Genomic DNA, 115,343 nt, shown 5'->3' on the forward strand with positions numbered 1-115,343 from the left:
AAACGCGATCAACGCAACATCAGGCGACGGCGCACGTCGCAGGCTCGAAACAATCCGACGATTGTGAGCCCGGATCGGATCCAACAACGAAGGCGGCGCACCACACGCGCGCCCCAACCGGAATCCCTCATCGACTCCCTATTGAGCGAATTGCTCTAGCCACGCGCCTCAGCTCAATGAAAGTGTCCGGCCCATAGTGGACCGTGTTACGCGCGAAATAGGGCGGCACCGGCATGTCGAACTGTGCGTAGCCATGACTTACATTGCTGCGCAGGAGGTCCGTGCGGCTTGCTATGTCGAGGCGGAGGCGCTGGCCGGATCTCAGTACGACCGGCTGTGGCGTCAGGCTGAAGCGAAGCGTCACCGGGACGCCGGGCGCCAGGGGCTTCGGTGTGTCGATGTCGATTGCGATCTCGGTGGCCGTGGAGCGGGCCGCGTCAATCCGCCGGCAGGCCGGCCGGATCGTGCCCATGGACAGGATCCGATAGGCGCCATCGGCCGCAACGACCCCCATACGGGCAACGACATGTGAATCGATCTCGTTCGAACTGAAGCCGAGGCTCACGGTCACGGGGCCGGTCAACTCCATCTCCGCCTCGATCGGCATCTCGAAGGCGAGGGATTGATTGGCGACCTCGGCGAAGCCGGCTGTGACCGTGGCGTGGGGAGGGACGGCCGCCCAACGGTTCACCCCGTCCATCGGCGGGTCGGGTGTCAGGCGGTGCGTGGCCGTGTCGCCACCGCCGGATGCGAGGTAGAGCCGCAGCGACGTGCTCCCCGGAAGCGGCCAGTCCTCGGCCGAGCCGTAGGTCCCGGCACCCTGCCGCCAGTAGCGCACCCGCGCCTGGCTCGCATAACCATTTTCGCTGCCATAGAGGAGGTGGTCGAAGAGGGCGAGCGCCTCCAGCTGCCAATGATAGGCCGGCAGCTCATAGGCCGGCGACCCGATGATCAGCCATCTCTGGTCGGGCGGCGTGCCTGCATTCTCGAACAGATCATAGGCGCCGAACTGGTGCAGGTTGAAATAGCCCGGATTCTGCACCACCACGAATGGGACCGTGACGTCGCCGAGCGCACCGGACGGGCCCATCGGCAGCACGCTCGTGGCGCGGGTTTTGCCGTCGAGCATGAGGGCGGCGAACAGCTCACGCGTTGCCTGTGCCGGGATTTCGTTCTGAAAAGCCCTCATGACCCGCGCCATCCGCTTCCTGAGCTGCGGCCACCAGAGCCGCTTCAGCGGCGAATTGGTGATGTGGCTGGCGAGCGCGCGCAAAAGGGGCGGCAGATGGAGCCTGAACTGGAGCGGCGTGAAATTGGCGCCCATCCAGGTCGCGAAGAAATCAGGCTGCGGCGCACCGCCGAACATGGCGATGTGGCGGAAGAAATCCGTGCAGATTTCAATGGCGAAGAAGCCCTTCAGTGCCGGCGGGCGGAGCCGCGCCACCTGCGGCTGGGTCATTCCATAATAGGACGTCCCGAACAGCACGACCTGCCCGTCGCACCACGGCTGCGCGGCGGCCCATTGAATGACCTTGGCGTGGTCCTCGACGTCCGTATCGTTCAGATAGACGCCATCAGCGCCGGTCGAGCGGCCCATGCCGCGCCGGGCCACGATGATGTGGGCATAGCCGCGATCGGTGAACACCGGCGGGCTACCCGTCTCGTTGTTTCCGGTAGGCGCCCCGGCAGCCTGCAACTCCTTGGAGTAGGCCGCAAAGGCGACGACCGCCGGATAGCGCCCCGGAACCTTGGGAAGATAAACATCGGCTGAGAGCGAGGCCTCGGCGGCAACCTCGATGCGCTGCTCTGCCAGGACGCGACAGCCGAGGCCTGATTTCGCAGCCGGACCCGGTATCCATCCCGCCAACTGCTCGCCGAAAAGCCCACCCTTCGGCACGATCAGATTGTCCCAGAACGTTCGCTTCCTTCCCCTGGGGATCATCCGCGCCTCTCCCGCGCAAGCTCTTCATCGACCTGGGTCACCCCCGCCGCGAGCGGCCGGAGCTACGGTTGCGATCGATCGGGCGCAGTCTTGTTCTGGGATGCCAGCCGCATCTCGCGCAGCACCCATTTCTGCGAGTCGTCCGGGACGAAGAAGCCGCCGATCCCGGACGAAAACAGGAGGTCGAGCGACTGTTCCGTCACGCGGGTCAACTCCAGTTCGAGGTCCTGGCCCTTCGCCGGCCTGGGCGGCACCATGATGACGATCGTGTCCTCCGCCTGCTCGATGATCTCGATCTTCAGATCCGGTCCCGGCGTGTAGCCGAACTCTTCGCAGACGACTTTGACCGGGTCGGCAAGCAGTCGGGCCCGGTAGGCCGGATCGGTCGCGATCCGCTCATAATATTGTTCGACGAAGTCGGGGCTGCTCATGAGCGCTCTCCCGCCTCGCGCGCCGCGCTGCGCAGGGCGAGCAACTGGAACTTTGCAGCGACAGGAACCAGCCAGATGAACAGCCCCTTGCTTGACCAGAGGTCGAACTGGTTGAGCGGCGCCGATGGCGCCGGCGATTCGGGAGCCCGCATGGGCGGAATTGTGAAATAGAGCCTGTCGGGCTGTTGCACGACGACCTTCACCTTCACGCCGGGCGGCACCGATACGCCCATCGACTGGAGCGCCTCGACAGGGTTGCTTTCCAGTCGCGTCGCGAACGCGTCATCCGACCAAACGCGCTTCGTCAGTTCTCGTTCAAAATCTCCGGTCATGTTGCCTCCTCGATCAAGCGCAATTGCGGCACCTCAGCCTTCGCAGCGGAGTTCGCGTGGCGGGGGAGCACCACCGGGCCCCCAATGCGCGCATTTGGTGGTGCGGCCGATGCCTGGATTGAAGGTGTTGCAAGGGTCGAGCGCCTTGAAATGGTCTAGCATCGCCCGCTTCGCGAAATAGAGATGCCCCACATTGTGCTCGGCAGGATATTCCGCGCCGCGTCCGTCGAGGAGCTTCCACATGGCGTGCTCGATCGCCTCGCAATTGCTGCCCTTGGCCACGATGTAGTCCTGGTGGAAGACGTGGCAGAAGAAGTGACCGCAATAGAGCTTGTGGATCAGATGCTTGTCGATCTCCTCGGGCAGCGTCTCGAACCAGTTCTGGTCGTTGCGGCGCAGCGCGATGTCGAGCGCCACAATGTCCTCGACCTCCTTATCGCGCACCGCGCGATAGCGGATGGCGGCGCCGGCCGCCGCGAAGCGGTGCAGGAAGGCCTTGTCGCCTTCGTCAGGCGAGCATTCGAAGTAGTCACCGGTCTTCGAGGGGAAGATCGACTTGAGGTAAGCGCGCGCTTCCCCAATTCCCTCATCGCCCATCTTCAGCAGAAGATAGTGCTCGAAGCGGTCGCGATAGTCGGTCATTCGCTTGGGTAGATGCTTCGGGAAGAGATGACTCAGTGCCTGCAGCATCTTGGCGCTGAGGTTCTTCGGCAGAAACGCGATCCGCCGGCAGAAATTGTCGAATGCCGCCTGGAGCGCGAACAGCTGCGGGATCCTGTCGGTGCCGAGATATTGGATTACCAGGAAGGTGTCCTTGCCGTAGACCTCCGCACAATCGAAGGAACCCCGGTGCATGTACTCGCCCTCGATCGGCAGCGTCTTGAAGCTCTGGAGGATGTGGCGGCGGATGCTTTCGAGCTCTCCGGTGTCGTTTGAGCCGATGTAGAAGACCACCTCCTCCTTCTCTTTCGGGAAAGTGTCGAGGCGCACCGCCATGAGCATCACCTTGCCGGCGCTCCCGGAGGCCTCGAACAGTCGGCGCGGATCGGCATTGAAGCGGGACGGCGTTGCCGCCTCGATGTCACGCACATGGTCGGCATAGTCGTGGTCGGAGGCGGCGCGGGCGGGGTCGTTGACGATGTCGGAGGGCTTGAAATCGCCGTTCTCGACCCGCCGAAGGATCGTCTCCGGATCATTGCCCAGCGCTATGCCGAGATGATTGACGAGATGCAGCGCTCCTGTCTCGTCCAGCCGCGCGAACAGGGCTAGCTGGGTGAAAGCCGGGCCGCGATGGATCAGGGCGCCGCCGGAATTGTTGCAGATGCCGCCGAACACCGAGGCGCCGATGCAGGACGAGCCGATGACCGAGTGCGGCGCGCGTCCGATTCTGTCCAACGCCTTTTCGAGTTGAAACAAGGTGGCACCCGGCAGACACACCACCTGAGTCCCGTCGTTGATCAGGTGAAGACCCTCGATCCGCATCGTATTGATGAGCACCACGCCACGGTCGTAGTCATCCCTATCCGGGCTCGACCCACCGGTTACGCCGGTATTGGCCGACTGCATGATGATGATCTTGTCCGCCGCGACGCAGGCCTTGAGCACACGCCATTGCTCCACGAGCGAGCCCGGCCGCACCACGGCGACCACCGGGCCGCTGCCGAAGCGGATCCCCGTCCGGAAACGCCGCGTGGCGTCGGGACTCGTCAGGACGTACCGGTCCCCCACGATCCCCTGAATCTGCCGGATGAACGCGGCGTCATCATCGGCCGTACGGTCCGGTGTCCGTTGGCCCGATGGCTCGGCGACGTCGAGGAATGCAGCATCCATAGAGATTGCTCCAGGGAGTGATGGCTGGCCGACAGGGCAAGGGTAGCTCCGATCGCCGAACCGGCGAGCCATCAAGCCGGCGGCGGGGCGATTCCCGTCGGCGCCGCATACCCCGCCAGATAATTGGCGACCGCCTGCCAGTCCTCCGTCGGCGCGGACATCGCCAGATAGCCGTCCGGCCGGACGAGGGTGAGACGCCCCGCAGCCTTCGCCGCACGAAGCTGCGGCTCCAGCAGGGCCGGGAACTGCGACAACAGCGACGCGGCGCCCTCGCCGGTGCCATGCAGGCTGAAGCGCGGTGAATCGGCCCCGCCATAGGGTGCCTCGTCGACTGCAGGCGGCACGCGGGCGCCGACAGCGGCAGCGGTGCCGCCGTCCGACGGTCCGTTCAGCGGGCTCTGCGGATAGCCGATCGCGACCTCGGTGATCATCCCGGCAATGGCATGCTGGGCGGGCGCGAGGCCGAGGACGAGATGCGCGACGAAATTGCGAACATCCTGCAGGGCGTGGTTTTCGAGGGTCGCGGCCTTGGTCAGCCGGCCGGATTCCTGGATCACCTCGGCTCCGACGGGCCGGCGCTCGGCGTCGTAGCTGTCGAGCAGCACGGGGGCGGCCGAGATGCCGCGGGCCACGAGAGCCAGCTTCCAGGCGAGGTTGATCGCATCCTGCATGCCGGTGTTCATGCCCTGTCCGCCGGCCGGGCTGTGCACATGGGCGGCATCGCCGGCGAGGAAGATCCGGCCGGACCGATAGGAACCGACCTGACGCTCATTGATACGGAAGGCGCTGGTCCACACCGTGTCCGTCAGCGTGATGCCGCCGGGACCGCGGCGATCGATCACCTTCTGGAAGGCGTCGAGGTCGAGCGGCACCGGCTCGACGTCGCTCGATGGGCCGAGGCTCGTGATGATGCGATAGCGGTCCGCCGCCATCGGGAAGAACATCAGCGCCCCTTCCGGATGCCAGAAGATGGCGAGCTCCGAGGAGGGGATCGGCATGCCGGTCAGGTGAAAATCACCCTGTGTCCAGTCGAGGCCCAATGTGTCGCCCTCGAATTCGAGGCCGAGGCGATGGCGGACGACGCTGTGCGATCCGTCGCAGGCGACGAGCCAGTCGAAGCGCTCCGCCGTTTCCGTCCCGTCGCCGGCGCGCAACGTCGCGGTGACGCCGTCTTTATCCTGCGCGATGTCGGCAAGCTCCGTGGAGAATTGCGGCTCGATACCGTGCGCTTTCAGGTGGCGGCGCAGCACGCCTTCCGTCTCGTATTGCGGCGCCATCAGTGCGAAGGGGAAGGGCGACGTGATTCCGTCGAGCTTGATCTGCCCGACCCGGCTGTTGCCGGAGAAGATGTTGGCTGCGACGACGTGGTTGCCCGCTTTGACGAGGTCACCTGCCACGCCTGAACGATCGAGCAGTTCGAGCGTCCGCGGCCAGATGGCGACGGCACGCGACGTGTCGGAGGGGCCCGCGATCTTGTCGATCACGCGGACCGGAACGCCGTAGCGGGCAAGCTCCATCGCCATCGTCAAACCGACCGGCCCGGCGCCAGCCACGAGAACGCGATCCGTCATTGTCTCCCCCTGAGCTCTTGTTCGAGCGGCCTTGGTTCATTGCCGCCGGCATCATCAGCGGAGGCCCCTAACCGGCCTGCCGCCCTATCCGGTCGAGGACCCGCCTCGGGCGGGTCCTGTCGTTTCGCCTGTGCCGGCTACTGCTCTTCCTCGAACAACCAAAGCTCGGCGGTCGGCTGCGGGACGCCATTGATCGCCTCGCGCAGACCAAGGAAGGCCGGAATGCGGCGCTGCTGCTCGGGCGTCAGCGACGCGACCAGCGGCTTCAAGGCCTCGACAACCATCTTGAGTTCGGCGGCACGCGTCGCTTCCGCGTCAGCCGTCCGCTCCAGAATGTCGACGAAGCTTGTCGGCTCCGGCGCCTCGGCGCGCTGTGCCCGGCGCTGTGCCGAACTGGCGGCCGCCTGACGGATGGCCGCTTCCACGGGCGCCCACAGCTTTTCCTGTTCGGGCGAGAGACCGATCACGGTCTTGAGCGCGATGATGCGGGCATCGAGCACGGCCTGCGCATCGGCAGGCGCGTAAAGCTCGACCGCGGGGGGCTCGGGCGGTTGAGGCGTGTCATCGGCGAAAGCCGGAGGTGCCAACGCGAGGAACGCGCCGAGCGCGATGGTGGTCAGGAGCGTTGTTTTCATGATGCTGCCCTGTCGTGTGCTGGTCTGTCTGGGACGGTGAATTCGGGCTTACTGCCAACCGCCGCCCGGGAGACGGCCATGATAGGGCGTATCGCGGCAATGGCCCCAGGGTCCACGCCAATAGCCGGGCGGGCAGCCATTGCCGAAATAGCCGTAGGCGGGCGGATAGTTGTAGGCCCAGCCGCCGCCCGGCAGGCGGCCCGTATAGGGCGTGTCGCGGCAATGGCCCCATGGTCCGCGCCATGCATAGGGACCGCAGCCCTGGGCGACGCGGACGATGTTGGAGTCGGGGGCTTCGATCGGCACCGTGATCGGTGCTGCCACGGCCGGGAGCCCGCATAGGGCGGTGAGGCCAAGAACGACGAGATGGGTGAGTTTCGTTCGCATTGCAGTTTTCTCCACAAAGGGTGGGTTCTGGAACTTCTGCTTCGGCACAGGCCGGCGGGCTCTCGCCGGTCATTCTTCAATCAAGGCCCAATAGGCCGGACATCATCAGAACTGGTGAGGGCTGCGTCGCCGCGCCGCTCAAGGTGATTTCCAGGTGGTGGCGACCTCGATGAGGGAGGGCCGGCCGGCTTCGAGCGCCTTGGCGAAGGCGGCGGCAAAGCCATCGTCAGTGTCGACCCGCACCGCTTCCACCCCGTAGCCCGTCGCGATCGCGACGAAATCGATGTCGGGCACGTCCAGCGCCGGCACGCCACCGGCGTTTAATACGCCGGCAAACCAGCGGAGCGCGCCGTAGGTGCCGTTGCGCATGATGACGAAGACCACCGGGACGCCGTGCTGCGCTGCTGTCCACAAGGCGGTGATGCTGTAATTGGCCGAGCCGTCACCGATGAGGGCGATCACCTGCCGGTCCGGTTCGGCGAGTTGGACGCCGACGGCTGCCGGCATGGCAAAGCCGAGGCCTCCGGCCGCTCCGAAATAATAGCTCCCCGGCTTCTCCCACCGCATGCGCTGCCACATCGCCTCGATGGTGGAGGTGGATTCGTTCACATAGATTGCATCACGCGGAGCGAGTTCGTCGATCAGATCGATGACGCGTTCGGGGGCGAGCGGCGCTTCGCCCGGCGCGATCCGCGGCGGCCGTTGCCGCGGCTCCGGCGCCGCCCGAGCAGCATCGCTGACCGCGTCGGCAAGCGCGGCGAGGATAAGCCCGACATTGCCGACGACTGCCTGGCCCATGGGAGCGCGGACGGCTTCATCGGGATCGCAGGTGATCTGGATAAGCTCGGCGCCAACCGGCAGGAAGGGGCCGGGATCATATTCGTGATAGCGGAACACCGGCGCGCCGACCACCAGCACCAGATCATGGCCCTGCAGCAGCCGGGAGATGCCGGCCATGCTGGCGGGCAGCAGGCCGCGGAAGTTCGCGTGGGTCGTCGGAAAAGGACAGCGCGGGGCCGAGGGTGCGATCCAGACGGGCGCCTTCAGTCGCTCCGCAAGGCGTACGGCGTGCGCGTTCGCCCGTGCCGCGTCCACGTCCGGTCCGAGGATGATGACCGGATTGGAGCTCCGCTCGAGGCGCGCGACCAGACCGGCCTTGGCGTCGTCGCCGAGGGCTCCTGCCGCGGAGACGACGCGATCGAGGAGGCGCAGCGACTCTGGTTCGGCGGGTTTGGCCCAATCGTCATAGGGAATGGAGAGATAGACCGGCCCGGGCGCGGGCAGGCCGGAAAGGTGCAGCGCGCGGCTCATGGCGAGGGGCACATCCTCGGCCCGTGCCGGCTCGTAGGACCATTTCACCAGCGGCTTTGGCAGCGTCGTGGCGTCGAGATTGGTCAGCAGCGGCTCGATGCCGATCATCGCGCGGGTCTGCTGGCCGGCCGTTACGAGCAGCGGCGAATGCGAGTTCCAGGCATTGGCGAGGCCGCCCATGGCATTGCCAGTGCCGGCTGCCGAATGGAGGTTGATGAGCGCGGTGCGACCGGTGGCCTGGGCGTAGCCGTCCGCCATCCCGACCGCCGCCCCCTCATGCAGGGCGAGGATGTAGCGGAAGTCGGTCGGGAAGTCCTGCAGGAAAGGCAGTTCGTTCGAACCGGGATTGCCGAAGATCGTCGTGATGCCATTGCGGCGGAGCAGGTCGTAGGTCAGTTCGCGGATCGTCGCCATGATGTGCCTCGGAAACGGCCGTCGCTCGCGGATCGGCGGAATTTCACAGAATAGGTCGGCGGACAAGCTTGCCGTTTGATATCGCGCAAAGGTTGCGGCCTGTCCACCAAGCCGCCGCAATCATTCGGTCGGCGCCTCATCCCGCTTCACCGGAGGCCCAAGGAACTCGACCTGCCACTTGATGCCGAACGCGTTCAGCGCCTCGGTGTCGGGAATGCCATTGTGCATCACGCCGCCAAGCTCGGTGAAGAAGGTAGCGGCGTCGAGCGCCGGCGTCATGAGGATATACTGGCGTGCCGGCGCGTCGGTCACATTGACGAAGCCGTGCTCGACGCCGCCCGGAATACAGACCACATCTCCTTCCTCCGCATAGAAGCGTCGTCCATCCGCCTCATAGAGATACCGTCCCTCGATGACGCGGAAGATCTCCGCTTCGGGATGACGATGGCGCGGCGGGCCGAAGCCCGGCGCATTGATCGTCTCGATGAAGCAGAATTCCCCGCCGCTCGCGGCAGGCGGCATCCTGACGAACAGATCGAGCCCGATCGCCGGGATCTTGATGGGAAGCTCGGTTCCCTTGGAATGCAGGAAGGTGATACTCATTCGATATCCCTCATGGTGTGCGCGGTGAGGCTGCTATCCAATTCGCGTGATCGTGACGCGTGGTGGTTCCGACCTTGCCGAGATCAACGGTCTCGACAGGTCCGATGCGGGGGAACATACCGGCCCCTGCCGTTGGCGACATCATCAGAACTGGTGACGAATCTCGCAAAATCCGATTGAGGCGCAATGCGACAGGCGCCGTTCAATCCGGTCGGCGGCCCGCCTTCTGCTCGTCCGAAATCGCCGTCGCGGCTTCGCCTTCGACACCCGTCATGATGCCGCCGGCGTCGGCCGGATAGCCCGCGGATCGCCGTTCCCGGGCCTTTGCCGCGAAATAGGCCGTCGTCCAGCCGAAGCGCTCGCTCGTCGCAGGGAGCCCGACGGAGGTGGCGATCGACGCCATACCGATCGGCTTGCCCGCGCACCCCCAACTGCCCTCGGTCACCTCTTCGATGACTGTCAGGATGCTCTTTCCGGTCTCTGCCGTGTTCGGGGGTCTCTTGACGTCGAGAATGGCCTGGCCGACGAGAGCGTGGACCTCGTTCTTGTGATCCGTATTCATGTATCCCTCGGGAATGAGGACGCGAACGAGGAAACGTCCGGGGGAGCGGACATAGGTGTCGTCGGTCTCTCCGCCGACCCACCAATCATCCTTGGGCACCTCGCGGAAGATGACCCAGGCGAAGGCGCGTCCGCCGAAGGTATCGGCACCGCCCTCCATATCGATCATGACGGCAGTCAGGCGCCGGGCCAGATCGGCCTTCGCGACTGGCTCGAGATCTCCGGCATGATAGTGGACTTCCATGATCGGCATGTCAGGCTCCTTCGCATTCGAAAGTTCCTGTAGCGGAGACGTCCCTCCCACAGGGTGATTTGCAGCGGGATCGGTTCGGGCAAGGCTCAATGCCGATGGAGACGTCCTCACCGGCCATGGCCCGCGCGAAAGCGGTCCCTCCGCCGGGGCAGCCCAGCCGTCCCGCTTCAGTGGCCGGCATGTTCGCTCTCCCATGTCTTGATGTTCGCCTCGTCGATCATGATCGTCTCGACGATAAGGATGTCGCTGTCGTCGTCGAGGATATCGATGTCGACCGCCGCGACGCCCGAAAGGCCCATGCTGTCGCGGTAGCCCAGTTCCTCACCGGCGCAGCCGATCCGACCCTCGCGGACGAAGACATAGGCGCCATGCGAGGCGGTCCGCGGCGCGTAGCGGAAGCTGCGCCCCCTGTCGGCGATCAGTCGTGAAACGCGAAGATCCTGCGGGATCGGCAGCGCGCCGTCTCCGTCGCCGACCAGCATCACAATCTCGTTGCGGCGGCGGCGGAAATCGAAATGGCCGCGATGATAGGCCGGCGGCAGATAGAGCTGCTCCGGCATCACCCAGAGATAGATCGCCTGCATGTCCTCGGTGGTGATGGAAAGCTCGGAATGCTTGCCGCCCGAGCCGGCCGAGAAGACGTAATAATCGCCTGCCCGAAGCTGGTCGACCATGCCCTCGCCCGCCGTGTTCACATGCGTGAGCTGACCGCCGAACACGAAGGCGCAGATGGCGAAGTTGTGGTGAGGATGCATGTTGTAGCCGCAGCCGGCGCCGTGAAACACCTCGTCCCCGAAGACGCGGATGGTACCGAAGCCCGGGCGCCCGCCCTGATATTCATGGAAGTTGAAGCTCGAGGCCCTGGTGACGAAGCCGTCCGGGTGGCCGGCGATGTAGGAGGACCGCGACCCGTCGGACTTGATCAGGTCGTGACCGCGCTCCTCGTTGCGGAGGATGAAGGACTGGCTCATCGGTCTGGTTCCTTTCTGTTCGCCGCTCATGCATTCCGCGCCATATCGGCGCCGCCCGTGGCGTAGCCGATGACGATCATTTCGAAGAGGTGCTTGGGTGTGCCGCAATCGGGGCAGACCCAGTCGTCCGGAATGTCCGCCCAACGTGTGCCGGGCGCGATGCCGTGCTCGGGCAGGCCGAGCATCTCGTCATAGGAAAAACCGCAGCCGAGACACATCAGCCGCTTGTAGGGTTCATCCGCCATTGTCGACTCCCTTATGTAATGTGTAACGCGCTACTATTGATGTGTGACGCACTACTATCGACAGGCGAGACGGAATGCAAGCGGATTTCGTATCGATCGCCCGAACGCAGCGCTGTTCTCCGCCCGGAGGCTTGCAAGCGGCGTCCCGGACTGCACACGAAAGGAGCCGAACGCGATCACCGCCTCGGTGGAAGTCCGGTGGCCAATGGTGTGCTTCTGGATCTGGAGAGGTTCGGGCTCGGGTAGGCTACTGCTTGTAGCCGCTCAGCCCGCCAGGCGACGGCGGACCGTCACCGCGCGAGACGCCCAGCAGGGCCTGCGTGAAGATCGGTTGCCACGACCGGATATGGTGACGCATGAGCGTCTTGAGGCCTTCGGTGTCGCCGATCTCCGCGAGATCGAGGATCTTGTAGTGTTCGTCGACTGAATCTCGCTGCCGCTCCAGTCCTGGATCGGAGGAGATGCCGTAAAGACGCATCTTGTCTCGGAATGCCATGACGGATTCGGTCAGGAGTTCGTTGTCCGCGGCTTCCACGAAGGCCTGGTGAAACTGCCGGTCTGCCTCGAGATAGCCCGCGACGTCACCGGCCTCGACCGCACGGGCGACGGCGCCGGCCAGGGCGCGCGCTTGGGTCAGATCCTTCCTGCGCTTGAGCGCCACAACCTCCGCCGCATAGACCTCCAGCAGTTCGCGCATGTCGAACAGGTCGCGCAACTGGGCCAATGTGGGCGTCACCACCTTGAAGCCGCGATTGCGAAGCGGCTCGATCAATCCGGCGCGCGCCAGTTCCAGCAGCGCTTCCCGAACCGGAGTGGTCGAGACGCCAAGCGCGGCCGCTAGGCTGGGAACCGAATACATTGTGCCGGGGGCACTCTGTCCCGAGATGATCTCGGATCGCACCTGCTGCAGCACCTGTTCGCGGAGATTGCCGTCGGACGGCCGTTCAATCGTGGTCATGAACGCTATGTAGCGCGTTACCGCGGCAAAATCAAAGGCGCCTTGCAGATGCGGGTAAAACGACAAAGAATGATACGTTGGGTTGCGGGGGCGACATGGACGATCGGGATGAACCGCGCGGGCGGATGGTTGCTGCACTGTCTGCCCGTCTGATTGCATTGACGAGCCGTTGGTATCCCGATGCCTATGTCTTCGCGCTCGGCGTCGTCGTGCTGGTCGCGATCGCCGCCATGCTGCATGGCGCCTCTCCCTTGGCGGTCAGCATCGCGTTTGGAAACGGGTTCTGGTCCCTCGCGCCGTTCACGCTTCAGATGGCCTATGTCGCCATCGGCGGATTTGTGGTTGCCACATCCCTGCCTGCGGCAAAGTTGATGCGCCGCGTCGCCCGGCAGCCCTCCAGCGGCCGCTCGGCCATCGTGTGGGTCGGGCTGATCAGCATCGGCCTGTCGCTCGTCAATTGGGGGCTGAGCCTGATCTTCTCCGGGCTCCTGGTGCGCGAGCTGGCGCGGCGATCCGATATCCGCCTCGACTATCGCGCCGCCGGTGCAGCCGCCTATCTCGGGCTCGGTTGCGGTTTCACGCTGGGTCTCAGTTCCTCGGCCGCCCAACTGCAGGCGAACGCGGCCAGCATTCCCGCCTCGCTCATGTCGATCACCGGCGTCATCGGCTTTTCGCAAACCATCTTCACCTGGCAGAACGGATTGACGATTGCCGTCGTCGCGGCGGTGTCCGCCGCCGTCTGCTATCTCACCGCGCCTTGCCCCGGCAACCTTCGCACGGCGAGCGACCTCGGCATCGATCTCTCGACCATCGAGCCCGCGATCGCCAAGGACCGGCATCCTGCCGATCGCCTCGCCGATAGTCCGCTTCTGACGCTTCTGGTCGTGGCACTCGGTGCCGGCTGGATTGTCGACCGTTTTGCCTCCGGCAATCCGATCCAGCATCTATCCGGCCTCGAAACCTATAATTTCGTCTTCCTTCTGTTCGGGATCCTGCTGCATTGGCGGCCGAGTAATCTGGCACAGGCCTTTGCCAAGGCCGTTCCAAGCGTCTCGGGCGTGTTGCTGCAATTCCCTTTCTACGCGGGCATTGCAGCGATCTTGACCGTGCCGCGCAACGCGGCCGGTCATACGCTCAGCGACTCCATTGCGTCCCTCTTCATCGGTGCATCGTCCGGGCCCGTCAGCTTCTCGGTCGTCGTCGGGGTCTATTCGGCCTTTCTGGGCCTCTTCATCCCGTCTGCCGGCGGCAAGTGGATCATCGAGGCGCCCTATGTGGCGACTGCAGCGAACGCCTTGGGCGCCCATCTGGGCTGGACCGTGATGATCTACAACATCACCGAAACGCTGCCGAACTTCGTCAATCCGTTCTGGATGTTGCCGCTGCTCGGGATACTGGGTCTACGCGCGAAGGACCTCGTCGGATATACGGCGGCGCAGTTCGTCGTCCATTTTCCGATCGCCCTGGTGCTGGGTGCGGTTCTGATGACGACATTCAATTAGGCGCCCGCAGTACTGCAAGATCGAAGTCCCTAGGAAAGACGACGCTCCATTGCCTGACGGTGCAACCCGCAGGCAATAGTCTCACCCCCGCCGCAATCGTTCCATTGAACCGCAGAAAAGCCTCTGGCAATTTCGTTTCCTGGCATGGGAGCTGACAGTGGTCGATATCGAGCGTGATCTCGCCGATTGCGTTGGAGCCATCTATCAGGCCGGCTCCGGAGACGGCAGCTGGCTTGAAGTGGGCGAGCGCATCTGCCGGCTTCTTAACGCGCAGCGGGCATTGCTCACCCTCGGCGAACCGGGCGGCCCGAGCAATCTCCTGATGCCTTCAGACGGCAGCGAGGTCGCCTATGCCGCTCATTTCCATACGGCCGACCCCTATGCCGCTCAGGCGCGCCGCGATTTCGCCGAGGCGCGCGACCATCATCTGGGAAACGCGAAGCTCGGTGCCGAGCTGGTCGCCGAAAGCGATTTCCTGCGCAGCGAGTATTATTCTGATTTCGCCCGCCACCATGAGCGCCGCCATATGATCGGTGGCATGGCTGGCCTCACGGAGGCCACGCCGGTTCTGGTCTTCCGCGGCGAGAGGGCGGGCGCGTTCGACATGACCCATGTTCGTCTGCTGCGCATGCTGATGCCGCATGTGCAGCGCGGCATCGAGCTGCGCCAGCGCCTCGGGCGCCAGACGCAGTCGGTTTCCCTGACGCGGGCTGTGCTGGACGGGCTCACCGTGGGGGTGGGCATCGTCGATGCGGGACTGAAGATCCATTTCATCAACGACATGGCCCACCGGCACATCGCCGGCTCCCATTCCGGGCTCGTCGTCGTGCGCTCGGGCCTCCCTGTGGGGAGCGCTGTCCATCTCGGCGCGATGGGCCGGGAAGAGGCTGGCAGGCTCCGTCGCCTCGTGCTCTCCGCCACCTCGGGAGGTGCCGGTGGCGCGATGCGCATGGAAGGCCGAGACGGTTCGATGCTGGCCGTGATGGTCGCGCCGGCGCCGCCCGGCCTTGCCAGCGATGTCAGGGGAAGCGAAACCGGCGAGGCTCTTGCCATCATCATCTTGCGGCCGCTCGACCGCAGGGTGTCGCCGCGAATGGACGTCCTGTGCGAACTGTTCGACTTCAGCCGGGCCGAGGCCGAGGTCGCCATTGCCCTTTCCGGGGGCGCGAGCGCGGAGGAAGTCGCGCGCAAGCGCGGCGTGTCTCTCATGACCGTCCGCAGCCAGGTCCGTGCCATTCTCGGCAAATCGGAATCGGAGAACCTCAGGGATTTCGAGCAGACCATGGCGACGCTTGCCGGGCTCGAACTACGGTTCGGCTAGCCTCCCTTCTGCCGCTCGCCGGTCTCGTCTCCTGGGCGCTGGAGGATTTGCCGCCGGATTTCGCCGCACGGTGGATGTCGGCTGATGTGAGCCCAACTGCCAGCAGCCGGTCCTGGTGCGTGCGCCTTGCCCTCCATCAGGCGCCCGTCGATCGCGCCGACACCCTCATCCACAAGCATCGCGCGCTCTATCGGAAATAAGTTCAACGCGCGCTCCGGCTGCCCGTGTGAACAGGCTGCGCAACGTGCTCGCCTCACCGAACCGTCCACCCTGCCTGGTCGAGGCTCGACTTGCCTCAGGCAAAGCGAAGTCGTTCGACGCGCCCGTGATCGTCTCGCGGCAGGCGGCCCGGCACCTCTGCCACACCGGCAGATGATCTGACCTGGTTGTTGCGGTATTCTCCGGTCAAGCAGTTCACCTCCCGAGCGTCGGTGGAGCGATGACATGCGCGCACTGGAAATACCTGATCCCGAACTCGCTAGCCTGGTATCGGAGGCGGCGAAGCTCGCCACGGATTATTGGGCCTCTCTGGAGGCGCGGCCGGCCTATCCAGTGACGAGCGGCGGGGAAACATCGCGACTCTTCGACCGTGCTTGGCCCGACGAAGGTCGCGGTCGTGCGGTTCTGGACGACTTCAGCGCGATAGCGGAGCATGTCCGGCCGTGTACGGGTCGCTTCTTCGGATATGTCGCGGGCTCGGGCGAAGCTGTCGGCGCCATCGGCGATTTTCTGGCGTCGGTTCTCAATCAGAACAGCACGTCCTGGCGTTCGGCCCCGGCCGCGATCGCTATCGAACGTGTCGTGGTCGGCTGGCTCGCGGAAGCGGTCGGATGTGGCGGTTTTGCAGGAAGTCTGTGCGGAGGCGGCTCAACGGCCAACCTCATGGGCTTGGCGATCGCGCGCGAGAGCCTGTTGCCCGCCAATGAGGACGGCGCACGGCCCGGCATCGTCTATGTGTCCGAACAGGCGCATATGTCGATCGCCAAGGCCGTCTCTCTGCTCGGCCTTGGTCGCAACAACCTTCGCCTGATTTCGGTAGATGAGAATTTTCGCTTGCGCACCGACGCACTGCGAGACGCCATTGCGCGCGACCGCGATGCAGGCAAGACGCCCCTGGCGATCGTCGCCAGCGCTGGCACGGTTGCCACCGGCGCGATCGATCCACTGCGAGATCTCGCGGAGATCGCCAAGATGGAGGGGCTTTGGCTCCATGTCGACGGCGCGTTCGGCGTCATGGCCGCGCTGGCTGTGCCGGAGATGTTCGACGGGCTGTCTCTCGCCGACTCGATCGCCCTTGACGCTCATAAATGGCTCTATCAACCGATCGATTGCAGCTGCCTGCTGTATCGCGAGCGCGATGCGGCGCGAAATGCCTTCTCGCATAGCGGAGACTACGTCAAGATTTTCAACCAAGATCCGGAAGAGGTCTTTGCCTTCTTCGAGGAATCGATCGAACTGACCCGGCGATTCCGCGCCTTGAAGCTCTGGATGTCGCTGCAATATCATGGCCGATATGCCTACCGCGAGGCGATAATCCGTGATCTTCGGCACGCGCAGTTGCTTGACAATGCTGTCCGCGCGCATCCACAACTTGAACTCTTGGCACCGGTCCCCTTGAGCGCCGTTTGTTTTCGCCATCGCATCAAGAACAATGAGGCGATTCTGAAACGCGTGATCGCACGGGGACGCGTATATCTTTCCAATGCGACCATCCATGGTCGCTTCGCGTTGCGCGCCTGCTTCGTCAATCATCGGACGACGCCTCAGGACGTTGACGAGATCATTCATGAAGTCATTGCCGCTGCAGACGAATTGAACGCCTGACAATCCGGCTGCGAGCCTGCCTTCCCAAGCCGCGACCACGGTTGCAGCGGTTGGCCCGGACGATCGGGCCGGGCGACGAAGCGATCATGATCAGGAAAGGCACGAGCGGTTGGCCGATGCGTCGACATCCGCGGGGGCTCGGGCATTGAGCAAGTCGGATCAGCGGTGCGGCGTTCCGAGGCCGACCGCCCGGGCGTCCTCGGCTTCGCAGACTCTGCGCATGCGTCGCGTTTGGCGTCGCCCGGAGGAAAGCGCCAAACGCCAGACGCCAAGCGCCAAGCGCTACCAAGCGCCGGACGACTATTCGGGATAGGTCTCGATGCGGCCGGGTGCATCCCCATGGAAAAGGATGAATGCCAGCGGGTTGCCGGGCTCGGCCATCGCATCGCTGCGCTGGCCCGTCACCACGCCGGCCACGCCGCTGGTGTATTCGGCAACCACCTCACCGAAACTGTTGCGCTGGACCGCGACCCTCTGTCCGGGCGCGACCCTGTCATTGAGCCCCACCAGATGCTCGACGAGACCGCCCTCGGTCGCCAGGATCGGAAACGCGCTGTTGCCGACAAAGACATTCGCGTCCTTGCCCGTGCGTCCCATCGGGCCGGCCACGATGCCGTAGTGCTTGAGCACGTTCATCGTGCCTTCCACGAACAGCGCGATCATGTCGGGATCGAGAATGCGCGCGGCGCCAATCTCCGGCGTGAAAGCCGGGATTCCCTCGTCCATGAAAGCGTTGTGCAGGACACCCGGATAGACGTGATTGTCGAAGATCTGGTCGACGGGATAAAGCTCCACCATCGCCCTGACCTCCGGCACATCCATGCCACCGATATTGAAGGCCGCAACGTCGAACCCCGTCGTCCCGGTATGGAAATCGATCGCGGCATCAGCGTTCGGCCGCAGCAGATGGTTGAACAGCAGCCCGGCGTGTCGGCTCGGGGCGGTCAGGCCGTTCTCATTGCCGGGCCATTCGCGGTTCAGGTCGATCAGATCGGCGCCCCTGCCAAAATTCGGCCAGCGGCGTTGCATGCCTTCCATGGCCGCGCGGGCGACGTCTGTCGCGGCCATCACCGTGCCCGACATCTGCGCGGGATCGAGCTGGTTCATCACGGACTGGACCGTGTGCACGGAACTCATCTCGTCGCCATGCACGCCGCTGACCAGAACGACGCGCTTGCCCGGCTTCGCGCCCTTCGCGACCACGACTGACACATACCAGTGCTGTCCGGTCGGCATCTCGACGCCCTGGAAATAAAGCAGATGCGTCCGACCCGGCTCCAGATCGCCGACATCAAGCGCGCTGACGACCTTCTTCCCCTGGATGATATCGCCCGTATAGACCGTCGCCGAAGCGGTGCCGGGCGCTATATCCGCGGCCGCCGGTTCCCCGGCATTGGCGACGCTGGCATAGGCTGTGGGCGCCGCCGATGCGCCGATGGTTGCGACGGACGCGATCATGAAGTCTCGGCGACCGAGCGGCTTGTCCGGCTTGTTCGACATGTCAGAGATCCCTTTCGGAGCGATCGCCCGTAGCGACCATCTGCCGGCCGCCCCAAAGATCCGGACAACTATGGTCCGTTGCTGGCGGCGGTCAGGTTGGCAAGGATACCTCATCCTGCCGGCCCATTTCGAGCCGCCTTGCAGGGCGATATGAAGGCAAGGGTGGAAAGAGCCCTTGAAAAATCAAAAGCCTCAATGAAATCAACGGGAAAGAATGGTGCTGCAAGAGAGGATTGAACTCTCGACCTCTCCCTTACCAAGGGAGTGCTCTACCACTGAGCTACTGCAGCGCTGCCGGGCGATTGTCGCCGAACGGCGGCCTTACTGCCACAGTGAAGCGGCGGGATCAAGCGGCCTGCCTTGGTCGCGCACGGTTTCATGTTAAAAGCCTGCCATGAGCGACAGAGATTCACACAAGAAGACCGGCGAATCGCCCCAGAATGCAAGCACGGCCAAGCCGGGGCACCCCAAATCAAGGGACGCGCGGGCCGAGCGGCTCGCCGCGGCGCTGCGCGCCAATCTCGGCCGGCGCAAGGCGGCGGTTCGTGCGCAAAGTCAGGATGTTACGGCAGATGAGCCGGGCGAGGACGAGGCGTGACGGCCATCACAGCGGCCGCGTGCTCTCCTTGAGTCGGCCGCAATCCTGCGTTAGACCGCAAACAATCGGGTGGGGCGCTTCGATCGTTGCAGCCGCTCGCCCTCCAGTATTTTCTTCGCGAAAGGCTCGGCTTTCATGGACAAGATTCGCATCGTCGGTGGCGCGCGTCTGAACGGCACGATTCCGATTTCCGGCGCCAAGAACGCCGCTCTGCCGTTGATGATCGCGAGCCTCCTGACTGATGAAGCGCTGGTCCTTGCCAATGTGCCGCGTCTGGCCGATGTCGCGCTGCTGAAGCGCATTCTCGGCAATCACGGCGTCGATATCACGGTCGCCGGCAAGCGCATCGGCGAGGCGGAACTGTCCGGCGAGACGGTGCAGTTTTCCGCGCGCACCATCGTCGACACGACGGCGCCCTATGAGCTCGTCTCCAAGATGCGCGCGAGCTTCTGGGTGATCGGGCCGCTGCTGGCCCGCGAGGGTTTCGCCAAGGTTTCGCTGCCCGGCGGCTGCGCCATCGGAACGCGGCCGGTCGATCTCTTCCTCGAGGCTCTGCAGACGCTGGGCGCCGAGATCGAGATCGATGCCGGCTATGTCATCGCGCGTGCGCCGAACGGCCTCAAGGGCGGGCATGTGGTGTTCCCGAAGGTGACGGTCGGCGCCACCCATGTGACGATGATGGCGGCGACCCTCGCCAAGGGCGACACGATCATCGAAAATGCGGCGCGCGAGCCGGAAATTGTCGATCTGGCCGAATGCCTGATCAAGATGGGCGCACGGATCAGCGGCGCCGGCACCTCGACCATCCGCATCCAGGGCGTCGACCGCCTGCATGGCACGCGCCATGCCGTGATGCCGGACCGCATCGAGGCGGGCACCTACGCGATGGCGGTGACCATGACGGGCGGCGACGTGCTGCTCGAAGGCGCGCGCTATGACAGCCTCGCCAAGCCGATCGAGATATTGCGCGAGGTCGGCGCCGAGATCACCGAGACCAATGAGGGCCTGCGCGTCTATCGCAATGGCGCCGCACTGCGGCCGGTCGATGTGACAACCGAGCCGTTCCCGGGCTTCCCGACCGATCTGCAGGCGCAATTGATGGCGCTGGTCTGCCGCGCCGAGGGCACCTCGCATATTCGCGAGACCATCTTCGAGAACCGCTTCATGCATGTGCAGGAACTCGCGCGCCTTGGGGCCGAGATCCATCTCGACGGCCAGAACGCGACGATCGTCGGCGTGCCACGCCTCAAGGGTGCGCCCGTCATGGCGACGGACCTGCGCGCCTCGGTCTCGCTGGTCATTGGCGGGCTCGTCGCCGAGGGCGAGACGATGGTCAACCGCGTCTATCACCTCGATCGCGGCTTCGAGCGGCTGGAGGACAAGCTGTCGCGCTGCGGCGCCACGGTCGAGCGCATTTCCGGATAAGCAATCCGCCCTGTTGCGAACAGGTCCTGACGATACTACCTGTCCGTTGCTGCAACGGAACATAAAGGTGCGATCATGGACAAGTTGAAACTGGTAGCGTTCGATCAGGATGATCTCGCGGTCGTCTCGGCGCATGTCCAGGACGCTGTCCTCAAGGTCGGGGATCTGGCTTTTCTGCCGAAGGAGCAGCGCTTCGCTGCCGTCATCAATCGCTTCGTCTGGGAAAAGCCGGCCGAAGGCACGTTCCGCAAGAATTGGGAGCGTCGCCGCGCCGGGTTCCACTTTGACCGCGTGACGGCCGTTCGCTCCACCGGCATCGACCGCCACAATGCGGAGGCCGTGCTCGATCTGCTCGCGATTTCCTTCGAGGAAACGGAAGCTCCGGCCGGCACTGTGACGCTGATCTTCGCCGGTGGCGGGGCGATTGCCCTTGATGTCGAGTGCATCGAGGCATCGATCAGCGATCTCGGTCCCGCTTGGGCCACCAAGGCCTGCCCGCAGCACGAGCTGGATGCGGCCAAGGCCTGAGGCCGGCGCGCACTGCCCACAGCTTCGCCTTTCCCCTCGGGCCGAACCGCGCTAGAGACGGCGCATATTTACGGGGAGCCGTCTCTTGGCCATTCGTCTCGACCACACCGATCCTGATTTCGAGGGCCGCTTTCGCGCCCTGCTCGGCGCCAAGCGCGAAGTCTCCGAGGATGTCGACGCCGTGGTGCGCGGTATCCTCGCCGATGTCCGCACGCGCGGCGACGCGGCCGTGCTCGACTATACCGCCCGTTTCGACCGGTTGCCGCTGACCGCAGATCGCCTGCGCGTATCCGAGGCCGATTTCGCGGCCGCCGACGAACTGGTCGACGACCGCACGCGCGCAGCCCTCGTCCTGGCGCGCGATCGCATCCAGTCGCACCACGCGCGCCAGAAGCCCGCCGATGATCGCTATGTCGATGCGCTCGGCGTCGAACTCGGCTCGCGCTGGACGGCGATCGAGGCGGTCGGGCTTTATGTGCCGGGCGGCACCGCCTCCTATCCGAGCTCCGTCCTCATGAATGCCGTGCCGGCCAAGGTGGCGGGCGTCGATCGCGTCGTCATGGTCGTGCCGGCGCCGGACGGGCTGATCAATCCGCTCGTCCTCGTCGCGGCGCGGCTCGCCGGTGTCGACGAGCTCTACCGGATCGGCGGCGCGCAGGCGATCGCGGCGCTGGCCTTCGGCACCGAGACGATCCGCCCCGTCTACAAGATTGTCGGCCCCGGCAATGCCTATGTCGCGGCGGCGAAGCGGCAGGTGTTCGGAACGGTCGGCATCGACATGATCGCCGGCCCCTCGGAAGTGCTTGTCATCGCCGATGGCGCCAATGATCCCGATTGGCTGGCGGCCGACCTGCTCGCGCAGGCCGAGCACGATGTCGCGGCGCAGTCGATCCTGATGACCGACGATCCAGCGCTCGCCGACGCGGTCGAGAAGGCGGTCGAGCGCCAGTTGAAGACCTTGCCGCGCGGCGAGACGGCGGCGGCGAGCTGGCGCGACTATGGCGCCATCATCACGGTTCCTTCGCTCGATGCGGCCGTTCCGCTCTCCGACCGCATTGCGCCGGAGCATCTGGAAATCGCGACAGCCGATCCCGAGCGGCTGGTTGAAAAGGTGCGCAATGCCGGAGCGATCTTCGTCGGCCGCACGACGCCGGAAGTGATCGGCGATTATGTCGGCGGTTCCAACCATGTCCTGCCGACGGCGCGTTCCGCGCGCTTCTCCTCGGGCCTTTCCGTACTCGATTTCATGAAGCGGACGTCGATCCTCAAGACGGGCCCCGAGCAGCTTCGTGCGCTCGGGCCGGCCGCGATCGCGCTTGCCGAGGCCGAAGGTCTCGCGGCGCATGGCCGGTCGGTGGCGATTCGTCTCAATCTGTAGCAGGATCGCGTTTGGGGAAACGCGGATAGGCGAAATGTCTGACGGTGAGGCGACGGAGGAGGCGGGCAAGCTCGTCGCGGTCGATCTCGACCCGGCTTCGATCGGCCGGTCGACGGCCGATGTCGAGCATGAGCGCCGCATCGCGATCTATGATCTGATCGAGGATAATCGCTTTGTGCTGCCCGGGCACCCGACGGGCGAATACCGGCTTCATCTCGCCGTGCGCGACAACCGCCTGGTGTTTGACGTGCGCGATCGCGCCGACGGGCCGCTGGTGCTTCATCTCCTGTCGCTGACGCCGCTCAGGAAGATCGTTCGCGATTATTTCCTGATCTGCGACAGCTATTATGCCGCCATTCGCACAGCGACGCCGAGCCAGATCGAAACAATCGACATGGGCCGTCGGGCTGTCCATGACGAGGGCTCGCGGCTGCTGATGGAGCGGCTCGCCGGCAAGATCCTGGTCGATTTCGAGACGGCGCGACGGCTCTTCACCCTCGTCTGCGCGCTGCACTGGAAAGGCTGAGCCTTGGCCGCTGCGCCCGCCCCGGCCTTTGCCATGCCGGCCGAAGGGCGCCCGCCCGGCTCCGTGCTGTTCGTTTGCGGCATGAATACGGTGCGCTCGCCGATCGCCGCGGCGCTGGCGCGCCAGCTTTTCCCCCGTGGCCTTTATGTCGCCTCGGCCGGGGTGCGCAAGGGAACCGCCGATCCCTTTGTCACGGCGGTGATGGAGGAACGCGGCCTCGATCTCGCCCGCCACAAGCCACAGACGATCGAGGATCTCGAAGACACCAATTTCGACGTGGTGATCACGCTTTCGCCCGAGGCGCATCACCGGGCGCTGGAGCTGACCCGGACCATGGCCGTCTCGGTCGAATATTGGCCGACCGCAGACCCGACGCTGGTGAGCGGCACGCGCGACCAGATCCTCGATGCCTATCGCGCGGTGCGCGATCAGCTCGCGGCCCGCATCAAGGAGCGGTTCGACTGGCGGCCGCTATCGGGTGACTAGATCGCCATGCGTCCTGCCGGACGCAAAGAGGCGATCTAGCTCTTTGTCTTCGCATCGGATCGACCCGAAAACCGGAATCCACTTTTCGGTCCGATGCTCCAGCGTCTGCGCCGGCTGCGTGTCGCGCCAGCGTTTCCTTGCAGCCTGATTTCCGCTAGGGTCCGCCCGCTTCGCCGCGATGCGCTCGGCGGGCATGACCGATCAACGCCACCGGACGGAAGAATGAACGGCTCTCCGAAGCTCCTGCTCGCCTCCGGCAGCCCGAGGCGGCTGCAACTCCTCGCCCAGGCCGGGATCGAGCCGGACAGCCTTCTGCCAACATCGGTCGACGAGACGCCGCTCAAGAACGAATTGCCGCGCAGCCTGGCGAAGCGCCTGGCGCGGTCCAAGGCCGATGCGGCGCGCGCCATGGCGGGCCGCACGGCCGATTTCGCCGGCGCCTACATCCTCGCCGCCGACACGGTCGTGGCGGTCGGGCGCCGCATCCTGCCCAAGGCCGAGTTTCACGACCAGGCGGCGGAATGCCTGATGCTGCTTTCGGGGCGCGCGCACCGCGTCTATACGGCGGTGTGCATCGTCACGCCCAAGGGCGCGATCCGCCAGCGCCTCGTCGAGACGAAAGTTCGCTTCAAGCGTCTTTCGCGGCAAGAGATGGATACCTATCTCGGTTCGGGCGAATGGCGCGACAAGGCTGGTGGCTATGCCATTCAGGGCCTTGCCGGCACGTTCGTGGTCAAGCTGGTCGGGTCCTACACCTCCGTGGTCGGCCTGCCGCTCTATGAGACCATGGCAATGCTCGAAGGCGAGGGCTATCCGATCCGCAAGGGATGGCTCGGCCTCGCCTGACGCGGAATTTGTGATGAACGACGACGACAAGAAGTCCATTGGGGCCGAATCCCCTAGCCATACGGGTCCGAGCGCCGGTGCGGATGCGCCGGACAAAAAGGCCGAGGGCGCCAAGGTCGTGCCCCTGCGCCCGCCGCGCCCCTGTCCGATCTGCGGCCGCGAATCGATGCGGCTCACTTATCCCTTCTGCTCCAAGCGTTGCGCCGATATCGACCTGAACCAATGGCTCTCCGGCGGCTATGCGATTGCCGCGGTCGAGGATGACGGCGATATCGATGATGGCGAGGACGAGGAAAGCTGATCCTGTGGCCGGAGGGTGTCGGCCACGGGCGCCTCGTGCCCGCGTTGCTTTGAAGCGCTCGTTGCCAGCGCTCATCGCCGCGCGATCGAAGGCAGGGCCGGCTTGATCGAAGTCCCGACGCGCAGCCGCCGCTGAGACGGCTTCGCCACCATCTCCTTGATCGGCTGTCGTTTATTGCCCCCGGCGCAAACTGATCCACAGGCTGCATTTTGCAGTCACGCTGCCTCTGGACAGGCCCGTTCGGCTCCCCTATAAGGCGCTGTCTTCGCGATCGGGCCGCCTCTGGCGCCGCCCGCGGGCCCAGGTAGCTCAGTTGGTAGAGCAGCGGACTGAAAATCCGCGTGTCGCTGGTTCGATTCCAGCCCTGGGCACCATCACTTTCCCCTCGCAATTTCGGTGTGTTACGTTGTCTTCTCTCAAGAACGCGGTCGCCGTGTCGCGTCTGGTTCCTGGCTGACGTTCAACGGTTTTCATGCGGGCAACGGCCGAGAAACAGCCCAAGGGCAATTGCCATGGCGCGCCTCAAGGAAATCGTCATAGACGCCGACCATCCAGCAGCCTTGGCGCGCTTCTGGGAGCAGGTCGCGGATGGTTATGCGGTCCGGCCCTACGATGAGGCGGAGATCAGGCGATTGGCCGGTGTCGGCCTTTCGCCCGAAACCGATCCTGTCGTCATGGTCGACGGGCCCGGCCCGACGCTCTGCTTCCATCTACGACGCGGACCACGGCCGGAGCGCAATCGGATTCACCTCGACCTGAGCACCCCCGATCGTGAGATGGAAGTCCAACGCTTGCTCAAGCTCGGGGCCACCATCTTCAGGATCGAAGACGCATTCACGACCCTGCGCGATCCCGAAGGCAATCAGTTCTGTATTGTCGAGCTGGCAGAGCATGATGCCTAGCGGCTGCTCCTGTCCGATCATCACGATATCCGGTCAGATCGCCCCTGTGACCAGCCGCCGATACTCCCTTTCGGGTGTGCCATAGGCGTTGGCCGCGAAGGCCTCGAGCGCGGGTCGGTCGAGGATGGTGACCTTGCCGCGGGTCGAGCGGATGAGGCGGCGTCCTTCGAGTTCATGCAGCACGAGGGTGACGGTCGGCCGACGCACGGCGAGCATGACCGACATATAGTCATGCGTCAGGGCGATCTCGTTCCCGTCCACGCGGTCGTGGCACATGAGCAGCCAGCGGGCGAGGCGCTGGTCGACCTTGTGGGCGGCGTTGGAGAGCGCCGTGAAGGCCGTCTGGATGACGAGGGTCTGCACATAGCGCAGCAGCAGGTCGCGCAGGCCGGGGCTGTCGGCGATTGCCGTTCGGAGCGCTCCGGCTCTGATCCGCAAACCGTGGCCGGCGACCTGCATCACGACCTTCTGCGGCCCTGCCGCCGCGCCGAGAAGCGGATGGATGGGCGATGCGCCGTCGCGGCCGAAGAGGCCTGCCTCAGCGCTTTCGCCCGTCGGGGACGTCGTGATGATCGAGCCGATGCCCGAGTTCGGAAAATACACGTAAGGTGCCGGCGCATCCGCCTCGGCGAGGCCAAAGCCGAACGGCAGATCGACGGCTTCGAGCGCTGGCGTGATGCGAGCGAAGTCCTCGTCGATCATCAGGGACAATAGCCGGTTCTGCACGTCCTGACGGATAGCTGCGTCCATGGATCCTCCAAGCGCCGCTCCGGGCGACTCAAGAGTTCGGGCCAGGTGCCCGGATCATGGTCGGCCCATTCAGTGATCTATAATGATCGAGCCGTCTTTTCGTTCGCCGTTGGCGCCGTCGGCCGAACCGGGCTCTTTCGTCGGCAGGCTATTTCGTGGATCGGCCAGGCCGACTTCATTGGCAACGATGGCGATCCGCTTATCGGCCAGCCCCATGAGATCGATGATCTTGCCGGCGAGCGCATATTCCCCGAGATCGGTTGCTTCCGTCGCGGCCGAGGCGAGGAGCGAGGAAATCTTCAATAATCGTGGCAGGCGGTGCATCGTTTGGTACCGGACGGCGTTGCGGAGACAGCAAGGTCGTATGCTGATTTGTTTCCTCAGTCTTCGGCTAAAGCGACCCTGGGGCGGAACCGTTCGAAAGCTGACAATTGGCCGTTGCCGCCCCGACCAGTAACGATAAGCCGCGAGACCTTCATGCCAAGCCAAGATTTGCAGCTCAACCCGGCACAGTGGGCGCTGCTGCGCACGATGGAATTGGGTCCGATCGACCTGGCTTCCCTTGAAAGCGATCTGCAGGCCCTTGTCCGGCTCGGCCTCGTCGAGCGTCGGGAGACGCTCTGGCGGGCGACGGATGCCGGGCGGATGTTGCTGGCGATGCGGAGAAGCTTGTGAGCCCGGAGGTCTGCGCGCGGCCGCCCTCCGAGATCGGAATGGCCACTCGTTCGCTCTCTCCGCGTCGGGCGGATCGCGGCTGACGGGGCCCGAATGATCATGACGCTGGTCCCGCCGCGCCGTCGGGCGCGGGCAGGATATGTCCTCAATCCAGCTGCGCCCGTCGTCAGACCGGGTGGCCGCGCGCGCGGCGCTCGCCGAGCGTTCGCTCCAGCGCCGCAGCCGTTCGCCGCGCCTCTGCGGCGCAGCGCGCATGCAGCAGGCGCAGCTCCTGATCGGTCAGTTCCTCGATGCCGATGAATTCGTTCTGTGCGTCGGAAGAGCGGATGAGTTCATCGAGCTTCGCCTGCAACGCCGCGCCGTCGCGATTCTGCGTGTTCTGGATGACGAAGACCATCAGGAAGGTGATGATCGTGGTGGTCGTGTTGACCACGAGCTGCCACGTCTCGGAAAAGCCGAAGAGCGGACCGCAGAGCGCCCAGATGATGACGCCGCCCAGGCAGGCCATGAAGGTGATCGGGCTGCCGGCATAGTGAGCCGCTCTGTTGGCGAATTGGGCGAAGAGCTTGTCCATGGGCGCCCCCATGCTGGGAAGGACGGTGACGCTTTCGCGCCACCGTCCATGTCAGGTCAGGCGGCGGCCTTCTGGTTCACCCGCGGCGCGAGCTTGCTGAGCGCGGCATCCGTGCTCTTCTCCTCGGCCAGCGTCGCATCCAACAGCTTGGCCGCGTCGCCGAGGCCGAGCTGTTCGGCCCAGCTCTTCAGCGTGCCATAGCGGCTGATCTCGTAATGCTCCACGGCTTGGGCCGCGCCGATGAGGCCGGGATCGAGCGCGTCGGTGCCCTCGAAATCCTCCATGATTTCGGTCCCTTCCTCGAGGATGCCCATGATGGCGTCGCAGGTCTTGCCGCGCGCCGGCTTGCCGATCAGCTCGAATACCTGATCCAGACGCTCCCGATGCCCCTCTGTCTCCTCATGGTGCTTCATGAAGGCGTCGCGGAGGACCGGATTCTGCGCGGCCTTGGCCATCTTCGGCAGCGCCCGCAATATCTGCTTCTCGGCGAAATAGATGTCCTTCAGCGTCTCGTAGAAGAGGTCGTTCAGGTCTTTCGGCTGCTTTGCCATGATCGTCTCCGTTTGAGCGCAACACGCGCTTTGAGGCCGGCCCATATTGAGAGGGTCGGCGGGTGTCTGGAGGCCGGCATCGTATTCGGGGCACCGGCCGGGATATGGCGCGCCGCCCCGTCGGCCGCAGAGCTAGAATTCCCCTGGCCGGGACGGGTTCCGCTTTAGGCGCGATCGTTCGAGAGCGGACGGACGCGCCGTCGCGATCGGCGGAGGACCGGGGCCGAGGAGCGTGTGGAGAGGGAAGGGTGTTGCAGGTCGCCCCGGGTGCGTTCATTCCGGCATCGACGGAGCGCTGATCTGCTTCTGCGCCGAAGGCGCGCGTCTCAGTTCACGCCGAACCGCTGGCGATATTCATTGGGCGTCAGTCCGGTGACACGCTGGAACAGCCTGCGGAAGGCGGAGGGGTCGCTATAGCCGACCTGCCAGGCGATCTGTTCGACCGAGCGATTGCTGAGTTCGAGCGCCTCGCGCGCCTTGGATATGCGGATCTGCTGCGCATATTCGGTCGGCCGCAATCCTGTCGCCTTGCGAAACCGGCGCAGGAAGGTCCGCTCCTCCAGCTCCGCCCGCCGCGCCAGCTCCGGCACGGACACCTCCTTGGCGCTGGTCGCATGCATCCAGTGCTGTGACCTCAGTATGGCGAGATCGCCATGATCGCGGCGGGGCAGGAAGTGGCGATAGGGCTGTTGCGTGCGGCCCGGAGGATCGGCGAGCAGAAAGCGCGCTGTATCGAGCATGATGCTCGGCCCCATGAAGCGCTCCACGAGCGAGAGGCCGAGATCGGTCCAGGCCAAGATGCCGCCGGCGGTTATGACGTCCCCGTCATCGATCATGATGCGATCGACATCGACCCGAATCGTCGGGAAGCGGCGGGCGAGTTCTTCCGCGAAGGCCCAATGGGTCGTCACCTCGCGCCCGTCCAGCAGCCCGGCCTCGCCCAGCACGAAGGCCCCCGCGCAGACCGAGCAGATCGTGGCGCCGCCGGCATGATGGTCGAGCAGCCAGCCTGAAAAGCCGCTCATCGACTGCATTTTCTCCGGCATGATCAGGCTGGGCGGCGCGATCAGATGCGAGAGCTTGTGCGGCTGGCCCGGATGGCTGTCATAGACACAGCCGATCACGCCATCCACGGGGTCGCGGCGCCAGTGACTGACACGGATGGCGGTCGGCCGCGATTGCGCCTGCGCCTCGGATATTTCGCTCGCTATGCGGAAGAGGTCGGTCAGGCCGTAGACGGCGGCCAGCTGGGAGTCGGGATAGATGACGAGCCCTATATCGGCAACGATCTTGGGTTGTTCCGGCATTTGTCAGTTTCGTCTCGCACATTGTCGCATCCGCCAAGTGGCAGCATGCCTCAACACGCTTATCCAGTCTACGCGCCGCGGTAATCATGCCGCTTCAGTCGAAGGAAAATACGATGAGCACAATCGTCACCAAGGACGGCACCGAGATCTTCTACAAGGATTGGGGTCCCAAGGATGCGCAGCCGATCGTCTTCCATCATGGCTGGCCGCTGAGCGCCGATGACTGGGACGCCCAGATGACGTTCTTTCTGCAGAACGGCTATCGTGTCGTCGCCCATGACCGCCGTGGCCATGGTCGCTCGCAGCAGGTCTCCGACGGACACGATATGGACCATTACGCCGCCGACGCGTTTGCCGTCGTCGAGCATCTCGACCTGAGAAATGCCGTCCATATCGGCCACTCCACCGGTGGCGGCGAGGTTGCCCGCTATGTCGCCAGGCATGGCCAGCCGGCCGGCCGCGTCGCCAAGGCGGTGCTCGTCTCCGCCGTGCCGCCGCTGATGCTGAAGACGGAGGCCAATCCCGAGGGCCTGCCGCTCGAAGTGTTCGACGGCTTCCGCAAAGCCACCGCCGAAAATCGCGCCCAGTTCTTCCTCGATGTTCCGGCCGGCCCGTTCTACGGCTTCAACCGCGAGGGCGCGACGGTCTATCCGGGCGTGGTCAATAATTGGTGGCGCCAGGGCATGATGGGCAGCGCCAAGGCTCATTACGACGGCATCAAGGCCTTCTCCGAGACCGACCAGACCGAGGATCTCAAGGCCATCATCGTACCGACCCTCGTGCTCCATGGCGATGACGACCAGATCGTCCCAATCGCCGATTCCGCGCTGAAGGCGGTCAAGCTGCTGAAGAACGGCACGCTCAAGGTCTACAAGGGCTATCCGCACGGCATGCTCACCACCCATGCCGAGGTGATCAACCCGGACCTGCTCGCCTTCATCAAGGGCTGAGGCCAGCGAACGCACGGTCCCTGCCGGATCGGCCTGACCTGATCCGGCAGGGACGATCATGCCCGCCGCGCCGAGAATGAGGCGGGGCGGGACAATCATGCCGTCGGACCTGCGGCGTCCGTCTCTCGCGCCTCATCTGATCGATTGGCGCGGCCACATTTTTTACCTCTTTGCGCGCTGATGTTCGCCGATGCCCGGCCGCATGCGGTGCCGGGCTTTCGTTTCAAGCCGGGGGTATCATGCCGATCCTATCAAGGGCGCTCGCCGCGTTCGCCTTGCTCTGCCAACTCGCCCTCATGCCGATGGTGGCGCGAGCCGAGGAGACCGGACCGATCCAGGTCAATTCGGGCGTCAGCTATGAGTTTATCGGCCGTTGGGATGTCGACCGTCTCAACGAGATCCTGACCGTCGATACGCCCAAATTCTTCGGCGTATCCGTCAAATACACGCCGGCAAAGAATGCCGTCCGGCTCTACCGCATCACCTACTCGTCGGTCGTGCCCGAGCGGGGTAACAAGCCGATCGTCGCGACCGGGCTACTCGCCTTGCCCGATATCGCCGGCAGCAGCCTTCCACTGGTCTCCTACCAGCACGGCACCGTTTACGGCAGAGAGCAGGTGCCGTCTTTCCCGGACCAGTCGCCCGAGACGCAGCTGATGATCGCGCAGTTCGCCGGCGAGGGCTATGCGCTGATCGGCGCCGACTATTTCGGCATGGGCCAATCGACCGAGCCGGAAGGCTATATGGTCAAGGCGAGCCACCAGCAGGCGAGCTACGACATGTTGCTCGCGAGCCGCGCCGTGCTCGACCATATGAAGATCGCCACGTCGAAGCTCTTCATCGGCGGCTGGTCGCAGGGCGGCTTCGTCACGATGGCCTTCCTGGAGAAACTCGAGAATGCGGGCGTCGCTGTCGCCGCTGCCGCAACGGCCTCCGCGCCGGTCGATGTCTCCGTCGCACTCAACGGCTTCCTGAGCTTCCCGCGCAAGAACGATGCGGATTGGGTCTCGACCCTCTTCATCCTCTCGTCCTTCTCATTCGAGAATTACTATGGCGTGCCGGGCCTCGCGCGCTCGCTTCTGACCGACGAATATTACGACGTCTCGAAGAAGGCCTATGAGCGCCAGCCCTTCGACGCGAAGGACATTCCGACCGACCTGCACAAGCTGATCCGGCCGGAATATTTCAATGCGCAGTTCTTCGCCGAATCCGCCTATGGCCGGCTCGTCGCGGCGACGCAGGCCTATCGTTGGATCATCAAGACGCCGGTGCACAACTATTATGGCGAGGCCGACGAGGCGATCACTCCCGGCCTTGGCCGCCTTGTCATGACGTATCAGCACGCAATCGGCAGCGGCAACGACAAGGTCGAAGCCATCTCGACGGGCGAGACGTCCCATCGCGGTACCTACGCAACTGCCGTGCCGCAGTGGAAGGTCTGGTTCGACGGATTGCAGTAGCCAGAACGAATGCGGCCGGCCTGGCGCCGGCCGCCCTGACAAGGAGCCGATCCGCGTCGTCGGATCGGCTGCGCCGTGACGATCAGGCCGCCTTGACGGCGATCTTCTTCTCGGCCTGCTGGGCCTGCGCCGTCTTCGGCAGTTTCACGGTCAGCACGCCCTTGGCGAAGGTCGCCTCGATCTTTTCGGCGTCGACCCCATCGGGCACGCGGAAAGAGCGGACAAAGGAACCATAGCGCCGCTCGGACAGGTAATAGTCGCCTTCGCGTTGCTCGGTTTCGTCCTTTTTCTCGCCCTTGATCGTCAGCGTACCGTTGGCGAGCTTGACCTCGATATCCTTGTCGTCGAGACCGGGCAGTTCGGCGGTGATTTCATAGGCCTTGCCACGCTCGGCGAAATCGACCGCGGGCGTCATCGCCCACGCGGCCTCGCGCGGCTGGAAGAGGTCGAGCGCCGACCGGCCGAAGGGCAGCCGCGGCGAGCGGAGCCCGAACCCTTCGAACAACTGATCGATTTCGCGGCGCAAGGTATCGAAAGCGCCCCATTCGGCCAGATGGGCCGGAGCGGGGGCCTTGCTCTCGGTCTTGACGGGCAGCTTGGTTGGTTCAGCCATGACAGACTCTCCTTGAATGGAAACGTCAATCGGCGATCGGGCGGAGCGCTCAGGCGCCCCGCGTCTGCGGTCGTCCACACGCATTGTGTGTGCCGCAATATGAACGCGCTGCAGCGCTTCTGCCCTTGATCCAGGTCAATCGATCGGCACACCAGGACGGAGGGCGGATCGCCGCCGCCTGTGTGCGCAGTCCTTGCGCTGGACGGTCAGCGAACCAGACCTGGTGCCGGATGGCGCTGCGGCTCGCGGGAGAGCGGTTGCGCGCCCGTCGCCTGTGCAAGTCGCCCGAGCCGTCATGGCGAGCGGTCGCATAGTCCGATAGTCCTTGAAGTTCAACGAGTTGCCGATCAGGACGATACATCGTCGTCAATCTCACCAGAGCGGATCTCGATAATAAGGAATATGATATAATAATATCTAATATTGGTATTCATGATTATTGGATAGATTTCAGTTGAGGTAAATATATGGGCTGAGATCGCGTTCAATTGAACTTGTTTATCCGCGGATGGTATTTCGGGTATCCTTTCCATGATGTCGCTTGAAACGACAGGCGGCGTCTGTTGCGTCGGCCCCCGTCTGAAGATCAATCAGATGGTCGGGTGCTTGTTTGACGATCATGGGAGGATGAAATGGTCCAAGGCGGCTTGTTGCACGGTCTCCGGGATTTTCTGGCTGATACCGGGGGCGGGCGAACGCGGTTGACGGCCTCGCTCGTCGCCGCGACGGCGCTCACGATCGCCATGCCCGGCATGATGGGTGTGGCGGAGGCTCAGGCCAAGCCGCCCAACATCATCTTCATCATGGGCGACGACATTGGCTGGAGCAATATCGGCATCTACAATCAGGGCATCATGGCCGGGCGCACGCCCAATCTCGACCGTCTGGCCAATGATGGCATGCGCTTCACCGACTATTATGCCGAGGCGAGCTGCACGGCCGGGCGCGCCAATTTCATCACGGGTGAACTGCCGATCCGCACCGGAATGACCACGGTCGGCCAGGCGGGTTCGCCGATCGGCCTGCCCGACGAGGCCGTGACGCTTGCGACGACACTCAAGTCGATGGGCTATGCCACCGGGCAGTTCGGCAAGAACCATCTGGGCGATCTGAACAGGTTCCTGCCGACCGTCCACGGCTTCGACGAGTTCTTCGGCTATCTCTATCATCTCGATGCGATGGAGGATCCCGCGCATCCGAACTACCCGCAGGATCTTCGCGAGGCGATCGGTCCGCGCAACATGGTCCATAGCTGGGCGACCGATGTCGACGACCCCACGGTGCAGCCGCGCTGGGGCAAGATCGGCAAGCAGAGGATCGAGGATGCCGGTCCGCTCTTCCCGCCGCGCATGGAGACGGTCGACGACGAAATCCTCGGCAACGCGCTGAAATTCGTCGACAAGGCGCGCGCCGACGGCAAGCCGTTCTTCCTCTGGCTCAACCCGACCCGCATGCATGTCGTGACGCATCTTTCCGACAAATACGAGAAGATGCGCAATTCGGTAAATGGCTGGAGCGAGCAGGAGGCCGGCATGGCCCAACTCGACGATATCGTCGGCTCGGTCATGCAATATGTCAGGGACAATGGCCTGGAGGGCGACACGATCATTGCCTTCTCGACTGATAATGGCGCCGAGAACTTCACCTGGCCCGATGGCGGGCAGACGCCCTTTGCCGGCGGCAAGGGAACGGCGCTGGAAGGCGGCTTCCGCGTGCCCGCGATCATCAAATGGCCGGGCAACGTGCCGGCGGGCAAGATCGAGAACGGGATCATGTCGGGGCTCGACTGGTTCCCGACCTTCGTAGCGGCGGCCGGCAACCCCAACATCGTCGATGAGCTGCTGGCCGGAAAGGAACTCGAAGGCCGGACCTACAAGGTTCATCTCGATGGCTACAACCAGATGAACCTGATTACCGGCAAGGGTCCCTCGGTTCGCCACGACGTGTTCTATTTCACGGAGAGCACGCTTTCGGCGGTTCGGGTCGACGATTACAAATACCGCTTCACCGACCAGCCCGGTGGCTGGATCGGGGGAACGATCAAGGTCGATTGGCCCATGATCACCAATCTGCGCCTCGATCCCTATGAGCGCACCGGCCTGCCCGAAGGGGCCAATGGATCGCTCAACTACTACAACTGGTTCGTCTACCAGTTCTGGCGGTTCCAGTTCGTCCAGCGCGAAATTGCCGAACTTGCGAAGACTGCGATTGATTTCCCGCCGATGCAGGCCGGCGCGAGCTTCAATCTCTCCGCCGTGAAGGAGCAGATCGACCGCGCAATGGCGGCCCGTACCGGCCAATAGGCTGGCCGCTCCCCCCCGCAGGCGGAATGCCCGCTCGTCCCGAAAGGGGCGGGCGGGCTTTTCACTAAGCGGGATTTGCGTTGCGCCAGCGACTGGCGTCCTATCGGCGACGGTCCGATATGGGACGGCCAGGTCAGGAGGCGTCGATGCAGCGCGTAACGGTAACCCTCGACGATGAACTCATGGTCGAGCTCGACCGCATCATCGCCGCGCGGGGCTATCAGAACCGGTCCGAGGCGATCCGCGATCTGGCCCGCGCCGGGCTGAAGCTCGCAGCCCTCGAGACAGGGTCGGCGCAGAACTGCGTCGCCGTGCTCAGCTATGTCTATGATCATGATGCCCGCGATCTCGCGCGGCGGCTGACCACGACCTTTCACGATCATCACGAGTTGACCGTCTCCAGCCTGCACGTCCATCTCGATCGCGACAATTGCCTGGAGATCGGCGTCCTGAAGGGGCCGACGGCGGCTGTCCAGCATTTTGCGGAACACGTCATCGCGGAGCGCGCCGTGCGGCACGGCAGCCTCCACCTCATTCCCGCGGCCGATGATACGCCTCCCCACGCGCACGCGCCGCACGCTGATCACACGCACGACTGATGTGCGCCGGAGAGTGGCTCGCGGCGCAGCCCTTGCCTCGCGCCAGGAATACCATCATTATACATATATATGCATGATGAGGTGTGCGTGATGGTTCATACCGAGACAGCGGCGAACTGGCTGCCTGCGATCGACAAGGCGGCAGGGCCGGTCTATCTCGCCATTGCCGACGCGCTCGCCGCCGATATCGCGTCGGGGCGTCTCCAGGCGGGTGGCCGCCTGCCGCCGCAACGGACGCTGGCCGATCAGCTCGGCATCGATTTCACGACGGTAAGCCGCGCCTATGCCGAGGCGCGGCGTCGCGGCCTCGTCGATGGCCGTGTCGGCCTCGGGACGTTCGTTCGGCCGCGCCGCGCCGCGATCACGGCTGAGGCGGCGAGCGGCCTGGTCGACATGAGCATGAACCTGCCGCCACGCTTCGATGATCCGGCGCTCTTCGACCGCATGTGGGCCCGGATCGACGATCTGAAGACCGATGGTGGGCTGGATCTGCTGTTGCGTTACCAGGAAGCCGGCGGCACGGGACGCGACCGGGCGGCAGGACGGCTCTGGCTGGCGCCGCGGTTCGGCGAAATCGCAGCCGAACGGGTGCTCGTCGCGCCCGGTGCGCAGGGGGCGCTCCTGGCGATTCTGGGATTGCTGGCGGCGCCGGGCGACACGGTCTGCGCCGAGGCCCTGGCCTATCCCGGCTTTCGCGCCTTGGCGGCCCATCTGAAGATCCGCCTTGTCGGCGTGGCGATGGACGGGGAGGGAATCCTGCCCGATGCGTTCGAGGCGGCCTGCATCAAGGCGACGCCTAAGGCGCTCTACTGCAATCCCACGCTCCATAATCCGACAACGGCGACGATGTCGCTGGCCCGCCGCGAAGCACTCGTCGCGATTGCCCGCCGCTATGGGGTCCCGATCATTGAGGATGACGCCTATGGCGCGCTGCCGCTGAGCCCGGTTCCTCCGCTCGCCTCGCTGGCGCCCGAACTCGTCTATCATGTCGCCGGCCTCGCCAAGAGCGTCTCGCCGGCACTGCGGATCGCCTATCTCGCTCTGCCCGATCATCGCACGGCGGCGCGGGTCGCGGCAGCCATCCGGGCGACGGCGGCCATGGCGTCTCCCCTTGGGGCGGCGATCGCCACCAACTGGATCGAGGATGGCACGGCAGACATGATCCGCGCGGCGATCCGGGCCGAGACGATCGCGCGTCAGGCCTTGGCGTCCGAGATCCTGCCGCAGGAGAGCGCGATCGCCGATCCCGAGGGCTTTCATGTCTGGCTGCGGCTGCCCGAACCGTGGACGCGCGGCGAGTTCATCGCACGCCTGCGCTCGGCCGGAATCGGCGTGGTCGGCAGCGACGCCTTCGCTCTCACCGCCCCGCCCGAGGCCGTTCGCCTCGGTCTCGGCGTGGCGGCGAGCCGCGAGAGCCTGCGGCAGAGCCTGCGGATCGTCGCTGACCTGCTCGACGAGCCGCCCGCCCTTTCGTCCATGGTCGTGTAGGTCCGCGCTGGCGCCGCCTCGACTAATTGTATGTATGTCATGTTGACAATGAATGCATACATACGACATACACGAGGAAAGGACGGCGTGGGTTGCATGATGCCGTCACGGCTGGTTGGTCGTCCGTTTTTGGATCAGCCGCACAGAAAGGATGATCCCCCATGATATCCAATGCGCAATGGCCGCCGTTGCGGCCGATGCAGACCGGATTGCGCGGCCGTTGCCCGCGTTGCGGTCAGGGGCATCTGTTCGAGGGCTTCCTGAAGCTGCGTAAGGAATGCGAGGTGTGCCATCTCGATTATTCCTTCGCCGACCCGGCGGACGGTCCGGCCTTTTTCGTGATCTGCTTCGGCTGCGTGCCGAGCGTCATCCTGGCTCTGTGGCTCGAGGTGGCCTTCTCCGCGCCCTATTGGGTCCATCTCTTCACGACATTGCCCTTCATGTTGCTGACCTGCATTCCGCCGCTGCGGCCGATCAAGGGCTGGCTCGTGGCGAGCCAGTATTTCTACAAGGCGGAGGAGGGCAAACTGATCCAACCCTCCGTCGAGCCCGAGCGGCCCGTCGGACCAAGCTGATGGCTGGGCCGCATCCAGTGTGGGGCCGCGCCCTGCTGCTGGTGGTGTTGGCGGATTGACCCTGCTCGCGCAGCTTGTATGCTCTGGCGATGTTCCTGGTGTCTTTGGGGGCCTTCGAAGACGAGAGGGCTGGGATGCTTGCTGAAGGACAGATAACCGACGGGACCAATCCGCTCGCGCCGATCCATTTCTCGACCAGGACCGTTCCAGTGCGCCAGCAATTCGCGGCCTGGCGCGATTTCATGTCCGAAATCGTTGAAATTACTGGTCCGGGCGCGAATGAAAACGGCTTTGAGGCCGAACACAGCATCTGGGATCTCGGCAATCTGGTCTTTACGCGCGCGCTGATGCCCGCGGGCGCGCCGGCGCGCCGCTGGACCCATCTCGGCCGTGGCTCGATCGACCATTGGTGTCTCGTGCTGGTACGCGACGGTCGTTCGGGCGTGGGGCCGCATCCGCAGTCGCTGCATTTCCGCTCCCTCGGACGCCCCTTCGAAGGCGTCAGCTCCGATACCGATGTGCTGACGATCTATATTCCGCGCGATCTCTTCAGCGGCGCTGCCGGCCTGCTCGACCGCGTGCCCAATATCGTCCCCGATGGCGGCGTATCGGGCCTCCTCGCTGATTATATCGCCTCGCTCGATCAGCGCCTGCCGAGCCTTGCCGAAGGGGATCTGCCCAATCTGGCGTCCGCGACGCAGAATCTGATCGCCGCTTGCCTGCTGCCGACGGCCGACAGGCTCGCAGCGGCCGATGATCCGATCAGCCTAACCTTGATGGAGCGTGCCCGCCGCATCATCCGCGCCAATCTTCACGGTCCGACCTTCGGCCCGGATGAGCTGATCAGCCAGCTCTTCATCTCGCGATCGCGGCTCTATCGGCTGTTCGAACCCGTCGGCGGTGTCGCGCGCTATATCCAGCGCCAGCGCCTGCTGGCTGCCCATGCGGCCATCTCGGATCCCGCAAAAGCCGATCGCTCGATCCTGCAGATCGCCGAAAGTGTCGGCTTCGGCGATGCGTCGAGCTTCAGCCGGGCCTTCAAGCAGGAGTTCGGCCACAGCCCGAGCGATGCGCGTTCGGCCTCCTCGCTCGGCCTGCCGCTTGCCCCCGTCAAGACGCGCATGCACGGCAATGCCAGTTCACCGCTCGGCAGCATGCTGCGCGGCCTGCACGCCTGATGGCTGGGCCGAAACCGGCCTGGCTGTCGTCCCTCGTCAGCGCAAGGCGAAGGTCGCGATCCCGAAGGCGACGGCGAGGATGAGCAGCGACAGGCCCGCGACAGGCCAGCGCCGCAGATAGTCGTCAGCCTGCTCGAACGCCGCGCTGCAACGCGCGGATGCCGGCTTGACCGCACCGAAGAAGACCAGGATATCGCCGCGCGGCACCAGCGGCAGCCGATTGCCCCAGCGCTGGAGCGCGCTCCAGAGCGCGCCCCCGATCAGCATCGGCCAGATCGACGACCAGAGCGCATATGGCTTCAGCGCGTCGGCGACCGATCCGCCGAGCACGCTCAGATAGAGCACCCACGGCACGAGGATGGCCGCGAGCGCGATGGCGAGCCAGGGTGCCACGGGTGACAAGACCATTGAAAGCGCCGATCGCGAAGACGGACGCACCATTTTCGGCTCGATCGGCACGGCCTGCAGGCAGGTCAGGAAATGCAGCATCAGCAGTGTACTGCCGGCGGCCGAAAGCGCTCCGAGCGTGCCGACGAGGCCATAGCCGAGCGTGTCCTTGACGGCGAGCTTGGCCAACGCGCCGCCGGTGAGCGGCAGGCCACCAATGCCGAGCGCGATGATTGCCGCCGGCAAAAGGACTGGCCAGAGGCGCCGCGAGCCGACCGAGGCCGCAGCGCCGATCGCGAGAAACAGCCCGCCTTTGACCAGGATATGATGCGCGGCATAGAAGGCGCCGCCGAGCATGACGCCCCGGTCGCCCGATGAAAGACCCATGCCGAAGACGGTCGCGATCACGCCCATCTGGCTCACGCTCGAATAAGCGAGCACGGTCTTGGGGTTCTTCTGGGTGATGCCGATCGCCACGCCGTAGAAGGCGGAAAAGAGGCCGACGACCACCAGCGCCGTGCCCCAGCCGGATGAGGCGCTGTCGAAGGGCAGGAAGCGGATCATGCCGATCACGCCCGCCTTGACCGCGGCGCCGCTCATCACCGCGACGGCGGGGATCGGCGCGGCCGTATAGGCGAGCGGCATCCAGACATGGAATGGCACCAGCCCCATCTTGATGCCGAAGCCGAGGATGATCAGGCCGATGGTGAGATCGCGCCAGGGCGACTGGGCGAGATTGCCGACCACGTCGCGGATCATCAGGCTGTTGTCGGCCGTCGCGGTCGAAAGCAGCACGAAGGCGAGGAGGAGAAAGGCCTCGCCGAGGACGGCGAGCGCGACATAGACCCGGCCGGCCCGCCGCGTGCTCGGCGTGTCGTCAAAGACGACAAGGCCATAGGCGGCGAGGCTGACCATGGAAAAGAGCAGATAGAAGCTCGGCAAGTCGGCGGCGATGAAGACGCCCATGCTGCCGACGAGCGTCGTCAGCCACCAGACCGAGAAGCGGCCGGCATCCGACCGCCCCCGCAAATATCCCTGCGCGGCGACGCCCGCGACGATCCAGAGCAGCGCGGCGACACCGAGCAGGATCGCGCCGGGCGCGTCGAGCTCGAGTGTCAGGCGGAGCGGCCAGTCGGGGAGGGCGAACGTCGCGCCAGAGGCGAACAGCGCCGTGGCGAGCGCCGGAACCGGCGCATAGGGCAGGATGCGTGGCAGATGCTGCCGCAAGTCTCGTGACAGCGCGCCGAGCAGCAGGACGAGGGGGAAAGCGAGGCTGAGGACGAGGAGCAAGCTGCCGCCGGTCATGGCTTGATCTCCCGGGCCTGATGTCGCGCGAGGGTCGGTGGATGCACGATCTCGATCATGGCAGATGTGCCTCGACCGCAGTGCGACCGATCTGCAGCAGTGGCCACGGCTCCAGCGGCACGAAACCGAGCAGCACCGCGAAGAGTGCGAGCGCCAGCGCGACGCCCTGGCGGCTCACCGGAACGACCGCCTTGAGCTCGGGTGCAGGGAAGGGCTGGATCAGAGTGGGCGAGATCACGCGGAAGATGTAGCCGGCCGCAAGCAGGCCGCCGAGCGTGATCACGATGATCCACCACCATTGCCCTTCGCCGACCGAGGCCTGCAGCAGCATCCATTTGGCCGAAAAGCCGCCGCTCGGCGGCAGGCCCATCAGTGAAAGCCCGCCGATCGCGAAGGCGAAGACGGCGATCGGCACGACGCGTCCGGCGCCACCGAGCCGGTCGATGCGATCATGGCCGAGCGCCTCGTAGATCATGCCGGCGGCCATGAACATCGCCGCCTTGGCGAAGGCGTGCGAGGCGAGTTGCAGCAGGCCCGCCGTCCAGGCGATCGAGGCGAAGGGCGAGGCGATGCCGGAACCGACCGCGAGCGGGAAGAGCAGGAAGAGGTAGCCGATCTGCGCGATCGTCGAATAGGCGATGAGGAGCTTCAGCCGCGCCTGGCGGAGCGCCAGCACGCTACCGAGCAGGATCGCGCCGGCACCGAGAAAGCCGAGGATCTGCGCGGGCAGGTGGATCTGCCCCGGCATGACGTCGAACCAGAGCCTGAGGATCAGGAAGAACGATCCCTTGACGACCAGCGCCGAGAGGATCGCGCTTGCCGCCGCCGGCGCGCCGGCATGGGCGTTGGGCAGCCAGAGATGAAGCGGGAAGAGCGCTGTCTTGGCGATCAGGCCGACCGTCATCAGCGCGACAGCGACCCAGATCACCGGCTCGGAACGGACGACCCCGGCAAGGAGCACGATGTCGAGCGTGCCATAGGCGCCATAGATGAGCGCGACACCGAGCAGATAGAGCACGGAGCCCATCAGCGCGAAGAGGAGATAGCGTAGCGCCGCAGATAGCGTTTCGGCGCGGCCATCGAGGCAGACCAGCGGAACGGCGCCAAACGTCAGCAGTTCGAGCGCGACATAGAGGTTGAAGAGGTCATCGCCCAGGAAGACGGCGTTGAGCGCGCCCCAGACGGCGAGGAGGAGCGACCAGAAGACCATCTGGGCCCGCCCTTCGACACCGGGCGCCGGACCGCGAAACTGGCCGCGCGCAAACAGCACGGTCGCGCACATGACGATGGCGGTGATTGCAATCATGACGGCCGAAATGCCGTCGGAGCGGAGCGCCAGCCCGAGCGGCGGCCGCCAGCCGCCGACGATATAGACGAGGGGCTGGCCCGACGACCAGACCGAGGCGAGGATGGCCGCCGCAATGACGAGGCCAAGCGGGGCCACGACGAGCGCGACGCGCTCGGCCCGTTGACCGCCGAGCAGGACGATCGCGATCGTCCCGATCAGGGGCAGCATGATCGCGAGCACCAGAAGATAACCGCCCGACGTGGTCGCGAGCAGCGCGGCCGTGGTTTCCCCCGTCATCAGCCTGCATCCTCAGCGGAATGGCCGGACCGTGCTTCGCGCCTCGCCGCTTCATTGACCTCGAACAGCCGCATCACCAGCGTGACGGCAACCGCCGATGCCGAAAAGGCGACGACGATGCCCGTGATGACCAGCGCCTGCGGCACGGGATCGCCGCCGAAGCCCGCCGCCGCGCCACGCCGCGCGATGATGCCGAACAGCACGAACACGCCGCCGCCGAGCAGGTTGAAGGCTAAGATTTTGCGGATCGGCTCATGGTGCACGATGATGCCGTAAAGGCCGAGCCCGACCAGCACCGCGCCGCAAAGCCCGAAGAGCGTTGCCGCATTCATGATGTCTTGTCCCGTTCCGCCGGCCCGGAAACCAGCAGGCCGAGTGTCACGGCGATCGTCAGCGTCATCGGGATCTCGATCAGCAGGATGAGCGCCTTGGGGAAGGCGGCGGGATAGGAGAGGAAGCCGCCGGCGATCAGGAATCCGGCAAAGCCGACGACGATGAAGGTGATCGTGCCGGAGAGCAGCAGCAGGCGCAGCGCCCGGCTGCCGATCGCCGGCGGCGCGCGCAGCCCGGCCATCATGGCGAGGATCCACATCGCCGCCAGCACGGTGCCGCCCTGGAAGGCGCCGCCGGGATTGTCCGCGCTGGTCCAGAGCAGGTAGACGCCGAAGACGATGCCGATCGGCGGCAGCAGCTTGGCGAGGAAGGTCAGGGCGCTGTCGGTCACCACGGCCGGCGCGCGGCCGGGGAGACCGCCCCAGTTGCGGTCCGGGCCGAGCGACCAGACGCCGATGAGCGCGAGGAGCAGCACGACCTTTTCGAGCATGGTGTCGAGCGCGCGATAGGCGATCAGCACCGCCGTGACCGGATTGCCCAGTTCGAGCGCCGGAAGATGTTCCGCCGCGGCAATCGCCAGCGACGGCGCCGGATCGGTCGGGAAGAGCACGACGACCGCAAGCCCGATGGTCACGATGGCGCAGAAGATGCCGACCAGGACACGGAAGACGAGGCCCGGCTTTTCATGCGGTGCTGGCTCCGTCGGACGCAGCCGCGCCGCAGCGCGCAGCAGCAGCACGCCGGTGACACCACCGCCGATCGCCGCTTCGGTGAGCGCGACATCGACCGATGCGATGCCGGCCCAGACGAGGCCGAGCAGCATGCCATAGGCGATGAAGCCGATCACGGCCGCCATGGTCTCGCGCGCAACCAGCGTCCACCAGGCGACGCCGATGACGAGGAGGGCGAGGAGGCCGTAATAGAGAGGCAGTAGCGTCACGTCCGCGCTCCGTTGCGCCGTGCCGCCGCACGCGCCAGCAATTGCGAGACCGTTGCGCCGGCGAGTTGCACGAGCAGCCATACGCCGATCAGCCGGATGCCCATGCCGAGGCTGGTCGCCTGCGGCAACAGCCCGAGCACGATCAGTCCGACGCCGAGATTATCCGCCTTGGTCAGCGCATGCAGGCGCGACAGCGTGTCGGGAAAGCGGAGAAGGCCGACCGTGCCGGCCACGAAGAAGAAGGTGCCCGCGCTGACGGCGACAATGGTGAAGGCGTCGAGCAGCAAGGTCATGGCCGATCCGCCGGTTCGTCGCCCCGGGTGCCGAACGCCTCGAGCACGAAGGCGGCTGACGCGAAGGCGGCGAGCAGCGCGATCGAAAGGGCGATGTCGATGATCGCCGGAATGCCGCTGATCACGGCGGAAAGCAGCAGCACGGCCACGCCGCCCGATCCGAGCAATTGCGCGGCCATCATCCGCTCCGCGTCCTCGGGGCCGCGCAGGATGCGCCAGAGGCCCGCCGCCACCGTCGCCAGTATGATGATGCCGGCAAGCGTCAGGAAAACCGTCATTTCCGCCTCGCCAGATCGAATGTTTCCACGAACAGCGCCTCCTCGCGGGCGAGATCGTCGATGATCGGCTGGCTGACGTCGAGGCCATGGATCAGGACGCCGCCATCATCGGTCGTGCCGGCTGGCACCGTGCCCGGCAGCAGGCTCATCGTGTCGCAGAAGGCATCGCGCGCCGTGCCGGGTGGAAGCTTGGTGCGGTAGGTCACGAAGCCGGGATTGATCGGCAGGTCCGGCGCGAGCGCACGCCGGGCGACGTCGATTCCCGCGACGATCGACTGACCGACGAAGCGCAATACGTAGCGGATCGCCGGCAGGATCGAGGGATGCGAGGGGCCGGGCGGCAGCAGCCGGAGGCTGATCCAGGCGGCGCCGAAGGCGGTCAGGATGCCGACCGGAAGATCCTTCAGATAGGCGCCGGTCAGGACAACCCAAACCAGTGTGAATGTCACGATCCGGACCGCTCCGGCGGCGGAAAAGAGGCTCGTCTCAGCGGGGTCGCTCAAGGGGTCGGCTCCGTCATGAGGAAGGGCGATCCGCACCGGCCACCGAAAACCGATGCCGGGCACCAGGAGCGTGGCAATATGCCGGTGATGTCAGAATGCGCATGTCCGAGGCAATCCAGTTTCGCTCTGATCCGCCCTTGCCCGTCGATGAACGCTTCGTGCCGAGGTCCGATCGATCCGCCTGCATCCTTGACACGATTCGCGTCGAAAGACGCGCACCCCGTGCGTATTGCCGATCCCGTCGCCGCCGCCGGTAGCCACAGGGCAAGGCAACTCTAGCCAGAAACGCTGTTTCGACAAAGATCCAACTTCGGCCGATGGAGCCGCGCAATTGCCTTTGGGATTCCGTGCATAGTCGCGGGATCGTCTGCTCATCACAGGACGCACGCCGCAGGCTAGTTTCCGGCATCGACAAGGGGACGCCGGGCGATATGCGCGGCGCATGAACTGATTTCATACGCATTTCATATGCCTGCTGTCTTGTTCCGGCGGACGACCCTTATGCCCGCCGTCGCCGGCAGGCCTTGTTCATGGATCGTGATGTCATCATGCCGGCGGCTCTTGCGTCCGTGGCGGTCCGGGCTCAGAAGATGGGCGGGGCGATCCGTGCGGCTTGAATCGGACGGTAAAGGCCCGCTTGATATGCTGTGCGAGGTCAGTGGCCGGGTGAGCGGCCATTTCCGATGGCGTGACGCGCCTCTCCTCAGGGTGCATTCAAGGTTGACGCGAATATCCATGGATAGGGACAAGGCTGTGGTCAAAGCTGCTGATCGGACCAAGGGAAAATTCGGGTTCTGGCGTGTCGCGCCGATCCTCCTGGTGGCCCCGCTGCTGGCCGCCTGCCAGCAGGAGACCAAATCCGAGGTTCAGGATGCGCGTCCGGTGCGGACCGTCATCACGGCGCGCGAGCCGGGAGGCGAGACCGTCGTCCTGACCGGCCATGTCGAGGCGCAGAACGAGGCCGCCATGTCGTTCCGGATCGGCGGCCGGATGATCGAGCGGCCGGTCAATGTCGGCGATACCGTCAAGGCCGGGCAGATCCTCGCCAAGCTCGACCCCGTCAACGAGCTGAACGCGCTGCGCTCGGCCCAGGCCGCTCTCGCCGCAGCGCAGGGCCAGCTCGTCCAGGCCAGCAACGCTTTCGACCGCCAGCAGCACCTGCTCGGGAATGGCTTCACGACCCGTGCCAATTTTGATCAGGCACAGCAGGCCCGCCAGTCGGCCCAGTCCCAGCTCGACGACGCCGAGGCGCAGCTGGAGATCGCGCATGACCGCGTCAGCTTCACGGAACTGAAGGCGGATGTCGACGGAACGATAACCGCGCGCGGCGCGGAGCCGGGCGAAGTCGTCCAGCCGGGCCAGATGATCGTCCAGCTCGCCCGCCAGGGCGGCCGCGACGCTGTGTTCGACGTGCCGGCGCAGGTTCTGCGCATGGCGCCGACCGATCCGGAAATCACGATCCGCCTGACGGATGATCCCAATGTCAGCGCCACCGGTCGCGTCCGTGAGGTCGCCCCGCAGGCCAACGCCCAGACCCGCACGTTCCCGGTCCGCGTCGGCATCAACAACCCGCCGGCCACCATGCTGCTGGGTTCGACCGTGACCGGCACGATGATGACGAGCAGCGAGCCGGTAATCGCCATTCCGGCGACGGCGCTCACGACCGCCGAGCAGAATCCGGCGGTCTGGGTCGTCGATCCGAGCGCACTGACCGTTTCGCTGCGCAATGTCGACATCGTCCGCCATGATCCGGCGACGGTGATCATCTCGCACGGGCTCGATACCGGCGAGATCGTGGTCACGGCCGGCGTGCAGGCGCTGCACCCGGGCCAGAAGGTTCGCCTGCTCGGATCCGCGCAATGAACGGCTTCAATCTCTCCGCCTGGTCGCTCAGCCACCGTTCCTTCATCATCTACTGGATGATCGCGGTGATGGTGGCGGGCAGTGCCGCCTTCATCCATCTCGGCCGCAACGAGGACCCGCCGATCACGATCAAGACGATGATCGTGCATGCGGTCTGGCCGGGCGCGACGATCGAGGACACGCTGCAGCAGGTGACGGAGCGGCTGGAGCGCAAGGTCCAGGAGATCCCGGAGGTCGATTTCGTCCGCAGCCAGACCAATGCCGGCTCGACCACCCTGTTTGTCAATCTGAAGGACGAGGTGACGTCGGCGCAGGTGCCGGACATCTGGTACGAGGTCCGCAAGGGCATCGGCGACATCCGCGCCACGCTGCCGTCGGGCGTCGTCGGTCCGTTCTTCAACGATGATTTCGGCGACACATTCGGCATCATCTACGGTTTCACCGCCGATGGCTTCACCCATCGCGAGCTGCGCGACTATGTCGAAAGCGCGCGTTCCCGCCTCCTGCAGGTGCCGGATGTCTCGAAGATCGAGCTGATCGGCGAGCAGGACGAGAAGATCTATGTCGAGTTCTCGACCAAGCAGCTCGCGGGCCTCGGCATCGACCGTTCGGCGCTGATCGCGGCGCTGAGGGCGCAGAACGTCGTCAGCCCGGCCGGCGTGCTCGAAACCGGCGACGAGCGCATTGCGCTGCGCGTCACCGGCGCGTTCGAATCCGAGCAGGACCTGCTCGACATCAACTTCGTCTCCAATGGCCGGCTCATCCGCCTGCGCGACATCGCCGAGATCCATCGCGGCTATGCCAATCCTCCTTCGCCGATGTTCCGCGTCAATGGCGAGCCGGCGATCGGCCTCGGCATCTCGATGCGCGAGGGTGGCGATATCCTCGCGCTTGGCAGCAATGTCCGCGCGGCAATGAAGGAGATCACGGCGGAACTGCCACTCGGCATCCAGCCGTCGCTGGTGGCAGACCAGGCGGTGGTGGTCGACGAGGCGATCGGCGACTTCACGACCTCGCTCTGGCAGGCGATCGCGATCATCGCCGTCGTCAGCTTCGTCAGCCTCGGCATTCGCGCCGGAACGGTGGTGGCGCTCGCCATCCCGATTTCGCTCGCCATGGTCTTCGTGGTCATGGACGTGGTCGGCATCGACCTGCAGCGCATTTCGCTCGGCGCGCTCATCATCGCGCTCAGTCTCCTGGTCGACGATGCGATGACCACGGTCGATTCCATGACGACACGGCTCGCCGCGGGAGAGACCAAGGAGGGTGCGGCGGCGATGACGTTCCAGACGCTCGCTCTGCCCATGCTCACGGGAACGCTGGTGACGGCGGCCGGCTTCGTGCCGATCGGCTTTGCCCGCAGTTCGGCCGGCGAATACACCTTCTCGATCTTTGCCGTCGTCGGCATCGCGCTGATCGTGTCATGGCTCGGCGCGGTCATCTTCTCGCCGCTGATCGGCGCGGCGCTCCTCAAGGCTCCGAAGCCGCAGGACCCGAACAAGCCGGTCAAGGTCAACGTCATCATCAGGACGTTCCGCGCGATCCTCGTCACCGCGATGCGGTTCCGCTGGATCACGATCGGCGCCACGCTCGCGGCCTTCGTGCTGGCGATGCTGGTCCTGCCCTATGTGCCGCGCCAGTTCTTCCCGACATCCGATCGTACGGAGCTGCTCGTCGACCTGCGCCTGCCGCAGAATTCGTCGATCTTCGCCAGCGAGGAGGCGTCCAGCCGCCTCGATGCTTTCCTGAAGAGCGATCCGGATGTCGAGCGCTGGAGCACCTATGTCGGCCGCGGCGCGATCCGCTTCTACCTGCCGCTCAATGTGGAACTGGCGAACCCGTTCTTCTCGCAGGCCGTCGTCATCGCGAAGGACGTCGAGGCGCGCATGCGGCTTGAAAAGAAGCTGGATACGCTGCTCGCCGAGGAATTCCCGAGCGCCGTCTCCAACGTCTCGCCGCTCGAGCTCGGCCCGCCCGTCGGCTGGCCGGTGCAGTATCGGGTCAGCGGACCCGACATCAACCAGGTCCGCGATATCGCGCTGAACCTCGCGCAGATCGTCTCGCAGAACAGCGAGACGGAACGCGTCAATTTCGACTGGATGGAGCCCGCGCGCATGGTGCGGGTCCGGATCAACCAGGACCAGGCCCGCCTGCTCGGCCTGAGCTCGCAGGCGCTCGCCGCGTCGCTGAATGCCGTCGTCACGGGATCGACCGTGACGCAGGTTCGCGACGACATCTACCTGATCGATGTCATCGCGCGTGCGACCGACGAGCAGCGCATCTCGCTTGCCAATCTGCGCACCCTGCAGGTGCCGCTGCCCAATGGCCGCACCGTGCCGCTGAGCCAGGTCGCGACCTTCGATTTCGGGCAGGAATATCCGTTGATCTGGCGGCGTGACCGCGAGCCGACGCTGACCGTCCTTTCAGCTGTCAAGCCGGGCGGATCGCCCGAGGCGATCGTGCAGGACCTGGAGCCTGCCGTCTCCAAGCTGATTGCGGGGCTGCCGGCCGGCTACCGCATTGCGGTGGGCGGCACGGTCGAGGAGAGCGCGAGCTCGCAGGCCTCGGTCGCGGCGGTGGTGCCGTTCATGCTGTTCCTGATGGTCTCGTTCCTGATGATGCAGCTGCAGAGCTTCAGCCGTCTTGCGCTGGTGCTGAGCGTCATCCCGATGGGCCTGATCGGCGTCGTCGGCGCGCTCTTCATCTTCAACCGGCCGCTCGGCTTCGTGGCGATCCTCGGCATCCTCTCGCTGCTTGGCCTGATCGCCAAGAATGCCGTGATCCTGCTCGAACAGATCGAGACGGAGCGACGCAACGGCCTGAAGCCCTGGGATGCCGTTGTCGAGGCGACGGTGTCGCGCTTCCGCCCGATCATCCTCACCGCCATTTCGACGGTGCTCGGCATGATCCCGATCGCCTTCACGATCTTCTGGGGCCCGATGGCGTTCGCGATCATGGGCGGCCTTTCGGTCGCAACGCTGCTGACGCTGATCTTCCTGCCGGCGCTCTACACGGTCTTCTTCCGCGTCAGGGAGAACGACCCTGCGCCGAAGGCCGGCGAAGCCAAGGCGGCTGCCGAGACGCCCGCCCCGCCCGCCGCCGCTACGGCGTAGCGAGGGCTCCGCCATCGGGGCCCATCGCGCCGGTGGCCTCACCTCATCTTGAACCTCACATCCGGTAGCCCAAATGGGCTGCCGCGCGAAGGCAGGCTCGGACATCAGATGGCCCAGGATTTCACGCCTTCACCGGTCGCGTCAGACGACGCCACGGCGCGCTGGCGCAGCCATTTCAGCGTGGCGATCAGCCTGATCGCGGTTGGCATCGGCCTCTATCTCGTCTGGCTGACCTCATCGAGCCTGCTGATCCTCTTCGCCGGCGTCCTGTTTGCGGCGTTTCTCGATGCCTGCACGCGCGCGCTGCGCCCAATCCTGCCGATCGCCCGGATCTGGCGGCTTTCCCTCGTCATCCTGATCCTGACGCTGCTCTCCGCCTGGGGCATCTTCCGCGGGGCGGTCGGCCTGCCCGAACAGGTCCGCAGCCTGATCAGCGTCATGGATGCGCAGCTCGACTTTCTGCAGCAGCGTCTGCTCGCCTATGGCATCGAGATGTTCGGCCCCGACGGCGGTCGCGATTTCTCGCGCTTTTTCCCGGGTGATACGCAGCTCTTCGGCCACGCGCAGTTCGCGGTCGGCACGGCGACCAGCTTCCTGGCGGGGCTGATCGTCATCGTCTTCGTTGGCCTGCTCTTCTCCTTTGATCCGGCCGTCTATCGCGAGAGCATCGTTCTCTGCGTGCCGCCGCGCCGGCGACCGCGCGTCCGTCAGGTCCTGGACGAAATGGGCGGAGCGCTCAGGATGTGGCTCGTCGCGCAATGCGTGCGGATGCTGCTGATGTTCGTCGCGGTCTGGATCGCGCTCTATGCCCTGCAGCTTCCCGGCGCCTTCCTGCTCGCGGTGCAGGCCGGCGTGCTCAACTTCATCCCCTATCTCGGCCCGATCCTGGCGGGTATTCCGATTGCGCTCGTCGCCATGCCGCTCGGCGTGCCGATGCTGGTCTGGGCCGTCGGCATCTACACGGTCATCCAGACGATCGAGGGCTATGTGATCGGGCCGCTGATCCAGCGCCGCGCCGCTTCGATCCCGCCTGCCTGGACGCTGGTCGGCATCGTGCTGATCGGGGCGCTGTTCGGCACGCTCGGCATCGCGCTCGCCATGCCGTTGATGGCTCTGGCGCGGATCGCCATCCTGCGCTTCTACGTCGAGGATTGGCTGGGCGACGCGGTTACCGCACCCGTGGAGCCAGAGCCCGCAGAGCGGAGCTGACGGGTCGGCGGTTTCCCGCTCAGTATCGGCCCGTACCCTCGAAGATGCGGATCGGTGCCGACAGGACGGCGCCCGCGGCCGAGCCGAGCACCTGGCCTGTCCCCACGGCCGTTGCCGCGAGCTGACCGCTACCATCCATGTCCGACCGGCTGACGCCGCTACCATCGATCAACTGCGACCCGAGCAACTGCACGACTTCCGGGCTGGTGGCGAACTGGCTGTGGTTGAGCCGGTCGCCATTCCGCAAGTCGCTCAGGTCGAGCACGGTGATGCCGGACGCGTTCTTGAGCTGCGCCAGATATTGCTCGTCACTGAGGTCGACGGCGCCGACGCGTGTCACGCTGCCGGAAATCAGCCGCGAAATGCGCAGGGCCCGGTCGTTCGTGGAAACGAAGATGGTGAAATGCGGGCGCTTCGGTCCGATCTCCAGGAGTTGCTTGCGGAACACGTCGATGTCGAGATCGGGTGAGGCGAGGATCACGTCGCTGACCTTAGGCGAAATCCTGCCCCGCTGGAGCGCGATCTGCCGTAGCGCCTCCATCGCGACCCAGCTTCCCATGGAATGGGCCATGACGATCACGTCGGAAACGTCGGGACTGTTCGCGGCCGTCTCGATTACGCGCGCCAAGTCGCTGCGCGAGAAATTCGCGCTTTCACGGTCGTAATTATAGTCGAGCAGGCTGCCGCGCGACGGCCAGGAGAACAGCACTGGCGCGACATTCGCATTCGCGTCGTGCACGATCTGGGCAAAGCGGAAGACGGACGCATCGAAAGGCGTGTTGAAGCCGTGCACGAAGATCAGCACGCGGCGCGACTTCGTCTCGTGCTGCTTGAACCAGGGTCTGAGCTGGCCGTCTTTCAGCGGTTCTACCGCCGTGGTGACGAAATCATGAGCCGGATCGCCCGGAACGCTGCGCGGCCACTGGACCGAGCCGGCCTCGCGGGTCGGGGGAATCGAGACCACGACATTGGTGAAAGACAGTGTCGAGCCGCGCTCGCCCGTGAAGAGGACGCCCTTGTCGGCCGTTGGCTGGCGGGTGGTTGCGACGAGCATGTCGACGGTCTCGGTTTTCACCGGGCCGGCGGCAACAGGGGCGAGTGGCGGCGGCCGGCTGGCGCAGGCGGCAAGCGTGACGGCGAGCAGCAGGCTGGCGACAAGCCTCGCAGCGGAACGAGCATTCACGGGTAAGCGGCCCCACACGTCACGACAAGACGCGACTTTAGTCGATGATCACGACGAACTTATTGCACGACTCCAAGGCGACGGTGAAGCGCTCATCCGGAGCCGCACGGGGGATTGCCTTGCCCTGGATCAGGACGCGAGCGGCCCTGTTGCGTCAGGCTGGATTGATGCAAGCAAAGATTGAAGGCATCTGCCGCCGAGGCGATTCAGTATACCGGGGCCAATCCATAGTGCATTGCAATATATGATCTATTTCGGCGCGGCATGGCTGAACTTGGGATGACCGGTATAGTTGCGGGATGCTGCGCTCATGCGGCGCGGGGGCGAATGACGCATAACTGACGCGATAAAAAGAAGCGTGGGGAGGGCGTTATGGCATCGGCTCAGGGTGGAAAGTTCTCTCTGCCGGCTCTGACGGCGATGGTCGTCGGCTCGATGGTCGGCGCGGGCATCTTCAACCTGCCCGGTCGGTTCGGCGCGGCGACCGGACCGTTCGGCGCGATCATCGCCTGGGTGATCGCGGGGACGGGCATGTACATGCTGGCGCGCGTCTTCCAGGCGCTCGCCGAGAAGAAGCCCGATATCGACTCCGGCGTCTTCGCCTATGCCAAGGCCGGTTTCGGCAACTATATGGGCTTCCTGTCCGCCTTCGGATATTGGCTCGGCAGCTGCCTCGGCAATGTCTTCTACTGGGTCCTGATCGGGTCGACGCTGGGGCGCTTCTTCCCCGATCTCTTTGGCGATGGCAGCACGATCACGGCGATCGTCGTCTCGCTGATCGGCATCTGGGCGTTCCACTTCATGATCCTGAAGGGCGTCGAGCAGGCGGCCTTCATCAACACCGTCGTCACCATTGCCAAGATCGTTCCGATCATCGTGGCGATCCTCGCCATGATCTTCGTGTTCAACTACGCGCAATTTTCCGAGAATTTCTTCGGCGGCGTCGGCATGCCGGAAAAGACGCTGGTGGCGCAGGTGCGCGACACCATGCTGATCACCGTGTTCGTCTTCCTCGGCATCGAGGGCGCGAGCGTCTACTCGCGTTTCGCCAAGACGCGCGCCGATGTCGGCACCGCGACCATACTGGGCTTTGTCGGCGTGACCGGGCTGATGGTCGCGATCACGCTGCTGCCCTACGCCGCCATGCCGCGTGCCACGATCGCCGGCGTCAGCAATCCCTCTCTCGCCGGCGTGCTCGAAGTGGTGGTCGGCCATTGGGGTGCGGTCTTCATCTCGATCGGCGTGCTGATCTCGGTCCTCGGTGCCTATCTCGCCTGGTCGCTGATCTGCGCCGAAGTGCTCTTTGCCGCGGCGAAATCGGAAGACATGCCCAGGATCTTCGCGGCGCAGAACGGCAACAAGGTGCCGGCGAATGCGCTCTGGCTGACCAATATCGTCGTCTCGCTGTTTGTCGTCTCGACCTACTGGTCGCGCGACGCCTTCAACTTCATGCTCGACATGACCAGCGTCACGGCCTTGCTGCCCTACCTGCTCGTCGCGGGCTACGGCGTGCTGCTCGCCCGCCGCGGCGAGGGCTATGAGGCGACGCCGAACGAACGCGGCCGTGACCAGGTCTTCGCCTGGATCGCGGTGATCTACACGATCATCATGTTCGTCGCGGCGGGCCTCAAATATGTGCTGCTGGTCGCCGTGTTGTTCGTGCCGGGCACCGTTCTCTATTTCTGGGCGCGTCGCGAGCAGAAGGCGCAGCTCTTCACGTCGATCGAACTCATCGTCTTCGCCGTTACCGTGGTTGCCGGCCTTGTCGGCGCCTGGGGCCTGATCAGCGGCACGATTACACCTTGAATGGGGAGGTAACAGCAACATGACGAACAACGTCACATTCGGTGTCCATTCCGAGGTCGGGCAGCTTCGCAAGGTCATGGTCTGCGCGCCGGGCCGGGCGCACCAGCGCCTGACGCCGTCGAATTGCGACGATCTGCTCTTCGACGATGTCCTTTGGGTGGAGAACGCCAAGCGCGACCATTTCGACTTCATGACGAAGATGCGCGACCGCGGCATCGAGGTGGTGGAGATGCACAATCTCCTCGCCGAGACGGTCGCGATCCCCGAGGCCAAGGCGTGGATTCTCGATAATCAGGTTGTCGCGAACCAGGTCGGCCTAGGTCTGGTCAACGAAGTCCGGAGCTATCTCGAAGGCCTCTCCCATCGGGCTCTGGCCGAAACGCTGATCGGCGGGCTTTCCACCGAGGAATTCCCGGAAACGATCGGCGGCGAGATGCTGGAACTCGTCCGCGATGCGGCCGGCGCCAACGAATATCTGCTGCCGCCGCTGCCCAACACGCTCTACACCCGCGACACGAGTTGCTGGATCTATGGCGGCGTGACGCTGAACGCGCTCTATTGGCCTGCGCGGCATGAAGAGCCGATCCTCACCACCGCCATCTACAAGTTCCATCCCGATTTTGCCGGCAAGGTGAATGTCTGGTGGGGCGACCCGACGGTCGATCACGGGCTCGCCACCTTCGAGGGTGGTGACGTCATGCCGATCGGCAAGGGCAATGTGCTGATCGGCATGAGCGAGCGCACCTCGCGCCAGGCGATCAGCCAGGTTGCGCAGGCATTGTTCGACAAGGGCGCGGCCGAACGCGTCATCGTCGCCGCCATGCCGAAGCTGCGCGCCGCCATGCACCTCGACACGGTCTTCACCTTCGCTGACCGGGACTGCGTGCTGCTCTATCCCGACATCGTCAACGGCATCCAGGCGTTCTCCTACCGCCCGGATGGCAAGGGCGGCCTCGAGCTCTCCAAGGACAAGGGCACCTTTGTCGAGACGGTGCGGGATTCGCTCGGCCTCAAGAAGATGCGCGTCGTCGAGACCGGCGGTAATGCCTATATGCGCGAACGCACCCAGTGGGATTCGGGCGCCAACCTCGTCTGCGCCTCGCCCGGCGTCGTCTACGCCTATGATCGCAACACCTACACCAACACGCTGCTGCGCAAGGAAGGCATCGAGGTGATCACGATCACCGGCGCCGAACTCGGCCGCGGCCGTGGCGGCGGTCATTGCATGACGTGCCCGATCATCCGCGACGCGGTCGATTACTAGCGGCACCTCCTCCCTCGCCGGCGAGACGGGGGCGCCCGCCTTGCCGGCATTTCATCGGGATCGGTCGTGCCGCAGCGAATTGCGGGTCGCGCATGGCCGTCATCTTTGGCTATGATCCGGCCGTCGCGGCGCATATCGCGTCCTTTCCCGCGTGCTGGTCACTTCAGTCCGGCCGCCTCCTGCCACACGGGCTGCCATTCACGATGCGTTGGATATCCAGATTGGTCAGGCGGGTGGTTCTGCTGCTCGTCCTCTGCGTCGTCGCGATCTTCGTGGCGCGCGTGGTCGAGTCCGAGCGGGGCGAGCCACTCGATCTCTGGCAGACCTATGCCCCGGAAGAACTGAGCGCCGCCGAAATCGACCGCACCGATTGGCCCGGCTACATCGCGGCCGAGAACAAGCTGTTCGATGCAGTGCGGGCCGAGGTCTCGGACAAGCTCGATCCCAAGGACAGGGTCCCCGCCAATCGCTATTTTGCGGATAGCCCGATCAATCCGCATGGATTCAAGCAGGATTGGAACCGGTCCTTCATCATCGAGCCGTCCGGGCCGCCGGTCGGCGCCGCCGTGCTGCTGCACGGCTTGACCGATTCACCCTATAGCCTGCGTCATCTGGCCGAGAGCTACGCCGCACACGGTTTCGTGGCGATCGGCCTGCGCATTCCGGGCCATGGGACAGTTCCCGGCGCGCTGACGATCGTCGACGACAGCCAGTGGGAGGCGGCGACCCGGCTCGCGGTCCGCGAGGCGCGTCGCCGCATCGGCGACAAGGCGCCGCTCCATCTCGTCGGCTATTCCAATGGCGGCGCGCTGGCGCTCATGTATGCGCTGGAGGCCGCCGCCGATCCGAAGCTGTCGCGGCCGGACCGTCTCGTGCTGCTTTCGCCGATGATCGGCGTGAATCGCTTCGCCCGTTTCGCCGGGCTCGCGGGCTTGCCGGCCTTCTTCCCCGCTTTCGCGCGGTCGGCCTGGCTCGACATCATCCCCGAGTTCAACCCGTTCAAATACAACTCGTTTCCGGTCAATGCGGCGCGGCAGTCCTATCAGGTGACGGACGAGTTGCGCACGCGGATCGCGCGCCTGCGCGACAATGGCGGCCTCGACACCCTGCCGCCGATCCTGACGTTCCAGTCGGTGCTGGACGCGACCGTGAGCGCGCGAGCGATGATCTCGACGCTCTATGACAATCTGCCGGCCAATGGCAGCGAACTGGTCCTGTTCGACATCAACCGCAGCGCCAAGACGCAATTCCTGCTCCGGCCGGCGTCCGATACCGCACTCGAAAGTCTGCTACCCCTCGCCACGCGCAAGTTCCGCACGACCGTGATCGCCAATGCCTCCGCCGATTCCGACGCGGTGGTGGCGCGCGTGGTGGAGCCGGGAACGACAGCCGAGGTCGTGCAGCCGCTCGGGATCGACTATCCGCGCGACGTCTTCTCGCTGTCGCATATCGCGCTGCCGTTCCCGCCGGCGGATGGGCTCTATGGCGCGGACCCTGATCCGGCCGACAATTTCGGCGTCAGTCTCGGTGCGCTGGCCATGCGGGGCGAACGCGGCGCCCTGATCGTCTCGCTCGACTGGCTGCAGCGAAACTCGTCCAATCCGTTCTACGGCTATCTGCAAGGGCGGGTCGACCAGGCGATCGATGCGGATGCGGGTCGCGTGGCCCCGGATGGGACGGCCGGTGCCCCTATTCGATGAGGGGCGCCACGACCTGCGAGCAGATCCAGAGGATCTGGGCCGGCGTCTCGCCGGACGATATGCAGGCATGGCCCATCGTGCTGTCGAAATAGCAGCTGTCGCCGGCCTCGAGCACGGTGGGCGCATAGTGCTCGCTGTGCAGCGTCACCGTGCCGGAGAGCACATAAAAGAACTCCTCGCCCGGATGGCTGACGAGGCTCGGGAAATCGGCCAGCGAGCGGGCCTCGATCGTCGTCAGGAGCGGGATGAACTGCTTGCCGGAAAGCTCGGAGGCGAGCATCTCATAGGAATACTGTGCCGTGCCGCGCAGGACGCCCTGGCCGCGCCGCGTCACCGTCCGCCGACCCCCGACATGGCTGGACTGCGCCCCGGTGAAGAGCTCGGCGACGTCGATGTTGAAGCCGCGCGCGACGCGCAGGATGGTGTCGTAGGTCGGCGACATCTGGCCGTTCTCGATCTTGGAGAGCGTCGAAGTCGCGATGCCGCAGCGCTCGCCGAGCTCCTGCAGCGTCAATCCCGATTCCCGCCTCAGACGACGCAGGATGCCGGCTATCGATGTCGCTGCTGGTTCGGCATTGCTTTCTGGAGCGCTTCGCAGCGATTTCCGGGCAGGCTTGGCGGGAATTGGCATGCAATGTTCCGATCGGAAACTTTTTTCTATCTACCGTCTCGGCTGTTCCCCGTAAAGCCTAAGGATGGGGCAAGCGGCATTGGCCGCATCCCCACGACCTAAGGCGATGCGATCATAAGGCGGGCGCCTGATACAAGTCTCTGAGATAAAATGATTGTCTTGGATTTCCCTTTCGGTTGGGCCTCATGCCGGCCGATGACCGCCCTGTTCGGGATGCGGACAATGTGGGCGTATTCGTGCATGGTGGGTGGGCAAATTGCGTCTCGAGACGGCAGCCCCTGGCGTCGGCTGCCGAAATTTTTACCTATACGAAAATTCATCTCGCGCTATGATGCTGGTGGCGTGCGATGGGTCGCCGGTTTGGATGTCCGGCTTGGCGCCGATCGAGGCGGTCTTGAGCCGGCTCTCGACACATGGTCGCGATAGAAGAGGGGAATTCGCATGAATCGGACTGCAAAGGCTTTGATGTCAGCCGTCGTGATGGCATCGCCGCTCTGGCTGGCGACGCCGTCACACGCGGAACGCGTCCTGAGGCTCGACGAGTCGCCGATCGGCGAGATCGATCCGGCCAAGGCGACGGATTATGCCGACACCGTGCTCGCGGTGAACCTCTACGATACGCTGGTCTACCCGAAGAAGGGCGGTCCGGGCGTCGAGCCGCGGCTGGCGACAGAATGGACCACCGACGGCGCAACCTACACTTTCAAGCTGCGCGACGGTGTCAAATTCCACTCCGGCAATCCGCTGACGGCCGACGACGTCGTCTTTTCGCTCAACCGCACCGTCGCGATGGGGCAGGGCTTCTCCAACCTCTTCGCTGGTCGCGTGACCAAGGCCGAGGCGATTGATCCGCTGACCGTCAAGTTCACGCTTTCCGAGCCCTATGCGCCGTTCCTGGCCGCGCTGGTGCGCCTGCCGATCGTCGATTCCAAGACCGTGATCGCCAACAAGGTCGACGGCAAGTATGGCGAGTTCGGCGACTATGGCGAGGCCTGGCTGTCGGCGCATGATGCCGGCTCGGGCGCCTACAAGGTCGAGAGCCAGAACCCGCAGTCCGAGACCGTGATGGTCAAGTATCCGGACTATTTCCTCGGCTTCGCGGAGAACGCACCCGATACGGTGCGCTATCGCTATGGCGTCGAAGCGCCGACCATTCGCGCTCTGATGTCGCGCGGCGAGCACGAGATCTCCGATCTGTGGCTGCCGCCTGAAGTCATCCGCGCCATGGGGACCGAGAAGGGCCTGAAGCTCCTGACCGAAGCCGGCGGTGCCACGGGCGAGTATATCAAGCTGAATACAGCGCGCGCGCCGCTCGACGATGTTCATTGTCGCCTCGCGCTCACCTACGCATTCGACTATGCGACGACGCTCAAGATCCTGCAGATCAATGATAAATACGCGCAGGGCATCCCGATGAAGGGTGCGCTGCCGAGCGGCCTCCTGGGCTATGACAAGGATGCTCCGGCCTATGCGCAGGACATGGACAGGGCCAAGGCCGAACTCGCCCAGTGCAAGTACGACCCCAAGACGAGCCCGATCGATATTGCCTGGATCGCCGAGGTTCCTGCCCGCGAGCGCATTGCGCTCCTGATGCAGGCGAGCTTTTCGAAGCTCGGTTTCCCGGTCAAGGTCGTCAAGACGCCTTGGGCGCTCGTCACCGAGCAGGTGACCAAGCCCGACACGGCACCCCACGCCGTCGAGATCGCCGTCGCGGCCGTGACGCCGGATCCGGATTCGCTGCTCTACAACATGTATTCCTCCAAGGTCCCGCCGACCTGGATGTCGGCCGAGCATCTCAAGGACGACAAGGTCGACGCTCTCCTGGAGGCCGGCCGCGGCGAAGTGGACGAGGCCAAGCGCGCCGAGATCTACAAGGAACTCAACGCGCGTCTGCGCGAGCTCGCTCCCTCGATCTACGCCTATGAATTCACCGGCGTGGTCGTCGCCCGCGATGCCGTCAATGTTCCGGGTCTCTCCGGTCCTGCCGATCAGCGTCTCGACAACTTCAACCTCAATTTCCGCGACATCAGCGTCGCGGAGTGAGCTGGCGACGGCGCTGGTCCCGTATCGGCGCCGTCTTCCCTGTCGGATCGGGAAGGGCTGATGAAGAAGCGCATCCTCTGGGTCAACACGGTCGGTTGGGACGCCTATGACCAGCCGATTGGCGATGTCCTTGCCGCGATCAAGGATCCCGAAACCGAAGTCGAGGTGGTTTCCCTGGCGCTCGAGGGGCAACTCACCCATGTCGAGTACCGCGCCTATGAGGCGCTGACCTATGCCGATATCGTCCGCATTGCCTATGATGGCGGCCGGCGGGGTGTCGACGCGATGGTCATCGGATGCTTCTATGACCCGGCCCTGAAGGAGGCGCGCGAGGTCTCGGGCGACATGGTCGTCGTCGCGCCGTGCCTTGCGGCCGTCCAGCTCGCAACCACATTGGCCAATCGCTTCTCGGTCGTCGTGACTCGCCGCAAATGCATCGACCAGATGGTCGACCGCATCCGCGAATATGGCGCGCATGACCGCCTCGCCTCGATGGTGAGCCTCAATATCGGCGTGGAGAGCCTGCAGCAGGACCCTGAGACCACCAAAGCGGGTATCATTGCCGCCGGTCGTCGTGCCATCGAGCAGGACGGTGCCGAGGCGATCGTGCTCGGCTGCACCTGCGAATTCGGCTTTCACGAGGAGGCGCAGAAGGTGCTCGGCGTTCCGGTCATCGATGCCGTCAGCGCCCCCTTCAAGCTCGCCGAGCATCTCGCTGGCCTCAAGCTTCAATTTGGCTGGAGTCCCAGCCGTGTCGGCAGTTGCGAGCCGCCGCCAGCCGGCGAGATCGAGCGCTTCGGGTTGTTCCGCTCGGCGCCGGTACTCGGCAATCGTCTGATCGTCTGAGGAACCGGCCATGCAGCGAGCCCACGGCGCCAAGGGAACGGGCCAATGATCTGGAAATCCCTTCTGCACCGCATTGGCGCGGCCCTGATCGTGATGGTCGGCATCTCCATGCTGATCTTCGCGATTGCGCGCGTCATGCCGGGCGATCCGGCGCGCATCGCGCTCGGCCCCAATGCGACGGCCGAGCAGGTCGCGGCGCTGAGGGCCGAGCGGCATCTCGATGCAGCGCTTCCGGTTCAATATTGGGAGTTCCTGAAGGCCCTGTCGCGCGGCGACCTTGGCAAGTCCCTCTACACCAACCGCCCTGTCACCACCGATATCGCGCAGTTCCTTCCCGCCACGCTGGAGCTCTGCATCATATCGGCGATCCTGATGGTGCTGATCGGCCTGCCACTCGGCATCCTCTCGGCCCATTTTCGGGGCCGCTTTCCCGATCATCTGGGGCGGTTGATCGCGCTCATCGCCGTTTGCACGCCCGCCTTCGTCTGGGGCGTCATCCTTCAGCTCTGTTTCGGCTATTTCTGGCCGATCTTCCCGATCGAGGGGCGCCTGCTCGACAGCATCCCGGTCCCGCAGGGCCCGACGGGCTTCTATCTGATCGACCTGCTCGTCGCCGGCAACGGTGCCGGTTTCCTCGACGCCCTGCATCATCTGGTGCTGCCGGCGCTCGCGCTCGCCATGTCCGGCCTCGGCCAGGCCGCGCGGCTGACGCGCTCCAACATGATCGACGTCTATGAGAAGCCCTATGTCGAGATGGCGCGAGCCTATGGCTTCCGGCCCTGGCGCATCGCGACGCGCTATGCCTTCCGCCCCGCCTTCATCCCGACGCTGACCATCCTCGGCCTCGAATTCGCGGCCATGCTGGGCAATGCCTTCCTGGTCGAGAAGGTGTTCGGCTGGCCGGGCCTGTCGCGCTATGGCGTCGAGGTGATTATCCGCAAGGATCTCGATGCCATCGTCGGCACAGTGCTGATCATCGCGGCCGCCTTCCTGATCATGAACATCATCGTCGACGTGCTCGTGAGCATCATCAATCCGCGCATTCGCCTCGCCGGCGGGAGGGGCTGACATGTCGGAACCGGGCTCCCCCGTCATCGCCAAGCGCTCGGGCTCGAAAGCATGGCAGGCCTATCGCTCGAACCCGCTCTCGGTCGCCGGTCTGGTCATCGTCGCCGTGATCGTCTTCATGGCCGTTTTCGCCGATTATTTGACGCCTTTCCCCGAACATGTCGGGCCGATTGGTGATTTCGCCGCCATGAACATGGGGCCGAGCGAAACCTACCGGCTCGGCACCGATACGATGGGCCGCGATCTCTTCACGCGCATCATCTATGGCTACCAGCTGTCGCTGATCATGGCGGTGGTCGTGCTGGCGATCGCGACGCCGGTGGGCGTCATTGTCGGGCTGGTCGCCGGCTACAAGGGTGGCTGGACGGATTACGTCCTGATGCGCATCACCGACATCTTCCTCGCCGTGCCGCCGCTGGTGCTCGCCATGGCGATCATGGGCTTCCTGGAGCCGACATTGTTGAACGGCATGCTGGCGATCACCGCCATGTGGTGGCCGTGGTATGCGCGGCTGATCTACAACGTCACCCGCGCCGAAGCGCAGGAAGGCTATGTCCTTGCGGCCGAGACGGTCGGCGCCTCGACGATGCACATCATCTTCCGCGAGATCTTGCCCAATTGCTGGCCGTCGATCTTGACCAAGATGACGCTGGATGTCGGCTTCGTCATCCTGATGGCCTCCTCGCTATCCTTTCTCGGCCTCGGCGTGCAGCCGCCGACGCCCGATCTGGGATCCATGGTGGCCGAGGGCGCAAAGTATATGCCCGATGCCTGGTGGCTCTCGGTGTGGCCGGCCATCGCGATCCTGATCATCGTGCTCGGCTTCAACCTTGTCGGCGACGGCCTGCGTGAAGCCTTCGAGGCGGAGAGCTGATCATGGCCGAACCTGTCCTCACCATTCGCGACCTGCGCCTCGCCTTCGGCAGCCGCCGGCGGCAAACCGAGGTCCTGCACGGCATATCGCTGCATGTCCGCGCCAGCGAGAAAGTGGCGCTGGTCGGTGAATCCGGCTCGGGCAAATCCGTGACGGCGCGGCTCGCCATGGGCCTGTTGCAGGAAGCGCCGACCACGCACGCCTCCGGCTCGATCCGCTTTGACGGCATCGACGCGATCAAGGGCGGGCGCGAGATCGCCAGGCGGCGCGGCAATCGGGTCGCCATGATCTTCCAGGACCCGACCTCGGCGCTCAACCCGACCTTCAAGATCCGCGGCCAGTTTCGCGAAGTGCTGCGCTCCGGCAATCCTGCGATTTCCGATGCCGACGCCGACCGGCAGGCCGAGGCGGCGCTGGCCGAGGTCAGCATCCCCGATCCGAAGCGCGCGCTCGATTCCTATGCCTTCCAGCTCTCCGGCGGCATGAACCAGCGCGTGATGATCGCCATGGCGCTCGCCAATCGCCCGGCGCTCCTGATGGCCGACGAGCCGGGCACGGCCCTCGACGTCACGGTGCAGGCGCAGACGCTGAAGCTCATGCACGAGCTCACCGAAAAGCGCGGCACCGCGGTGCTGCTGATCTCGCACAATCTCGGCGTCGTGCGCGAATTCGCCGATCGCGTCTATGTCATCTATCGCGGCAGGATCGTGGAGCACGGCACGACGGCCCAGCTCTTCCACGAGCCGCGCCATCCCTATACGCGCGCCCTGCTCGCCGCGATCCCGAAGATTTCCGGCGGCGGCTTGCCCGATCTGCCCGAGCGCAGCCCCGATTTCGAGAATCCGCTGATCGTGCACGAGGGCTGCGGCGAACCGGCTGGAGCGATCGCATGAGCACGCCGATCCTGGAGCTCGACAATCTCGGCAAGACGTTCGAAGCCGATGGCCACAGGGTCGTGGCGCTGGACGGCGTCTCGTTGACCTTCAACCGCGGCGAATGCCACGCCATCGTCGGCGAATCCGGTTCGGGCAAGACCACCATCGCCAATCTCGTGCTGGGGCTGATGCCGGCGACATCGGGCAGCATGCGCTTCAACGGCGTAGCGCTGCCGGCGGAACGGACGAAAGCGCATCGGCGCGCGATCCAGCTCGTGCAGCAAAACCCGCTCTCCGCGCTCAATCCGCGCCGCAGCGTCGGTGCCAGCGTGCGACTGCCGCTCGACGTGCATGGCATTGGTGTCAGCCGTGAGCGCGGCGCGCGTGTCGCGGGACTGCTCGAGGAGGTCGGCCTCGAGGCGGATTATGCCCGGCGCTCGCCGCGTGGCCTTTCCGGCGGCCAGCGCCAGCGCGTCGCGATTGCCCGCGCGCTCGCCTGCGAGCCGGAGCTGATCGTGCTCGACGAGCCGACATCGGCGCTCGACGTGCTGGTGCAGGCGCGGGTGCTGCAATTGCTGCAGCGGCTCAGGCAGGAGCGGGGCCTCACCTATCTCTTCATCACCCACGATCTTGCCGTCGTGCGCGCGATCGCGACCCGCGTCAGCGTGTTCCAGAAGGGCCGCCTCGTCGAGACGGGGCCGGTCGAGTCGATTTTCGCCAATCCGCAGAGCGCCTATACGCGCCAACTCATCGGCGCCATTCCCGTCGTGACCGAGGAAGAGGCGAAGATCCGCAATGTGATCCGCGCCGGCACGCCGACGCCGCTCGGCACCGAATGACCGTCGAGCAGGATCGTCAGGCGCGCACCGCTTCATGGCGGCGGCAATGTCGGACGATCCGAACTGCAGCGATTTCATCGCCGGAGGACCATCGCCAGGCTCCGGCATCCCGATCAGTTACCTCCGGAGGCTAGCATGGCGACACGCATCGGCGTCGATATTGGCGGCACGTTCACCGACCTCGTCTACTATGACGACGAGACCGGCGAGACGGTCGAAGGCAAGGTTCCGACCGTTCCGCATGCCCCCGAGGAGGGCGTGGTCAATGCCGTGAAGGGCCATGTGCCGCGCGAGGTGATCGAGAAAGCGGAATTCTTCCTGCATGGCACGACGGTGGGCCTCAACGCGCTCCTGGAGCGGCGCGGCGCCAAGGTGGGGCTGATCACCACCGAGGGCTTCCGCGACGTGCTGGAGATCCGGCGCGGCGACCGCGCCGAGATGTACAATCTGTTCTGGAAGCAGCCCGAACCGCTAGTGCCGCGTCATCGCCGCCTCGAAGTGGTCGAGCGGATCAAGGCCGACGGCTCGGTCTACAGGCCGCTCGACGAGGCCTCCGTCGCGCCGGCGCTCGCCGCCCTGGTCGCCGAGGGCGTCGACACGATCGCCGTCTGCCTGATCAACGCCTATGCCAATCCGGCGCATGAGCTGCGCGTCGAGGAGCTGCTGCGGGCCGGCGGATTCACGGGCGGCATCTCGCTTTCGCACAAGATCTCCGGCGAATATCGCGAATATGAGCGCACCTCGACGACGGTGATCGACGCCTTCGTCCGCGCGCGCATGTCCAATTATCTGAAGCGGCTCGACGGCCGCCTGCGCGAACTGGGCTTCAAGGGCACATCGCTCATCACGCGCTCCGGCAGCGGCTCGATGACCTTCGCGGAGGCCGAAGACAGGCCGTTCGAGACGATCATGTCCGGTCCGGTCGCAGGCGCGCAGGGCGCGAGCGAGGTGGCGCAGATGCTCGGCATCGAAGCGCTGATTACCGCCGATGTCGGCGGCACCTCCTTCGACGCGGCGCTGATCCTGAACGGCCAGCCGCAGGTTCTCTACGAAGGCACGATCGACAACATGCCGATCCAGACGCCCTGGGTCGACGTGCGGTCGATCGGCTCGGGCGGCGGTTCCATTGCCCATATTGATGTCGGCGGCCTGATGCGGGTCGGGCCGCGTTCGGCCGGCGCGGCACCCGGACCAGCCTGCTACGGCAAGGGCGGCACAGAGCCGGCCATGACCGATGCCGCCGGCTATCTCGGTATGCTCGGGCCGGGCAAGCTCGCTTCCGGCATCACGCTCGATTTCGAGAAGGCGCGGGCGGCGATCGAGCCGGTGGCCGCCGCGATCAGGCAGGATGTCGAGACGACGGCGATCGGCATTCTCCGCATCGCGTCCTCGTCGATGGCGAATGCCATGCGCGAAGTCTCGGTCGAGCAGGGGCTCGATCCGCGCACCATGACGCTCCTGCCCTTTGGCGGCGCCGGTCCGCTGATGGCGACGCTGCTCGCCGACGAATTGAAAATGAACCGGATCGTCGTGCCGCCGCTTGCCGGCAATTTCTCGGCCTGGGGCCTGCTCGGCGCCGACATGGTGCAATCGGCGGCGCGGACCCGCATCATGGACCTGTCGCCGGAGAGCATCGAGACCGTCAATGCCGTCCTGCGCGATCTCTTCGCCGACATCGCGACGCGCGGCGACCATCTCTCGCGCGAGACGGTCAAGACCGCGCGGATCGACCTGCGCTACAAGGGCCAGGAACACTGGCTCTCGATCGAGGTGCCGCTCGATGGCGAGACGGTGGCCGAGAGTGCGGAGGGCGTGCGCGCTGCCTTCACGGCGGAATATCTGCGCAGCTTCGGCGGCACCATGACCGAGGCGGTCGAGATCGTCTCGATCCGCGCCACGGTCCGCGCCCCGCTGCCGCGTCGCAACCAGACGCTGAAGCCTCCCGAGGTCAGCACGGAGGCCGAGGAGAGCGTGCTCGCTTATTCCTTCGGCTGCCGGAAGCGCATGCCGTTCCGAGTCGTGCCGCGGAGCGCAATCGTCGAGCCGCTTCAGGGCCCGGCCATCGTTACGGAAAGCACGGCAACCCTCTATCTCGACGCCGACTGGACCGCCTCGACGGGCGATCGCGGCGAACTCGTTCTCGTTCGTTCGGAGGCAAACTGATGTTGGCGCACGATACCGTTCTCCATCGCGCAGGCGTCGCCAGGTCGGGCAATGCGGCCAAGGCCGACCCGATCACGACCGAGGTCGTCCGCCATGCGCTGAATTCGGCCGCGAACCAGATGAAGCGTGCGCTGGTGCGCACGGCGTTCTCGCCGGTCATCTATGAAGTGCTCGATTTCGCCGTCGCGATCTACGATCCGCAGATGCGCCTGCTCGCCCAGGCGCCGAGCCTGCCCATGTTCATGGGCACGCTCAATTTCTGCGTCGAGGAGGCCGTGAAGAATATCGGCGGGACCGAGAACATGTTCCCCTGCGACATGATCATGTACAATTGGCCCTACGGCACGGGCTCGCATCCGCAGGATCTCGCCGTCATCAATCCCGTCTATCTCGATGATGGCGAGCTGATCGGCTATACGGCGATCAAGGGGCATTGGCTCGATATTGCCGGCAAGGATCCTTATTGCACCGATACGGTCGATGTCTTCCAGGAAGGCACGATCTATCCGGGCGTGAAGATCTACAAGCGCGGCGAGCTGAACGACGATATCTATCGCATGGTGCTCGCCAATAGCCGTGTGCCGAAATTCGTCGCGGGCGATCTGAATGCGCAGGTCGTCGGTTGCCGCGTTGGTGCGGCGGGCTTCCTCGAAGTCGTCAACCGCTTCGGCCGCGACGAGTTCAGGAATGCGGTCGAGAACATGTTCGACCATGGCGAGCGGGTGGTGCGCTCCTATTTCGAGAGCATTCCCGATGGCCGCTATGTCGGCCATGGCGAGATGGATTCGAACGGCATCACCGACGACAAGATCCCCTTCGAGGTCGTGGTCGAGATCGAGGGCTCCAATGTCCGCCTCGATTTCTCCAATGTGCCGGAAACGCAGGTCGGGCCCGTCAATTGCCCCGTGCCGTCGACCATATCGGCGAGTCGCGTGGCGATCAGCATGCTCGCCGGCTATGGCGAGGCCCCGCATGAGGGCCATTTCCGGCCCGTCGAAGTGGTGACGCGGCCGGGCACCATGTTCCATCCGCTGCCGCCTGCGCCGTGCTTCCTCTATGGCTGGCCCGCGCTGCAGGCGATCGAGGTGATCTACAACGCGATTTCCAAGGCGCTGCCGGATGCGGTTCCCGCGCAGAGCGGCGGCTGCATCTGCTCCGTCGTCTCCTGGGGCACGCGCGAGGCAACGGGCGAGCCCTGGGCCGACGGCTCGCCACATCCGACCGGGCAGGGCGCGTGGAACGGGGGCGATGGCGGTACCATGCTGCACATCTCCGAGTCCGCCACGCGCTTCTCGCCGATCGAGGTCTGGGAGGCGAAGAATCCCTGGATGATGGACAAGCTCGCTCTGGCGCAGGATTCCGGCGGCCCGGGCACGTGGCGCGGTGGCCTCGGCGTCGATTTCCACTTCCGCATGACCGAGGACATCTTCATCACCACGGCCGTCGAGCGCACGAAGAATGCGCCCTGGGGCCTGCTCGGTGGCGAATCCGGCCGAGCCAATGGCGCTGCCGTCCGCTTCCCGGATGGCCGCGTCGTGTCGGTCCCCAAGACGACCCGCTTCATGGTGCCCAAGGATGCCGTGCTCGAGCTTTCGACCGGCGGCGGCGGCGGTTTCGGCGATCCGGCCGAACGGCCTCGCGCGGCCGTCGAGGCCGATCTGAAGGCCGGTTATATTTCCGAGGCATTCGCCCGCGAGCATTATCCGCACGCCTTCGGCGAAGCTGCGGAATAAGGCGCTTTCGGCCGGACGCGGCGCGCTTCGCGCGTCGCGTCCTTGTCGCGGAAACGCCGCTGCGCCGTGCCGATCGGCGCTTGTGCCCCTGGGCCGATGATCTGTATCAATGTGAGATTGCGCGGGTCGTGCCAATAGGCAGCACTCGCATCGACGCCCCATATTGCCGGGCGCCGTCCGCTATTGTTTTCATAAGTTTCCGTCCTCACCGGAGATGCGCGTGACTCGCCGATTGATATTCCTGCTCGGATTGGCCGTTATTGTCGGCAGCCTGAACGGGGCGCCCGCCAGCGCCGCCGATGACGGATTGGGCGAGCGACTGAAGACCATCTGGAACAAGCTGAGCGGCAAGACGGTCAATACGGGCATTTCCGGCTCCAACGGCCGCATCGAGGCCGAGCAGGTGGCGATATCGAGCAAATATGCCGGTCGCGTTGCCGAAGTGCCCGTCGAAGAGGGGCAGATGGTGGAGAAGGGCGAGGTGGTCGCCCGTATGGACACCACCACGCTCGACGCGCAGATCCTCGGCGCCAAGGCGCAGGTTCGTCAGGCCCAGCAATCCGCAGCCGAGTCCGACCAGGCGATCATTCAGCGCGCCAGCGAGCTGGAATTCGCGCAGCAGGAATATGATCGCGCCGCCTCGCTGACGGCAACCGGTCATGGCACGCAGCAGACGCTCGAGCAGAAGCGCAGCCTGCTCAGCGCCGCCCAGGCGGCGCATCGCTCTGCGCTCGCCGGCCGCGATGCCGCGCAGGCGGCGATCGAGGCGGCCGAGGCCAATGTTGCGGCGCTGCAGGCCCAGCACGACGATATGACATTGACCGCCCCCCGGCGCGGCCGGATCGAATACAAGCTCATCCAGCCGGGTGAAGTCGTCGGGGCCGGAACGTCGATCGCGACGCTGCTCGACATCTCGAACGTCTATCTCACGATCTTCCTGCCGGCCGCCGACGCGGGACTGCTGAAGATCGGCGACGAGGCGCGGATCATCCTCGATCCGATCCCGCAATATGTGGTGCCGGCCAATGTCACCTTCGTTGCGACGGAAGCGCAGTTCACGCCGAAAAGCGTCGAGACGAGCGATGAACGCGAGAAGCTGATGTTCCGCGTCAAGCTCCGCATCCCGACGGAACTCCTGTCCAAATATGAGAATGTCGTGAAGACCGGCGTCCGCGGCATAGGCTATGTCCGCACCAGTGCCACGGCTGATTGGCCGGCCGATCTCAAGGTGAACCTGCCGCAATGAGCGAGCCCGTCATACGGTTCGACGGCGTGTCGCACCGTTATGGCGATACGCTGGCGCTCGATCAGGTCAGCGTCGCCATACCCGCCGGTGTCATGGCCGGACTGATCGGCCCGGATGGTGTCGGCAAGTCGAGCCTGCTCGCCTTGGCTGCCGGTGTCCGCCGCATCCAGTCCGGAAACGTGGTGGCGCTCGGGGGCGACATGGCCGATCGCAGCCATCGCCGCGCGTCCCAGCCGCGTATCGCCTATATGCCGCAGGGGCTCGGCCGCAACCTCTATCCGACGCTGAGCATCGTCGAGAATCTCGATTTCTTCGGCCGCCTCTTCGGCCAGGGCAGTGCCGAGCGCAGCGCCCGGATCAAGGAGCTTCTCGTCGCGACCGGCCTGGAGCCGTTCGGCGATCGCGCCGCCGGCAAGCTTTCCGGCGGCATGAAGCAGAAGCTTGGCCTTTGCACCGCGCTGATCCACGATCCCGACCTTCTCGTGCTCGACGAGCCGACGACGGGCGTCGATCCGCTGTCGCGCCGCCAGTTCTGGGATCTCGTCGACCGGATTCGCGAACGCCGCCCGGGCATGAGCGTCTTGGTCGCCACCGCCTATATGGAGGAGGCCGAGCGCTTCGACTGGCTCGCCGCCATGCATAGCGGCAAGGTGATCGCCGACGGTTCGGCTGCGGCGCTCAAGGAGAAGACGGGACAGCCGACGCTTGACCGCGCCTTCATCAGCCTGCTGCCGGAGGCGTCCGCCGATGCGCAGCCGGTCGTCGTGCCACCGCGTCCGGCCGATGGCGCTGTCATCGCCATCGAGGCGGACGGCCTGACCTGTCGGTTCGGTGATTTCACGGCTGTCGACCATGTCAGCTTCAAGATCGAGCGGGGCGAGATCTTCGGGTTCCTCGGCTCGAACGGCTGCGGCAAGAGCACGACGATGAAGATGCTCACCGGCCTGCAGCCACCGACGGAGGGCGAGGCGAAGCTGTTCGGCAAGCTGCTCGACGCCAAGGACATGGCGACGCGCCAGCGCGTCGGCTACATGTCGCAGAGCTTCTCGCTCTATAGCGAGCTCACCGTACGGCAGAATCTCGAGCTGCATGCCGAGATATTCCAGTTGCCTAAGGCCAGGGCCGCCGCGCGCATCCAGGAAATGTTCGATCGCTTCGAGCTCGGCGCCGTTGCCGACGCGACGCCCGAGGCGCTGCCGCTCGGCATGCGCCAGCGGCTCCAGCTCGCCGCTGCCATCCTGCACGAACCCGAACTGCTGATTCTCGACGAGCCGACATCGGGCGTGGACCCGATCGCGCGCGACATCTTCTGGCGTTACCTGATCGAACTGTCGCGGAACGACGGCGTTACCATCTTCCTCTCGACCCATTTCATGGACGAGGCGGAGCGCTGCGACCGCATCTCGCTCATGCATGCGGGTCGCGTGCTGGCCGTTGGCAGCCCGGACGAACTCCGCAAGGGCCGGCAGATGGCGACGCTGGAGGATGCCTTCATCGCCTATCTGGAAGACGCCGGAATGGGCACTGAATCCGCCTCCTTCGATGTCGCCCCGGCCTTTGAGGGGACGCCCGCCAAGCCGGCACGGTTCTTCGATCCCGGCCGGCTCTGGGCCTGCTGCCGCCGCGAGGCGACGGAAATCCTCCGCGATCCGCTGCGCCTCGCCTTCGCGCTGCTCGGCCCGCTCCTTTTGCTCGTCACTTTCGGCTATGGTATCTCCTTCGACGTCGAGCATCTGCCCTTCGCCGTCTTCGACCAGGACCAGTCGGCCGAAAGCCGCCAGTTGCTGGAGGCCTTTCAAGGCTCGCGCTATTTCGACGAGAGGGCGCCGATCACATCGTCGGACGAACTAGACAGGCGCATGCGCAGCGGCGAGTTGAGCCTCGCGATCGAGATCCCGCCCGATTTCGGCCGGGACCTCCTGCTGGGCAACGAGCCCGAGGTGGGCATCTGGGTTGATGGCGCCATGCCGTTCCGCGCGGAGACGACACGCGGCTATATCAGTGGCATCTCGGTCAGCTATCTGGTCGACCAGTATCTGCGCACCTATGGCACGACGATCTCGCCCTATCCGGTCAATATCGAGACCCGCTACCGCTACAACCAGGATTTCAAGAGCATCAACGCGATCGTGCCGAGCGTCATCATGCTGATGCTGGTGCTCATCCCCGCCATCATGACCGCGATCAGCGTCGTGATGGAGAAGGAGTCGGGCTCGATCGCCAATTTCCGCTCCACCCCCGTGACGCGGCTCGAATTCCTGGCAGGCAAGCAGCTTCCCTATATCGCCATCGCCTTCGCAAGCTTCCTGACCATGCTGCTGGCCTCTGTCCTCGTCTTCGGCGTCCCGTTCAAGGGATCGCTGTTGACGCTGCTCCTGGCCTCGCTGCTCAACGTGATGGCGACCACCTCGTTCGGCCTCTTCATTTCCTCCTTCACGAAGACTCAAGTCGCGGCGATCTTCGCGACGGCGATCATCGCCATCGTGCCGGCCGTCAATTTCGCCGGCCTGCTGGTGCCCGTATCCTCGCTTTCCGGAGGCGGCCGCCTGCTTGGCCTCGCCTTTCCCGCCGCCTGGTATCAGCCCATCAGCGTGGGCACGTTCACCAAGGGCCTCGGCCTTCCCGATCTCTGGATCAATCTGGTCGTCCTCGGGCTTTTTGCTGTCGGCTTCCTGACGGCGGCGGTCATTTCCCTGCGCAAGCAGGAGGCCTGAGATGTTCCGCTCGCTTGGCAAGATCTTCCATCTCGGCGTCAAGGAGCTGCGCAGCCTTCGCGCCGATTGGGTGCTGGCGGCGCTGATCGTCTACACCTTCACGATCGCGGTCTACACGGTCTCGACCGGCGCCAAGTTCGAGGTCCAGAACGCCTCGGTCGGCGTCGTCGATGAGGATCGGTCGCCGCTCTCCTTCCGCATCCGCGACGCCTTCCTGACGCCGTTCTTCAAGCCCGCTCAACTGATCGAGGCCGACGAGATCGACAGCGCCATGGATTCCGGCCGCTTCGTCTTCGTCATCGAGATCCCTCCGAAATTCGAGCAGGACACGCTGGCGGGCAAGAAGCCCTCGGTCCAGATCAATATCGATGCCACCGCCATGTCGCAGGCGGGCAATGGCGCCGCCTATATCCAGAGCATCATCCTGCAGGAGGTCGCGGCTGCGCTGCCGAGCACAGCGGCGACGACCCCGCCGATCGCCGTCGTCACGCGTGCGAAGTTCAATCCCAACCTGAACTCGAGCTGGTTCACGGCCGTGATGCAGGTCATCAACAATGTGACGCTGCTCTCGATCATCCTGACGGGGGCGGCGCTGCTGCGCGAGCGCGAGCGCGGCACGATCGAGCATTTGCTGGTGATGCCGGTGACGCCCGTCGAGATCATGCTGGCAAAGATCTGGGCGAACGGCCTCGTCATCCTGGTGGCCGCCGTCCTGTCGCTCATTTTCGTGGTGCAGGGCCTCCTGGGCGTGCCGATTTCGGGTTCGATCGCGCTCTTCGTCTTCTCGGCGATGCTCTATCAGTTCTCCGTCACCGCGCTCGGCATACTGATCGCGACGTTTGCAACGTCCATGGCGCAGTTCGGCCTCATCGCCATCCCGGTGCTCGTCATCCTGATGCTGCTCTCCGGCAGCACGACGCCGTTGGAAAGCATGCCGCAATCGCTGCAATATGTGATGCAGTTCATGCCGACGCCGCATTTCGTTTCGCTGTCGCAGGCCATTCTCTATCGCGGGTCGTCGATCGATATCATCTGGCCGCAATTGCTCGCGCTCGTGGCGATCGGCGCCGCCTTCTTCACCATCGCCGCGATCCGCTTTCGCAAGACGATCTCCAGCTTCCATTGACGCCGACAAAGCGCGTGCAAGACCGGGCCGTGGCGACTATATCCGCGGGACTTCGAGATCGAACGCACGAGTGGGCAGCTTCGCATGACGACAGATCAGGCCGTGGCGCAGGATGTTGCCGCGCGTTTCTTCAAGCCTGAGCCCGCTCCCAGCGCCCTGGCAGGCCTGCTCCATCAGGAGCAGTTCGGCGACGAGGTTCGCTCCGACAGGGATCTGATCGTGCTCGCCTGGCGCGGGCCGCGCGGGCTCATCATCGGCCGGCAGGATAACCGCCTGCCGAACGTGCCCGCCGCCGAGGAGCGCCTCGCGGCCGAGGGCTGGCCCGTCCTCATCCGGCGCAGCGGCGGAACCGCCTGTCCGGTTTCACCGGGAACGCTTCAGATCGCTTTGGCGCGGCCCGCCCATGCGCGCACCACGATCGACGGCGCCTTCGGCGAACTCGCGGAACTGATCACCGTCTTGCTCGCTGAATATGGCATCGAGGCGAAGACAGGCGAAATACCCGAGGCGTTCTGCCCCGGCCGCTACGACATGGCGATCGAGGGCCGCAAGATCGCCGGCCTGTCCCAGCATTGGCGCCCGCGTGGCGGCCGCATGGTGGTAACGACGGCCGCGACGCTGCTCGTGGACGAGGATCATGATGAACTCTCCCGCATCGTCGACCTCTTCTACGAGACGGCAGGCGGTGAAAAACGCTGCCTGCCCGAGGTCGTCGGCTCGGTGCGCCACGCATTGCCACCCGATGGCCTCGGCGGTGCTGCCCTGACGGACGACCTCTGCGCGCGGCTGGCGCGGCTGACGACCCAACTCTCGGCATAGTCCAAACAGAAAACCCGTCCTTGTGGGACGGGTTCAATGCGGCCTGAGCGTTTCCGGGCGAAGCGGACACCGGTTCGCGTCTCGTCTATTCACGCCGGCTCGACCATGGCGCGCCCTCGACGGCACCAGCGCGCCGTTTTGGCCCGTCCTCGCGCGGAGGGCTCAGACGCGGGGCGCCATCCGCCAGCAGGCTCCCTCGCCCGCAGCGCGGGAGAGGGGCCCGGTCCGGAGAGCCTTCGTGAATCTGGCTCAGGCTTTCCGGGGCGAGGTGATCAGAAATCCTCGTCACCACCGCCGCCGAAGAACGAGTCGAAGAACCCGCCACCATCCTCCGATGCCGCTGCCTCCGGCTCTGGTGCCGGCTCGCTTGCCGGTTCAGCCGCCTGTGCTTCGCCGCCGCCGGAGAACATGCTGCCGATGGCGTTGCCGAGCAGGACGCCGCCGGCGACACCCATCGCCGTCTGCGCCGCGCCGGCGAGGAAGCCGCCGCCGCGACCGGGCTGCTGCTGCTGCGGGAACGGCGTCTGCTGTGGCTGATAAGGCGGTTGCAGGTCCGGCGCGGCCCGGCCGACATTCGGCACCGTGCCGCTGCGGCGGGCATTGTCGTTCCGTCCGCCGCCGAAGAGACCGGAGAGGAGACCACCGCCCTGTGCGGGGCGTGCATTCGCCTCTTCCAGCTCCGCGATCCGCGCCTCGGCCTGGCGCAGCGCATAATCCTGCATCACGATGGTCTGCGCCATGAAATAGGGCGCCTTGGGCTGTGCGCCGACGCGGTCGCGGATGAAGGCCTCGGCCTCTGGATCCTGCGGTCCGGCCTGTCGCTCGGCCGTACCGAGGCGGCTGAACAGGCCATCGATCGCCTGGCGATCCTGGGTATCCATGCTGGTCTCCTTACCTCTGTCCGTTACTCGCGATCGCCCGTCAGGTTGAGCAGGAGTTGGAAGATGTTGACGAAGTTCAGATAGAGCGAGAGCGCGCCGAAGACGGCCAGCTTCTGCTGCGATTCCCCGTCGAAATTCTCGGAATACTGCTCCTTGATCGACTGGGTATCCCAGGCGGTCAGGCCGACGAAGACGGCGACGCCGATGATCGAGATCGCGAATTGCAGCGCGGTCGAACCGAGGAAGATGTTCACGATCGACGCGATGATGACGCCGATCAGGCCCATGACCAGGAACGAGCCGAACTGCGACAGGTCACGCTTGGTCGTGTAGCCGTAGAGGCTGGTCGCGCCGAACATGGCGGCCGTGATGAAGAAGGTCCGCGCGATGCTCGTTCCCGTGAAGACGAGGAAGACCGAGGCGAGCGAGAGGCCCATCACGGCGCAGAAGGCCCAGAACATCATCTGCGCGCCCGGTCCCGACATGGCGTGGATGCGGAACGAGAAGAAGAAGACGAAGGCCAGCGGCGCCAGCATCACGACCCATTTGAGCGGGCTCGAGAAGATCGGCACATAGAGCGCCGGCGTCGTGCCGACGACGAAGGCGACGATGCCCGTCACCAGCAGGCCGAGGGCCATGTAGTTGTAGACGCGCAGCATGTGCTGGCGCAGGCCGAGGTCGAAGGCGGCTCGGTCGACCCCGCGGGCGCCGCTCTGCCAGTTGAAGCCGGTATTGGGTGTATTCATGGTCCTGCTCCCGGAATGACGTTGATGCGAAGTAACGAGGTTCAGTAGAGGCTTCTCGCCATGCGGTTCGCCGCACGTTCGATGTCACGCGTCTCGGCCTTGGCCACCAGCGCATAGGCGACGTCGCCGATCTGCCAATAGGCGGCGGAAGCGTCATCGCGTGGCATGACGGTTACGGGCACGACGTCGAAGGCGCCGGGCCGCACGGCAAAGAGCGAAAGCGGGCCGAGATCGCCCGCGTCGACGGCGATTTCCACGCTTGGGCCGAATTGCGACGGGAAGATCTGTACGTCGCGCACATGCCAGTCCTTGGGCAGGGCCGGCATGACGATGGCGGTCGAGGCGCGGATCTCGTTCGGATCGAAATCGGTCGTCTCGTGCTGCGAGTGCATGCCGGCGCGCACCAGGCTCGTGCGGTGCGCCATGACGGCGTCGTCGAGATAGGCCGGCGGCAAAGACGAGGCGACGACCGGTCCTATTCCGAGCGGGCCGATTTCGGCATGCGCCAGCCAGCCCGCGGCAACGAGCGCCGCAACGGCTGCGACCCTGCGGAAACGTCCCATCAGGCGATCGCGCGAAAGTCCGCGCTCCAGGCGTCGCGCCGCATCCATCGTCTTGGCGGGGGGGTGGGGCGGCATGTCGGCCATGGTGAGCCGCAACTCGTCACGCGCTCGCAGATCAGCCATCACGCGACTGGCGAGATTGGCGTGGCGTGACAGGTGAGCTTCGACCTCGATACGCCGCGACACGCCGAGCTGATCGTCGACATAAGCGTTGAGATCGGCATCGGTGATGGGATCAATCGGTCGTGTCATCCGAGCCTCCCACGATCTTGAGGTGATGAATGCGTGTCGGATCGGGCCGCTCGATCAGGACCGGGCCGTCCTCGATGGCGCGCAGCGTCGCGCGGGCCCGGCCGAGCCGCGACATCAGCGTGCCGATCGGAATGGCGAGCGTGGTCGCGGCCTCGGCATAGGAGAGCCCTTCGATCGCGACGAGGTGCAGCGCCGCCCGCTGTTCTTCCGGCAGCGCCAGGAAAGTCTGCCGCACCTGGGCCAGGCGTACCGCATGGTCCTGCGGCGGCGCCTCCGAATGGGGGGCCAGATTGCCGGCATGCCCGATGCGAAGCTGCTCTGAACGGCGGGCGCGGATGCGGTCGACGAAGATATTGTGCAGGATCGAGAGCAGCCAGGCGCGCAGGTTGCGCTCCGGGCGAAAGCTCTCGCGCTTCTCATAGGCGCGGACGAGCGCCTCCTGGACGAGGTCTTCGGCGTCGGTCTCGTCGCGCGTCAGGGAGCGCGCATAGCGGCGAAGCGGTGCGAGCTGTCCGACGATATCGAAGCGATGTCTGTCTGTGGTCATGTCCCGTATACGGAGCCACCGGGCTCTTTCATCCCATATGGTGATGATTTTTCGTATCGGGCGGTCCATGTGGGCTGCAGTGGCACACATGGGTGGAGAATGCAGGCCCTCTATCGAGCCCGGCAATGACCGTTTCGGCTGGACGGTCCCGAGGTCGGGACCGTCTCTCGCGCAGGACGAGCGGGCTCAGCCTGCCTGCAGTGCGGGGGCTTGAGCCTTCAGTTCGGCGATATAGGCGCGCCAGCCGCCAAGGTCGGTGATCTCGCGCGCGCCCTCGATGGCATAGGGCTCGCAGAGAAATCCCGTTACGACCGAGCCGTCGTCCAGCGTCACCTTGCCGACGCCGAGCGGGGCCGGGATATTGTTGACGAATTCGCCGAAGGCCGCTGGTGTCAGGGCCCAGATCTCGACCTCGAGGCCCTTGCCGCCGAAACCGGGCGCATGGATCAGGCCGGGCTTGGGCGGTGTCGTGTTCGGCAGCGCATAGAGCCGATAGTCGCCAGAGGTGCGGCAGCTTTTGATAAAGGTGCCGCGCGGCGTGGTCAGCTGGCCGTTGAGGGGCATGCCGGACAGATGCGCGCCGACGACGGCGATCGGGATCAGCCCCTCCGTCGGCACGGCGAGCGCGCTCGCTGCTGGCAGCGCTGCGTCGGTATCGCGGCCCATGCCCCAGCTCTCGGCGCGATGGAGCCGGTCGGCCAGCGCAGCGAGAGCGGAATCCACGAAGGCGGGTCCGATCAGCGTCACGCCGCCGGGGATTCCATCGGCGCGGAAGCCAGCGGGAATCGCGATCGCGCTGCAATCGAGCAGGTTCACGAAATTGGTGTAGCGACCAAGATTGGAATTGAGCGTGATCGGATCGGCTTGCATCGCCTCGACCGTGTAGGTCGTGGGGGCTGTCGGGAGCAGCAGAACGTCCATCTTCGCCCATTCCGCATCGGTGCGCTGGCGATAGGCTTCGAGCGCGTAGTCGCCGCGGAAGGCGTCGACGGCCGTCTTGCCGTTGGCACCCTGCACGATGGTGCGAACGGTCGGGTCCATCGCATCAGCATGTTCGCCGACGAAATCCTCGATCGCGGCCAGGCGCTCGGCGACCCATGGGCCGCCATAGAGCAGCAGCGCGCATTCACGGAAGGGCGCATAGTCGATCGGCACCGCCGTGCCGCCCAGGGCTTCGAGCCGGGCGATTGCGGCGTCGTAGAGCGCCTCGACTTCGGTGTCGCCATAGAACTCCCGCTCGGCTCCGGCGAGGACGCCGAAGCGCAGGCCCCGGGTCGGCAGGGGCTTCGCCTTCATCGACCGCGAATAGACGTCGGCCGCGTCATAGCCCTCGGCGACGCGGCGCACGAGATCGGCATCGCCCGCCGTGCCGGCCAGGACTGTAATGCAGTCGAGGCTGCGGCAGGCCGGCACCATGCCGGTCGAGGAGAGCAGTCCGCGCGATGGCTTGACGCCGACGAGGTTGTTGAAGGCGGCCGGGATGCGGCCCGATCCGGCCGTATCCGTGCCGAGCGCGAACGAGACCTGACCAGAACCCACGACCACGGCCGAGCCGGAGGATGAACCGCCGGAGATATAGCGCGCGTCGAAAACCGAGCGCGGCGCGCCATAGGGCGAGCGCGTGCCGTTCAAACCGGTCGCGAACTGGTCGAGATTGGTCTTGCCGACGAGGATCGCGCCGGCGGCCTTGAGCCGCGCCACGACGAAGGCGTCGGCTTCAGGCTGGTAGCCGAAGGCGGGGCAGGCGGCCGTTGTCTCGACGCCGGCGCAATCGATATTGTCCTTGACGGCGAAGGGAATGCCCCAGAGCGGCTGGTCGGCACGCGCCGCTCCGGCCGCGACCAGCGCGGCGGCGGCCTTGCGCAACTCGGAATCGGCGAGTTCGGTGATCCAGGCGGCCTTGTCCGGCCAGGCGGCGCGTCGCTCGATCACCGCCTCGATGACGTCGATCGGCGTGAAGCGGCCCGAGCGATAGCCGTCGGCCAGGGTCGCGATATCGAGAATGGTCGGCAGCATGTTCAAGCTCCTTCAAGCAATGCGACGACATCGCCGGCGCGGACCGTTCGGCCCGGCTGGCAGCGCAGGCCCGTGATGCGGCCGGCGATCGGCGTCGTGATTTCCATTTCCATCTTCATGGATTCGACGATGACAACCGGCTGGCCGGCTTCAACCTCAGAACCCTCTTCGACGAGGATCTTCCACACATTCCCTGTCATATGCGCCGAAATCGCGCTCATGCCGGGCGGAATTGCCTCGCCATCCCCCGCCGGTGGTCCGCCATCGTCACTGACGAAGCTGTCGAGGCCGCGGGCCTTCCAATCGGCACGCTCCGCCTCGAACGCCGCCTGTCGTTTCGATTGAAAGGCGGTGATCTCGTCATCGTTCTCGGCCAGGAACTTGGCATATTCGGCATAGGAGAAGGTCGTTTCCTCGATCCTGACCGGATAGCGGCCATGCGGAAAAGCCTCGCGGGCCTCGATCAGTTCCGCCTCGCTGACCGGGAAGAACTTGACCCGGTCGAAGAAGCGCAGCAGCCAGGGATGGCCGGGCGTGAACTCGCTGGTCGTTCGCCAGGAGTTCCACATCTGGATCGTGCGGCCGAAGAGCTGGTAGCCGCCAGGACCCTCCATCCCATAGATGCAGAGATAGGCCCCGCCGATCCCGACCGCATTTTCCGGCGTCCATGTGCGGGCCGGATTATACTTGGTCGTGACGAGGCGGTGGCGCGGATCAACCGGCGTCGCGACCGGCGCGCCGAGATAGACGTCGCCGAGGCCGAGCACCAGATAGTCCGCCTCGAAGACCGTGCGATAGACGTCGTCGATCGAGGAAAGCCCGTTGATGCGACGGATGAACTCGATATTGGACGGACACCAGGGCGCATCGGGCCTGACCAGTTCCTGATATTTCCGCATGGCGAGCTGGACCGACGGATCGTTCCAGGACAGCGGCAGATGCACGATGCGCGAGGGCACCGTGACCTCTTCCGCCGCCGGCAGACCAGCCTCGATCTCGGTCAGCGCGTCGAGCAGTGTGCCGGCGGCGAGCACCGTGCTGTCGAAATGCACCTGCAGCGAACGGATACCGGGCGTCAGCTCGATGATCCCCGGAAGCTTGGCCTGTTCGACAGCATTCGCCAGCAGATGAACCCGCAGCCGTAGCGCGATATCGAGCATCATCGGCCCATATTCGACGAGCAGATTGTCGGTCCCCGCACGCCGATAGACGACCGGCACCGGGCCGTTCTCCAGTCTTCGCAGGATCGGGCTCGATCTCTTCTCCCTTTCCCCGAAGGGGGGAGGGCCGGGGAGGGGGCGAGCCTGCACGTTCTCACCGATAGCGTCCAATACCGAGCGAGCTGCCCCCTCTCCAACTCTCCCCCCTTCGGGGAGAGAGGGCGCACCGAGCGTGTCGACGGCGCTGGCCGCCTCCGCATCAACGAACCTTACTCCGTCGCCGGGCTTCAACTGCCCCATCTTCCAGAGGTCGTCCCGCGTGATCACCACCGGGCAGACGAACCCGCCGAGGCTCGGTCCGTCGGGGCCGAGGATGATCGGCATGTCGCCCGTGAAATCGATCGAGCCGATCGCATAGGCGTTGTCGTGGATGTTGGAGGGGTGCAGCCCCGCTTCGCCGCCATCCGCACGGGCCCAGCGCGGCTGCGGCCCGATCAGGCGCACGCCGGTGCGCGCGCTGTTGAAATGCACCTCGTAGCGTGACGCAAACAGATCATCGATATCGGCGGGCATGAAGAAATCCGGCGCGCCATGCGGACCATAAAGAACCCGAACGGTCCATTCGCGCGTCAGTTCCGGCCGTTCCTCCGGCGACGCCATGCGGGGCTCGGCCACCGCCTTGTCGTCGATCTTGAGCACATCGCCGGCGCGTAGCGTTCCGGTGGCGTGGCCGCCGAACTTGCCGAGATTGAAGGTCGCGCGCGAGCCGAGGAAGAGTGGCGCGTCGATCCCGCCGCGGATCGCGAGATAGCTGCGCTGGCCGGGACCGTCGATCGGTCCGAGCGCCAGCACCTGCCCGGCTTTGACGGACACCGGCTCGAAGAAGGGCACGGCCGCGCCGTCCAGTTTCGCCGTCATCGCCGCCCCGGCCAGCGCGACCAGCGCGTCGCGGTGGAATTTCAGCGTCGGTCCGACCACCGTGCATTCGAGCGCTGCGGCGCCCTCTTCATTGCCGACGATCCGATTGGCGAGGCGGTGCGAGCGATCGTCCATCGGGCCGGATGGCGGAATGCCGACATTCCAGAGCCCGAGCCGGCCGGGCCAGTCCTGTACGCTGGTCTGGGCGCCAGGCGAAAGCACTTCGATCGCGCGCGGCGTGAAGGCGAAGCTCTTCAACACGCTTGTCGAGACCGCGCTGCTCGTGAACGCGTCGGATGCCGTGACCGCGCGCAGATAATCCAGATTGGTCTCGATGCCGTAGAGCGCCGTCTGGGCGAGCGCCGCCTGCAGCCGGGTGAGCGCATCGGCGCGGTCGGCGCCGTGCACGATCAGCTTGGCGAGCATCGGGTCGTAATAGGGCGTCACCTCGCTGCCGGTCTCGATCCAGCCATCGACGCGCACGCCTTCCGGAAAGCTCACCTCCGTGAGCAGCCCGGTCGAAGGCCGGAAATCGGCCTGCGGATTTTCCGCATAGATGCGGACCTCCATCGCAGCGCCCTTCGGCACCAGCGTGGCCTGTTCGGGAAGGATGAACGCCCCGGCTGCCTGTCGGATCATCCATTCGACGAGGTCGACGCCGAACACGGCCTCTGTCACCGGATGCTCGACCTGAAGTCGCGTATTCACCTCGAGGAAATAGAAGTCCTCGCGGGCGACGTCATAGATGAACTCGACCGTGCTCGCGGATTCATAGGAAACCGCCTTGCCGAGCGCGATCGCGGCAGCATGAAGACGCTGGCGCAGCCCATCGGAAAGCCCCGGCGCCGGGGTCTCCTCGACGACCTTCTGGTTGCGTCGCTGCAGCGAGCAGTCACGCTCACCGAGCGCCACGACATGGCCCCTTCCATCGCCGAAGATCTGCACCTCGACATGGCGCGCCTCGGCGACGAAGCGCTCGAGATAGACGCGGGCATCGCCAAAGCTTGCGCCGGCCATGCGCTGTACGGCCTCGAACTTCGCGCGCAGCTCGGCCGCGTCATGGCAGAGCTGCATGCCGATGCCGCCACCGCCGGCCGTGCTCTTCAGCATGACCGGATAGCCTACCGTTTCGGCTGCGGCGACTGCCTCGTCGGCCGTGGCGATCAGGTCGCTCCCCGGCAGCAGCGGTACACCGCAGCGCCTGGCGATTTCGCGCGCGGTGTGCTTCAGCCCGAAATCGCGCAGCTGTTCCGGCCGCGGCCCGATGAAGGTGATGCCATGCGCGGCGAGGCGTTCGGCAAAGGCGGCGTTCTCCGACAGGAAGCCGTAGCCCGGATGTACGGCCTCGGCTCCCGTCGCAAGACAGGCCGCGATGATGGCCTCGACATCGAGATAGCTCTCCTTCACCGGCGCGGGGCCGATGGCGACCGCCTCATCGGCATCGAGCACCGGCCGCGTGAAGCGATCGGCCTCGGAAAAGACGGCGACAGACTGGATATTGAGCCGGCGCAAAGTTCGTATGATACGTCCGGCGATTTCGCCCCGGTTGGCGATCAGAACCTTCCTGAACATGGCGTCACGCAGTCGCCGGATCGAAGATCATCACGCGGATCGGCGTCGGATTGAAGCCGTTGCAGGGATTATTGACCTGCGGGCAGTTCGAGATCGCGCAGATCACGTCCATGGTCGCGAGAATGTCGACATAGTCGCCGGGCCGGGAGACGCCGTCGACGATGGCGAGCTTGCCATCGGGCTCGATCGGCACGTTCATGAAGAAGTTGATGTTCGGCACGATGTCGCGCTTGGTCATGCCGTGCTCGGCCATTGCGATGATGAAATTCTCGCGGCAGGCATGCATGTATCGCGTGTGATGGCCGAAGCGGACCGTGTTCGCCTCGCAGGAACAGGCGCCGGCGGAGGTGTCGTGCCGGCCCGCCGTATCGGCGACCACGACCGCCATGACATTGCCGATGTTCGACATCAGCCGCGTGCCGGTCGAGACATAGGGCGCACCCTGTTCGAAGATCGTATCCTGTGCGCTGTAGCGCTCGCTGGTGTCGGCGGCCGCATAGAACAGCGTGTCGACGGCCTGCTGGCCTTCGAGATCGACGATGCGGAGGATCTGGCCCTTCTCGACGATGCCGGTCCAGGGCTTGTTGGCGGGAACCACGAAATCATAGACGGCCCTGGCGGGATCGAGCGCGACCGGGGCGGCGAAGAAGGAGGATGCGTCGGGCTGGTTCATGGCGTCCTCCTTAAGCGCGCAGATAGGTGGCGTTGTTGTCGAAGCCGCGCGCGGACTCGGCCGTCGCGGTCCGCGCCAGATCGTCGGCCGCCGGCTCCGGCAGGGCGAAAATGATTGCGGCCACGGGCCCGGGATCGAAGACGCTGTCGGGCGCCAGCGGATGCGGGCAGTTCGAGACTGCGACGATCAGGTCCAGTTCTGCGCGCAGATCGACGAAATCGCCCGGCTGGACGATGCCGTCGCACCAGGCGAGCTTCCCCTCGTTATCCACGATGACCGGGGCGAAGAAGGTGATCACCGGCGCGATGTCGCGCCGGCCGAGGCCATGCTTGCCGGCGGCGAGCAGCATGTTTTCCCGCGTCGAGCGCAGCGCGCCATCGCCATATTTGCGGGCATTGGAAGCAGGGGTCGAGCCACCGACGATCGTGTCATGCGCGCCGGTCGTATCCTCGACGATCGAGAACAATACGCGGCCCATGTCGGAGAACAGCACGCGGCCTTTCCGGAGCTCGGATGTCCACTGCACCTTGACCGTATCGGCGCTGTTGTAGCGCTCGCTGGTGTCGTTTGCGTTCCAGGCAAAGAGCGAGACGCCGGGCGTGCCAGAGATGTTCAGGAGCCGCAGGCCCTCGCCGCGCTTCACCTTGGCAGTCCAGTACCAGCCGCCGGGAATCTCCTCGCGGTGGAGGATATCCCCTTCCGCGATCGGCGCGCCGTCGCGCGGCGTCGGTGGCGGCAGCACCTTTGGGGCCGCGGCGTCGCCGGCGGCTTTCAGTTCCTCATAGCGCTTCCGATTGGCTTCAATCAGCGCGGCCTTGTCCAGATGCGCGGTCATAGCGCGGCTCCTTCAATGGCCGGGTCGTCCCGGAGTGATCCCGATGGTGCCGGGTCGTCCCGGCCGGGCATGAGCTTCTTCTTCTGTGGCCTGGGTTCGCCGGCGATGCGTTTCGGCCAGACCTCGAAATCGCGCGTGATCGTCGCGCCGTAGCGCCCGCCATCGGAGGGCTCGTTGCGCCGCCGCTCGAAGGCGATGACGCGCGTGCCGAGCGAGAACGCCTCCGAGAGGTCGTGCGTCACCATCACCACGGTGAGCGGCCGCTCGTGCCAGAGCTTGCGCATCAGCGTGTGGATCTCGGCGCGAATGCCGGGATCGAGCGCGCCGAACGGTTCGTCGAGCAGCAACACCTTGGGCTTGGCGATCAGCGCCTGCGCGAGTGCGAGGCGCTGCTGCATGCCGCCGGAAAGCTGGGCGGGATATTTATTCTCCGCCTCGCCGAGCCCGACGGCGGCGAGCAGTTCGCGCGCCTCGTCCTCCGCCGCGCGGCGCTTGGCGCCGAAGAGCCGGCCCAGGATCGGCGCGTCCTTGAACTCGAGCCCGAGCACGACGTTGCCGAGCACGGTCAGGTGCGGAAATACCGAATAGCGCTGGAAGACGACGCCGCGATCGGCGCCCGGCTCGGCCGGCAGTGGCGCGCCGCCAATGGTGATCGCGCCGCGCGTCGGCGCCTCTTCCGAGAGCAACATGCGCAGGAAGGTCGTCTTGCCGCAGCCCGAGGGACCGACGAGGGCGACGAAGGCGCGCGGCGCGATCTCGAGGCTGATCTGCTCAAGCACGACCTTGTCGTCATATTCCTTCCAGACATCCTTGACCGAGATGACCGCGCTCATGTCGAAGCCCTCGCACCGGCGAACCACGGGAAGGCGCGGGTCTGGATGATGAGAAGAATGCGGTCCATCAGGAAGGCGAGGATCGTGATCCAGGCGACGTAGGGCAGGATCACATCCATGGCGAGATAGCGCCGCACGAGGAAGATGCGGTAGCCGAGGCCGGATTCCGAGGCGATCGCTTCGGCCGCGATCAGGAAAAGCCAGGCCGGGCCGATCTGCAGGCGGAGTGAATCGATGAGGCGCGGCAGCGATTGCGGCAGCACCACGCGGATGATGATCTGCCAGGTCGAGGCGCCGAGCGTCTGGGCCTTGATCAATTGCTGCACCGGCATGTCGCCGACCCTGAGCGCCATGTCGCGGATCAGGCAGGGCGCGACGCCGATGACGATCAGCGCGATCTTCGAGGTCTCGCCGAGGCCGAGCGTGATGAAGAGGATCGGCAACAGAGCCAGTGGCGGCACCATGGAGATCACGGCGACGAAGGCGCCGAGCCCGGCACGGAAATAGGGCAGCAGGCCGATGACGATGCCGAAGACGAGCCCGATCGCGACCGAGATCGCCAGCGCCGCGCCGAGGCGTGTCAGGCTCGCGGCCGTATCGACCCAGAGCAGGATGTCGCCCGTGCGCTGGTCCGGCGTCAGCGCCATCCGGTCGATCGCGGCTGCGAAGGATGAGAAGGCCGGCAGCAGCTTGTCGGACGGATTCTCGGCGAGCCGCACGCCCGAGCCGATCAGATAGGCGACCAGCACGAGCGCAAACGGCACGATCGCGAGAAACCGCGCCGCGCCAAGGCTGGGCCGGCGGTTGATCAGGCGCATGAGCGGGCCTCCGTCTGCCGAGACACGGCGCCACCCCATTCCCTCTCCCCGAAGGGGGGAGGGTCAGGGAGGGGGCTCGTCGTTTCCGCGCTGAAATCGTCGCCGAGCACGCTCCATGCCCAGCACAGAACCTCCTCTCCAGCTCTCCCCTCTGTGGGGAGAGAGGGCAGGACGGAGCCTGTCACGAGGGATGGATGGTTTCCCCCAGCGCCTGGAAAGGCTCCGCCCCATTCCCTCTCCCCGAAGGGGGGAGGGTTAGGGAGGGGGCTCGTCGTTTCCGCGCTGAAATCGTCGCCGAACACGCTCCATGTCAGGCCCAGATCCCCCTCTCCAGCTCTCCCCCCTGCGGGGAGAGAGGGTAGGACGGAGCCCGTCACGAAGGATGGACGGTTTGCCCCAGCGCCTGCAAAAGCTCCACCCCATTCCCTCTCCCCGAAGGGGGGAGGGTCAGGGAGGGGGCTCGCAGGCTCCGTCGCGAAATCGTCGCCGGACACGCTCCATGTCCGGCCCAGACCCCCCTCTCCAGCTCTCCCCCCTGCGGGGAGAGAGGGCAGGGCGGAGCCTGTCGCGAGGGATGGACGGTTTCCCCCAGCGCCTGGAAAGGCGCCACCCCATTCCCTCTCCCCGAAGGGGGGAGGGTTAGGGAGGGGGCTCGCAGGCTCCGTCGCGAAATCGTCGCCGGACACGCTCTTTGTCCGGCACAGAACCCCCTCTCCAGCTCTCCCCCCTGCGGGGAGAGAGGGCAGGGCGGAGCCGGTCACGAAGGATGGATGGTTTGCCCCAGCGCCTGGAAAAGCTCCACCCCATTCCCTCTCCCCGAAGGGGGGAGGGTTAGGGAGGGGGCTCGCAGGCTCCGTCGCGAAATCGTCGCCGAACACGCTCCATGTCCGGCGCGGCGCCCCCTCTCCAGCTCTCCTCCCTGCGGGGAGAGAGGGCAGGGCGGAGCCTGTCGCGAGGGGCGGGCCCATCGGGATCACAGCTTTCCGGCGGCCGCGTCGGCCATGAAGGCATCAGTGAAGCGGAACTTCACATTGCCCGTATCGCCGAGAACCTTGCCATCGGCGAGTTCGATGCCGACGACGTCGGCCGAGGCGGCGCCATTGCCGAGCAAGCCGTGCTCGAACAGGAAGCCGCGGACATGGTCCATGGTCGCGCCGATCTCGGGGCTCTTGGCGAAGGCCGCCGCCTCGTCGGGCTTGAAGAACATCTTCGTCGCCTTGAGCTGCGCCTCATAGCCGGCGAGATCGGTGCCCGAGGCCTTGCCCATCGCCTCGCGGGCGGCTTTGCCCTCGGGCGTATCCGACGCCATGATCGCCATGGTCTCATACCAGGCGCCGGCCAGAGCCTTGCCGAAAGCGGGATTGTCCTTGAGCGTTCCGGTGTTGACGGCGGTCAGGTCGATGATCTTGCCGGGGATCTGCGAGGAGTTGAACACCTCATGCGCCGCCGGCGTCTTCATGATCTCGGCGACGAGCGGGTTCCAGGTCACGACCGCCGTCACATCCGGCGTCGCCCAGGCGGCGACCATGTCGGCGTCGGAGGTGGAGACGACCGTCAGGTCCTTCTCGGTCAGCCCGATCGTCGAAAGCGCGCGGGCGAGCAGATAGTGCGAAACCGAGAACTCGACCAGATTGACCTTCTGGCCCTTGATGTCGGCAAGCGCGGTCTTGTCCTTCAAGATCACGGCGTCATTGCCGTTGGAGAAATCGCCGACGATCACGGCGGTCGTGTCGACGCCGCCGGCCGCGGGAATCGAAAGCGCATCCATATTGGTGAGCGTGACGGCGTCGAAGCCGCCGGCCGTGTATTGGTTGATCGATTCGACATAGTCGTTGATCTGCACGACATCGATCTTGATGCCGTATTTGTCGGCCCATTTCTTGACGATGCCCTGGTCCGCCGCCCATTGCCACGGCATCCAGCCGACATAGATCGACCAGGCGAGCTTGAATTCAGTCTTGGGTGCTGCCTGTGCCGAGGCTCCCATCAGGGAGACGGCCAGGAGGCCGGCTGCGAGGCCACCCTTCAGAACGTTCGAAATTTTCATTGCCAACTCCGCTCACGGTTCCGACGAAACCTGGAATTGGCACAGACCTTCCCGTCGCCAATTCCTGGCCACTGAGGTCTCCCGGGATTTTATCCCGCCGTGCCCCATGCGGATTTCTCCCGCACAGGCGGCAGCTCTCGGACCAGCCGTCGCCCTGCGACGCGGAACCCTAGCCACCAACTCAATGACAATCTAAAAGCAGAAAGCGTGCCAAGCCGAACTGTATGCAATTTGGCCGAGCGCGATCGGAGCGACGGGTGTTTCTGCCCAGAAACTGGGCGAAGTCGCGCCTTGATCGGTGGCAGGCTTGTCGCGCACGGTGTCTGCGAAGGAGCGATGCGTGATGCAGGGTGATCTATGGGAGGTCGTTCTCCGGCTCGGGCTGGCGACGCTCTGCGGCCTGCTGATCGGGATCAACCGGGACGCCAAGGAGAAGACGGCCGGCATGCGCACGCTGGCGCTCGTCGCGCTCGGCGCCTCGCTCGTTACGCTCGCGGCGATCACTTTCCCTGATTTCATCGGCCATCCCGATGCCATGAGCCGTGCGCTGCAAGGCGTCGTCCAGGGCGTCCTCGCCGGTATCGGTTTCATTGGCGCCGGCGCGATCCTGCGCAAGGGGCGCCATGAGGAGGTGGTTCACGGGGTCACGACGGCCGCGACCGTCTGGATGGCGGCGACGCTCGGCATTGTCTGCGGCCTCGCCGACTGGTCGCTGGTGGGCGTCGCGCTCGTCTTCGTCTTCATCATCCTGATCATCGCGAAGCCAATCGAGCGCTGGATCCTTCTGCGCTTCGGCATCGCCGAGAAGACGGATGTGACGGCGGCTGCGGCCGCCAGCGTGCCGCCTAATGAACCAGGCTTGCCCCCACATTGACGGCAAGCGCCAGCAGGACCGTGTTGAAGACGAACGACGCGATCGAGTGGAACAGCACCACGACACGGAAATCCGTGTTCTTGATCCCGACATCGGAGGTCTGGAACGTCGCGCCGATGACGAAGGAAAAATAGAAGAAGTCCCAGATGACCGGCTCCGGGCTTTCGGGGAAATCGAGCCCCGCGGCATCCGTCGCCTTCCCGTCCGTGCCGGCCGGCGCATAGTAGAGGCGGGCATAGTGGAACGCGAAGAGCGAGTTGAGCACCAGCCAGCCGAGCGGAATGCTCGCCAGCGCGGTCAGGAGATGCGAGAGCGGCCGGCCATCGCCGCTGTTCAGGATCGAGAACATCGAGCCGAACGAGAAGATGATCGCCGCGATCGTCAGCCCGACGATCAGCACGATGCCCTCATCCTCGACCTTGGCGCGGGCACGCAGAGTGGTGACGTCGGCCTTCGCGGCCTTCTGCAGCATGCTCAGGAAGAAGGTGATGAAGAAGACGTCGCCGGCTGCGATGAAGGCGATCTCGGGATCGAACAGGCGGAAGACGAAGATGGAGAGGATAGCGATCGCTGCGGCGCCGTAGAAGCGCACATGCTGTCGCCAATGGCGTGCGAGCATCGGTTTGGTCTTCCTGCTGCGGCCTATTCGACGAAAACGGTCACCCTGTCGGAGCGCCCGGCCGAATCGACGACGGAGAGCGTAACAAATCCCGGCCCATCCGGCGCCCAACTCTCCGAGCGTTGAAACGGCGTCCGCGCGATAGGGGTTCCATTGGCAAACCAGGTGAAGGGTGGCTTGCCATTGCGGATCTTGATCATGAGCGGCATCGGGTCGCCGTCGCGAATGCCGAGATCGACCTGGACGCCATCCGGTGGAAAGGCGATTTCCGGCGTGTCGGGCGCCTTGTTGGCCATCACCTCCGGCCCACGGAAGCGTTTCAGCGGCTCCGGCAGGTCGCCATTGGCCGCAATCAGCGCGCCGCGCGGGGCAGGGCGCAGCGGCGCGCGGTCCCCGCCCAGGCGGTCGAATGCCTCGAACAGCACCGGAGCGGCCGTGCCGATGCCGGAAAGGCCGGGAACCGGCGCCCCATCCGCGCGGCCGACCCAGACGCCGATGACCGTCCGGCCGTCAAAGCCGATCGACCAGGCGTCACGATAGCCATAGGACGTGCCGGTCTTGTAGGCGATCCGGCCCGATGCGCCGATGACGGGCGGCGGAACGTCGGCTAGGATGTTGGCGACATACCAGGCCGCGACCGGCTCGAGCACGGGCGCGCTCTCGATGGCCGGCGCGGGCGCGCCAGTGCCGTCATGCAGAGCGACCGGCCGGCCGCCGCGCGCGATGGCGGCGTAGACCGAGACGAGGTCCTTGAGCGATATGCCGACGCCGCCGAGGCCGATGGCGAGGCCCGGCGCCGAGAGATCCGGCAGTTTCGGGCTTGCCGCCGCGCGCTTCAGCCGCGCCACGAGGCGGGCGGGCCCGACCGCGTCGAGCACCTTCACCGCCGGCACGTTCAGCGATTCGGTGAGTGCGTCGTGGATCGTCACCGTGCCGCGATAGAAGCCGTCGAAATTCACGGGCGCATAGCCGCCGAACGCGCTCGGCCGGTCCTCGATCAGGCTCTGCGGATGGGCGATGCCCTGCTCGAAGGCGAGGCCATAGATCAGCGGCTTCAGCGTCGAGCCGGGCGAGCGGATCGCGGTCGTCATGTCGACGAAGCCGTTCCGGCTGTCGTCCATGAAGCCGGCCGAACCGACCGAGGCGAGGATATTGCCGGTGACGTGGTCGGCGACGACGATCGCGACGGACGCCTTCGGGCCGACGGTGGCGGCGCGATCGGAGGCGAGTTCTTCGAGCGTCTGCTGCAGCCGCGCGTCCAGCGTGAGCTTGACGATGGCATCGTTCGGATGCGCCTTGCGGGCGAGATCGCCCAAATGGGCGGCGAGCATCGGGAATGGCTTTCGCGCCGTCGGGACGCGCTCGGTCTTGGCGGCTGAGGCGGCGTCGGCATCGATGACGCCGGCCGTGACCAGCCTGTCGAGCACGCGGTCGCGTGCTGCCTTTGCGGCCTTGGGGTCGCGATCGGGACGGCGTGCCTCCGGTGCCTGCGGCAGGGCGACGAGCAAGGCGGATTCGGCGATGGTCAGCCGGCGCGGCTCCTTGCCGAAATAGGCTAGGCTCGCGGCGCGGATGCCTTCGAGATTGCCGCCATAGGGCGCGAGCGCGAGATAGAGCGAGAGGATCTGCTCCTTGTCGAGCCGGTCCTCCAGCGTCAGCGCGTGGACGATCTGGCGCAATTTGCTTTCGGCCGCGCGGGTCGAGCCGCCCTGCACGAGGCGGGCGACCTGCATGGTCAGCGTCGACCCGCCCGAGACGACATGGCCGGTCTCGGCGATCTGGCCGGCGGCGCGGATGAGCGCCTGCCAGTCGACGCCGTGATGGGTGGCGAAATTCTTGTCCTCATAGCCCTTCAGCATGGCGATGAAGGTCGGATCGACCTCGCCGAGCGTCACGGGCAGGCGCCAGCGCCCATCGGCGATGGTGTAGGGCCGCAGCAGCGTATCGGAGCGATCGACGATGATTGCGGACGTCGGCACGGTCCTGGGGTCTGTTACCGGCGGCAGGCCGGCGCGGATATCATGCACCGCTCCGCCGAGCCAGGCGGTCGAGAAGAAGGCCATCGTCGCCAGCGTCAGGCCGGCAACGGCAAACGCCTTCTTCACCCTCTCCCCGAGGCGGGGAAGGTCGGGGAGGGCGCGCAGATCCTCGCCGATCGCGTTCGATACCGCGTTAGGCACCCCCTCTCCAACTCTCCCCCCTTCGGGGAGAGAGGGCTCGCTGCGGCCTTCATCGGCATGGGCGCGAAAACTCGATCCTGTTCCTTCCCCCTTGTGGGGGAGGCTAGGAGGGGGGAGCGCTGGGGCAGGGCTCGGCGCACCCGGAGAGGCCGACGCGGCGCTATCCGGAGAGGTCCGGAAACCATCCCCCTCTCCAGCTCTCCCCCCTTCGGGGAGAGAGGGCTCGCTGCGGCCTTCATCGGCATGGGCGCGATCACTCGATCCTGTCCCTCCCCCCTTGTGGGGGAGGCTAGGAGGGGGGAGCGCTGGGGCAAGGCTCGGAGCACCCGGAGAGGCCGACGCGGCGCTATCCGGAGAGGTCCGGAAACCATCCCCCTCTCCAGCTCTCCCCCCTTCGGGGAGAGAGGGCTGGCCTTCGTTTGTCATGGGCGTCGTGCCCCAACCAGCACGTTCAGTTTCCCGCCCTCACTTCGTCGTCGTCGGGCCGACGATTTCGACGGCGCTCGTATCCGTATGCGCCTGGCGGTCGGGGTCATACATGTCCTCGACCGTCGCGGCGGGATGGATGAACGTGCCCGGCGAGACGGCGCGGACGCCATAGGCGACCGAGAACTCGACGGGATCGCTCGATGAGCGCGTCAGCGCGGCGACGAAGCGGTCGGTCCGCGCCTCGGTGTGATCGATGTTCTGCTCCACTTTGAGCCATTCATAGGTCGAGGTGTCGCCCGAGCGCGAGATGTTCGGGTTCTCGATCTCGAAGCCGGCCGGCAGCGGATCGACGACCATGATGCGGCCGAAGCGCGCCTCGTTCGCCGTAACTTTCAGCACCACGACAAGGCGGTCGTTCTGCGCCACTGTGGCGGGATCGGCCTCGGTGCCGTCGGTGTTGAAATAGCTCCGCGTAATGGTGAAGCCATCGCCGCCCGCAGGTTCGGGATCGAGCGGGATGCCGGTCAGCGTCAGCGCGGCATCGAGCGGCACGTCGCCGGTGTTCTCGACCACCAGCGGACGGCTATCGACATCGCTGCCGAGCAGCTTCCTGTAGAGCGGCACATCGGCCTTGTTGCCGTCGACGTCGAGCGAGGCCTGCCGCAGATCGTTCATCAGCGAGGCGGCCGCCATCAGCATCCAGCCCTGCTCCTGGGTGGAGAGATAGCGTCGCGTATCGCGCATCTGGACGATCGTATCGACCAGCGCCTCGCGGTCGGTCGCTTTGTCCCCGGTCTCGGCGACGAGCGTCAGCACGGCGGCCTGGTCGCGGAGATAGGAGCCGTAATCCTGCCGATAGGCGGGAAGCTGGCCATAGCTCGTCCGGACATTTTCAACTGCGAGCTTGAACACGTCGGCCGCCCGGGCCTTGTCGCCATAAAGCGCGAGGCCGGCGCCGATCTGGGCCTGGGCGAGCGGGGTGGCGAAATTGCCGAGCTTCGTTTCCGCGTAGTAGCGCAGGTCTCCGATCGCCGCCTTGCCGTTGCGCGCAAGCACGTAGAGCGCATAGGCGATCGCCTCGCCGCCCTTGTCGAAATCCTGGGCGTAGCCGATGCGGTTGGCCAGATTGTCGATCGCATTGTTGAAGGCGACATCCGGCACGACATAGCCGACCGCCTTCGCCCGGGTCAGGAAATCCGACACATAGGCGTCGAGCCAGAGATCGTCATAGCCCGGGCCCCAGAGGCCGAACGAGCCCGAGGAGGACTGGTTGTCGAGCACCTTGCCGATCGCATCCTGGATCCGCTTGCGGATCTCGCTGTCCTGGGCAATGCCGATCGTGGCGGCGACCTGGTTCAGATAGAGCAGCGGCATCGCCTTGGAGGTGATCTGCTCGGTGCAGCCATAGGGATAGCGGTCGAGCGAGGCGAGGATCGCGACGATGTCGAGCTTGGCCGAACCGCCGACAGCGAGCGCAGCGCTCGTCGTCAGCGGCTTGAACTCGGAGAAGGCGCCGGCATCGATGGTGAGCTTCTTGCCGGGCGCAAGCGAGATCAGCGAGCGTCGTGACACCGGCTGGCCGGCGGGCCGGATGCCCAGCATGTAGTCGCGGGCGAAGGTCTGCCCGTCGGGGCTCTTGAGGCTGACGGTGATCATGTGATCGCCGATATCCTCGGCCGTCATCGGCAGCGCCAGCGTCGCGCGACCCAGCTTCTCGAGCCGCACGGGCATGTCGGCGGCGCCGGGATCCATGGTAACGCCGGGTGCGTCGACGGCGAGGCGATAATCACCCGCTTCACCCTCGACATTGTTGATCTCGACGAGCACGCGGCTCTGGTCGCCAGGCGTCATGAAGCGCGGCAGGCTCGCCATGACGACGACGGGATCGCGAACGATCACAGTCTTTTCGGCATGCCCGAGGCCTTCCTTCGACCAGGCGATCGCCATGACGCGGACCGAGCCGTTGAAATCGGGCAGGTCGAAGGTGACGTTGGCCTTGCCATCGGCGTCGACCTTCACCACGCCGGAGAAATAGGCGATCAGCTTTTCCGTCGGTGGCGGGGCCTTGAGGCCCGACGCGCCGCCATCGCCGCCCGAGCGCAGCCGGCCCGGAACGCCCTGCATGCGGTCGATCAACTGCCCGTAAAGGTCGCGGATCTCCATGCCGAGGCGGCGCTGGCTGAAATACCAGCCATCCGGATCGGGGGTCTTGAAGCCGGTCAGGTTCAATATGCCGACATCGACCGCCGCGACGGTGACATAGGCGTCCTCGCCCGGCGCCAGATTGGCGAGCGTAACGGGGATGGAGAGCGGTCCGCGCGGGCGGATCTGCTCTTCGGTGCCGAGTTCCACCTGCAGCCGGCGGTTCCCTGGATCGACGGGCACCCAGGCGAGGCCGAGCGCGCGCGAGGGCATGCGCTTCGCCGCGACATCCATCGGGCGGAACAAGGTCGCCGTCACATAGGCGCCGGGACCCCATTTATCGGTGACGGCGAGGTCGACCGTGGTGCCGTCTGCGGGCACGTCGACCGTCTTCATGTCGATGACGCGGTCGTCGATGACCATGATCTGCGCGATGCCGGCAAAGCGCGGGTCGAGCCGGAGCTTCGCTGTGTCGCCTATCTTGTAGTTCTTCTGGTCGAGCGAGACCGTCAGCATGTCCGGCGTCTCGGAGGTGGCCGAGGCATCGACATACCAACCCGCATCGAAGGCGACCGAGGAGGAGGTCGGCGTGTCGCCGGGCAGCGAGACGGTCAGCCGATAGCGGCCCCAATCCACCTTCGCCTCGACCGGCACGGCGGCGTCGGCCAAGAGATCGACCGTGCCGTTCGCAATGCGCGTCGCCGTCGTGATCGCCTCATATTTCCAGGCGCCATCGCGGCGATACCATTGATAATTCGTCTCCAGCCGCTCGATCGACCAGGTGGCGCCGGGGGCTGCAATGCGCTCGCCATCCTCGCCGATCGCGATCAGGTCGAACCGCGCCATGCCGCCTTCCGGCACGCTACCATCGTCGAAATTGGTCTTGATGCCGATATGCGTGCCGCCGGAACTGGCCGGCAGCTTCAGCCGGCGCTCGACGGCGCGGCCATTGGTGTCGGTGACGCGCACGACGATCTCGGCGTCGAAGAGCTTGGTCGTCGCGGGAAGCTCGGGCACGGTTGCGTCGAATGCGGCGACGCCGTCCTCGTCGGTGACGGCGCTGGCGCCGAGCGAATCGCGGACCGTCTCCACGGGATCGTCGGAGAGGCCGAAGCTGTAGCCCGGATAGGCGGCCGCCTCGCTGGTCGGCGTCGCGATGATCTCACCATCGACGCCGAGGCCGATCGCATTGGCGCCATAGAGATATTTCGCGGTGAGTTCGATCGGGAAGGTCTGGCCCGACACGAGCCGTTCGGCGGTGGTCTTGAGCTCGAAGGCGATCCGCTCGGGCTCGAAATCGTCGACCAGTGCGGAGATTTCCGTGAGCTGGTCGCCATCGGGATCGGCATAGAGCTGGAAGCGCCAGGCGCCGCGCTGCGCGCCGTCCGGGATCTTCACGTCATAGGCATAGCCGCCGGCGCCCTGATCCTCGATCTTGGTGCGCAGGAATTCGACGCCATCCGGCCGGTCGACGATGAGCGTCAAGGGAAGGCCGGTGACGGCCTTCGCCTGCGCATCGCGCAGCAGCGCCGTCAGGTGGACTGTCTCGCCGGGGCGGTAGATGCCACGCTCGCTGGTCAGGAAGGTGTCGAGCGCGCCCGGGGCCGGGCGGCCGTCGACGCCGCGATCGGTCAGGTCGAAGGCGGTCTTCTTCAGATCGAGGAAGGCATAGTCGCCCTGGTCGGTCTGGGTGACGAGAAGCTGGGGCGCCATGCCGCCGGTGCCACGCGCGAGGCCGGGTTCGAAATGGACATAGCCTTCGGCATTCGTCGTCGCCTCGCCGAGAATCTCGTCATTGGTCGCGACGAGCTTCACCTTCACGCCTGATACGGCCCGGGCCGTGTTCAGCGAGCGGATCACGGCATGGATGCCGTCATGGCCGGTGAGCGCGGAGAGGCCGAGATCGGACACGATGAACCATTGCGTGGCGAGATCGCCATATTCCTGCTCGCCATTCTTCTTGGCGCGGGCGGTGATCACATAGACGCCGGGCTCGACATTCTTGAGCGCGTCGCCGATCGGGATCGCCGTCGTGACGGTCTCGTTCGGCTTGTTGACCGGCACCTCGATCGCACCCGTCCAGATCGACTGGCCAGACTGGCTCGCGATCTGGCTCGCCGAATAGCTGTCGAGCTGGCGCAGGAAATTGCCGTCGCGGACGGCAACCGCCAGCGAGCGGTCGCCAATCCGGTAGACCTCGGCCTCGATCAGGGCCGTATTGATGGAATCGACCGGGATCGACGCGCCCTGGCCAGCCGGCAGGACATAGGCGTTGCCGCCGAAGCCGACCCAGGGTTCGCGGTCGCGGACATAGCTCGTCACCGAAGCCGCCTGCGCGAGCTTCTCGCCCGAGGCGGAGGGCAGGCCGGCGCGCACGCGCAACGTATAACGCTGGCCGTGCTTCAGCCCATCGACGCAGATCTGGTTGTCCTTGGGCTCTATGGCGAGCCCGGTGCCGCCCTCGACGACGACGAAATCGGAGAGCGTGGGATCGGAAACCGGCAGGTTTTCCGAAAAGACGAGGCACATGCGGGGCGATTCGGAGTCCGCGTCGACCGTGTTCGACTGGATGCGGAAGCCGTGCTCGGCCACGACCTTGTCATAGGCCGCACGAATGCGGGCATCCTCGCGGAATTCGAGGCTGAGGCGGTAGGTCTTGATCGCCTCGGGCCACATTTCGCGGCGCACGAGGCTGTCGCCGAGCACGTTGAGGCTGGCGGCCTGGTCGCTCTTTCCGTCGGAGCGGAGATAGGCGTTGATCGCGGCTGCCGTGGCGCCGGTCTGGGCGCGCTGGCGCGGCTCATAATCCTGCGGGTTCTGGCGCAGGAAGGCGAGCGCGAATTCGCGCCAGACGGCCGGGTCCTCCGCGGCGATGCCGAGCATGGCGCCGAAGGCCTGCGTCGCCTCCAGCGCATTGCCGTTCTTGCGAGCGAGCAGCGCCGCCTGGTGGATCGCCTCATAGCCCATGCCGTTGGAGGGATAGTCCTTGGCGAGGCCACCGAACTGTCGCTTGGCCTCGTCGAAGGCGCCGGGGCCCAGGAACTGCAATTCGTCGGTGCGCGTCTCGGCGATGGTCGGATCGGTCTGCCGGAGCGTGACGACGCGGCCGGCGATCGCGCCCGGCGCGACGGCCATGGCGCCGAAATCGCTCTTCAGGAAGCACCAGCGCGCCTTGATGTTGTAGGTGAAGGCGTTGCAGGCGCTGTTCGTCTGGCAGGCTTGGGCACAGGCTTGCTGGCCGACATCCTTGAGCGTCTCCGCGTCGAAGCCGGGATAATCGCCGCCGGGCGTGATGATGACCCGCCGGGCTGATTGATCCGCCGCCTGGGCCGGCGCCGCGAGGGCGCCGACAGACAGCATCAGGCCCAGGGCGAGCCCGCCAATTCCGCGCATCCAGCCGTTCATGATCATCTCCCGTGACGTTCTCGCCACCCTTGATCCAAGGCGCGCAGTTTAGGCGTCGGCGAGAGGGAGGTAAAGCGGCCGGGAAGCTCGCAGTGATACAGCTAAGTATCTTATGCCACTGGTGAAATATCGCCGTTACCGGCGCATGTGATCGCGGTCACAACGCGCCGGGCGCCGTCAAGGAGTGCCTGACGCCGCGCGTCGCACAGCGTCGGGATCGGTCTCTATCAAACGGAGCAACAGCGTGGTCGCGGCGTCCGGCCGGCGTCGGCCCTGCTCATAGGCCTCGATGGTCCGTGCGGGGATGTGGAACTCGGCTTCGAACGCCTTGGTGCTTGATGCAACGGAGCGGCGGATCGTGCGGATGCGGTCGGGCGTAAGGAGACCGGCGGGAACCTCATAGGTCTCCGACTGGCTCTCGCCACGCATGTAGGACGCCATCTCCTCGAAGGCCTCGACCAGATCATCGCCAACGTGGCTCATGTTCAATGTCCCTTAATGCCATCGATCGCAGCCAAAATTGCCCGCCGCTGGCTTTCATCCAGATCGTCCTGCTCGTTCTTCGGGTAGGCTGTCAGCATGAAGAGAACCGACGGCGCGACGGTAACGTAGTAGATAACCCGTCCGCCGCCCCTCTTGCCGCGGCCGTGAAGTCCGAACCGCGCGTTTCGAACGCCGCGCAGTCCCTTGACCATGGGATGGGCCTCGGGTGTGGCAGCGATCTACAATTCGATGTCGCGCATCGCCTCATCGTCGAGATCCATCGACTTGCAGGCCCGGAGATAAGGCTTCATCCGAACGACACGCATCGTATATACGCCTTCAGATGACTACGTCAATGACGTATCTCACGCCTCGCCCAGCGCCGTGAGTGCCACGACGGCGGCGGAGGCGCGGTTTTCGACGCCGAGCTTCTGGTAGACGGTTTCGAGGTGCTTGTTCACCGTGCGCGGCGAGAGCCCGAGGATCTCGCCAATGTCGCGGTTGGATTTGCCGCGCGCGATCCACAAGAGCACCTCCGCCTCGCGCTGCGTGACGGCGAACTGGCGGCGGAGCGCTGCTTCCTGTCCGCTGTCATCGTCGCTGGTCAGGCGGAACAGGAACTCGTCCTCGCCGGTATTGCCGAGGAAGGAGAGCTGCAATTGCCGTCCGCCCTCGACCACTATCGGCGTCGGTGGCGCCACATTGCCGCGCTGGCCGGAGGCGACCTTGAGCCAGACCTTGATGTTCTCCGGCAGGTGGATGGTGCCACCGCGCGTCGGAAGCGCGGCCTCGAGCAGCTTGACGGCCTGCGGAGTGCACCAGCGGATCTCGCCATCGCGATTGGCGGCGAGCAGGAATCGGCCCGCCGTGTCGAGCGCGAGGCGGGCGCTCTGTGCCGTGCGGGCATTGGCCAGATGCACGCGGATGCGCGCCAGCAGCACGTCGAGCACGATCGGTTTCGTCACATAGTCGACGCCGCCCGCCTCCAGCCCCTCCAATATGTGCTCGGTCTCCGAGAGGCCGGTCATGAAGATGATCGGCACATGGCTGAGCGCGGCGTTGGCCTTCAGGCGGCGGCAGGTCTCGAAACCATCCATGCCGGGCATCATCGCATCCATCAGGATGATGTCGGGCGTGATCCGCTCGACGAGGGCGAGCGCGCGCGCGCCTTCCGTGGCGACGAGCACGGTTGCGCCGGAATGCTCCAGCGCATCGGTCAGGAAGCTCAGCGTCTCGGGGGAATCGTCGACCACCAGCACGATGTCGCGGGCGCGTGAAATCTCAGTCATGCTCGCCCATCGCCTCCAGCACCGCGTGATATTGGTCGAAGTCGAAATTGCGGATGTGGATCCGCATCGCGGCGACGAACAGTTCGTTGTCCGCCTCCGCCGCCAATTGCTCGAGCTTCGCCTCGATGCCGCGGACATAGCCGATCCGGCCGAGATCGAGAAGCTCCCGCACATGGTCGGCGCCGGGGTTCCGGAGCGGCGCGGGCGGCTCGTGCCGCGGCGGTGTCGGCGCCTCGTCGATCCAGTCGAGCTTCAGGAGCGCCTGGATCCGGTCGAGCAATTGCCGGACGTCGAAGGGCTTGGGCAGCGCGCCGTCATGGGCGGTATCCTCCGTCGCCTCGGGATGCATCTCGCCGAGATTGGCCGAGAGCATGATGATCGGCGCGCCATGGCCGTTTTCGCGCAGCTTCAGCGCCAGTTCCCAGCCGGTCATCCCCGGCATGGAGATATCGAGCAGGAAGAGATCGGGCCGGATGTCGACGGTCAACGCCAGGCAGGCCGGGCCGTCGGCGACGGCCAGCACGATGAAGCCGATCGGCTCGAGGATCTGGCGGACGAGCTCGCGATGATCGTTGTCGTCATCGGCGACGAGCACGGTCCGGCGCGGACCATCATAGCCGAAGATGCGCCGGGCCGGCGGCGGCGCCGGGGCGGGGCGGTCGACGGCGGCGAGCATCAGCTTGACCTCGAAGGCGCTGCCCTGGCCTTCCACGCTGTGGAGGGCGATGTCGCCGCCCATCAGTTGCGCCAGCATCTTGGTGATGGTGAGCCCAAGTCCCGTACCCTGCACGGCCTTGGCCGTGGCCGAGGCGCCGCGCTCGAACGGCTCGAAGATGCGCTCGGCGTCCTCGGCTGGAACGCCGGGCCCCGTATCCGTCACAGTCAGGGTCGCGATCTGGCTGCGATAGCTGATCTTCAGCGTGACACTGCCGGCCTCGGTGAACTTGATCGCGTTGGAGAGCAGGTTGACCAGGATCTGGCGCAGCCGCTTCTCGTCGGTCGCGACGACTTCGGGCAGCCGCTTCGGTCGCTCGAAGCGGAAGCCGAGCCCCTTCGCCTCGGCCTGGAAGCGGAACATGTCGACGATCTGGTCGAGGAAATCGTCGAGGCGGATCTCGTTGCGCTGCAATTGCAGTCGCCCCGCCTCGATCCGCGAAATCTCCAGGAGCCCGTCGATCAGCCCCGAGAGATGCTCGGCGCTGCGGCGGATGACGCTGATATTGCCCTGCCGCGCGCGCGGGATCGTCTCGTCGCGCTCCAGGATCTGAGCATAGCCGAAGACGGCGTTGAGCGGCGTGCGCAGTTCGTGGCTGAGGCCGACCAGATAGCGGCTCTTGGCGAGGTTGGCGGCTTCCGCCACCTCCTTGGCGCGCTGGAGCTCGGCATCGGTCCGCCGATGGGCCTCGATTTCGCGCAACAGCAGCGTCGTCTGCCGCGCCGATTCTTCCTGCGCGACGTGGCGGCTCTCATTGGCGAGGACGAGGAACCATGAGGCGATGCCGGAGACGATCAGCAGGATGAAGAAGGCGGCCCAGAGGGTCTGGCCGATAATGGCGCTGTGGGCGCCGCCATAGGAGGTCGCCTGCACGTGGATCAGCAGCAGGACCAGGCTGATCACGCCCATGAAGAGCGTGAAGACGCCCAGATATTGCACGATGCGGGGGCTGATCCGCGCCGCCACGCTCGCCGGCATCACCGCCGAAACGGCCTCGCTCACCTGGATCTGGAGCCGCGCATGCGGCTTGCAGAGATCGTGGCAGCGCGCATCGAGCGAACAGCAGAGCGAGCAGATCGGGCCGGAATAGGCCGGGCAATAGGCCATGTCCTCCGGTTCGAAGGCGTGCTCGCAGACGGTGCAGATGATCTCCGTCCGGTTCTGCCAATGGGCACGCGGCTTGCGGGCAAGGTAATAGCGGCCCTTGGTGCCCCAGGCGATGGCGGGCGCCGCGACCAGCGAAGCGCCGAGCGCGATGAAGGGCGCGAGCGCCTTGGCGATCTCGCCGAACATGCCGACGGCCGCGATCAGGCCGAGCGCCGCCGCGATCCCCATGCCTCCGACGCCGACCGGGTTGATGTCGTAGAGATGCGCGCGCTTGAACTCGATGCCGGGTGGCGAGAGGCCGAGCGGCTTGTTGATGGCGAGGTCGGCGACGATCGTGCCGAGCCAGGCGACGGCGACGACCGAGAACAGGCCGAGCGTCTGTTCCAGCGCCTTGTAGATGCCGAGCTCCATCAGGAGGAGCGCAATGGCGACGTTGAACACGAGCCAGACGACGCGGCCGGGATGGCTGTGGGTCAGCCGCGAGAAGAAATTCGACCAGGCGAGCGAGCCCGCATAGGCGTTCATGACATTGATCTTCAACTGCGACACGACCACGAAGGCCGCCGTCAGGAACAGCGCCGCATCCTGCCAGGGCAGCACATAGCCGAAGGCCACGACATACATGCGCGCCGGCTCGGCCGCGTGCTCGGCCGGCACGCCATGGCGCAGCGCCAGCACCGCGAGGAACGAGCCGAACAGCAGCTTGGGCGCGCCGACGATGATCCAGCCCGCGCCGGCCAGCAGCGTCGCGATACGGCCGCGTCGGCCTTCCAGCCCGTGCGGCGGCAGGAAGCGGAGAATGTCCACCTGCTCGCCGATCTGCGGCATCAGGCCGAGAATGACCGAGCAGGCGGCGCCGAACGAGACGATGTCGAGCCCCGGGCCGTTGCCGTTCGCGACCGGCGTCAGGCCCTCGAAGGAAAGCCAGGCATGGACCGAGCCCCAATCCTGCCAGAGGATGAAGCCGACCGGCAGGATGTTCAGGATGATCCAGAGCGGCTGCGTCACGATCTGGAAGCGCGAAATCCAGGTGATGCCGTGCGTCACCAGCGGAATGACCGCAGCGGCCGAGAGCACATAGCCGAGCCAGGGCGGAATGCCGAAGGCGATCTCCAGCGCCGTCGTCATGATCGAGGCTTCGATCGCGAACAGGATGAAGGTGAAGGTGGCGTAGATCAGCGAGGTGATCGTCGAGCCGATATAACCAAAGCCGGCGCCACGGGTCAGCAGGTCGATGTCGACGCCGTAGCGCGCGGCATAGCGGGCGATCGGCAGGCCGGTGAGGAGCAGCACGATGCCGACCACCAGCGTCGCCGCGAGCGTGTTGTTGGTGCCGTGCGAGAGCGTGATGGCGCCGCCGACGGCCTCGAGGGCGAGGAACGAGATTGCGCCGATCGCCGTCTGCGCGACGCGCGGCCGCGTCCAGCGCCGGGCGCTCTTGGCCGTGAAGCGCAGCGCATAATCTTCCAGCGTCTGGTTCGCGACCCAGCGATTATATTCCCGGCGGACGGGAAGAATCCGCTGCCGTCCCGTCATCGATGCTGCTTACCTTCTAGTCCTGCCCAGAATTTCAGCGAAGAGTAGCGATCTGGCCTTGCCACGCAAGATCGAACTGCCCGCGCCGATGGCGTCGCATCCGCTCGCATGGCGCAGGCGCAAACGCACGCTCCCCTCCACCTACGTCAATCGACGTATATGCTGCGCTGCGCAAAATATCTGACATTTCCTGCTGAACGGACCCGGATTCTTCCTGTGGGAGACAGGCCGGTGTCGTTTCAACACTTAAACCACCACGGATGACCGCCTTAAGCCGAATGGCCGAAGCGCGGCGTCGCGTAACAGGGGGAATTCCAGATGTTGAACAAGGTGAGCCGCACCGTCGGCGCTCTTGCAACGGCGGCCATGCTCGGCGCCGGTGTATCGAGCGCCTTCGCGGCAGACGACACGATCAAGGTCGGCGTCCTGCATTCGCTCTCGGGCACGATGGCGATCTCCGAGACGACGCTGAAGGACACGGTCCTCTTCCTTATCGACGAGCAGAACAAGAAGGGTGGCGTTCTCGGCAAGAAGCTCGAGGCCGTCGTGGTCGATCCGGCCTCGAACTGGCCGCTCTTCGCCGAAAAGGCACGCGAGCTGATCAGCCAGGACAAGGTTTCGGTCGTGTTCGGCTGCTGGACCTCGGTGTCCCGCAAGTCGGTCCTGCCGGTGTTCAAGGAGCTCGACTCGATCCTCTTCTACCCGGTCCAGTACGAGGGCGAGGAATCCGAGCGCAACGTCTTCTACACGGGCGCCGCTCCGAACCAGCAGGCGATCCCCGCCGTCGACTATCTGATGAGCGATGAAGGCGGCGCCGTGAAGCGCTGGGTGCTGGAAGGCACCGACTACGTCTATCCGCGCACGACCAACAAGATCCTCGAGGCGTATCTGCTCTCGAAGGGTGTGGCCGCTGAAGACATCATGGTCAACTACACGCCGTTCGGCTTCTCCGACTGGCAGACCGAAGTTTCCGCGATCAAGAAGTTCGGCTCGGCCGGCAAGAAGACCGCCGTCGTCTCGACCGTCAATGGCGATGCCAACGTTCCCTTCTACAAGGAACTCGGCAACCAGGGCATCAAGGCTGAAGACATCCCCGTCGTGGCGTTCTCGGTCGGTGAAGAAGAGCTCGCCGGCATCGACACCAAGCCGCTCGTCGGTCATCTGGCCGCCTGGAACTACTTCCAGTCGATCGATACGCCGGAGAACGAGGAGTTCATCAAGAAGTGGCGCGCGTTCATCAAGAACGACAAGCGCACCACCAATGACCCGATGGAAGCCACCGTCATCGGCTTCAACGCCTGGGTGAAGGCCGTTGAAAAGGCCGGCACGACGGCTCCCGATGCGGTCATCGATGCGCTGATCGGCGTCTCGGTCCCGAACCTGACCGGCGGCTTCTCGACGATCATGCCGAACCACCACATCACCAAGCCGGTCTATATCGGCGAAATCCAGGACGACGGCCAGCTCGACGTCGTGTGGAAGACCCCGGGCCTCGTGGTCGGTGACGAGTGGTCGGACTACCTGCCCGACTCGAAGGACCTGATCTCGGATTGGCGTGCTCCGATGTCCTGCGGCAACTTCAACGTTAAGACCGGAAAGTGCGGCGGCTCCTGAGCCAACCGCCCGGCACGGATCATGCAATGATCCGGCATGAATGACGACGGGAGGCGGCTTGCCGCCTCCCGATCCGACAGACCGGCGGCCGAGACCGCCGCCATCATCCCGAAGACAGAACTGGTACCGCCGACCATGCGCCTGTCCATGCCGACCCTCGCTACGCTCGCCACCGCGCTGATGCTGATGCTGGGCGTTCTCAAGCCGGCCTATGGCGCCGATATCAGGTCCACGGTCAACGCGCTCGGCCAGGGCGACTATGTGGCGCTGCAGACGGCGATCGGTACGCTCGCCGCGACCGGCGATCCGGCGGCCGCGACCACGCTGCAGGCCCTTTCCGACGGTGATCTCTATATCCGTACCGCCGACGGCGCCGTTTTCAAGGCGGTCAAGTCCGGCGACGGCTATGCGCTGACCGACACGGTCACCGGCGCCGATGCGGGTATGGCGGCCTCGTCCGAGATCACGAAGGTCAAGGTCAACAACAAGCTCCGCGGCGTGATCCGCGCCGCCATGGGGTCGCTCACGCTGATGAGCCCGGACCCCAAGCAGCGTTTCGCGGCTGCAACCGACATCTTCAAGAGCGGCGACGCGGAAAAGATCCCGCTGCTCGATCAGGCGATCGCCAAGGAAACCGACCCGGCCATCACCAGGCTGCTGACCGATGCGCGCGCGGCAGCCGTGCTGAAATCCGACCTCCCGGAAGCCGACAAGATCGCCGCGGTCAACGTGCTGGCGGCGCGTGGCGACCAGGATGCGCTCGCGATCCTCACCAATGCCAGCGGCGCGGCGCAAGGCGCCCTGAAGCCCGCCATTGACGGCGCGATCTCGACGATCGAAGGCACGCTCAAGCTGTGGCAGGGCGTCCAGAACATCTGGTACGGCGTCTCGCTCGGCTCGGTGCTGCTGCTCGCCGCGATCGGCCTCGCCATCACCTTCGGCGTGATGGGCATCATCAACATGGCGCATGGCGAAATGGTCATGCTCGGCGCCTACACGACCTTCGTCGTGCAGGAGATCATCCGGAACAATTATCCGGGCCTGTTCGACTGGTCGCTCGCCATCGCGCTGCCGCTCGCCTTCCTCGTCTCCGGCGCGGTCGGCGTGCTGATCGAGCGCTCGGTGATCCGCTTCCTCTATGGCCGTCCGCTCGAGACGCTGCTCGCCACCTGGGGCATCTCGCTGATCCTGCAGCAGGCGGTCCGCACCTATTTCGGCCCCAATAACCGCGAGGTCGGCAACCCGTCCTGGATGTCCGGCTCGTTCGATCTCGGCAATCTCGCGATCACCTACAACCGCATGTGGATCGTGGTGTTCTCGCTCGGCGTGTTCGCTGTGCTGATGCTGGTGCTGAAGCGCACGCCGTTCGGCCTGCAGACCCGCGCCGTGACGCAGAACCGCCCGATGGCGTCCTCGATGGGCATTCGCACGCCGCTGGTCGACGCGCTGACCTTCGGCCTCGGCTCGGGCATTGCGGGCATTGCCGGCGTGGCGCTCAGCCAGATCGACAATGTGAGCCCCAATCTCGGCCAGAGCTACATCATCGACAGCTTCATGGTCGTGGTGTTCGGCGGCGTCGGCAATCTCTGGGGCACGCTGGTCGGCGCCTTCACGCTCGGCATCGCCAACAAGTTCCTGGAGCCCTATGCGGGCGCCGTCCTCGCCAAGATCGTGGTGCTCGTCTGCATCATCCTCTTCATCCAGAAGCGTCCGCGGGGCCTGTTCGCCCTCAAGGGCCGGTCGGTGGAATCATGATGATGATCGCGCGCGCCGTGGCGCAGACCGAATGGCTCGCAGGCCACCCGTCGCCCCTCGCGGCGTTCGACAAGGGCCGGAACGACACTGGCGAGCGGCCTGCTTATGGCTTGGCATTGGATCGTCCGGAACAGCCCAGTCCCTTGGTTGCCGGCACTGAACGGGAAGAAAGAGGCCAGTCGTGATCACCGCTTTCATCTTCCGCGCGCTCGACAAGAAGACCTGGGCCGTCCTGATCATCCTGCTGGCCGTCGGCATCATCCTGCCGGTTCTCAGCATCGTGACCGACCCGTCGAGCGCGTTCCATGTGCCGACCTATCTGATCGCCCTGCTCGGCAAATATCTCTGCTATGCGCTGCTGGCGCTCGCGGTCGATCTCGTCTGGGGCTATTGCGGCATCCTCTCGCTCGGCCACGCTGCCTTCTTCGCGCTCGGCGGCTATGCCATGGGCATGTATCTGATGCGCCAGATCGGCGCGCGCGGCGTCTATGCCAATCCGATCCTGCCGGATTTCATGGTCTTCCTGAATTGGACCGAGCTTCCGTGGTTCTGGTACGGCTTCAACCATTTCTGGTTCGCCATGATCATGGTGCTGGCGGTGCCGGGCCTGCTCGCCTTCGTCTTCGGCTGGTTCGCCTTCCGCTCGCGCGTCACGGGCGTCTATCTCTCGATCATCACCCAGGCGATGACCTATGCGCTGCTGCTTGCCTTCTTCCGCAACGATATGGGCTTTGGCGGCAATAACGGCCTGACGGATTTCAAGGATATTCTCGGCTTCAACATTCAGGCGCCCGAGACGCGCGGCGTGCTGTTCTTCTGCTCCGCACTCGCGCTCGCGCTCGGCTTCCTGATCTGCCGCGCCGTGATCGCGTCGAAATTCGGCAAGGTGCTGATCGCCGTGCGTGATGCGGAGAGCCGCACCCGCTTCATCGGCTATCGCGTCGAGGGCTACAAGCTCGTGGTCTTCGTACTCTCCGCCATGATGGCGGGCGTTGCCGGCGCGCTTTATGTGCCGCAGATCGGCATCATCAATCCCGGCGAATTCGCCCCGGCCAATTCGATCGAGGCGGTGATCTGGGTCGCCGTCGGCGGCCGCGGCACGCTGATCGGGCCGATCGTCGGCGCACTTCTGGTGAATTTCGGCAAGACCTGGTTCACCAGCGGCATGCTCGCCGAATATTGGCTCTTCGTGCTCGGCGCGCTGTTCATCGCCGTCACGCTGTTCCTGCCCAAGGGCGTGGTGGGCGCGATCCTCGCCCGTACGCAGAAGAAGCCCGACGAATCCAAGGCGCCACCGGCGGTCTCGCCGATCCAGGCGAGCCAGGCCGCCGAGGAGGGCGCGTGATGGAAAAGGCCAAGAACTCGCTGCTCTATCTCGACGGCGTCTCGGTTTCCTTCGACGGTTTCAAGGCGCTCCGCTCGCTGTCCATGGTGATCGAGCCGGGCGAGATGCGCGCCATCATCGGCCCGAACGGCGCCGGCAAGACGACGATGATGGATGTCATCACCGGCAAGACCAAGCCCGACGAAGGCGACGTCTATTTCGCCGGCAATACCGACCTGACGCGCATGGACGAAGCCTCGATCGCCTCGCTCGGCATCGGGCGCAAGTTCCAGAAGCCGACCGTCTTCGAAAGCCATACCGTCTGGGACAATATCGACCTGGCGCTCGCCGGCGTGCGGAAGCCGTTCGCGACCTTGTTTCATCGCACGACGAAGCGGGAAATCGACCGGATCGACGAGATCCTGGCGACCATCCGCCTCGGCGACAAGCGCAACTGGCTCGCGGCCAATCTCTCGCATGGTCAGAAGCAGTGGCTCGAGATCGGCATGTTGCTGGCGCAGGAGCCGCAACTGCTGCTGGTCGACGAGCCGGTCGCCGGAATGACCGATGCCGAGACGGTCCAGACTGCGATCCTGCTCAAGGAAATCGCCAAGACCAAATCGGTCATCGTGGTCGAGCACGACATGTCGTTTGTCCGCGACCTCGATGTGAAGGTGACGGTTCTGCACCAGGGATCGGTGTTGTCGGAGGGCACGCTCGATGCCGTTTCGGCCGATCCGACGGTGATCGAGGTCTATCTCGGGCGGTAATTCGCCTGTTACCAGTCGGGGGGGCGGGAACGGGTCCGTTCGGTTCGTGTGGGGCCGGCCGGACGGATCCGGAACCCCGCACAGTGTCGAAGTCAGAGAGTCCTGCAGCGAGGCGGATCGCCGCTCGCGGCAAATGCTCCAGTCGGAGAAGGTCGAAGACATGCTCGAAGCGAAGAATGTCGATCTCTATTACGGCGCCGCTCAGGCGCTGCGCGACGTGTCTTTGACCGCGACGACGGGCAAGGTCACCTGCCTGATGGGCCGCAACGGCGTCGGCAAGACCAGCCTCTTGCGCGCCATCGTCGGCCAGAAACCGATCGCATCGGGCGAAATCGTCTGGGAGGGCAAGGTGCTCGGGCGCTCCGCCGCCTATGATCGCGCCAAGGCCGGCATCGCCTATGTGCCTCAGGGGCGCGAGATCTTCCCGCTGTTGACGGTGAAGGAAAACCTGGAAACCGGATATGCGCCGCTTTCGCGCAAGGACCGCTATATCCCGGACTATATCTTCGACCTGTTTCCCGTCCTCAAGGACATGCTGGGCCGGCGCGGCGGCGATCTGTCCGGCGGCCAGCAGCAGCAACTGGCGATCGGGCGCGCCCTTGTCACGCGCCCGCGCCTGCTCGTCCTCGACGAGCCGACCGAGGGCATCCAGCCCTCGATCATCAAGGATATCGGCCGCGCGATCAAATGGCTCCGCGAGCAGGGAACGATGGCGATCCTGCTGGTCGAGCAATATTTCGATTTCGCGCACGAACTCGCCGATACCTTCGCCGTGATGGATCGCGGCGAAGTGGTTGCATCAGGTACGCAGGCCGAAATGGGGAGCGAAACCGTCCGGGCTCACCTCACAGTCTGAAGCAGCGCTCCAGCAATGTGATGTCCCGTGCCTGGGCGCGCTGCCGCATCCCATCGTGCTTTTCCGCCATCTTGCGATAGAGCGCACGAATATCGTCCGAGCGTACGCCGTCGCTGGTCATGAGCATCGCAATGATGGGCTCATGCAGAAGTTCGTTAAGCGACGATTCCTTGCGGAAGCAGGCGTTGGAGTCGTTCATCACGGGGCTCCTTCGGACATTCGGGTTATGTGAACGTCCGAAAGATTACGCGACCGCGTGACAAATGTACGAACGAAGCCTTAAATCGACTTCACAATTGCTTGATGCTGCAAAGCAATACAGCGCCGGCTGATTATATTGCGGCGTCGTAGGCGGTCACGAGTTCGCGGGCCCGGGCGCCGATTTCAGCGGCCGTCAGTCCGGGCTTGTAGAGCGACGAGCCGATGCCGAAGCCGTCGCAGCCAGCCTTCAGGAAGTCCGCGAAATTGGATGCGCCGGCACCGCCGACGGCCATGACGGGCACATGCTTCGGCAGCACCGCCTTGATCGCCTTGATGCCGGACGTGCCGATCAGCTCGGCCGGGAAGAACTTGAGCGCGTCCGCGCCGGCCTCGAGCGCGGCGAAGGCCTCGGTCGGCGTGAAGACGCCGGGATAGGATTCGAGCCTCAGTTCCTTGGTGCGCGCGATGACCGCCGGGTTGGCGTTGGGCGACACGATGATCTCGCCGCCGACATCCTTGACGGCCACGACATGGGCTTCGGTCAGCACCGTGCCCGCTCCGACCTTGGCCCGGCCGTTCGAGCGCTTGGCTATCCGCTCGATCGAGACGAAGGGATCGGGCGAGTTGAGCGGGACCTCGATCAGCGTGATGCCGGCCGCGACGAGTTCCTCGAACACCGCCTCGGCCTCGCCGGGCGTGATGCCGCGCAGGATCGCGACGAGCGGACGATGATGGGCGAAGAGCGGATGGGTCATGATGGAGATCTCACAGGAGGCCGTTGGCGCGGGCGAGCCGGACGAGGCCGCGGCGGACGAGGGCGGAACCGTCCTTTGCCTCCGCTTCGAGGCCGGCGACGTTGAAGGCGGTGACATAGGCGCGGGCGAGCGTGCGCGAGCCGACGATGCGAATGGGGCGGCCGGCCTCGATCAGGCCCATCTGCCGCGCGGCTGCGATCTCGCCGCCGATCACGAGGCCTGAGAGATAAGCGAGATTATCGTCGCCCGAGACGCCGTTCAGCAACTGGCGGACGCGAACGGAGAAGATGGCGCCGAGGAAGGGCAGGTCCTCGACTGCCGTGCGTCGCACGGCGAGCGCGAAATCGGCAGTGCCGGCCAGATCGTCGGCATCCTCGGCGACCGAATGGCGCAGGAAGGACTTCCGCGCCAGCAATTCGAACATCTCGCCGGTCATGAAGGTCTGGAAATTGACGATCCCGCCCTTGGCGACGACCGCCCATTTCGAATGGGTTCCCGGCAGGATGACGATGCCGTTGAAATCGGGATCTTCCTCGATCAGGCCGACGAGCTGCGTCTCCTCGCCGCGAATGACGTCGCCGTCGCGCGTCTCGGAGCGCAGCACCAGTCCGGGGACGATCGCAACGGGGCGATGATCGCTGGTCTGGAAGCGCAGCAACTGGCCGCCGAGCGCGTCGGCCGAGGTCGGCACGGCGACGTAAGCTGCCTCGTGCCAGCCCTGCCGGCTGCCGACCATGCCGGCCATGATCGCCGGCACTTTCGGCCAGTCCGCGACCAGGGCGTTGAACGCGTCTTCATGGCCACTGCCGCCGAGCGCGCCAATGCCGTCGGCGCTGTCCGCCTCGGCGATCACGGCACCGGCCCGATCGAGCAGCATGGCGCGGCATCGCGTCGTGCCCCAATCGACGGCGATCAGGGCGGCATCCTCAATTCGTGCGGCAGGCATTGTCGTGATCCGTGCATTCCGATGAAGGCGAGCCCTTGTTCGACGCCGCGGCGTAACTGTCAAGTACTGACGGGTGCCGCGTCGCCGATCGAGCTGTGCGTTACTGCATGTCGGGCAAATAGCTCCTGAGGGTCAGGACGCGATTCTTGACCATCTCGACATTCTGTCGATTGAGCGTGACCCGGATCAACGTGCCACGGTCATTGATCCAGGGCCCGGTTTCGAACTTCCGCTCGGCATCGCGATAGGCGATCCACTGCCGCTGCGACCGCTTCAGCAGGCCCCGGGACTTGGCGTCCAACGACTTGTTGAGGGCGAGATAGACGGTGTTCAGTTCCTTGTCCCAGGCGTCATAGGCCGTGGTCAGGCACTGCACCATGCCCGCCGTCGATTGCCCGTCGGCGCTGTCGAGGCAGGTGGCGAGAGCCGCGTCGATCGGATCGACGGGGCTGTCCTCGGCGAATGCCGGGCTGGCGAGGGCGAGCGCCGCCGCGAAGCCGAGACTGACTGCAACGATGCGCATGACCGCTTACTCCCTGACAAAGGACCTGCAGCAACGAAGCCCGTGCTGCAATCGACCGATTTCGACCGATCGGGCGGTCGCGGTCAATCCCTTGGCGCAGGTCCCGTCGAGCCGCGAACAACCAGCTCGACCGGCCACAATTCGTGGATCGTCTCCGGGGCGCGGCCTTCGACCAGCAACTCCATCAGCAGTTCGCCCACCCGCTTGCCGGCGGCGCGGATCGACGAGCGCGTCGTCGACATGGTCGGCACCATGACGTCGGGATTGAGGAACGGGAAGACGTCGTCATGGGCGATCATGGAGACGTCGCGGCCGAGTTCGAGGCCTGCGGCGCGGATCGCGCGGAAGGCGCCGAGCGACATCATCATCGACGACACCAGCAGCGCCGTCGGGCGTGGACGCTCGGCGAGGAACCGCGCCGTGATGCGATAGCCGATCTCGTCGGTCATCAGGCCATTCGCGACGAATGCTTCGTCGACGGCCAGGCCGTGGGCATTGAGCGCCCGGCGAAAGCCATTCTCGCGGTCGCGGGCGAATGTGTGCCGCGTCTCGCCATTGATCAGGCCGATCCGGCGATGACCGAGATCGAGCAGATGCTTGGTCGCGTGATGGAACGCACCCTCATTGTCGATGTCGAGCCAGGCATGTGGAATGTGGCTCTCGGTGCGGCCGTGGAGCACGAAGGGAAGGCCGAGCTCGGTCAGGAGGCCGACGCGCTCGTCCACCACCGTCGGGCTCGACAGAATCACGGCATCGACCCGGCCTCCGAGCGCCATCCGGCGATAGGTCGCCAATTCGTCGGATCCCTTGGTGGGGGACAGGACGATGTCGATTTCGTCGCGCAGCAGGCGCTCGCCGAGGCCCGCCTGGAATTCGATATAATGTGGATCGAGCAGCATGTTGCGATCGGTGGGAAGCACGATGCCGATCGCGCCGGCGCGCCCGGTCGCCAATCGCCGCGCGCTGGCATTCGGCCGGTAGTCGTGGCGGCGCGCGGCCTCCATCACGCGCTGGCGTGTTTCCTCGTTGACCTCGGGATATCCGTTGAGCGCCCGGCTCACGGTCGTCTGCGACAGACCGAGATGCGAAGCCAGTTCCTTGAGCTTCATTGAGCTCTGTTCCTCCCTTTGAATCTATTCAAAGCGCTTTCAATCGGGCTTGCAAGTTCCTTGGTCGCCCAACGCACAACGAACCGATGCATGTTGCGATGCACCATGGGTGTGGCCGGTCGAAATTCACCAATGAATCAAGCGAATATCATGATTTATCATACGAATTTCTGTGCCTCTCGTGTTGCGTCGCACAGAATTGCGCTGGCGCGTCCGGCTTGACAGTCGCGCGGCTAGCTGTTCATTTCACCTCAAAGCGCTTTGAGCTGTGCCGCGACATGTCATGGCGTCGACGCGTTTTGGGCAGAGGGGAGCCGATCGTGCCTCCGCTTGCAAAAGCGGTACGGGGTGCAGCCTCTCTCGCAGCGGAACTTGATTGTTTCTCAGGGAGGTTTATCGATGAAATTGCGCTCAGCGCTCATGGCCTTCGGTGCCGCGGTCGTGATGACCGGCACCGCCCATGCGGCCAATCTTTCGATTGTTTCCGGTGACACGGGCAACGGCCTGGCAGTCCTCCGCGAAAAGCTCGACATTTACGAGAAGACGTCGGGCAACAAGGTCACCATCGTCCCGATGCCGTCTTCCACGACGGACCAGTTCGGCCAGTACAAGCTCTGGCTCGCCGCCGGCAATTCCGACATCGACGTCTACCAGACGGACGTGATCTGGGCGCCGCAACTCGCCGAGCAACTCGTCGACCTGACCGAGGCGACCAAGGACGTCATCGGCCAGCATTTCCCGTCGATCGTCCAGTCGCAGACGGTGAATGGCAAGCTCGTCGCCATGCCGCTCTTCACCGACGCGCCGGCGCTCTATTATCGCAAGGACCTGCTCGAGAAGTACGGCAAGACCGCGCCGAAGACCTGGGCAGAACTGGCGGCGACCGCCAAGGAAATCCAGGACAAGGAACGTGCGGCTGGCGCCAAGGATCTCTGGGGCTTCGTCTGGCAGGGCAACGCCTATGAAGGCCTGACCTGCAACGCGCTCGAATGGGTCATGTCGTATGGCGGCGGCCAGATCGTCGAGCCCGATGGCGAGATCTCGATCAACAATCCGCAGGCCGTTGCGGCCATTGAGGAAGCCAAGAGCTGGGTGAACACCATCTCCCCGCCCGGCGTCCTCGCCTATCAGGAAGAAGAGGCGCGCGGCGTCTGGCAGACCGGCAATGCCGTGTTCATGCGCAACTGGCCTTATGCTTATTCGCTCGGTGAAGGCGCGGATTCCGCGATTAAGGGCAAGTTCGACGTCGCGCCGCTTCCGGCCGGCACGGGCGACAAGGCCCGCTCGGCCGCCACGCTCGGCGGCTGGAACCTCGCGGTCTCGAAATATTCGAAGAACCAGAAGGAAGCCATCGACCTCGTCAAGTTCCTGACGTCGAAGGAAATGCAGAAGAAGCAGGCGATCGAGGCCTCCAACCTGCCGACCATCATCGATCTCTATGATGATGCCGAGATCGCCAAGGCCGTGCCGATCATTCCGCGCTGGAAGGACGTTTTCCTGAACGCCGTTCCGCGTCCTTCGGCCCCGACCAAGGTCAAGTACAACGAAGTCTCGTCGAACTTCTGGACCGCGGTCCACAACAGCCTCGCCGGCAGCGGCACCACGGCTGACAACCTCGAGCTGCTCGAGGCCCAGCTGACGAAGCTGAAGGGTAACGGCTGGTAGTCCGACCCTCGGCCGGCGGGCCCTGAAACGGGCCTCCGCCGGCCGGTTGACGTTCTCGGCGCGGCGGCTACCTTTGGTATCCGCCGCATCGTTCAAGAAGGCCAAGGGCCGGACTAGCCGGTCGGGGGAGCGAAAAAACCATGGCAGTGGCAGAAACGATCGCCGAGCCGGCCGCGCAAGCCGGATCGGATCTCCTGCGCCAACGCGTGCGCGCCGCCTGGATATTCCTGGCGCCCATGTTGATCGTCCTGGCGCTGGTCGCGGGATGGCCGCTGCTTCGCAGCATTTACTTTTCCTTTACCAATGCCTCGCTGACCAATCTGGAAGCGCGGCAATGGATCGGCTTCGAGAACTACCTGTCCTGGATCACGCTGAAGAGCGGCAAGACGGTCTATGACGGCCTGCTCGTCGATCCGCTCTGGTGGAAGTCGGTCTGGAATACGGTCCGCTTCACCATCGTCTCGGTGACGCTGGAGACCATTTTCGGCATGATGGTCGCGCTGGTCCTGAATGCGGATTTCCGCGGCCGGGGCATCGTGCGCGCCGCCATTCTGGTGCCGTGGGCGATCCCGACGATCGTCTCCGCCAAGATGTGGGCCTGGATGCTGAACGACCAGTTCGGCATCATCAATGACATCCTGCTCAATCTCGGCCTGATCTCGCAGAAGATCGCCTGGACGGCCAATCCCGACACCGCGATGCTCGCCGTGCTGATCGTCGACATCTGGAAGACGACGCCCTTCATGGCGCTCCTGATCCTGGCGGGCCTGCAGATGATCCCCGGCGACATCTACGAGGCGGCCAAGATCGACGGCGTCAATCCGGTCAAGGTGTTCTGGAAAGTGACGCTGCCGCTGGTGCGCCCGGCGCTGATGGTCGCGATCATCTTCCGCATGCTCGACGCACTCAGGATCTTCGACCTGATCTACGTGCTGACCGCCAACAATGCGCAGACCAAGACCATGTCGGTCTTCGCCCGCGAAAACCTGTTCGATTTCGACAAGTTCGCCTATGGCTCGGCGGCGTCGACGATGCTGTTCCTGATCCTGACCGTGATTACGATCCTCTACATCATTATTGGCAAGGTCAATTTCGAGGGAGGCCGCTGATGCTCTGGCACATCGTCAAGCGCGTAGCCTTCTATGCGCTGGTGATCGGGATCGTCGTCATCTCGCTGTTCCCGTTCTATTACGCGATCATCACCTCGTTCAAATCGGGCACGGCGCTGTTCGTGGTCAATTACTGGCCGACCAGCTTCTCGCTCGCCAACTATACGCAGGTGCTGACGACCGGCAGCTTCGTCCGCAATCTCGGCAATTCGCTGTTCATCGCCTCGGTGGTGGTCGTGATCTCGCTGCTGCTCGCGGTCACGGCGTCCTTTGCGCTGTCGCGCGTCCGCTTCCGCGGCCGCTCGCTGCTGCTCTTCACCATCCTCGCCGTCTCGATGTTCCCGCAGATCGCGGTGCTCTCGGGCCTGTTCGAGCTGATCCGCTTCTTCGGCATCTTCAACACGCCGTTCGCGCTGATCTTCGCCTACATGATCTTCACGCTGCCGTTCACGGTCTGGGTGCTGACGACCTTCATGCGCGACCTTCCCGTCGAGATCGAGGAAGCCGCGATCGTCGATGGCGCCTCGCCCTGGGTGATCGTGACAAAGGTCTTCCTGCCGCTGATGTGGCCGGCACTGGTCACGACGGGCCTGCTCGCCTTCATCGCGGCGTGGAACGAGTTCCTGTTCGCGCTCACCTTCACCTCGTCCAACAATACGCGCACGGTGCCGGTCGCGATCGCCCTTCTGTCGGGCGCGACGCAATATGAAATCCCCTGGGGCAACATCATGGC

General features: G+C 65.2%; 100 protein-coding genes, 2 tRNA genes and 1 riboswitch (1 of these 103 running past the window's edge). Of the genes, 49 read left to right on the forward strand and 53 right to left on the reverse strand.

Annotated features, from left to right (window positions below; translation table 11 throughout):
- Positions 1–127 precede the first annotated feature (127 nt).
- From QO014_RS13900 to QO014_RS13960, 13 genes are all read right to left on the reverse strand, one after another.
- Positions 128–1,942, reverse strand: a complete 1,815-nt coding sequence (locus QO014_RS13900; protein ID WP_266349333.1) for a CocE/NonD family hydrolase — start codon at positions 1,940–1,942, stop codon at positions 128–130.
- A gap of 62 nt (positions 1,943–2,004) precedes the next feature.
- Entirely contained in the window at positions 2,005–2,373 is a 369-nt protein-coding gene (locus tag QO014_RS13905) for a hypothetical protein (protein ID WP_266349334.1), read from the reverse strand.
- The gene (locus QO014_RS13910) at positions 2,370–2,705 is read right to left on the reverse strand and encodes a hypothetical protein (RefSeq protein ID WP_266349335.1); all 336 of its coding nucleotides are present in this window, start codon (positions 2,703–2,705) and stop codon (positions 2,370–2,372) included. Before QO014_RS13910 ends, QO014_RS13905 begins: the two co-directional genes overlap by 4 nt.
- 33 nt (positions 2,706–2,738) lie before the next feature.
- Positions 2,739–4,535, reverse strand: coding sequence for a D-lactate dehydrogenase (gene dld, locus QO014_RS13915; protein ID WP_266349336.1), 1,797 nt, complete (start codon positions 4,533–4,535; stop codon positions 2,739–2,741).
- 71 nt (positions 4,536–4,606) lie between these two features.
- Positions 4,607–6,106, reverse strand: a complete 1,500-nt coding sequence (locus tag QO014_RS13920) for an FAD-dependent monooxygenase (RefSeq protein WP_266349337.1) — start codon at positions 6,104–6,106, stop codon at positions 4,607–4,609.
- A 137-nt stretch (positions 6,107–6,243) separates the two neighbouring features.
- Positions 6,244–6,741, reverse strand: a complete 498-nt coding sequence (locus QO014_RS13925) for a Spy/CpxP family protein refolding chaperone (RefSeq protein ID WP_266349338.1) — start codon at positions 6,739–6,741, stop codon at positions 6,244–6,246.
- A gap of 48 nt (positions 6,742–6,789) precedes the next feature.
- Positions 6,790–7,128, reverse strand: a complete 339-nt coding sequence (locus tag QO014_RS13930) for a GCG_CRPN prefix-to-repeats domain-containing protein (protein ID WP_266349339.1) — start codon at positions 7,126–7,128, stop codon at positions 6,790–6,792.
- Between the two features lie 138 nt (positions 7,129–7,266).
- On the reverse strand, positions 7,267–8,853 hold the full coding sequence (gene mdlC, locus QO014_RS13935; RefSeq protein ID WP_266349340.1) for a benzoylformate decarboxylase: 1,587 nt from the start codon (positions 8,851–8,853) through the stop codon (positions 7,267–7,269).
- A 120-nt stretch (positions 8,854–8,973) separates the two neighbouring features.
- Positions 8,974–9,456, reverse strand: a complete 483-nt coding sequence (locus QO014_RS13940) for a cupin domain-containing protein (RefSeq protein WP_266349341.1) — start codon at positions 9,454–9,456, stop codon at positions 8,974–8,976.
- A gap of 202 nt (positions 9,457–9,658) precedes the next feature.
- Positions 9,659–10,270: a tautomerase family protein gene (locus tag QO014_RS13945; protein ID WP_266349342.1), complete on the reverse strand. Its 612-nt coding sequence runs from the start codon at positions 10,268–10,270 to the stop codon at positions 9,659–9,661.
- Between the two features lie 167 nt (positions 10,271–10,437).
- Positions 10,438–11,241 (reverse strand): pirin family protein, encoded by an 804-nt coding sequence (locus QO014_RS13950; RefSeq protein WP_266349343.1) that lies wholly within the window; start codon positions 11,239–11,241, stop codon positions 10,438–10,440.
- 26 nt (positions 11,242–11,267) lie between these two features.
- Entirely contained in the window at positions 11,268–11,486 is a 219-nt protein-coding gene (locus tag QO014_RS13955; RefSeq protein ID WP_266349344.1) for a rubredoxin, read from the reverse strand.
- Positions 11,487–11,733: 247 nt separating this feature from the next.
- Positions 11,734–12,603 (reverse strand): GntR family transcriptional regulator, encoded by an 870-nt coding sequence (locus tag QO014_RS13960; protein ID WP_266349345.1) that lies wholly within the window; start codon positions 12,601–12,603, stop codon positions 11,734–11,736.
- Between QO014_RS13960 and QO014_RS13965 the strand changes: the two genes are divergently transcribed.
- The 3 genes from QO014_RS13965 (at position 12,603) to QO014_RS13975 (ending at position 17,091) form a co-directional block, all read left to right on the forward strand.
- Complete coding sequence (locus QO014_RS13965) at positions 12,603–13,946, forward strand: TIGR00366 family protein (protein WP_266349346.1); 1,344 nt, start codon at positions 12,603–12,605, stop codon at positions 13,944–13,946. The two genes, QO014_RS13960 and QO014_RS13965, sit on opposite strands and share 1 nt — an antisense overlap.
- A gap of 157 nt (positions 13,947–14,103) precedes the next feature.
- The gene (locus QO014_RS13970; RefSeq protein ID WP_266349347.1) at positions 14,104–15,267 is read left to right on the forward strand and encodes a helix-turn-helix transcriptional regulator; all 1,164 of its coding nucleotides are present in this window, start codon (positions 14,104–14,106) and stop codon (positions 15,265–15,267) included.
- A gap of 444 nt (positions 15,268–15,711) precedes the next feature.
- On the forward strand, positions 15,712–17,091 hold the full coding sequence (locus QO014_RS13975) for a pyridoxal phosphate-dependent decarboxylase family protein (protein ID WP_266349348.1): 1,380 nt from the start codon (positions 15,712–15,714) through the stop codon (positions 17,089–17,091).
- Positions 17,092–17,391: 300 nt separating this feature from the next.
- Here QO014_RS13975 and QO014_RS13980 read toward each other — a convergent pair whose 3' ends face one another.
- Both QO014_RS13980 and QO014_RS13985 read right to left on the reverse strand, forming a co-directional pair.
- Positions 17,392–18,591: a M14 family metallopeptidase gene (locus QO014_RS13980; RefSeq protein ID WP_266349349.1), complete on the reverse strand. Its 1,200-nt coding sequence runs from the start codon at positions 18,589–18,591 to the stop codon at positions 17,392–17,394.
- 215 nt (positions 18,592–18,806) lie between these two features.
- A tRNA-Thr gene (locus QO014_RS13985) sits at positions 18,807–18,881 on the reverse strand.
- 104 nt (positions 18,882–18,985) lie between these two features.
- Here QO014_RS13985 and QO014_RS13990 point away from each other — a divergent pair.
- The 10 genes from QO014_RS13990 to QO014_RS14035 all read left to right on the forward strand — a co-directional run bounded on the left by QO014_RS13990 (position 18,986) and on the right by QO014_RS14035 (position 25,581).
- Entirely contained in the window at positions 18,986–19,189 is a 204-nt protein-coding gene (locus tag QO014_RS13990; RefSeq protein ID WP_266349350.1) for a hypothetical protein, read from the forward strand.
- 135 nt (positions 19,190–19,324) lie between these two features.
- A complete protein-coding gene (gene murA, locus QO014_RS13995) occupies positions 19,325–20,614 on the forward strand; it encodes a UDP-N-acetylglucosamine 1-carboxyvinyltransferase (RefSeq protein ID WP_266349351.1) in 1,290 nt (429 codons plus the stop codon).
- A 75-nt stretch (positions 20,615–20,689) separates the two neighbouring features.
- Entirely contained in the window at positions 20,690–21,142 is a 453-nt protein-coding gene (locus QO014_RS14000; RefSeq protein WP_266349352.1) for a DUF2948 family protein, read from the forward strand.
- 85 nt (positions 21,143–21,227) lie between these two features.
- Positions 21,228–22,520 (forward strand): histidinol dehydrogenase, encoded by a 1,293-nt coding sequence (hisD, locus tag QO014_RS14005; protein WP_266349353.1) that lies wholly within the window; start codon positions 21,228–21,230, stop codon positions 22,518–22,520.
- 34 nt (positions 22,521–22,554) lie between these two features.
- Complete coding sequence (locus QO014_RS14010; protein WP_266349354.1) at positions 22,555–23,046, forward strand: UPF0262 family protein; 492 nt, start codon at positions 22,555–22,557, stop codon at positions 23,044–23,046.
- 33 nt (positions 23,047–23,079) lie between these two features.
- Positions 23,080–23,532 (forward strand): arsenate-mycothiol transferase ArsC, encoded by a 453-nt coding sequence (locus tag QO014_RS14015; RefSeq protein WP_266349911.1) that lies wholly within the window; start codon positions 23,080–23,082, stop codon positions 23,530–23,532.
- A 222-nt stretch (positions 23,533–23,754) separates the two neighbouring features.
- Positions 23,755–24,378: a Maf-like protein gene (locus tag QO014_RS14020; RefSeq protein ID WP_266349355.1), complete on the forward strand. Its 624-nt coding sequence runs from the start codon at positions 23,755–23,757 to the stop codon at positions 24,376–24,378.
- A gap of 13 nt (positions 24,379–24,391) precedes the next feature.
- Entirely contained in the window at positions 24,392–24,679 is a 288-nt protein-coding gene (gene yacG, locus QO014_RS14025) for a DNA gyrase inhibitor YacG (protein WP_370877142.1), read from the forward strand.
- Positions 24,680–24,977: 298 nt separating this feature from the next.
- Positions 24,978–25,053: transfer RNA gene (locus tag QO014_RS14030), tRNA-Phe, on the forward strand.
- 138 nt (positions 25,054–25,191) lie between these two features.
- A complete protein-coding gene (locus QO014_RS14035) occupies positions 25,192–25,581 on the forward strand; it encodes a VOC family protein (protein ID WP_266349356.1) in 390 nt (129 codons plus the stop codon).
- A 33-nt stretch (positions 25,582–25,614) separates the two neighbouring features.
- On the opposite strand, the gene QO014_RS14040 is transcribed toward QO014_RS14035, so the two are convergent.
- Together QO014_RS14040 and QO014_RS14045 are read right to left on the reverse strand one after the other, a co-directional pair.
- Complete coding sequence (locus QO014_RS14040) at positions 25,615–26,331, reverse strand: Crp/Fnr family transcriptional regulator (RefSeq protein ID WP_266349357.1); 717 nt, start codon at positions 26,329–26,331, stop codon at positions 25,615–25,617.
- A 69-nt stretch (positions 26,332–26,400) separates the two neighbouring features.
- Complete coding sequence (locus QO014_RS14045) at positions 26,401–26,820, reverse strand: hypothetical protein (protein WP_266349358.1); 420 nt, start codon at positions 26,818–26,820, stop codon at positions 26,401–26,403.
- On the opposite strand from QO014_RS14045, the gene QO014_RS14050 reads away from it, so the two are divergent.
- Positions 26,809–27,006, forward strand: coding sequence for a hypothetical protein (locus QO014_RS14050; RefSeq protein WP_266349359.1), 198 nt, complete (start codon positions 26,809–26,811; stop codon positions 27,004–27,006). The genes QO014_RS14045 and QO014_RS14050 overlap by 12 nt on opposite strands.
- Before the next feature lie 166 nt (positions 27,007–27,172).
- Here QO014_RS14050 and QO014_RS14055 read toward each other — a convergent pair whose 3' ends face one another.
- From QO014_RS14055 to QO014_RS14065, 3 genes are all read right to left on the reverse strand, one after another.
- Positions 27,173–27,580, reverse strand: a complete 408-nt coding sequence (locus tag QO014_RS14055; protein WP_266349360.1) for a low affinity iron permease family protein — start codon at positions 27,578–27,580, stop codon at positions 27,173–27,175.
- Positions 27,581–27,636: 56 nt separating this feature from the next.
- Positions 27,637–28,131: a YciE/YciF ferroxidase family protein gene (locus QO014_RS14060; RefSeq protein ID WP_266349361.1), complete on the reverse strand. Its 495-nt coding sequence runs from the start codon at positions 28,129–28,131 to the stop codon at positions 27,637–27,639.
- A 326-nt stretch (positions 28,132–28,457) separates the two neighbouring features.
- Entirely contained in the window at positions 28,458–29,438 is a 981-nt protein-coding gene (locus QO014_RS14065; protein ID WP_266349362.1) for a GlxA family transcriptional regulator, read from the reverse strand.
- A gap of 86 nt (positions 29,439–29,524) precedes the next feature.
- Between QO014_RS14065 and QO014_RS14070 the strand changes: the two genes are divergently transcribed.
- Together QO014_RS14070 and QO014_RS14075 are read left to right on the forward strand one after the other, a co-directional pair.
- On the forward strand, positions 29,525–30,388 hold the full coding sequence (locus tag QO014_RS14070; RefSeq protein ID WP_370877143.1) for an alpha/beta fold hydrolase: 864 nt from the start codon (positions 29,525–29,527) through the stop codon (positions 30,386–30,388).
- Positions 30,389–30,627: 239 nt separating this feature from the next.
- Positions 30,628–31,848, forward strand: a complete 1,221-nt coding sequence (locus tag QO014_RS14075; protein WP_370877144.1) for an alpha/beta hydrolase family protein — start codon at positions 30,628–30,630, stop codon at positions 31,846–31,848.
- Positions 31,849–31,930: 82 nt separating this feature from the next.
- On the opposite strand, the gene QO014_RS14080 is transcribed toward QO014_RS14075, so the two are convergent.
- On the reverse strand, positions 31,931–32,461 hold the full coding sequence (locus QO014_RS14080) for an Hsp20/alpha crystallin family protein (RefSeq protein ID WP_266349364.1): 531 nt from the start codon (positions 32,459–32,461) through the stop codon (positions 31,931–31,933).
- 743 nt (positions 32,462–33,204) lie between these two features.
- Between QO014_RS14080 and QO014_RS14085 the strand changes: the two genes are divergently transcribed.
- The 5 genes from QO014_RS14085 to QO014_RS14105 all read left to right on the forward strand — a co-directional run bounded on the left by QO014_RS14085 (position 33,205) and on the right by QO014_RS14105 (position 38,604).
- A complete protein-coding gene (locus QO014_RS14085; RefSeq protein ID WP_266349914.1) occupies positions 33,205–34,764 on the forward strand; it encodes an arylsulfatase in 1,560 nt (519 codons plus the stop codon).
- A 146-nt stretch (positions 34,765–34,910) separates the two neighbouring features.
- Positions 34,911–35,363, forward strand: coding sequence for a nickel-responsive transcriptional regulator NikR (gene nikR, locus QO014_RS14090; protein WP_266349365.1), 453 nt, complete (start codon positions 34,911–34,913; stop codon positions 35,361–35,363).
- Positions 35,364–35,453: 90 nt separating this feature from the next.
- Positions 35,454–36,851, forward strand: a complete 1,398-nt coding sequence (locus QO014_RS14095) for an aminotransferase-like domain-containing protein (protein WP_266349915.1) — start codon at positions 35,454–35,456, stop codon at positions 36,849–36,851.
- Positions 36,852–37,012: 161 nt separating this feature from the next.
- Positions 37,013–37,426 carry a DUF983 domain-containing protein gene (locus QO014_RS14100; protein WP_370877145.1) on the forward strand — a complete coding sequence of 138 codons (414 nt, stop codon included), beginning with the start codon at positions 37,013–37,015 and terminating at the stop codon, positions 37,424–37,426.
- A 134-nt stretch (positions 37,427–37,560) separates the two neighbouring features.
- Positions 37,561–38,604: a helix-turn-helix domain-containing protein gene (locus QO014_RS14105; RefSeq protein ID WP_266349366.1), complete on the forward strand. Its 1,044-nt coding sequence runs from the start codon at positions 37,561–37,563 to the stop codon at positions 38,602–38,604.
- Positions 38,605–38,640: 36 nt separating this feature from the next.
- Here the strand turns inward: QO014_RS14105 and QO014_RS14110 are convergent, their stop codons facing one another.
- Genes QO014_RS14110 through QO014_RS14140 form a run of 7 tightly spaced genes read right to left on the reverse strand, consistent with a single transcriptional unit; the run spans position 38,641 to position 44,228 of the window.
- Positions 38,641–40,296, reverse strand: coding sequence for a complex I subunit 5 family protein (locus QO014_RS14110; RefSeq protein ID WP_266349367.1), 1,656 nt, complete (start codon positions 40,294–40,296; stop codon positions 38,641–38,643).
- 55 nt (positions 40,297–40,351) lie between these two features.
- A complete protein-coding gene (locus QO014_RS14115) occupies positions 40,352–41,881 on the reverse strand; it encodes a complex I subunit 5 family protein (RefSeq protein ID WP_266349368.1) in 1,530 nt (509 codons plus the stop codon).
- Positions 41,881–42,213: an NADH-quinone oxidoreductase subunit K gene (locus QO014_RS14120; RefSeq protein WP_266349369.1), complete on the reverse strand. Its 333-nt coding sequence runs from the start codon at positions 42,211–42,213 to the stop codon at positions 41,881–41,883. Before QO014_RS14120 ends, QO014_RS14115 begins: the two co-directional genes overlap by 1 nt.
- A complete protein-coding gene (locus tag QO014_RS14125) occupies positions 42,210–43,154 on the reverse strand; it encodes an MnhB domain-containing protein (protein WP_266349370.1) in 945 nt (314 codons plus the stop codon). The genes QO014_RS14120 and QO014_RS14125 overlap by 4 nt, the downstream gene beginning before the upstream one ends.
- Positions 43,151–43,447, reverse strand: coding sequence for a monovalent cation/H(+) antiporter subunit G (locus QO014_RS14130; RefSeq protein WP_266349371.1), 297 nt, complete (start codon positions 43,445–43,447; stop codon positions 43,151–43,153). Before QO014_RS14130 ends, QO014_RS14125 begins: the two co-directional genes overlap by 4 nt.
- Complete coding sequence (locus QO014_RS14135) at positions 43,444–43,725, reverse strand: MrpF/PhaF family protein (protein WP_266349372.1); 282 nt, start codon at positions 43,723–43,725, stop codon at positions 43,444–43,446. Before QO014_RS14135 ends, QO014_RS14130 begins: the two co-directional genes overlap by 4 nt.
- Positions 43,722–44,228, reverse strand: coding sequence for a Na+/H+ antiporter subunit E (locus tag QO014_RS14140; RefSeq protein WP_266349373.1), 507 nt, complete (start codon positions 44,226–44,228; stop codon positions 43,722–43,724). The genes QO014_RS14135 and QO014_RS14140 overlap by 4 nt, the downstream gene beginning before the upstream one ends.
- A 753-nt stretch (positions 44,229–44,981) precedes the next feature.
- On the opposite strand from QO014_RS14140, the gene QO014_RS14145 reads away from it, so the two are divergent.
- The 3 genes from QO014_RS14145 to QO014_RS14155 all read left to right on the forward strand — a co-directional run bounded on the left by QO014_RS14145 (position 44,982) and on the right by QO014_RS14155 (position 50,413).
- On the forward strand, positions 44,982–46,091 hold the full coding sequence (locus QO014_RS14145; RefSeq protein ID WP_266349374.1) for an efflux RND transporter periplasmic adaptor subunit: 1,110 nt from the start codon (positions 44,982–44,984) through the stop codon (positions 46,089–46,091).
- On the forward strand, positions 46,088–49,204 hold the full coding sequence (locus QO014_RS14150; RefSeq protein WP_266349375.1) for an efflux RND transporter permease subunit: 3,117 nt from the start codon (positions 46,088–46,090) through the stop codon (positions 49,202–49,204). The genes QO014_RS14145 and QO014_RS14150 overlap by 4 nt, the downstream gene beginning before the upstream one ends.
- A gap of 108 nt (positions 49,205–49,312) precedes the next feature.
- Positions 49,313–50,413 carry an AI-2E family transporter gene (locus QO014_RS14155; RefSeq protein ID WP_266349376.1) on the forward strand — a complete coding sequence of 367 codons (1,101 nt, stop codon included), beginning with the start codon at positions 49,313–49,315 and terminating at the stop codon, positions 50,411–50,413.
- Positions 50,414–50,432: 19 nt separating this feature from the next.
- Here the strand turns inward: QO014_RS14155 and QO014_RS14160 are convergent, their stop codons facing one another.
- The gene (locus QO014_RS14160; protein ID WP_266349377.1) at positions 50,433–51,596 is read right to left on the reverse strand and encodes an alpha/beta hydrolase; all 1,164 of its coding nucleotides are present in this window, start codon (positions 51,594–51,596) and stop codon (positions 50,433–50,435) included.
- Between the two features lie 372 nt (positions 51,597–51,968).
- Here QO014_RS14160 and QO014_RS14165 point away from each other — a divergent pair, with 372 nt between their 5' ends.
- From QO014_RS14165 to QO014_RS14175, 3 genes are all read left to right on the forward strand, one after another.
- Positions 51,969–53,402 carry a basic amino acid/polyamine antiporter gene (locus tag QO014_RS14165; RefSeq protein ID WP_266349378.1) on the forward strand — a complete coding sequence of 478 codons (1,434 nt, stop codon included), beginning with the start codon at positions 51,969–51,971 and terminating at the stop codon, positions 53,400–53,402.
- 19 nt (positions 53,403–53,421) lie between these two features.
- Positions 53,422–54,666, forward strand: coding sequence for an arginine deiminase (gene arcA / locus QO014_RS14170; RefSeq protein ID WP_266349379.1), 1,245 nt, complete (start codon positions 53,422–53,424; stop codon positions 54,664–54,666).
- Between the two features lie 221 nt (positions 54,667–54,887).
- Entirely contained in the window at positions 54,888–56,366 is a 1,479-nt protein-coding gene (locus QO014_RS14175; RefSeq protein ID WP_307258285.1) for an alpha/beta hydrolase, read from the forward strand.
- Here QO014_RS14175 and QO014_RS14180 read toward each other — a convergent pair.
- Positions 56,356–56,997 (reverse strand): helix-turn-helix domain-containing protein, encoded by a 642-nt coding sequence (locus QO014_RS14180; RefSeq protein ID WP_370877146.1) that lies wholly within the window; start codon positions 56,995–56,997, stop codon positions 56,356–56,358. The two genes, QO014_RS14175 and QO014_RS14180, sit on opposite strands and share 11 nt — an antisense overlap.
- A gap of 441 nt (positions 56,998–57,438) precedes the next feature.
- On the opposite strand from QO014_RS14180, the gene QO014_RS14185 reads away from it, so the two are divergent.
- The 12 genes from QO014_RS14185 to QO014_RS14240 all read left to right on the forward strand — a co-directional run bounded on the left by QO014_RS14185 (position 57,439) and on the right by QO014_RS14240 (position 73,343).
- Positions 57,439–59,040, forward strand: a complete 1,602-nt coding sequence (locus QO014_RS14185) for an ABC transporter substrate-binding protein (RefSeq protein WP_266349380.1) — start codon at positions 57,439–57,441, stop codon at positions 59,038–59,040.
- 60 nt (positions 59,041–59,100) lie between these two features.
- The gene (locus QO014_RS14190) at positions 59,101–59,886 is read left to right on the forward strand and encodes an aspartate/glutamate racemase family protein (RefSeq protein WP_266349381.1); all 786 of its coding nucleotides are present in this window, start codon (positions 59,101–59,103) and stop codon (positions 59,884–59,886) included.
- Positions 59,887–59,931: 45 nt separating this feature from the next.
- A complete protein-coding gene (locus tag QO014_RS14195; RefSeq protein ID WP_266349382.1) occupies positions 59,932–60,954 on the forward strand; it encodes an ABC transporter permease in 1,023 nt (340 codons plus the stop codon).
- 1 nt (position 60,955) lies between these two features.
- Positions 60,956–61,828: an ABC transporter permease gene (locus tag QO014_RS14200; protein WP_266349383.1), complete on the forward strand. Its 873-nt coding sequence runs from the start codon at positions 60,956–60,958 to the stop codon at positions 61,826–61,828.
- Positions 61,829–61,830: 2 nt separating this feature from the next.
- Positions 61,831–62,721, forward strand: coding sequence for an ABC transporter ATP-binding protein (locus tag QO014_RS14205; protein ID WP_266349384.1), 891 nt, complete (start codon positions 61,831–61,833; stop codon positions 62,719–62,721).
- Positions 62,718–63,542: an ABC transporter ATP-binding protein gene (locus tag QO014_RS14210; RefSeq protein WP_266349385.1), complete on the forward strand. Its 825-nt coding sequence runs from the start codon at positions 62,718–62,720 to the stop codon at positions 63,540–63,542. Before QO014_RS14205 ends, QO014_RS14210 begins: the two co-directional genes overlap by 4 nt.
- Before the next feature lie 135 nt (positions 63,543–63,677).
- Complete coding sequence (locus QO014_RS14215) at positions 63,678–65,705, forward strand: hydantoinase/oxoprolinase family protein (RefSeq protein WP_266349386.1); 2,028 nt, start codon at positions 63,678–63,680, stop codon at positions 65,703–65,705.
- Positions 65,705–67,438, forward strand: coding sequence for a hydantoinase B/oxoprolinase family protein (locus tag QO014_RS14220; RefSeq protein WP_266349387.1), 1,734 nt, complete (start codon positions 65,705–65,707; stop codon positions 67,436–67,438). The genes QO014_RS14215 and QO014_RS14220 overlap by 1 nt, the downstream gene beginning before the upstream one ends.
- Before the next feature lie 214 nt (positions 67,439–67,652).
- Entirely contained in the window at positions 67,653–68,684 is a 1,032-nt protein-coding gene (locus tag QO014_RS14225; RefSeq protein ID WP_370877147.1) for an HlyD family secretion protein, read from the forward strand.
- Positions 68,681–71,398: a ribosome-associated ATPase/putative transporter RbbA gene (gene rbbA, locus QO014_RS14230; protein WP_266349389.1), complete on the forward strand. Its 2,718-nt coding sequence runs from the start codon at positions 68,681–68,683 to the stop codon at positions 71,396–71,398. Before QO014_RS14225 ends, rbbA begins: the two co-directional genes overlap by 4 nt.
- A gap of 1 nt (position 71,399) precedes the next feature.
- Complete coding sequence (locus tag QO014_RS14235; protein WP_266349390.1) at positions 71,400–72,524, forward strand: ABC transporter permease; 1,125 nt, start codon at positions 71,400–71,402, stop codon at positions 72,522–72,524.
- A gap of 84 nt (positions 72,525–72,608) precedes the next feature.
- A complete protein-coding gene (locus QO014_RS14240) occupies positions 72,609–73,343 on the forward strand; it encodes a lipoate--protein ligase family protein (RefSeq protein ID WP_266349391.1) in 735 nt (244 codons plus the stop codon).
- 272 nt (positions 73,344–73,615) lie between these two features.
- Here the strand turns inward: QO014_RS14240 and QO014_RS14245 are convergent, their stop codons facing one another.
- From QO014_RS14245 to QO014_RS14295, 11 genes are all read right to left on the reverse strand, one after another.
- Positions 73,616–74,224 carry a DUF2076 domain-containing protein gene (locus tag QO014_RS14245; protein WP_266349392.1) on the reverse strand — a complete coding sequence of 203 codons (609 nt, stop codon included), beginning with the start codon at positions 74,222–74,224 and terminating at the stop codon, positions 73,616–73,618.
- 23 nt (positions 74,225–74,247) lie between these two features.
- Positions 74,248–74,970 (reverse strand): Bax inhibitor-1/YccA family protein, encoded by a 723-nt coding sequence (locus QO014_RS14250; protein ID WP_266349393.1) that lies wholly within the window; start codon positions 74,968–74,970, stop codon positions 74,248–74,250.
- A gap of 41 nt (positions 74,971–75,011) precedes the next feature.
- Positions 75,012–75,785, reverse strand: coding sequence for an anti-sigma factor family protein (locus tag QO014_RS14255; RefSeq protein ID WP_266349394.1), 774 nt, complete (start codon positions 75,783–75,785; stop codon positions 75,012–75,014).
- The gene (locus tag QO014_RS14260) at positions 75,769–76,332 is read right to left on the reverse strand and encodes a sigma-70 family RNA polymerase sigma factor (protein WP_266349395.1); all 564 of its coding nucleotides are present in this window, start codon (positions 76,330–76,332) and stop codon (positions 75,769–75,771) included. Before QO014_RS14260 ends, QO014_RS14255 begins: the two co-directional genes overlap by 17 nt.
- A 186-nt stretch (positions 76,333–76,518) precedes the next feature.
- On the reverse strand, positions 76,519–78,348 hold the full coding sequence (atzF, locus tag QO014_RS14265; protein ID WP_266349396.1) for an allophanate hydrolase: 1,830 nt from the start codon (positions 78,346–78,348) through the stop codon (positions 76,519–76,521).
- Positions 78,349–78,350: 2 nt separating this feature from the next.
- Entirely contained in the window at positions 78,351–81,998 is a 3,648-nt protein-coding gene (uca, locus tag QO014_RS14270; RefSeq protein ID WP_266349397.1) for an urea carboxylase, read from the reverse strand.
- 4 nt (positions 81,999–82,002) lie between these two features.
- Complete coding sequence (locus QO014_RS14275; RefSeq protein ID WP_266349398.1) at positions 82,003–82,671, reverse strand: urea amidolyase associated protein UAAP2; 669 nt, start codon at positions 82,669–82,671, stop codon at positions 82,003–82,005.
- A gap of 10 nt (positions 82,672–82,681) precedes the next feature.
- Entirely contained in the window at positions 82,682–83,506 is an 825-nt protein-coding gene (locus QO014_RS14280) for an urea amidolyase associated protein UAAP1 (protein WP_266349399.1), read from the reverse strand.
- Entirely contained in the window at positions 83,503–84,339 is an 837-nt protein-coding gene (locus QO014_RS14285) for an ABC transporter ATP-binding protein (RefSeq protein ID WP_266349400.1), read from the reverse strand. The genes QO014_RS14280 and QO014_RS14285 overlap by 4 nt, the downstream gene beginning before the upstream one ends.
- Positions 84,336–85,157, reverse strand: coding sequence for an ABC transporter permease (locus tag QO014_RS14290; protein ID WP_266349401.1), 822 nt, complete (start codon positions 85,155–85,157; stop codon positions 84,336–84,338). The genes QO014_RS14285 and QO014_RS14290 overlap by 4 nt, the downstream gene beginning before the upstream one ends.
- A gap of 973 nt (positions 85,158–86,130) precedes the next feature.
- The gene (locus QO014_RS14295; protein WP_266349402.1) at positions 86,131–87,204 is read right to left on the reverse strand and encodes a putative urea ABC transporter substrate-binding protein; all 1,074 of its coding nucleotides are present in this window, start codon (positions 87,202–87,204) and stop codon (positions 86,131–86,133) included.
- 76 nt (positions 87,205–87,280) lie between these two features.
- A riboswitch (guanidine-I (ykkC/yxkD leader) is annotated at positions 87,281–87,388 on the reverse strand.
- A 159-nt stretch (positions 87,389–87,547) separates the two neighbouring features.
- Between QO014_RS14295 and QO014_RS14300 the strand changes: the two genes are divergently transcribed.
- On the forward strand, positions 87,548–88,078 hold the full coding sequence (locus tag QO014_RS14300; protein WP_266349403.1) for an MgtC/SapB family protein: 531 nt from the start codon (positions 87,548–87,550) through the stop codon (positions 88,076–88,078).
- On the opposite strand, the gene QO014_RS14305 is transcribed toward QO014_RS14300, so the two are convergent.
- The 7 genes from QO014_RS14305 to QO014_RS14335 form a co-directional block, all read right to left on the reverse strand.
- Positions 88,050–88,697, reverse strand: coding sequence for a DUF1345 domain-containing protein (locus tag QO014_RS14305; protein WP_266349404.1), 648 nt, complete (start codon positions 88,695–88,697; stop codon positions 88,050–88,052). The genes QO014_RS14300 and QO014_RS14305 overlap by 29 nt on opposite strands.
- A gap of 23 nt (positions 88,698–88,720) precedes the next feature.
- On the reverse strand, positions 88,721–90,760 hold the full coding sequence (gene pbpC, locus QO014_RS14310) for a penicillin-binding protein 1C (protein ID WP_503128678.1): 2,040 nt from the start codon (positions 90,758–90,760) through the stop codon (positions 88,721–88,723).
- Between the two features lie 582 nt (positions 90,761–91,342).
- Positions 91,343–96,853, reverse strand: coding sequence for an alpha-2-macroglobulin family protein (locus QO014_RS14315; RefSeq protein ID WP_266349406.1), 5,511 nt, complete (start codon positions 96,851–96,853; stop codon positions 91,343–91,345).
- A 177-nt stretch (positions 96,854–97,030) separates the two neighbouring features.
- On the reverse strand, positions 97,031–97,336 hold the full coding sequence (locus QO014_RS14320; protein ID WP_266349407.1) for a helix-turn-helix domain-containing protein: 306 nt from the start codon (positions 97,334–97,336) through the stop codon (positions 97,031–97,033).
- 2 nt (positions 97,337–97,338) lie between these two features.
- Positions 97,339–97,548, reverse strand: a complete 210-nt coding sequence (locus QO014_RS14325) for a hypothetical protein (RefSeq protein ID WP_266349408.1) — start codon at positions 97,546–97,548, stop codon at positions 97,339–97,341.
- A 153-nt stretch (positions 97,549–97,701) separates the two neighbouring features.
- Positions 97,702–98,625 (reverse strand): response regulator transcription factor, encoded by a 924-nt coding sequence (locus QO014_RS14330; protein ID WP_266349409.1) that lies wholly within the window; start codon positions 98,623–98,625, stop codon positions 97,702–97,704.
- Positions 98,618–101,983 (reverse strand): ATP-binding protein, encoded by a 3,366-nt coding sequence (locus tag QO014_RS14335; protein ID WP_266349410.1) that lies wholly within the window; start codon positions 101,981–101,983, stop codon positions 98,618–98,620. Before QO014_RS14335 ends, QO014_RS14330 begins: the two co-directional genes overlap by 8 nt.
- 366 nt (positions 101,984–102,349) lie before the next feature.
- On the opposite strand from QO014_RS14335, the gene urtA reads away from it, so the two are divergent.
- From urtA to urtE, 6 genes are all read left to right on the forward strand, one after another.
- Positions 102,350–103,597, forward strand: coding sequence for an urea ABC transporter substrate-binding protein (urtA, locus tag QO014_RS14340; RefSeq protein WP_370877159.1), 1,248 nt, complete (start codon positions 102,350–102,352; stop codon positions 103,595–103,597).
- Positions 103,598–103,744: 147 nt separating this feature from the next.
- Positions 103,745–105,352 (forward strand): urea ABC transporter permease subunit UrtB, encoded by a 1,608-nt coding sequence (gene urtB, locus QO014_RS14345; RefSeq protein WP_370877160.1) that lies wholly within the window; start codon positions 103,745–103,747, stop codon positions 105,350–105,352.
- Positions 105,349–105,537: a hypothetical protein gene (locus tag QO014_RS14350; protein ID WP_266349412.1), complete on the forward strand. Its 189-nt coding sequence runs from the start codon at positions 105,349–105,351 to the stop codon at positions 105,535–105,537. The genes urtB and QO014_RS14350 overlap by 4 nt, the downstream gene beginning before the upstream one ends.
- Positions 105,534–106,697: an urea ABC transporter permease subunit UrtC gene (urtC, locus tag QO014_RS14355; protein WP_307258301.1), complete on the forward strand. Its 1,164-nt coding sequence runs from the start codon at positions 105,534–105,536 to the stop codon at positions 106,695–106,697. Before QO014_RS14350 ends, urtC begins: the two co-directional genes overlap by 4 nt.
- On the forward strand, positions 106,697–107,446 hold the full coding sequence (urtD, locus tag QO014_RS14360) for an urea ABC transporter ATP-binding protein UrtD (protein ID WP_266349413.1): 750 nt from the start codon (positions 106,697–106,699) through the stop codon (positions 107,444–107,446). The genes urtC and urtD overlap by 1 nt, the downstream gene beginning before the upstream one ends.
- Before the next feature lie 160 nt (positions 107,447–107,606).
- A complete protein-coding gene (gene urtE / locus QO014_RS14365; RefSeq protein WP_266349414.1) occupies positions 107,607–108,302 on the forward strand; it encodes an urea ABC transporter ATP-binding subunit UrtE in 696 nt (231 codons plus the stop codon).
- Here the strand turns inward: urtE and QO014_RS14370 are convergent.
- The 5 genes from QO014_RS14370 to QO014_RS14390 all read right to left on the reverse strand — a co-directional run bounded on the left by QO014_RS14370 (position 108,292) and on the right by QO014_RS14390 (position 111,836).
- Positions 108,292–108,501, reverse strand: a complete 210-nt coding sequence (locus QO014_RS14370; protein ID WP_266349415.1) for a hypothetical protein — start codon at positions 108,499–108,501, stop codon at positions 108,292–108,294. The genes urtE and QO014_RS14370 overlap by 11 nt on opposite strands.
- Positions 108,502–108,634: 133 nt before the next feature.
- Positions 108,635–109,258 (reverse strand): 2-dehydro-3-deoxy-6-phosphogalactonate aldolase, encoded by a 624-nt coding sequence (locus tag QO014_RS14375; protein ID WP_266349416.1) that lies wholly within the window; start codon positions 109,256–109,258, stop codon positions 108,635–108,637.
- Between the two features lie 10 nt (positions 109,259–109,268).
- On the reverse strand, positions 109,269–110,204 hold the full coding sequence (locus QO014_RS14380; protein WP_266349417.1) for a 2-dehydro-3-deoxygalactonokinase: 936 nt from the start codon (positions 110,202–110,204) through the stop codon (positions 109,269–109,271).
- 100 nt (positions 110,205–110,304) lie between these two features.
- On the reverse strand, positions 110,305–110,727 hold the full coding sequence (locus tag QO014_RS14385) for a lysozyme inhibitor LprI family protein (protein ID WP_266349418.1): 423 nt from the start codon (positions 110,725–110,727) through the stop codon (positions 110,305–110,307).
- An 83-nt stretch (positions 110,728–110,810) separates the two neighbouring features.
- Positions 110,811–111,836 (reverse strand): substrate-binding domain-containing protein, encoded by a 1,026-nt coding sequence (locus QO014_RS14390; RefSeq protein ID WP_266349419.1) that lies wholly within the window; start codon positions 111,834–111,836, stop codon positions 110,811–110,813.
- A gap of 399 nt (positions 111,837–112,235) precedes the next feature.
- Here QO014_RS14390 and QO014_RS14395 point away from each other — a divergent pair, with 399 nt between their 5' ends.
- From QO014_RS14395 to QO014_RS14405, 3 genes are all read left to right on the forward strand, one after another.
- The gene (locus tag QO014_RS14395; RefSeq protein ID WP_266349420.1) at positions 112,236–113,501 is read left to right on the forward strand and encodes an ABC transporter substrate-binding protein; all 1,266 of its coding nucleotides are present in this window, start codon (positions 112,236–112,238) and stop codon (positions 113,499–113,501) included.
- Between the two features lie 140 nt (positions 113,502–113,641).
- Complete coding sequence (locus tag QO014_RS14400; RefSeq protein ID WP_266349421.1) at positions 113,642–114,610, forward strand: carbohydrate ABC transporter permease; 969 nt, start codon at positions 113,642–113,644, stop codon at positions 114,608–114,610.
- Positions 114,610–115,343: the 5' portion of a carbohydrate ABC transporter permease gene (locus QO014_RS14405; protein ID WP_266349422.1), read on the forward strand. It continues 97 nt past the right edge of the window; 734 of the gene's 831 nt are visible here — the first part of the coding sequence; the start codon lies at positions 114,610–114,612; its stop codon lies beyond the right edge, outside the window. The genes QO014_RS14400 and QO014_RS14405 overlap by 1 nt, the downstream gene beginning before the upstream one ends.

It is taken from the genome of Kaistia dalseonensis (assembly GCF_030814715.1).
In the GTDB taxonomy this organism is placed as follows: Bacteria; Pseudomonadota; Alphaproteobacteria; order Rhizobiales; family Kaistiaceae; genus Kaistia; species Kaistia dalseonensis.

Coding starts and splice junctions, on each gene's coding strand:
- QO014_RS14180 (WP_370877146.1), bottom strand. CDS start 56,997: ATGCCAATTCCCGCCAAGCCTGCCCGGAAATCGCTGCGAAGCGCTCCA.
- pbpC (WP_503128678.1), bottom strand. CDS start 90,760: ATGGCCTTCTTCTCGACCGCCTGGCTCGGCGGAGCGGTGCATGATATC.
- QO014_RS14015 (WP_266349911.1), top strand. CDS start 23,080: ATGCCGGCCGAAGGGCGCCCGCCCGGCTCCGTGCTGTTCGTTTGCGGC.
- QO014_RS14375 (WP_266349416.1), bottom strand. CDS start 109,258: ATGACCCATCCGCTCTTCGCCCATCATCGTCCGCTCGTCGCGATCCTG.
- QO014_RS14280 (WP_266349399.1), bottom strand. CDS start 83,506: ATGACCGCGCATCTGGACAAGGCCGCGCTGATTGAAGCCAATCGGAAG.
- QO014_RS14040 (WP_266349357.1), bottom strand. CDS start 26,331: ATGGACGCAGCTATCCGTCAGGACGTGCAGAACCGGCTATTGTCCCTG.
- QO014_RS14115 (WP_266349368.1), bottom strand. CDS start 41,881: ATGACGGGGGAAACCACGGCCGCGCTGCTCGCGACCACGTCGGGCGGT.
- QO014_RS14385 (WP_266349418.1), bottom strand. CDS start 110,727: ATGCGCATCGTTGCAGTCAGTCTCGGCTTCGCGGCGGCGCTCGCCCTC.
- QO014_RS14080 (WP_266349364.1), bottom strand. CDS start 32,461: ATGGCTGAACCAACCAAGCTGCCCGTCAAGACCGAGAGCAAGGCCCCC.
- QO014_RS14095 (WP_266349915.1), top strand. CDS start 35,454: ATGGTTCATACCGAGACAGCGGCGAACTGGCTGCCTGCGATCGACAAG.
- QO014_RS14305 (WP_266349404.1), bottom strand. CDS start 88,697: ATGCTCGCACGCCATTGGCGACAGCATGTGCGCTTCTACGGCGCCGCA.
- urtD (WP_266349413.1), top strand. CDS start 106,697: ATGGAAAAGGCCAAGAACTCGCTGCTCTATCTCGACGGCGTCTCGGTT.
- QO014_RS14105 (WP_266349366.1), top strand. CDS start 37,561: ATGCTTGCTGAAGGACAGATAACCGACGGGACCAATCCGCTCGCGCCG.
- QO014_RS14400 (WP_266349421.1), top strand. CDS start 113,642: ATGGCAGTGGCAGAAACGATCGCCGAGCCGGCCGCGCAAGCCGGATCG.
- urtE (WP_266349414.1), top strand. CDS start 107,607: ATGCTCGAAGCGAAGAATGTCGATCTCTATTACGGCGCCGCTCAGGCG.
- QO014_RS14395 (WP_266349420.1), top strand. CDS start 112,236: ATGAAATTGCGCTCAGCGCTCATGGCCTTCGGTGCCGCGGTCGTGATG.
- QO014_RS14155 (WP_266349376.1), top strand. CDS start 49,313: ATGGCCCAGGATTTCACGCCTTCACCGGTCGCGTCAGACGACGCCACG.
- QO014_RS14100 (WP_370877145.1), top strand. CDS start 37,013: ATGATATCCAATGCGCAATGGCCGCCGTTGCGGCCGATGCAGACCGGA.
- QO014_RS14250 (WP_266349393.1), bottom strand. CDS start 74,970: ATGAATACACCCAATACCGGCTTCAACTGGCAGAGCGGCGCCCGCGGG.
- QO014_RS14120 (WP_266349369.1), bottom strand. CDS start 42,213: ATGAATGCGGCAACGCTCTTCGGGCTTTGCGGCGCGGTGCTGGTCGGG.
- QO014_RS13910 (WP_266349335.1), bottom strand. CDS start 2,705: ATGACCGGAGATTTTGAACGAGAACTGACGAAGCGCGTTTGGTCGGAT.
- QO014_RS14200 (WP_266349383.1), top strand. CDS start 60,956: ATGTCGGAACCGGGCTCCCCCGTCATCGCCAAGCGCTCGGGCTCGAAA.
- QO014_RS14165 (WP_266349378.1), top strand. CDS start 51,969: ATGGCATCGGCTCAGGGTGGAAAGTTCTCTCTGCCGGCTCTGACGGCG.
- QO014_RS13990 (WP_266349350.1), top strand. CDS start 18,986: ATGAGCGACAGAGATTCACACAAGAAGACCGGCGAATCGCCCCAGAAT.
- QO014_RS14330 (WP_266349409.1), bottom strand. CDS start 98,625: ATGACTGAGATTTCACGCGCCCGCGACATCGTGCTGGTGGTCGACGAT.
- QO014_RS14260 (WP_266349395.1), bottom strand. CDS start 76,332: ATGACCACAGACAGACATCGCTTCGATATCGTCGGACAGCTCGCACCG.
- QO014_RS14295 (WP_266349402.1), bottom strand. CDS start 87,204: ATGAAAATTTCGAACGTTCTGAAGGGTGGCCTCGCAGCCGGCCTCCTG.
- QO014_RS14315 (WP_266349406.1), bottom strand. CDS start 96,853: ATGAACGGCTGGATGCGCGGAATTGGCGGGCTCGCCCTGGGCCTGATG.
- QO014_RS14235 (WP_266349390.1), top strand. CDS start 71,400: ATGTTCCGCTCGCTTGGCAAGATCTTCCATCTCGGCGTCAAGGAGCTG.
- QO014_RS14335 (WP_266349410.1), bottom strand. CDS start 101,983: ATGACGGGACGGCAGCGGATTCTTCCCGTCCGCCGGGAATATAATCGC.
- rbbA (WP_266349389.1), top strand. CDS start 68,681: ATGAGCGAGCCCGTCATACGGTTCGACGGCGTGTCGCACCGTTATGGC.
- QO014_RS14150 (WP_266349375.1), top strand. CDS start 46,088: ATGAACGGCTTCAATCTCTCCGCCTGGTCGCTCAGCCACCGTTCCTTC.
- nikR (WP_266349365.1), top strand. CDS start 34,911: ATGCAGCGCGTAACGGTAACCCTCGACGATGAACTCATGGTCGAGCTC.
- QO014_RS14390 (WP_266349419.1), bottom strand. CDS start 111,836: ATGAAGCTCAAGGAACTGGCTTCGCATCTCGGTCTGTCGCAGACGACC.
- QO014_RS14190 (WP_266349381.1), top strand. CDS start 59,101: ATGAAGAAGCGCATCCTCTGGGTCAACACGGTCGGTTGGGACGCCTAT.
- QO014_RS14225 (WP_370877147.1), top strand. CDS start 67,653: ATGCGCGTGACTCGCCGATTGATATTCCTGCTCGGATTGGCCGTTATT.
- QO014_RS14255 (WP_266349394.1), bottom strand. CDS start 75,785: ATGACACGACCGATTGATCCCATCACCGATGCCGATCTCAACGCTTAT.
- atzF (WP_266349396.1), bottom strand. CDS start 78,348: ATGCTGCCGACCATTCTCGATATCGCGACCCTGGCCGACGGCTATCGC.
- QO014_RS13940 (WP_266349341.1), bottom strand. CDS start 9,456: ATGAGTATCACCTTCCTGCATTCCAAGGGAACCGAGCTTCCCATCAAG.
- murA (WP_266349351.1), top strand. CDS start 19,325: ATGGACAAGATTCGCATCGTCGGTGGCGCGCGTCTGAACGGCACGATT.
- QO014_RS14010 (WP_266349354.1), top strand. CDS start 22,555: ATGTCTGACGGTGAGGCGACGGAGGAGGCGGGCAAGCTCGTCGCGGTC.
- QO014_RS14070 (WP_370877143.1), top strand. CDS start 29,525: ATGCCGCTTCAGTCGAAGGAAAATACGATGAGCACAATCGTCACCAAG.
- QO014_RS13945 (WP_266349342.1), bottom strand. CDS start 10,270: ATGCCGATCATGGAAGTCCACTATCATGCCGGAGATCTCGAGCCAGTC.
- arcA (WP_266349379.1), top strand. CDS start 53,422: ATGACGAACAACGTCACATTCGGTGTCCATTCCGAGGTCGGGCAGCTT.
- QO014_RS14220 (WP_266349387.1), top strand. CDS start 65,705: ATGTTGGCGCACGATACCGTTCTCCATCGCGCAGGCGTCGCCAGGTCG.
- QO014_RS14370 (WP_266349415.1), bottom strand. CDS start 108,501: ATGAACGACTCCAACGCCTGCTTCCGCAAGGAATCGTCGCTTAACGAA.
- QO014_RS14380 (WP_266349417.1), bottom strand. CDS start 110,204: ATGCCTGCCGCACGAATTGAGGATGCCGCCCTGATCGCCGTCGATTGG.
- QO014_RS14350 (WP_266349412.1), top strand. CDS start 105,349: ATGATGATGATCGCGCGCGCCGTGGCGCAGACCGAATGGCTCGCAGGC.
- QO014_RS14300 (WP_266349403.1), top strand. CDS start 87,548: ATGCAGGGTGATCTATGGGAGGTCGTTCTCCGGCTCGGGCTGGCGACG.
- QO014_RS14185 (WP_266349380.1), top strand. CDS start 57,439: ATGAATCGGACTGCAAAGGCTTTGATGTCAGCCGTCGTGATGGCATCG.
- QO014_RS14085 (WP_266349914.1), top strand. CDS start 33,205: ATGCCCGGCATGATGGGTGTGGCGGAGGCTCAGGCCAAGCCGCCCAAC.
- QO014_RS14290 (WP_266349401.1), bottom strand. CDS start 85,157: ATGCGCCTGATCAACCGCCGGCCCAGCCTTGGCGCGGCGCGGTTTCTC.
- QO014_RS14110 (WP_266349367.1), bottom strand. CDS start 40,296: ATGACCGGCGGCAGCTTGCTCCTCGTCCTCAGCCTCGCTTTCCCCCTC.
- QO014_RS14325 (WP_266349408.1), bottom strand. CDS start 97,548: ATGGTCAAGGGACTGCGCGGCGTTCGAAACGCGCGGTTCGGACTTCAC.
- QO014_RS13930 (WP_266349339.1), bottom strand. CDS start 7,128: ATGCGAACGAAACTCACCCATCTCGTCGTTCTTGGCCTCACCGCCCTA.
- urtA (WP_370877159.1), top strand. CDS start 102,350: ATGCTCGGCGCCGGTGTATCGAGCGCCTTCGCGGCAGACGACACGATC.
- QO014_RS14065 (WP_266349362.1), bottom strand. CDS start 29,438: ATGCCGGAACAACCCAAGATCGTTGCCGATATAGGGCTCGTCATCTAT.
- QO014_RS14050 (WP_266349359.1), top strand. CDS start 26,809: ATGCCAAGCCAAGATTTGCAGCTCAACCCGGCACAGTGGGCGCTGCTG.
- mdlC (WP_266349340.1), bottom strand. CDS start 8,853: ATGGCGACGATCCGCGAACTGACCTACGACCTGCTCCGCCGCAATGGC.
- QO014_RS13950 (WP_266349343.1), bottom strand. CDS start 11,241: ATGAGCCAGTCCTTCATCCTCCGCAACGAGGAGCGCGGTCACGACCTG.
- QO014_RS13975 (WP_266349348.1), top strand. CDS start 15,712: ATGCGCGCACTGGAAATACCTGATCCCGAACTCGCTAGCCTGGTATCG.
- uca (WP_266349397.1), bottom strand. CDS start 81,998: ATGTTCAGGAAGGTTCTGATCGCCAACCGGGGCGAAATCGCCGGACGT.
- QO014_RS14135 (WP_266349372.1), bottom strand. CDS start 43,725: ATGACGGTTTTCCTGACGCTTGCCGGCATCATCATACTGGCGACGGTG.
- QO014_RS13905 (WP_266349334.1), bottom strand. CDS start 2,373: ATGAGCAGCCCCGACTTCGTCGAACAATATTATGAGCGGATCGCGACC.
- QO014_RS14320 (WP_266349407.1), bottom strand. CDS start 97,336: ATGAGCCACGTTGGCGATGATCTGGTCGAGGCCTTCGAGGAGATGGCG.
- QO014_RS14075 (WP_370877144.1), top strand. CDS start 30,628: ATGCCGATCCTATCAAGGGCGCTCGCCGCGTTCGCCTTGCTCTGCCAA.
- QO014_RS14055 (WP_266349360.1), bottom strand. CDS start 27,580: ATGGACAAGCTCTTCGCCCAATTCGCCAACAGAGCGGCTCACTATGCC.
- QO014_RS14275 (WP_266349398.1), bottom strand. CDS start 82,671: ATGAACCAGCCCGACGCATCCTCCTTCTTCGCCGCCCCGGTCGCGCTC.
- QO014_RS14215 (WP_266349386.1), top strand. CDS start 63,678: ATGGCGACACGCATCGGCGTCGATATTGGCGGCACGTTCACCGACCTC.
- QO014_RS14195 (WP_266349382.1), top strand. CDS start 59,932: ATGATCTGGAAATCCCTTCTGCACCGCATTGGCGCGGCCCTGATCGTG.
- QO014_RS13900 (WP_266349333.1), bottom strand. CDS start 1,942: ATGATCCCCAGGGGAAGGAAGCGAACGTTCTGGGACAATCTGATCGTG.
- yacG (WP_370877142.1), top strand. CDS start 24,392: ATGAACGACGACGACAAGAAGTCCATTGGGGCCGAATCCCCTAGCCAT.
- QO014_RS14210 (WP_266349385.1), top strand. CDS start 62,718: ATGAGCACGCCGATCCTGGAGCTCGACAATCTCGGCAAGACGTTCGAA.
- QO014_RS14245 (WP_266349392.1), bottom strand. CDS start 74,224: ATGGATACCCAGGATCGCCAGGCGATCGATGGCCTGTTCAGCCGCCTC.
- QO014_RS13980 (WP_266349349.1), bottom strand. CDS start 18,591: ATGTCGAACAAGCCGGACAAGCCGCTCGGTCGCCGAGACTTCATGATC.
- QO014_RS13960 (WP_266349345.1), bottom strand. CDS start 12,603: ATGCAATCAGACGGGCAGACAGTGCAGCAACCATCCGCCCGCGCGGTT.
- QO014_RS13920 (WP_266349337.1), bottom strand. CDS start 6,106: ATGACGGATCGCGTTCTCGTGGCTGGCGCCGGGCCGGTCGGTTTGACG.
- QO014_RS14035 (WP_266349356.1), top strand. CDS start 25,192: ATGGCGCGCCTCAAGGAAATCGTCATAGACGCCGACCATCCAGCAGCC.
- QO014_RS14240 (WP_266349391.1), top strand. CDS start 72,609: ATGACGACAGATCAGGCCGTGGCGCAGGATGTTGCCGCGCGTTTCTTC.
- QO014_RS13925 (WP_266349338.1), bottom strand. CDS start 6,741: ATGAAAACAACGCTCCTGACCACCATCGCGCTCGGCGCGTTCCTCGCG.
- urtB (WP_370877160.1), top strand. CDS start 103,745: ATGCCGACCCTCGCTACGCTCGCCACCGCGCTGATGCTGATGCTGGGC.
- QO014_RS14205 (WP_266349384.1), top strand. CDS start 61,831: ATGGCCGAACCTGTCCTCACCATTCGCGACCTGCGCCTCGCCTTCGGC.
- QO014_RS14285 (WP_266349400.1), bottom strand. CDS start 84,339: ATGAGCGCGGTCATCTCGGTCAAGGATGTCTGGAAGGAATATGACGAC.
- QO014_RS13955 (WP_266349344.1), bottom strand. CDS start 11,486: ATGGCGGATGAACCCTACAAGCGGCTGATGTGTCTCGGCTGCGGTTTT.
- QO014_RS14020 (WP_266349355.1), top strand. CDS start 23,755: ATGAACGGCTCTCCGAAGCTCCTGCTCGCCTCCGGCAGCCCGAGGCGG.
- QO014_RS14060 (WP_266349361.1), bottom strand. CDS start 28,131: ATGGCAAAGCAGCCGAAAGACCTGAACGACCTCTTCTACGAGACGCTG.
- dld (WP_266349336.1), bottom strand. CDS start 4,535: ATGGATGCTGCATTCCTCGACGTCGCCGAGCCATCGGGCCAACGGACA.
- QO014_RS14130 (WP_266349371.1), bottom strand. CDS start 43,447: ATGACCTTGCTGCTCGACGCCTTCACCATTGTCGCCGTCAGCGCGGGC.
- QO014_RS14000 (WP_266349352.1), top strand. CDS start 20,690: ATGGACAAGTTGAAACTGGTAGCGTTCGATCAGGATGATCTCGCGGTC.